Origin of the sequence: Streptomyces sp. NPDC096339 (assembly GCF_044762985.1) — a bacterium.
Classification (GTDB): Bacteria; Actinomycetota; Actinomycetes; order Streptomycetales; family Streptomycetaceae; genus Streptomyces.
Genome location: NZ_JBIWFI010000015.1, coordinates 90446 through 172639, shown reverse-complemented (window position 1 = coordinate 172639; position 82194 = coordinate 90446). Strand labels below are relative to the sequence as shown.

Annotated in this window: 77 protein-coding genes and 4 pseudogenes; 46 read left to right on the top strand and 35 right to left on the bottom strand. The window is 72.9% G+C overall.

Translation table 11 applies throughout. The features are described from left to right. Positions 1 to 436: 436 nt before the first annotated feature. Entirely contained in the window at positions 437 to 742 is a 306-nt protein-coding gene (locus tag ACIQ5Y_RS21000) for a hypothetical protein (protein WP_403882269.1), read from the top strand. Positions 743 to 777: 35 nt separating this feature from the next. On the opposite strand, the gene ACIQ5Y_RS20995 is transcribed toward ACIQ5Y_RS21000, so the two are convergent. Beyond that, positions 778 to 1422, bottom strand: a complete 645-nt coding sequence (locus ACIQ5Y_RS20995; protein ID WP_403882299.1) for a GAP family protein — start codon at positions 1420 to 1422, stop codon at positions 778 to 780. Between the two features lie 379 nt (positions 1423 to 1801). On the opposite strand from ACIQ5Y_RS20995, the gene ACIQ5Y_RS20990 reads away from it, so the two are divergent. Both ACIQ5Y_RS20990 and ACIQ5Y_RS20985 read left to right on the top strand, forming a co-directional pair. Then, entirely contained in the window at positions 1802 to 2893 is a 1092-nt protein-coding gene (locus ACIQ5Y_RS20990) for a mechanosensitive ion channel family protein (RefSeq protein WP_403882266.1), read from the top strand. Positions 2894 to 3078: 185 nt separating this feature from the next. Beyond that, positions 3079 to 4038, top strand: coding sequence for a DUF1152 domain-containing protein (locus ACIQ5Y_RS20985; RefSeq protein WP_403882263.1), 960 nt, complete (start codon positions 3079 to 3081; stop codon positions 4036 to 4038). A gap of 30 nt (positions 4039 to 4068) precedes the next feature. Here ACIQ5Y_RS20985 and ACIQ5Y_RS20980 read toward each other — a convergent pair whose 3' ends face one another. The 4 genes from ACIQ5Y_RS20980 to ACIQ5Y_RS20965 form a co-directional block, all read right to left on the bottom strand. After that, positions 4069 to 5664: an FAD-dependent monooxygenase gene (locus ACIQ5Y_RS20980; protein ID WP_403882260.1), complete on the bottom strand. Its 1596-nt coding sequence runs from the start codon at positions 5662 to 5664 to the stop codon at positions 4069 to 4071. A gap of 84 nt (positions 5665 to 5748) precedes the next feature. Then, positions 5749 to 7140, bottom strand: coding sequence for an MFS transporter (locus tag ACIQ5Y_RS20975; RefSeq protein WP_403882257.1), 1392 nt, complete (start codon positions 7138 to 7140; stop codon positions 5749 to 5751). A 248-nt stretch (positions 7141 to 7388) separates the two neighbouring features. Further along, entirely contained in the window at positions 7389 to 9647 is a 2259-nt protein-coding gene (locus ACIQ5Y_RS20970; protein ID WP_403882254.1) for a heavy metal translocating P-type ATPase, read from the bottom strand. A gap of 107 nt (positions 9648 to 9754) precedes the next feature. Beyond that, a complete protein-coding gene (locus ACIQ5Y_RS20965) occupies positions 9755 to 10063 on the bottom strand; it encodes a cation transporter (RefSeq protein ID WP_403882251.1) in 309 nt (102 codons plus the stop codon). 178 nt (positions 10064 to 10241) lie between these two features. Here ACIQ5Y_RS20965 and ACIQ5Y_RS20960 point away from each other — a divergent pair, with 178 nt between their 5' ends. Next, positions 10242 to 11213 (top strand): hypothetical protein, encoded by a 972-nt coding sequence (locus tag ACIQ5Y_RS20960; protein WP_403882247.1) that lies wholly within the window; start codon positions 10242 to 10244, stop codon positions 11211 to 11213. Between the two features lie 83 nt (positions 11214 to 11296). Further along, the gene (gene puuE, locus ACIQ5Y_RS20955; protein ID WP_403882244.1) at positions 11297 to 12205 is read left to right on the top strand and encodes an allantoinase PuuE; all 909 of its coding nucleotides are present in this window, start codon (positions 11297 to 11299) and stop codon (positions 12203 to 12205) included. Between the two features lie 18 nt (positions 12206 to 12223). On the opposite strand, the gene ACIQ5Y_RS20950 is transcribed toward puuE, so the two are convergent. From ACIQ5Y_RS20950 to ACIQ5Y_RS20940, 3 genes are all read right to left on the bottom strand, one after another. Then, entirely contained in the window at positions 12224 to 13030 is an 807-nt protein-coding gene (locus tag ACIQ5Y_RS20950) for an alpha/beta fold hydrolase (RefSeq protein WP_403882241.1), read from the bottom strand. Between the two features lie 179 nt (positions 13031 to 13209). After that, a complete protein-coding gene (locus ACIQ5Y_RS20945) occupies positions 13210 to 13656 on the bottom strand; it encodes a hypothetical protein (RefSeq protein ID WP_403882238.1) in 447 nt (148 codons plus the stop codon). 139 nt (positions 13657 to 13795) lie between these two features. Next, on the bottom strand, positions 13796 to 14755 hold the full coding sequence (locus ACIQ5Y_RS20940; protein WP_403882235.1) for a MerR family transcriptional regulator: 960 nt from the start codon (positions 14753 to 14755) through the stop codon (positions 13796 to 13798). 204 nt (positions 14756 to 14959) lie between these two features. Here ACIQ5Y_RS20940 and ACIQ5Y_RS20935 point away from each other — a divergent pair, with 204 nt between their 5' ends. From ACIQ5Y_RS20935 to ACIQ5Y_RS20920, 4 genes are all read left to right on the top strand, one after another. Further along, positions 14960 to 15853, top strand: coding sequence for a PhzF family phenazine biosynthesis protein (locus ACIQ5Y_RS20935; protein ID WP_403882232.1), 894 nt, complete (start codon positions 14960 to 14962; stop codon positions 15851 to 15853). A 33-nt stretch (positions 15854 to 15886) separates the two neighbouring features. Further along, positions 15887 to 16744 (top strand): DUF4396 domain-containing protein, encoded by an 858-nt coding sequence (locus tag ACIQ5Y_RS20930; protein ID WP_403882229.1) that lies wholly within the window; start codon positions 15887 to 15889, stop codon positions 16742 to 16744. Between the two features lie 96 nt (positions 16745 to 16840). Continuing rightward, on the top strand, positions 16841 to 17428 hold the full coding sequence (locus ACIQ5Y_RS20925) for a hypothetical protein (RefSeq protein ID WP_403882226.1): 588 nt from the start codon (positions 16841 to 16843) through the stop codon (positions 17426 to 17428). Beyond that, positions 17425 to 17796, top strand: coding sequence for a peptidase inhibitor family I36 protein (locus tag ACIQ5Y_RS20920; protein WP_403882223.1), 372 nt, complete (start codon positions 17425 to 17427; stop codon positions 17794 to 17796). Before ACIQ5Y_RS20925 ends, ACIQ5Y_RS20920 begins: the two co-directional genes overlap by 4 nt. A 9-nt stretch (positions 17797 to 17805) precedes the next feature. Here the strand turns inward: ACIQ5Y_RS20920 and ACIQ5Y_RS20915 are convergent, their stop codons facing one another. Both ACIQ5Y_RS20915 and ACIQ5Y_RS20910 read right to left on the bottom strand, forming a co-directional pair. Next, the gene (locus tag ACIQ5Y_RS20915) at positions 17806 to 18537 is read right to left on the bottom strand and encodes an SDR family NAD(P)-dependent oxidoreductase (RefSeq protein WP_403882220.1); all 732 of its coding nucleotides are present in this window, start codon (positions 18535 to 18537) and stop codon (positions 17806 to 17808) included. Positions 18538 to 18703: 166 nt separating this feature from the next. Then, complete coding sequence (locus ACIQ5Y_RS20910; protein WP_403882217.1) at positions 18704 to 20467, bottom strand: IPT/TIG domain-containing protein; 1764 nt, start codon at positions 20465 to 20467, stop codon at positions 18704 to 18706. A gap of 477 nt (positions 20468 to 20944) precedes the next feature. Between ACIQ5Y_RS20910 and ACIQ5Y_RS20905 the strand changes: the two genes are divergently transcribed. The 3 genes from ACIQ5Y_RS20905 to ACIQ5Y_RS20895 all read left to right on the top strand — a co-directional run bounded on the left by ACIQ5Y_RS20905 (position 20945) and on the right by ACIQ5Y_RS20895 (position 23533). After that, complete coding sequence (locus ACIQ5Y_RS20905; RefSeq protein WP_403882214.1) at positions 20945 to 22111, top strand: hypothetical protein; 1167 nt, start codon at positions 20945 to 20947, stop codon at positions 22109 to 22111. A gap of 71 nt (positions 22112 to 22182) precedes the next feature. After that, positions 22183 to 22689: a DinB family protein gene (locus tag ACIQ5Y_RS20900; RefSeq protein WP_403882211.1), complete on the top strand. Its 507-nt coding sequence runs from the start codon at positions 22183 to 22185 to the stop codon at positions 22687 to 22689. 46 nt (positions 22690 to 22735) lie between these two features. Continuing rightward, positions 22736 to 23533 (top strand): hypothetical protein, encoded by a 798-nt coding sequence (locus ACIQ5Y_RS20895; protein WP_403882208.1) that lies wholly within the window; start codon positions 22736 to 22738, stop codon positions 23531 to 23533. Between the two features lie 18 nt (positions 23534 to 23551). Here the strand turns inward: ACIQ5Y_RS20895 and ACIQ5Y_RS20890 are convergent, their stop codons facing one another. From ACIQ5Y_RS20890 to ACIQ5Y_RS20880, 3 genes are all read right to left on the bottom strand, one after another. Further along, positions 23552 to 23935 (bottom strand): ArsR/SmtB family transcription factor, encoded by a 384-nt coding sequence (locus tag ACIQ5Y_RS20890; RefSeq protein ID WP_403882205.1) that lies wholly within the window; start codon positions 23933 to 23935, stop codon positions 23552 to 23554. A gap of 192 nt (positions 23936 to 24127) precedes the next feature. Beyond that, complete coding sequence (locus tag ACIQ5Y_RS20885) at positions 24128 to 24502, bottom strand: hypothetical protein (RefSeq protein WP_403882202.1); 375 nt, start codon at positions 24500 to 24502, stop codon at positions 24128 to 24130. Between the two features lie 157 nt (positions 24503 to 24659). Continuing rightward, the gene (locus ACIQ5Y_RS20880; protein ID WP_403882199.1) at positions 24660 to 26054 is read right to left on the bottom strand and encodes a M1 family metallopeptidase; all 1395 of its coding nucleotides are present in this window, start codon (positions 26052 to 26054) and stop codon (positions 24660 to 24662) included. Between the two features lie 23 nt (positions 26055 to 26077). Between ACIQ5Y_RS20880 and ACIQ5Y_RS20875 the strand changes: the two genes are divergently transcribed. Next, positions 26078 to 26944: an NADPH-dependent F420 reductase gene (locus ACIQ5Y_RS20875; RefSeq protein WP_403882197.1), complete on the top strand. Its 867-nt coding sequence runs from the start codon at positions 26078 to 26080 to the stop codon at positions 26942 to 26944. A gap of 59 nt (positions 26945 to 27003) precedes the next feature. After that, positions 27004 to 28179 (top strand): UDP-N-acetylglucosamine--N-acetylmuramyl-(pentapeptide) pyrophosphoryl-undecaprenol N-acetylglucosamine transferase, encoded by a 1176-nt coding sequence (locus ACIQ5Y_RS20870; protein ID WP_403882194.1) that lies wholly within the window; start codon positions 27004 to 27006, stop codon positions 28177 to 28179. A gap of 65 nt (positions 28180 to 28244) precedes the next feature. On the opposite strand, the gene ACIQ5Y_RS20865 is transcribed toward ACIQ5Y_RS20870, so the two are convergent. Continuing rightward, positions 28245 to 28844 (bottom strand): CGNR zinc finger domain-containing protein, encoded by a 600-nt coding sequence (locus ACIQ5Y_RS20865; RefSeq protein ID WP_403882191.1) that lies wholly within the window; start codon positions 28842 to 28844, stop codon positions 28245 to 28247. 84 nt (positions 28845 to 28928) lie between these two features. Here ACIQ5Y_RS20865 and ACIQ5Y_RS20860 point away from each other — a divergent pair, with 84 nt between their 5' ends. Beyond that, positions 28929 to 29717, top strand: a complete 789-nt coding sequence (locus ACIQ5Y_RS20860) for an MBL fold metallo-hydrolase (protein WP_403882188.1) — start codon at positions 28929 to 28931, stop codon at positions 29715 to 29717. 137 nt (positions 29718 to 29854) lie between these two features. On the opposite strand, the gene ACIQ5Y_RS20855 is transcribed toward ACIQ5Y_RS20860, so the two are convergent. Next, entirely contained in the window at positions 29855 to 30244 is a 390-nt protein-coding gene (locus tag ACIQ5Y_RS20855) for a methylglyoxal synthase (protein ID WP_403882185.1), read from the bottom strand. Between the two features lie 329 nt (positions 30245 to 30573). On the opposite strand from ACIQ5Y_RS20855, the gene ACIQ5Y_RS20850 reads away from it, so the two are divergent. The 8 genes and pseudogenes from ACIQ5Y_RS20850 to ACIQ5Y_RS20815 all read left to right on the top strand — a co-directional run bounded on the left by ACIQ5Y_RS20850 (position 30574) and on the right by ACIQ5Y_RS20815 (position 38509). Beyond that, on the top strand, positions 30574 to 31431 hold the full coding sequence (locus ACIQ5Y_RS20850) for a helix-turn-helix domain-containing protein (RefSeq protein ID WP_403882183.1): 858 nt from the start codon (positions 30574 to 30576) through the stop codon (positions 31429 to 31431). A gap of 44 nt (positions 31432 to 31475) precedes the next feature. Then, positions 31476 to 32018, top strand: coding sequence for an NUDIX domain-containing protein (locus tag ACIQ5Y_RS20845; protein ID WP_403882180.1), 543 nt, complete (start codon positions 31476 to 31478; stop codon positions 32016 to 32018). Positions 32019 to 32121: 103 nt separating this feature from the next. After that, positions 32122 to 32194 (top strand): annotated as a pseudogene (locus tag ACIQ5Y_RS20840). A 73-nt stretch (positions 32195 to 32267) separates the two neighbouring features. Next, entirely contained in the window at positions 32268 to 33404 is a 1137-nt protein-coding gene (locus tag ACIQ5Y_RS20835; protein ID WP_403882177.1) for a gala protein, read from the top strand. Next, entirely contained in the window at positions 33401 to 35068 is a 1668-nt protein-coding gene (locus tag ACIQ5Y_RS20830) for an ankyrin repeat domain-containing protein (RefSeq protein WP_403882174.1), read from the top strand. The genes ACIQ5Y_RS20835 and ACIQ5Y_RS20830 overlap by 4 nt, the downstream gene beginning before the upstream one ends. Beyond that, positions 35065 to 36264 (top strand): AAA family ATPase, encoded by a 1200-nt coding sequence (locus ACIQ5Y_RS20825; protein ID WP_403882171.1) that lies wholly within the window; start codon positions 35065 to 35067, stop codon positions 36262 to 36264. The genes ACIQ5Y_RS20830 and ACIQ5Y_RS20825 overlap by 4 nt, the downstream gene beginning before the upstream one ends. 12 nt (positions 36265 to 36276) lie before the next feature. Beyond that, entirely contained in the window at positions 36277 to 37461 is a 1185-nt protein-coding gene (locus ACIQ5Y_RS20820; RefSeq protein ID WP_403882168.1) for a VWA-like domain-containing protein, read from the top strand. Positions 37462 to 37480: 19 nt separating this feature from the next. Beyond that, a complete protein-coding gene (locus ACIQ5Y_RS20815; protein WP_403882165.1) occupies positions 37481 to 38509 on the top strand; it encodes an aminoglycoside phosphotransferase family protein in 1029 nt (342 codons plus the stop codon). A 21-nt stretch (positions 38510 to 38530) separates the two neighbouring features. Here the strand turns inward: ACIQ5Y_RS20815 and ACIQ5Y_RS20810 are convergent, their stop codons facing one another. Continuing rightward, positions 38531 to 40072 carry an MFS transporter gene (locus ACIQ5Y_RS20810; RefSeq protein WP_403882162.1) on the bottom strand — a complete coding sequence of 514 codons (1542 nt, stop codon included), beginning with the start codon at positions 40070 to 40072 and terminating at the stop codon, positions 38531 to 38533. A 125-nt stretch (positions 40073 to 40197) separates the two neighbouring features. Between ACIQ5Y_RS20810 and ACIQ5Y_RS20805 the strand changes: the two genes are divergently transcribed. Together ACIQ5Y_RS20805 and ACIQ5Y_RS20800 are read left to right on the top strand one after the other, a co-directional pair. Beyond that, positions 40198 to 40647 carry a MarR family winged helix-turn-helix transcriptional regulator gene (locus ACIQ5Y_RS20805; protein ID WP_403882159.1) on the top strand — a complete coding sequence of 150 codons (450 nt, stop codon included), beginning with the start codon at positions 40198 to 40200 and terminating at the stop codon, positions 40645 to 40647. 368 nt (positions 40648 to 41015) lie between these two features. After that, complete coding sequence (locus ACIQ5Y_RS20800; RefSeq protein ID WP_403882157.1) at positions 41016 to 42254, top strand: GNAT family N-acetyltransferase; 1239 nt, start codon at positions 41016 to 41018, stop codon at positions 42252 to 42254. A gap of 30 nt (positions 42255 to 42284) precedes the next feature. Here the strand turns inward: ACIQ5Y_RS20800 and ACIQ5Y_RS20795 are convergent, their stop codons facing one another. Both ACIQ5Y_RS20795 and ACIQ5Y_RS20790 read right to left on the bottom strand, forming a co-directional pair. Beyond that, on the bottom strand, positions 42285 to 43283 hold the full coding sequence (locus ACIQ5Y_RS20795) for an endonuclease/exonuclease/phosphatase family protein (RefSeq protein ID WP_403882155.1): 999 nt from the start codon (positions 43281 to 43283) through the stop codon (positions 42285 to 42287). A 198-nt stretch (positions 43284 to 43481) separates the two neighbouring features. After that, entirely contained in the window at positions 43482 to 44249 is a 768-nt protein-coding gene (locus ACIQ5Y_RS20790) for a class I SAM-dependent methyltransferase (RefSeq protein WP_403882152.1), read from the bottom strand. A gap of 91 nt (positions 44250 to 44340) precedes the next feature. Here ACIQ5Y_RS20790 and ACIQ5Y_RS20785 point away from each other — a divergent pair, with 91 nt between their 5' ends. Together ACIQ5Y_RS20785 and ACIQ5Y_RS20780 are read left to right on the top strand one after the other, a co-directional pair. Then, positions 44341 to 44880, top strand: a complete 540-nt coding sequence (locus tag ACIQ5Y_RS20785; RefSeq protein ID WP_403882149.1) for a winged helix-turn-helix transcriptional regulator — start codon at positions 44341 to 44343, stop codon at positions 44878 to 44880. A 139-nt stretch (positions 44881 to 45019) separates the two neighbouring features. Next, positions 45020 to 45994: pseudogene (locus ACIQ5Y_RS20780) on the top strand (glycoside hydrolase family 26 protein); the annotation flags it as partial. Between the two features lie 22 nt (positions 45995 to 46016). Here the strand turns inward: ACIQ5Y_RS20780 and ACIQ5Y_RS20775 are convergent. Beyond that, a complete protein-coding gene (locus tag ACIQ5Y_RS20775; protein WP_403882146.1) occupies positions 46017 to 46463 on the bottom strand; it encodes a hypothetical protein in 447 nt (148 codons plus the stop codon). 179 nt (positions 46464 to 46642) lie between these two features. Here ACIQ5Y_RS20775 and ACIQ5Y_RS20770 point away from each other — a divergent pair, with 179 nt between their 5' ends. Next, positions 46643 to 48016, top strand: a complete 1374-nt coding sequence (locus tag ACIQ5Y_RS20770; protein WP_403882143.1) for an FAD-dependent oxidoreductase — start codon at positions 46643 to 46645, stop codon at positions 48014 to 48016. Here ACIQ5Y_RS20770 and ACIQ5Y_RS20765 read toward each other — a convergent pair. Together ACIQ5Y_RS20765 and ACIQ5Y_RS20760 are read right to left on the bottom strand one after the other, a co-directional pair. Next, complete coding sequence (locus ACIQ5Y_RS20765) at positions 48003 to 48854, bottom strand: alpha/beta fold hydrolase (RefSeq protein ID WP_403882140.1); 852 nt, start codon at positions 48852 to 48854, stop codon at positions 48003 to 48005. The genes ACIQ5Y_RS20770 and ACIQ5Y_RS20765 overlap by 14 nt on opposite strands. Further along, positions 48851 to 49444 (bottom strand): TetR/AcrR family transcriptional regulator, encoded by a 594-nt coding sequence (locus ACIQ5Y_RS20760; RefSeq protein WP_403882137.1) that lies wholly within the window; start codon positions 49442 to 49444, stop codon positions 48851 to 48853. Before ACIQ5Y_RS20760 ends, ACIQ5Y_RS20765 begins: the two co-directional genes overlap by 4 nt. 218 nt (positions 49445 to 49662) lie before the next feature. Here ACIQ5Y_RS20760 and ACIQ5Y_RS20755 point away from each other — a divergent pair, with 218 nt between their 5' ends. After that, positions 49663 to 51045 carry a hypothetical protein gene (locus ACIQ5Y_RS20755; protein WP_403882134.1) on the top strand — a complete coding sequence of 461 codons (1383 nt, stop codon included), beginning with the start codon at positions 49663 to 49665 and terminating at the stop codon, positions 51043 to 51045. Positions 51046 to 51070: 25 nt separating this feature from the next. Here the strand turns inward: ACIQ5Y_RS20755 and ACIQ5Y_RS20750 are convergent, their stop codons facing one another. Next, the gene (locus tag ACIQ5Y_RS20750) at positions 51071 to 52681 is read right to left on the bottom strand and encodes a serine/threonine-protein kinase (RefSeq protein ID WP_403882132.1); all 1611 of its coding nucleotides are present in this window, start codon (positions 52679 to 52681) and stop codon (positions 51071 to 51073) included. 209 nt (positions 52682 to 52890) lie between these two features. On the opposite strand from ACIQ5Y_RS20750, the gene ACIQ5Y_RS20745 reads away from it, so the two are divergent. Further along, entirely contained in the window at positions 52891 to 53385 is a 495-nt protein-coding gene (locus ACIQ5Y_RS20745) for a hypothetical protein (protein ID WP_403882129.1), read from the top strand. 20 nt (positions 53386 to 53405) lie between these two features. Here the strand turns inward: ACIQ5Y_RS20745 and ACIQ5Y_RS20740 are convergent, their stop codons facing one another. Then, on the bottom strand, positions 53406 to 54596 hold the full coding sequence (locus ACIQ5Y_RS20740) for a cytochrome P450 (RefSeq protein ID WP_403882126.1): 1191 nt from the start codon (positions 54594 to 54596) through the stop codon (positions 53406 to 53408). A 192-nt stretch (positions 54597 to 54788) separates the two neighbouring features. Further along, positions 54789 to 54971: pseudogene (locus ACIQ5Y_RS20735) on the bottom strand (DUF664 domain-containing protein); the annotation flags it as partial. A 65-nt stretch (positions 54972 to 55036) separates the two neighbouring features. Here ACIQ5Y_RS20735 and ACIQ5Y_RS20730 point away from each other — a divergent pair. From ACIQ5Y_RS20730 to ACIQ5Y_RS20690, 9 genes are all read left to right on the top strand, one after another. Then, positions 55037 to 55657: a TOPRIM nucleotidyl transferase/hydrolase domain-containing protein gene (locus ACIQ5Y_RS20730; RefSeq protein WP_403882123.1), complete on the top strand. Its 621-nt coding sequence runs from the start codon at positions 55037 to 55039 to the stop codon at positions 55655 to 55657. 57 nt (positions 55658 to 55714) lie between these two features. After that, positions 55715 to 56500: an alpha/beta fold hydrolase gene (locus ACIQ5Y_RS20725; protein ID WP_403882120.1), complete on the top strand. Its 786-nt coding sequence runs from the start codon at positions 55715 to 55717 to the stop codon at positions 56498 to 56500. Between the two features lie 170 nt (positions 56501 to 56670). Further along, the gene (locus ACIQ5Y_RS20720) at positions 56671 to 57405 is read left to right on the top strand and encodes a cupin domain-containing protein (protein ID WP_403882117.1); all 735 of its coding nucleotides are present in this window, start codon (positions 56671 to 56673) and stop codon (positions 57403 to 57405) included. Further along, the gene (locus ACIQ5Y_RS20715; RefSeq protein WP_403882115.1) at positions 57402 to 58478 is read left to right on the top strand and encodes a hypothetical protein; all 1077 of its coding nucleotides are present in this window, start codon (positions 57402 to 57404) and stop codon (positions 58476 to 58478) included. Before ACIQ5Y_RS20720 ends, ACIQ5Y_RS20715 begins: the two co-directional genes overlap by 4 nt. Next, on the top strand, positions 58475 to 59593 hold the full coding sequence (locus tag ACIQ5Y_RS20710) for a hypothetical protein (protein WP_403882112.1): 1119 nt from the start codon (positions 58475 to 58477) through the stop codon (positions 59591 to 59593). Before ACIQ5Y_RS20715 ends, ACIQ5Y_RS20710 begins: the two co-directional genes overlap by 4 nt. After that, positions 59590 to 60516 carry a hypothetical protein gene (locus tag ACIQ5Y_RS20705; RefSeq protein WP_403882110.1) on the top strand — a complete coding sequence of 309 codons (927 nt, stop codon included), beginning with the start codon at positions 59590 to 59592 and terminating at the stop codon, positions 60514 to 60516. Before ACIQ5Y_RS20710 ends, ACIQ5Y_RS20705 begins: the two co-directional genes overlap by 4 nt. A gap of 43 nt (positions 60517 to 60559) precedes the next feature. Continuing rightward, complete coding sequence (locus tag ACIQ5Y_RS20700; protein WP_403882107.1) at positions 60560 to 61090, top strand: hypothetical protein; 531 nt, start codon at positions 60560 to 60562, stop codon at positions 61088 to 61090. An 86-nt stretch (positions 61091 to 61176) separates the two neighbouring features. After that, the gene (locus ACIQ5Y_RS20695; protein ID WP_403882104.1) at positions 61177 to 62958 is read left to right on the top strand and encodes an asparagine synthetase B family protein; all 1782 of its coding nucleotides are present in this window, start codon (positions 61177 to 61179) and stop codon (positions 62956 to 62958) included. A gap of 35 nt (positions 62959 to 62993) precedes the next feature. After that, entirely contained in the window at positions 62994 to 64358 is a 1365-nt protein-coding gene (locus ACIQ5Y_RS20690) for an aldehyde dehydrogenase family protein (RefSeq protein WP_403882101.1), read from the top strand. Here the strand turns inward: ACIQ5Y_RS20690 and ligA are convergent. Continuing rightward, positions 64355 to 66415, bottom strand: a complete 2061-nt coding sequence (gene ligA, locus ACIQ5Y_RS20685; RefSeq protein WP_403882098.1) for an NAD-dependent DNA ligase LigA — start codon at positions 66413 to 66415, stop codon at positions 64355 to 64357. The two genes, ACIQ5Y_RS20690 and ligA, sit on opposite strands and share 4 nt — an antisense overlap. A 154-nt stretch (positions 66416 to 66569) precedes the next feature. Between ligA and polX the strand changes: the two are divergent. Both polX and thpR read left to right on the top strand, forming a co-directional pair. Further along, positions 66570 to 68284, top strand: a pseudogene (gene polX / locus ACIQ5Y_RS20680) (DNA polymerase/3'-5' exonuclease PolX). Positions 68285 to 68334: 50 nt separating this feature from the next. After that, positions 68335 to 68922: an RNA 2',3'-cyclic phosphodiesterase gene (thpR, locus tag ACIQ5Y_RS20675; protein WP_403882095.1), complete on the top strand. Its 588-nt coding sequence runs from the start codon at positions 68335 to 68337 to the stop codon at positions 68920 to 68922. 18 nt (positions 68923 to 68940) lie between these two features. On the opposite strand, the gene ACIQ5Y_RS20670 is transcribed toward thpR, so the two are convergent. From ACIQ5Y_RS20670 to ACIQ5Y_RS20660, 3 genes are all read right to left on the bottom strand, one after another. Further along, entirely contained in the window at positions 68941 to 69513 is a 573-nt protein-coding gene (locus ACIQ5Y_RS20670; protein WP_403882092.1) for a hypothetical protein, read from the bottom strand. Positions 69514 to 69569: 56 nt separating this feature from the next. Then, complete coding sequence (locus ACIQ5Y_RS20665) at positions 69570 to 70955, bottom strand: Ig-like domain-containing protein (RefSeq protein ID WP_403882296.1); 1386 nt, start codon at positions 70953 to 70955, stop codon at positions 69570 to 69572. Between the two features lie 170 nt (positions 70956 to 71125). Then, positions 71126 to 71524, bottom strand: a complete 399-nt coding sequence (locus tag ACIQ5Y_RS20660; protein ID WP_403882089.1) for a RidA family protein — start codon at positions 71522 to 71524, stop codon at positions 71126 to 71128. A gap of 172 nt (positions 71525 to 71696) precedes the next feature. Here ACIQ5Y_RS20660 and ACIQ5Y_RS20655 point away from each other — a divergent pair, with 172 nt between their 5' ends. Then, positions 71697 to 72896: a serine hydrolase domain-containing protein gene (locus ACIQ5Y_RS20655; RefSeq protein ID WP_403882293.1), complete on the top strand. Its 1200-nt coding sequence runs from the start codon at positions 71697 to 71699 to the stop codon at positions 72894 to 72896. 2 nt (positions 72897 to 72898) lie between these two features. Here the strand turns inward: ACIQ5Y_RS20655 and ACIQ5Y_RS20650 are convergent, their stop codons facing one another. Continuing rightward, complete coding sequence (locus ACIQ5Y_RS20650; RefSeq protein ID WP_403882086.1) at positions 72899 to 73690, bottom strand: class I SAM-dependent methyltransferase; 792 nt, start codon at positions 73688 to 73690, stop codon at positions 72899 to 72901. Positions 73691 to 73777: 87 nt separating this feature from the next. On the opposite strand from ACIQ5Y_RS20650, the gene ACIQ5Y_RS20645 reads away from it, so the two are divergent. After that, positions 73778 to 74404: an L-threonylcarbamoyladenylate synthase gene (locus ACIQ5Y_RS20645; protein WP_403882083.1), complete on the top strand. Its 627-nt coding sequence runs from the start codon at positions 73778 to 73780 to the stop codon at positions 74402 to 74404. Between the two features lie 39 nt (positions 74405 to 74443). Further along, positions 74444 to 74959: an isochorismatase family protein gene (locus ACIQ5Y_RS20640; protein ID WP_403882080.1), complete on the top strand. Its 516-nt coding sequence runs from the start codon at positions 74444 to 74446 to the stop codon at positions 74957 to 74959. A gap of 24 nt (positions 74960 to 74983) precedes the next feature. Here ACIQ5Y_RS20640 and ACIQ5Y_RS20635 read toward each other — a convergent pair whose 3' ends face one another. Beyond that, entirely contained in the window at positions 74984 to 75529 is a 546-nt protein-coding gene (locus ACIQ5Y_RS20635; RefSeq protein ID WP_403882077.1) for a GNAT family N-acetyltransferase, read from the bottom strand. Between the two features lie 62 nt (positions 75530 to 75591). Then, entirely contained in the window at positions 75592 to 76074 is a 483-nt protein-coding gene (locus ACIQ5Y_RS20630) for a hypothetical protein (RefSeq protein ID WP_403882074.1), read from the bottom strand. A gap of 346 nt (positions 76075 to 76420) precedes the next feature. Here ACIQ5Y_RS20630 and ACIQ5Y_RS20625 point away from each other — a divergent pair, with 346 nt between their 5' ends. Further along, positions 76421 to 78508: a SpoIIE family protein phosphatase gene (locus ACIQ5Y_RS20625; RefSeq protein WP_403882071.1), complete on the top strand. Its 2088-nt coding sequence runs from the start codon at positions 76421 to 76423 to the stop codon at positions 78506 to 78508. 15 nt (positions 78509 to 78523) lie between these two features. Here ACIQ5Y_RS20625 and ACIQ5Y_RS20620 read toward each other — a convergent pair whose 3' ends face one another. Further along, positions 78524 to 78940 (bottom strand): hypothetical protein, encoded by a 417-nt coding sequence (locus ACIQ5Y_RS20620; protein WP_403882067.1) that lies wholly within the window; start codon positions 78938 to 78940, stop codon positions 78524 to 78526. Next, positions 78937 to 79371, bottom strand: coding sequence for a MarR family winged helix-turn-helix transcriptional regulator (locus ACIQ5Y_RS20615; protein WP_403882064.1), 435 nt, complete (start codon positions 79369 to 79371; stop codon positions 78937 to 78939). The genes ACIQ5Y_RS20620 and ACIQ5Y_RS20615 overlap by 4 nt, the downstream gene beginning before the upstream one ends. Before the next feature lie 183 nt (positions 79372 to 79554). On the opposite strand from ACIQ5Y_RS20615, the gene ACIQ5Y_RS20610 reads away from it, so the two are divergent. Beyond that, the gene (locus ACIQ5Y_RS20610; protein ID WP_403882290.1) at positions 79555 to 80196 is read left to right on the top strand and encodes a beta-glucanase; all 642 of its coding nucleotides are present in this window, start codon (positions 79555 to 79557) and stop codon (positions 80194 to 80196) included. On the opposite strand, the gene ACIQ5Y_RS20605 is transcribed toward ACIQ5Y_RS20610, so the two are convergent. Together ACIQ5Y_RS20605 and ACIQ5Y_RS20600 are read right to left on the bottom strand one after the other, a co-directional pair. Beyond that, positions 80193 to 80891 carry a ribonuclease H gene (locus tag ACIQ5Y_RS20605; RefSeq protein WP_403882061.1) on the bottom strand — a complete coding sequence of 233 codons (699 nt, stop codon included), beginning with the start codon at positions 80889 to 80891 and terminating at the stop codon, positions 80193 to 80195. The genes ACIQ5Y_RS20610 and ACIQ5Y_RS20605 overlap by 4 nt on opposite strands. A gap of 60 nt (positions 80892 to 80951) precedes the next feature. Beyond that, complete coding sequence (locus tag ACIQ5Y_RS20600; RefSeq protein ID WP_403882058.1) at positions 80952 to 82076, bottom strand: serine hydrolase domain-containing protein; 1125 nt, start codon at positions 82074 to 82076, stop codon at positions 80952 to 80954. Positions 82077 to 82194 lie beyond the last annotated feature (118 nt).

Sequence of the window (82194 nt, the reverse complement as noted above, 5' to 3'; positions counted from 1 at the left end):
AAGGAGAGGGGATCGGTGGGCGGCGGGTGAAGCACCCGTGCCGCCCGGCGACTCATCCAGTTCTACCGACACCCCCACCCCCTGGCAACGACCCCGATTACTAACCACCCTCGCAGAACGGGCGCGACGACCGTGGTCCGGGGGCCGTGGGGGAGGCGGCCGGGCGGGACGTTCCGGGGCCACTATCCCGCTTCGTATGTGACGTGGGTCCTGTGGGGCGCCTCACCGGCGACAGGCCTGAATGTCACGGTATGCAACCGATCGCACACCTTCGAGGACGTTCCAGCGCAGCGGGGTCGCGGGGGGGCGCTCGATGCATCCGTACCGGCGCGCACGCCGAACGGCCGCGCGCGGAGTTGCCGCGCCCGCAGGCCGGTGCTTGCTTGGACGGGAAGGGCTCCCGGACCGCCGGGGCCGCCTCGCACCAGGAGGACCCATGAAGTTCGCGCAGATCATCGACTTCGAAACCGAGCGCGCCGGCGAGATCCGCGAACTCATCCACCAGTACGAGCAGACGGCGCGGGCCGAAGGCCGCAAGGGCGGCCCCACGCATCGCACGCTACTGCGTGACCGGGCCAATCCGAACCGCTGGCTGGCCGTGGTCGAGTTCGACTCGTACGAGGACGCCATGGCCAACAGCGACGCGCCGGAGACGGCCGAGCTCGCCAAGCGACTCGCGGCACTCTGCACGCGGCCGCCCGCCTTCACGAACTGCGACGTGGAGGAGTCCGGGGACCTGTAGCCGACAACCGACCGCCGACCGCCGACAGCTCTCCGTCAGGTCACGAGCGCGTAGACGCCACTGGCCATGAGCCAGAGTCCGACCAGCAGCGAGAGGTTGACGATCAGCTGGTCCTGGTGGTGCTCGAGCCAGGTCCGCAGGCCGTCCAGCCGGGCGTGGGCGGTGTCCGGCGCCCGTACGGTGTACAGCTCCATGGCCAGGATGCTGAGGGTGGCCAACAGGCAGTAAGCGGTCAGGACGAGCCAGTCGGAGAGGGAGGAGAGGTCGGCGTCGACGGCCGTGGCGGCGCCGGCCCCCACCAGGGCCCAGGGCTGGAGCAGCCAGGCGAGTGCCGCGGCGGTGCCGAGCGAGGCGTTGTCGATGCGGGCCGTCCAGCTCGGCGGCTTGTGCGGGCGGGGCGGCCGCCGGAACCGGTACACGCCGAACATCACCAGGCCGACGCCGATCGCCAGCTTCGCCGCGACCACGGCGGTCGACGGCGCGCTGTGGTGGAGGAGAGGCGTCCCGCCGGTCAGCAGCACGACGCAGGCGATCACCACGACCAGGTTGGCCAGCCAGGACAGCAGGAAGGCGAGGCCCTTGCGCGCGCCGTGGCGTGATCCGAGCAGCAGGATGAAGCCGCTGTTGTGCAGCGGTCCGAGGGTGATGGCCATGCCGATCACGACCAGGTCGACGACCATCGGCACGACCACTCCCTGGGTTGCAGGCCGCCCGGTGTTCCCGGACGGGCGTTTCGCGCGGGCGCGCGCGGCGGGCATGGGTACCGGTGCCTGCCCGGCGCCGCTTCCCGACTCTGCGGCCCCCGGCCCGACGGGTCAAGCGGGCCACGCCGGTGTCCCCGCACGTCAGGACCCGGCGTCGGACGCGAAGACCCGGGCCCACGTGCGGGGCCGCGCTGCCCGTGGGGCAGGATGGCAGCCCGGGTCGAGTGCGACACCTGCTCGAACGGGGCTCCGTACAGCACGATCTGACAGGTGAAGAAGTGACGACACGACACATACGTCGGCCGGCGGTCCCCCTCGCCGTTCGCCCGGACACCCGCGCCTCGGAGGGGATCCTTTGAGCCGGGAACTCCTCCTGCACGACTGGGTGGTGGCCGCCATCGCGGTGGCGGCGGGTGTCGCGGCCGGGTTGCTGCTGCGCGCTCTCCTGCGGTGGCTGGGCGGGCACGCGAGCAGGACGGCATGGAGCGGGGACGACATCATCGTCGACGCACTCCGCACGCTCGCCCCCTGGGCCGCGGTCATCGGGGGCGCGGCCGCGGCGGCGTCGGCGCTGCCGCTCACCACGCGGGTCACGGGTCTCGTCAACGATTCGCTGATCGCCCTGCTGATCCTCATCGCCACGGTCTCGGCGGCCAGAGGTGTCGCGGGACTCGTACAGTCCCTGGCGCAGTCCCGTACGGGAGTGGCCGGGTCGGCCACCATCTTCGTCAACATCGCCCGTGTCGTCGTGCTCACCATGGGTGTGCTCGTCGCCCTCGAAACCATGGGCGTGTCCATCGCGCCGCTGCTGACGGCGCTCGGTGTGGGCGGTCTGGCGGTCGCCCTCGCGCTGCAGGACACCCTGGCCAACCTCTTCGCGGGTGTGCACATCCTCGCGTCGAAGACGGTGCAGCCCGGTGACTACATCCGGCTCAGCAGCGGCGAGGAGGGTTACGTCGTCGACATCAACTGGCGCAACACCGTGGTGCGCAACCTGTCGAACAACCTGGTGATCATCCCCAACGGCCGTCTCGCGCGGACGAACATGACCAACTTCACCCAGCCGGAACAGAAGCTCTCGATCCTGGTCCAGGTGGGCGTCGGGTACGACAGCGACCTGGAGCACGTCGAGCGGGTCACGCTCGACGTCGTCGACGGTGTGATGGCCGACGTGTCGGGCGGGGTCGCCGATCACGAGGCCGCCGTCCGCTTCCACACGTTCGCGGACTCCAGGATCAACTTCACGGTGATCCTGGGCGTGGGTGAGTTCAGCGACCAGTACCGGATCAAGCACGAGTTCATCAAGCGCCTGCACGAGCGCTACCGGGCCGAGGGCATCTCCATCCCCGCCCCCACGCGGACGGTCTCGGTGGAGTCCTGGGGGGCTCCGGTCCCCCACCAGCGCGATGCCGCGGCGTCGGTGCTGATGGGCAACGGGCTGGACTAGCCGCGCCCCGCGGTGGCCCCGGTGGCCGCCCCCGCCCCTCGGAAGGATCCGGGGGGCGAGGGGGCGGGAATCGCCTCCGGCAGCGATCGGGGCGCGCCGGGCCCGGCCTGCTCCCCCGTCGCCCGGCCGGTCCCCGTGGCGAAATCCGGCGGCGCCATCGCGCCGCGCCCCGGACAATGACCGCCATGACGGCCCTTCACACCAACCCCCTCTTCGCCCGCCTCGCGGACTGCGAACGCGTCCTGGTCGCGGGAGCCGGCGGGGGCTTCGACATCTACGCCGGGCTCCCCCTCGCCCTCTCCCTCATGCACCAGGGCAAGCGAGTACACCTGGCGAACCTCTCCTTCAGCTCCCTCGCCGGCCTGCCCGTCGAGGAGTGGGAGGCCCCCGATCTCGCCGCCGTCACCCCGCGTTCCGCGCCCCATCAGGTCTACTTCCCCGAGCGGACCCTGGCCCAGTGGTTGAGGATCCACGGCTATCCGGACACCGTGTACGCCTTCCCCCAGATCGGGGTGCAGCCGCTCAGGGCCGCCTACCGGGCCCTGATCGACCTGCACCGCATCGACGCGGTCGTCCTGGTCGACGGAGGTACGGACATCCTGATGCGGGGCGACGAAGCGGGTCTCGGCACGCCCGAGGAAGACCTGACCAGCGTCGCCGCACTGGCCGGGCTGGACGACGTACCGGAGCGCCTCGTCGTATCGGTGGGCTTCGGGGTGGACGCGTATCACGGGGTCAGTCACGCGCTGGTGCTGGAGAACATCGCGGCGCTGGAGCGCGACGGCGCCTACCTCGGCGCGTTCTCGATACCACGCGCCACCCGTGAGGGGGCGCTCTTCCTGGACGCCGTGGCCCACGCCCAGGAGCACACCCCGGAGCGTCCCAGCATCGTGAACGGGTCGATCGCCGCCGCCGTCCGCGGCGCCTTCGGCGACGTCCGGTTCACGAGCCGCACCGCCGGCAGCGAGTTGTTCGTGAACCCTCTGATGTCGCTGTGCTTCGCCTTCGACCTGCCGGGGCTGGCCGCACGCTGTCTCTACCTCGACCGCATCGAGGACACCCACCTGATGCGCCAGGTCCATTCACGGATCGCCGAATTCCGCGAGGACCTCGTCACCCGCCCGTCCCGCCGCATCCCGCACTGACGCAGCCGCGTCGGTCGTACGACTCCCCGGTCAACGCGGGCGGTTCGTACCGGTGATGGCGTCGAGGGCGTCGTGGAGGGTGTGGCCGTTCGGCGGGCGGTCGTGCCAGCGTGCGCCCACGTGGCCGTCGGGGCGGATGAGGAGTGCTCCGTGCGGCGGGAGGTTCCAGGCGTCTCGGTGCTCGTCGGCCAGGGTCTCGATGCGCAGTGGCCATGGGGCGGCGGATTGCCGCTCCCACGGGGTGGGGTCGGCGGTGAGCAGGGTGAACCATTCGCCGAGGGTGTCGAGGGTGGAGCGTTCGGGTGTGAGCCACAGGTGCGGCATGCGGTGGCCCGGCTCGGCGGTGGGGACGTAGTCCGCGGGCGTGTCGGACGGCTCGGGTGGGGCAACGCCGTCGGAGAGGACGGCCTCCGAGCGGTAGGCGACACCGAGGACGAGGCCGAGCTGGGCGAAGAACCGCTCGGCCCAGGGCAGTTCAACCTGGTCGGCCGCCGCCCCCCGGCCCGCTTGGAGCTGCTCGCGGCGCCGGCTCTGCACCCGCAGCGCGAGGTGGGTGTTGGCGACCGCTTGGCCGAGCGTCAGGTGGGCGACGGGCAGTCGCTCCGTCTCGTACGTGTCCAGCACCCCCGGTCCGGCCCACCCGTGGAGGACGCCCGCCAATTTCCAGCCCAGGTTGTGCGCGTCCGCGACGCCGGCGTTCATGCCCATTCCGCCGAAGACCGGGATCGCGTGCGCGGCATCACCGGCGAGCAGGATCCTGCCGTGGCGCAGGCGTTCGGCGACGAACGCGTTCATCACCCAGTGCTGGACGCGCAGCACGTCGGCTCGTACGTCGGCCTTGGGGCCGAGGGCGCGCGAGACTAGGTCGGACCAGTCGGTGCTCCCGGTGTCCTCGGGCGTGGGCCCGAGCCAGGCCCACCCGCCTTCGGGGTAGAGCGGGGCGAACGCTCCGTGCGAGGTGAAGTAGAGGCCCGCGGGCTGCTCGGCGGACCAGCGGCCGAGGTCGGCGTCGAACACGACCGTCGTGAAACCCGCCATCGCCCCGGGGCCGTCGGTCGCGATCCCCAGCCGTTGCCGGATGGTGGAGTTCGCGCCGTCGGCGGCGAGTACGTAGCGGGCGCGCACGCGGGTCTGTCCACCGCGCCGGTGGTCGGCGAGCACGGCCGTGACGCACTCGGGCCCTTCGGTCAGGTCGACGAGCTCCACGCCGAAGCGCACCTGCCCGTCCGCCGCGGCCAGCAGGGTGGGTTCCAGGCGGTCCTGCGAGGTGACCACGCCGATCACGGGGCTTTCGGGGATCGGTGCGTTGACCCCCACCATCGCGGCGGTGGCGAAGTCGCCGTCGTAGAGGGTGTCGCGGAAGCGGACGCGGCCGAACTTCGGCGCGAACGCGCGGGCGGCGATCTCGGCGTCGAGGCCGAGCTGGCGGAAGATCTCCATCGAGCGCGCGTTGACCAGGCGTGACCGGGGGAACGGCGACAGCTCCCGGTGCTTCTCCACGAGCAGGGTCCGCACGCCCCAGCGCTCCAGCAGGGCCCGGGCGGTGAGTCCGACCGGTCCACCGCCGACGATCAGTACGTCCACCTCGGTCGCCTCGGTGTTCGCCTCGGTGTTCGCCACGGACATGTCGGGCTCCTCCCGGTCACCTCGGTCTGGCAGGGCACCCCGCCATCCGCCATCCCACCCTGCCCCCGAGGGGATCGACCGCATTCACCCGTGGGGCGGCGCGCCGGGGCCGTACCGGCGCGAGGCCGGTCGGGGCGCGGCGACACGCCGTCCCTTCGGCAGGGCCACGGCCGCGAGCAGGAGTGCGATGCCCAGGGCACAGCTCGCGACCACGAAGGCGCCGGAGGTGGCCCCGGCGCTGACGATGCCGGACGCGTCCGCCGTGGCGCTGTCGACGGCGAGGACCACGGCTCCCGCGCTCGCCAGCCCGATCGCCCCGCCCAGTTGGCGGAGCGTCTGGCGCAGGACGGAGGCGTCGGCCCGTTCGTCGGCGGGGACCGCGCGCATCATCTCGGCGCTCAGAGCGGGAACCGGCAGGCCCATCCCCAGCCCCGCGAGGACCATCCCGGGGATCAGCCAGGGGTACTCGCGCGACGGCAGCGCGGCCGTCCAGGCCACCGCACCCAGCGTGGCGGCGGTCAGGCCCAGCAGGGCGGGCACCCGGATCGACCGGAAACGGTCCAGCAGGTACCCGGACAGGAGGGTCCCCGTCGTCAACGAAGCGACCAGGGGGATCAGGGAGGCTCCGGTGGCCGGCAGCGACAGGTCCATGGCCTGCCGCAGGAACAGCGTGCCGTGCACGATGACGATCAGCTGCGCGGCCTGCACCATGAAGGTGATCGCCACTTCCACGGCGTACGGGCGGATGAGCAGCAGCCGCAGGTCCACGAGGGGCCGCGGGGATCGCAGGACGAGTCGTACCGTCAGGGCCAGCGTCAGCGCGCCCGTCACCAGTGCGGTGAGCGTCCTCGGGTCGGTGACGCCCCAAACGCCGCACCGGTAGAGCCCCCAGACGAGCAGGCCCAGCGAGAGGATCACGGCGAGGGGCTGACCCGCGGTGAGCGTGCCGCCCTCGGCCTCGTCGCGTACGCGCGCCCGGCCGATCGCCCAGAGGGTCAGCGCGCCGACGGGCACGTTGACGAGGAAGACCGACCGCCATCCGAAGAACACGATGAGGGCGGCCCCCACCACGGGTCCCATGACGAAGAAGATCTGCGCGAGGCCCGCGTACGCGGCGAGCGCCCGGCCCCGTTCGCGCTCCTCGTACGCGTCCGCGATCAACGTCGTGGCCACCGGCAGCATCAGCGCGGCGCCCATGCCCTGCACGGCCCTCGCCGTGAGCAGGTACGGCCCCGCGACGTCACCGCCGGGCGCGAGTCCGCAGAGCGCGGAGGCGACCACGAACACCACGGTCCCGCACCGGAAGGTGCGCAGGAGGCCGAAGCGGCGTGATGTCATGGCTCCGACGGGCGCGAACGCGGCCAGGCTCAGGCTGTAGACGAGCACCACGGCGTGCATGAGGAACGTGGTGAAGCCCAGGCTCCGCGCCACCGGGTCGAGGGCGATGGCGACGACGGTCTGGTCCAGCATGACCATGCCCCCGGCGCAGCCCATGGCGGCGACGACGAACCGCGGGCGGGGCGAGGACGGGCCTTCGGCTGGGGGACGGCACGCGGGCGGCACTCGTGCCCAACGAGTGCGGGGCCCGCACGACATGGCCCGGCTCCGGCCGGATGGGGGTCGCGCGCTTCACCGCCCCGCCGCCGGAGCCGGTACGGCGAACCGCCCCTTCGCGGAGTGCGCTTCCGCGGAGGGGCGGTGTTCTCGGGCGTTCTCGCGTGTTCTCAGTCGGTGGCGGCCCGGAAGCCGCGCAGGCGCAGGCTGTTGCCGACCACGAAGACCGAGGAGAAGGCCATGGCGGCTCCGGCGATCATCGGGTTGAGCAGCCCTGCCGCGGCGAGCGGGAGGGCGGCGATGTTGTAGGCGAAGGCCCAGAACAGGTTCGAGCGGATGGTGCCGAGGGTCTTGCGGGCGAGGCGGATGGCGTCGGCCGCGGCCCGCAGGTCTCCTCGTACGAGGGTCAGGTCGCCCGCCTCGATCGCGGCGTCGGTGCCGGTTCCCATGGCCAGCCCCAGGTCGGCCTGGGCGAGTGCGGCCGCGTCGTTGACGCCGTCTCCGACCATGGCCACGCTGCGGCCCTCGGCCTGGAGCTTCTTGACGGCGTCGACCTTGTCCTGCGGCATGACCTCGGCGATGACCTGCTCGATGCCGACCTCGGCCGCGACGGCCTCGGCCACGGCCCGGTTGTCGCCGGTGAGGAGGATGGGGGTGAGGCCGAGCGAGCGCAGCCGCCGGATCGCCTCGGCGCTGGTCTCCTTGACCGCGTCGGCCACCTCCAGGACCGCGCGGGCCTCGCCGTCCCAGGCCACGGCGATGGCGGTACGGCCGGCCGCCTCGGCCCGGCCCTTCGCGCGCTCCAGGTGCACGGGAAGCTCGATGGCCCACTCGGCGAGGAGCTTTTCGCGTCCGACGAGGACGGCGTGTCCGTCCACGACGCCCTGGACGCCGAGGCCGGGGACGTTGGCGAAGTGTTCGGGGGTGGGCAGGGCCCCGGCCTTGGCGGCGGCGCCGGTGGCGACGGCCTGGGCGATGGGGTGCTCGGAGGCGTGCTCCAGCGCGCCCGCGAGGCGCAGGACTTCGGTCTCGTCGGTGTCGTCGGTGGTGTGGACGGCGAGGAGGGTCATCCTGCCGGTGGTCACGGTGCCGGTCTTGTCGAGGACGATGGTGTCGACCTTGCGGGTGGTCTCCAGGACTTCGGGGCCCTTGATGAGGATGCCGAGCTGGGCGCCCCGGCCGGTGCCGACCATCAGCGCGGTGGGGGTGGCCAGGCCCAGGGCGCAGGGGCAGGCGATGATCAGGACGGCGACGGCCGCGGTGAAGGCGGCCGTGAGTCCGGCGCCGGAGCCGAGCCAGAAGCCGAGGGTGGCCAGTGCGAGGCCGATGACGACGGGTACGAAGACCGCGGAGATCCTGTCCGCGAGGCGCTGGGCGGCGGCCTTTCCGTTCTGGGCGTCCTCGACGAGCTTCGCCATCCGGGCGAGTTGGGTGTCGGCGCCCACGCGGGTGGCCTCGACCACGAGTCGGCCGCCGGCGTTCAGGGTGGCACCGGTGACCGGGTCGCCGACGCCGACCTCGACGGGTACGGATTCGCCGGTGAGCATGGAGGCGTCCACGGCGGACGAGCCCTCGGCGACGATGCCGTCGGTGGCGATCTTCTCGCCGGGGCGGACCAGGAAGCGGTCCCCGACCTGGAGTTCCGCGGTCGGCACGGTGACCTCGCGGCCACCGCGCAGCACCGTGACCTCCTTGGCGCCCAGTTCCAGCAGTGCCTTGAGGGCGGCACCGGCCTTGCGCTTGGACTTGGCCTCGAAGTAGCGGCCGGCCAGGATGAAGGCGGTGACTCCGGCCGCCGCCTCCAGGTAGATGTTGCCGGCGCCGTCGGTGCGGGCGATCGTGAACTCGAAGGCGTGGGTCATGCCGGGCGTGCCGGCGGTGCCGAAGAACAGCGCCCACAGCGACCACAGGAACGCGGCTGTCGTACCCACCGAGATCAGGGTGTCCATGGTGGCCGCGCCGTGCCTGGCGTTGGTCCAGGCGGCACGGTGGAAGGGCCAGGCCGCGTAGGTGACCACGGGCGCGGCCAGGGTCAGCGAGAGCCACTGCCAGTACTCGATCTGGAGCGCGGGGACCATCGCCATCGCGATAACGGGGACGGCGAGGGACACGGCGGTGAGCAGGCGCTGACGGAGGGGGCGCAGTTCGTCGTGGTCCCCGGCAGGCTCTGCGGCGGCCCCCGCGCCGTCGTCACGGACCGGCGCGGGTTCGTGCGCGGTGTAGCCGGTGGCCTCGACGGTGGCTATCAGGTCCGCCACGGAGACGTCGTCCGCGGCGAAGGTGACCTTGGCCTTCTCCGTCGCGTAGTTGACGGTGGCCTCGACCCCGTCCATGCGGTTGAGCTTCTTCTCGATGCGGGCGGCGCACGAGGCGCAGGTCATGCCGCCGATGGCGAGTTCTACCTCGGCGGCGCCGACGGTGGTGGTCATGGGTGCTGCTCCTCGTTCGTGCGCGGGAGGGGTGGGAAGGGCCGGGGCCCGGTCGGGCGGGGCCTGGAGCGGACGGGCCCCGGCAGCGGGACGGTCGGGGCCGCGCGTCAGGCGGCGCGGCCGGCCGGTTCGTAGCCGGCGTCGTCGATCGCCGCCGCGATGGCGGGGTCGTCGGGCTCGCCGACGGTGATCACCGTGACCAGGCCGCCGGCCAGGTCCACGTCGACGGAGACGACGCCGTTGAGGGCGCCGACCGCGGCGGTGATGGCCGTACGGCAGTGTCCGCAGGTCATCCCCGAGACGCGGTAGGCGGTGCTGACGGTGGCGTCCGGGGCGGCGATGGCGACGGCGGTCGCCGTCCCGGCCGTCGTGCCGGCCGTCGTGCCGCAGGTGCCTTCGGGAGTACAGCAGGACATGGATCTCTCCTTCGCTCGGATACCTGGAGGGGGTATCGGTTTGAACGCCCTCAGATATACCCCCCTCAGGTATCGAGCGCAAGGGGATCACCCCGCTTGACTTGATACCCCTGGGGGGTATGGTGACGAGCGTCGGCAGCCGCCGCAGCACCCCCACCCCTCGCACGGGAGAGCAGACATGAACACCGGACTGAGGATCACCGCCTTCGCCGCCGCGCTCACGGCGGCCTTCGCAACCGCGTACGGAGTCGGCAAGGGGGTCGGCCCGATGGGCGCCCCGGAGAAGGCGGACCACTCGGGCCACTCCGCACAGGCGGGCACGCCGAGCGGAGGCGGGGACGGACACGGCAGCCCCCGGGAAGCGGCCCTGGCGTCCGCGCCCGGCGGCCTTCAGGTCTCGGACGCCGGCTACACGCTGTCCCTGGACACGCGGCAGGCCGGGCCAGGCCCCGCCGAGCTCAGGTTTTCGATCAAGGACCGTGACGGCCGCAAGGTCACGGCGTACAAGACCGAGCACGGCAAGGAACTGCACTTCATCGTCGCGTCGCGCGACCTGACGGTCTACCGCCATCTCCACCCGGTCCGGGCCGCCGACGGAACGTGGTCGACGCCGGTGGACCTGCCCGCGGCGGGCGGCTACAAGGCCTTCGCCGACTTCACCCCCGCCGCCGACGGCGCGCAGGGCGTCACCCTCGGCGCGGATCTGTCCGTACCCGGCTCGTACGCGCCCGCGCCGATGCCACCGGCCGCCGGGACGGCGGAGGTCGAGGGCTACGGCGTCACACTGGGCGGCACCCTGGATCCGGGCAGGGCGAGCGAGCTCAGGCTCACCGTCGGCAAGGACGGGAAACCCGTCACGAACCTGGAGCCCTACCTCGGCGCGTACGGCCACCTCGTCGCCCTGCGGGACGGGGACCTCGCCTACCTCCACGTCCACCCCAACCCGGGCGGCCCCGGGCCCGAGGTCTCCTTCACCGCCACGGCCCCGAGCGCCGGGACGTACCGGCTGTTCCTGGACTTCCAGCACGAGGGGAAGGTCCGGACTGCGGCCTTCACCGTCCAGGCGGGCGGGCCCGCCGGCGCCACGACCGGCGCGGATACCTCCGCCGCGAGCGCGGCCGCGGACGGGCAGAGCGGGCACTCCCACTGACCGCCTGCTCCATCCGGGAGCGGGAGGCCGAGTCGGGGCCGCTACCCGCGGGCGCGCGACCGATCGGCGGTAGGGTGCGCCGCGTGTCCGAGCATCAGCGCGATCTCGCCGGTTACGGCGCCGAGCCGCCGCACGCCGCCTGGCCCGGCGGGGCCCGCGTCGCCGTCAGCCTCGTACTCAACTACGAGGAGGGCGCGGAGCAGAACGTCCTCGAGGGGGACTCCGGCTCCGAGGGGTACCTGCACGAGATCGTCGGCGCGCCCCCCGTGCTGGGCGGGCGGGACCTGAACGTCGAGTCGATGTTCGCCTACGGCTCGCGCGCCGGGTTCTGGCGCATTCACCGCACCCTGGCGGCGCACGGTGCGCCGCTCACCGTCCACGCGGTGGGCCGGGCGCTGGAGCGCAATCCGGACGCGGCGCGTGCGATGGGCGCCGCCGGATGGGAGGTGGCGGGCCACGGCTGGCGGTGGTTCGACTACCGGCACGTCCCCGAGGACGTGGAGCGCGCCGACATCGTCCGCTCGGTCCGGACCATCGAGCGGCTCGTCGGACGCCGGCCCGTCGGGTGGTACACCGGCCGTACGAGCCACAGCACGCGGCGGCTCGTCGCCGAGGAGGGCGGCTTCCTCTACGACTCGGACGACTACTCCGACGACCTGCCGTTCTACGTGGAGGCGGCCGGCCGGCCGCACCTCGTGCTTCCCTACGGCCTCGACACCAACGACTTCAAGTTCCTGATCGTGCACGGCTTCACCACCGCCGACGACATGCTCGCGTACCTCGTCGACGCGTTCGACGTCCTGCACGCCGAGGGCGCCGACCGCCCGCGCATGATGAGCGTCGGCACGCACTGCCGGATCATCGGACGGCCCGGCCGGATCCGCGCCCTCGACGGCTTCCTGAAGCACGTCGCGCAGCGCGGCGGGGCGTGGGTCGCGACGCGCGAGCAGATCGCGCGTCACTGGCTCGCGATGCACCCGCCACCGCGCTGAACCTCGGGGACGGACGCGTCAGTGCGGCGTGCCCGTGGTGAAGAAGGCCTTCAGGACGGGTGCGAGAGCGTGCGGATCGACGGCGTGGCCCTGACCCGGGAGGGCGTGCAGGGTGTAGTTGTCACCGAGGGAGGCGAGTTCCTTCGCACCGTTGGCCATGTACGTCTCACCCGCGCTGCCGTAGCCGACGAGGACGGGAATCCGTACGGACTGCCAGCGGTCGGCCGGCAGCGGGCGTCCGGTCATGGTGTCGCTCATCAGCCGGCCGTCGTACGGCAGGGTCGGGGAGGTGGCCTCCCAGGCCGCCCAGACCGGGGTGTCCCGCATCGCGGCGACGGCTTCGCCGTTCAGGCCCAGCCCGGCGGCCAGGAAGTAGGCGAGGGCCTCGGACCTCTCCCCCCGTGCGATGAACTCCGTCACCCGCTCGACGTAGTCGGCCGGCATCGGGGCACGGGTGCCGTCGACGACGAACGGCGGCTCGTACAGGGCCAGAGCGGAGACGGCACTGCCCCGCGCCACCGCCTCCAGTGCCAGGACCGCTCCGGAGGACATCCCGAACAGCAGCACCGGCCCGCCCACCCGCTCGATCAGCGCGTCCAGGTCGTCGATCTCGCGCTGCACGTCGTAGACGGGGTGGTCACCGCTGTCGCCGCGCCCCCTGCGGTCGTAGTTGACGACGCTGAAGTCCTCGGCCAGCAGCGACGCGAGCGGTGCGTGCCGCACCTGGGTCATCAACGTGCCGCCGACGAGGATCACCGTCGGCCCCGCGTCTCCGTGCCGCTCGTAGGCGATGACCGTACCGTCGGACGAAACCACCTTGGACATGCCGAACTCCCCCCGTTCTCCGGCCGCTTCGGGAGCCCGCCACCATGCCAGGCGCTCGTCCCGAGCGGTCTACGTCCCGGACGTTACGCCCCGCAGCCGGCGGGGGGACCTGTAGGGACGAACAAGATCATCGACCGGTGGCCTGGCCGAACCGCCACCCGACAACCCGAGCGGCTTGCTCAATGCCCTTCGGGGAGGCCCGGCGTACCGGGCGGCAGGCCCGGCGGGAGGCTTCTCTCGTTCAGCTCGGGCAGCGCGGTGACCGCATCGGTACACAGGCCGTAGGTGTACAGGGTCACCCGCTCGGTGGCATTGCTCCTGCCGGTGACGTACCAGCCTTTCGGCCCGTGGTTCCACGCGATGGAGCTTGCGCTCATGACGAAGGCCCCGGCGTCCCTGAACGCGAGGAAGCCGCCTCCGCCCGTGACGAGCCGCCCGGCCGGGCAGTCGTCCGTCCTCGCGGTGACGACCTGCCCCGGATCCACTTCCGTGTGGCCCCACACCACATAAGTCGTGATCTGGCGTTGGGCCGACACCTCGGCCGGGCCTTGCTGGGCGTACGAGATTCCGGCGCCGGCGGCAAGGGCCGCGGCGGCCGCCAGGGCCGCCGTGTGAATCAGTCGCATGATGACCTCCCGAACGAGCGACGTGTCCAGGAGGTCCTATTGCCCCCGCGACCTCGTCCGCCCGCCGCCGTCACGCGAATACCCCAAGCAGAATCGATCCACCATCGGCGCTTCGGGTGAACGACCTCCTCCGTTGCGACTATGCCCCGCGGCCGCCCCTCAAGGCCTGGATGAGCCAGGGGTACACCGGGGTCAGGTCCGGTACCACCTGCCAGCCGTTGACGATCCACACCAGCCGCCAGTACCGGTCCACCCGGGGATCGTGGGCCTCTTCGAACCGGTGGGCCATCCAGTGCCGGAATTCCGAGTCGGGGGCGCGCTCGAACACCTCGGCGAAGCGGTGCACGAGGTCGTCGACGACGGGTACGGCCCGGTCGCCGAGCGGGTCGATGCCCGATTCCATGGCCTCGGCCACCTTCTGGCGGACGAGGTCCATCAGGCCCTCGCCGGCCTCGCTCTCGATGTCGAGCCCGCCGCCAGTGGCCTGGCGCGTGGCCGTGCGGCGCATCCGCGCCCGGAACTCCTCGTCGCCGACCAGCTCGGCGAGCTCCACCCACGCGGCGACCTGCTCGCCGGACGGGTCGTCGGGGAGTTCGGGAGTTGCGGCTCGGACCATCGCCGCCTCGGCCGCCCGGTCGCCTTCCGGCGCGCCGGCGCTGCCGGTGATGCCGAACGTCCCGTCCATGAAATCGTCGATCAGACGCCGGCGTTCCTCGCCGGACAACTGCGTGAGCTTGTGCACGAGCTTGATCCCCTCGGGGCCGGACCCGCTCGCGGCCACGGCTCTGAGAACGCTCCGACGCAGTTGCAGCACCCGGATCCGGGCATCCACGGCATCGGCGTGCGCCGAGGCGACTTCCGCCACCGTGAGTTCACGGTCCAGCACCCGCTGGATCGTGGCCAGGTCCAAGCCCAGCTCACGCAGTGTGCGCAGGAGTTCCAGACGAAGCTGTGCGTCGAGGCCGTAGAGCCGGTAACCGGCGGGGCTTCTGGTGGTCGGCGCCACCAACCCCGAGTCGGAGTAGAACCGGATGGTCCTCACGGGCAGGCCGGTCCGTCGGGAGAGTTCCCCGATCGAGCAGAGGGTCGTGGCGTCCATGTCCCCCACTGTGCCGTCTCCGGTCACTGGAGACTCAAAGGCGTTTCCCCGCAACGGGTGCCAGGGCCGCCGGCAGCCTGCGCAGCGGAAGAGGGTCCACGACGGTTCGGCCGCCGGGGCCGATGGCGCGGGTCCGCACCACCACACCGGGTCGACCGAGGTGTTCCACGTCGTGGTGGGCGCCGCCCGGTTCCGGATTCCCGTATGAACCTCGTCCACGCCTGTCTGCGCGACGGCACCGGTGGCAGCCCCACCGCGGTGGTGCCGGACGACGAACGGCTGGGCGACGAGGACCGCAGGTGCGTGCCCGCGGAACACGGGACCTCGCACGCCGTCTTCCTCCGGGTGCCGCGCCGGGGCACGCCCGGGCCGCCCGGAGTCGGCATCCGGTTCTTCACCTCCGAGGGCGAGCTGCCCGCCTGCGGGCACGGCACGGTCGTCGCACTGGCCTTCCTCGCCTCCCGGGCCCGGGCCGAGGCCGGGGCCGGGGTCGACGCCGGGGCGGAGTACCGGGTCGCCTTCCGGACGCCCACACGCGCGTTCGACGGCTGGGCCGTGCGGAACGGGGCGCTCATAGAGGCGGCATTCGACCCCGGCCCCGTCGGTCTTCGTCCCCCGACCGCCGCCGAGCGGGACTCGACGCTCGCGCCACTCGGCATCGCCGCGGAGGAGGCCGCGCCCGGGGTGCGGGTCGCCGGGGTGGGCCGGGAGCGCCTGCTGGTGCCCGTACCGAGCCGCGTCGTGCTCGCCGCCATGGACCCGGACCTCGACGGGCTCCGTGACGCCTGCGACCGTCTGGGCCTGCTGGGTGCGTACGTCTACTCGCCGCCCTCGGCGTCGGGCGAGCCGGCGGCCCGGATGTTCGCGCCGTCGATCGGGGTCCCGGAGGACATCGCCAACGCGAACAGCACCGCCTGCCTGGCCGCCCGCCTGGCGCGGCCGGGCACCACGCGCATCGCCGTCGACATGGGCGATGCGGTCGGCAGCCCCGCCACCATCACCGCCTCGGCACGCCTCGGGCCTTCGGGCCTCCGGATCCGCGTGGGAGGCACCGCCACGACCGTCGGCCTCCGAGTGGCCGGTCGCCACGAGGCCTGACAGGCTGTCGGCAGTGACCGACGGGAGGCGTCCGTGCTGCTCGAAGGCGTGATGCTGCTGTGGTTCCTGCAGGTGGTCGTCGCCGTGGCCTTCGTCGCCGTCGACATCCGCAAGACACCGGAAGCGACGGTGATGAAGTGGGGCTTCGTCATCACCACCGCCTTCAGCAGCCTGTTCGGAGCCCTGCTGTACGTACTGAGCTGCCGTGAACCGCTGCCCGGTACGCACGAGCAGTACGTGGCGGCGAAGTGGCGTCAGGTCGTCGGCTCCACCATGCACTGCGTGGCCGGCGACGGCGTCGGCATCCTCGTCGCAGCGGTGATCACCTACAACCTCGGGCTCCAGCCGTGGGCGGAGCTGCTGTGCGAGTACGCGCTGGGCTTCCTGTTCGGCTGGACGGTCTTCCAGGCCCTCTTCATGAAGGACATGTTCGGCGGCTACGGCACGTCGCTGAAGAAGACGTTCATGGCGGAGCTGCTGTCGATGAACGCGGTCATGGGCGGCATGACGGCGGTCATGAACCCCTGGATGACCAACACCATGCCCCACCCCAGCCCCACCGGACCCACCTTCTGGTTCATCATGTCCATCGCCCTGTGCGCCGGCTTCCTCGTGGCGCTGCCCATGAACTGGTGGCTGGTGGACCGGGGGCTCAAGCACGGAATGCTGACCGTCCGCGATGCGGAGCCGGTTCCCCTTGCCGCGGGGGTGGCCCTGGCGGGCGCGGCCCTCTCCGGCGGGCCGGGCCCCACGGCCGCCGGAGGGCACGAGCACCACGCGATGCGGCCCGGGGTCGGCCGCCGCCGGCTCGCCGTCATGACCGTGGTCAGTTTCCTCGTCTTCGCCGCCGGAGTCCTGATCGCCGCCGTTTTCGGGCACCTGACGATGTGATCGTGCCGCATCGTTTCTCTGGGTGAAACGCACACCCGGTCGGGTGAAGCGGAGCCCCGTGCCCTGTCCAGCCCGACGCTGGTGCGGCTAGACAGCATGCCTGTGATCAAGGAACTGCCCGGGCCCCGGACGCTCCGCCGCTCATGCCGGGCCGGGCGGCTGCCGACCGCCATCGCCCTGACCTGCCTACTCCTGACGGGCTGCGCCGTCGCAGGCGCCGGGCCGACCGGCGACGACCCGGACGAGCTGATCAAGGCCGCCGCTCAGCGCCTCACCGACGCGTGCCTGATCCGCCAGGGCCTCGTCCCGCCCCGCGACGGGCGCGGCCGGCAGCCGGGTACGGACGACAGCCGGGTCAGCGCCGCCCTCTTCGGGTCGGGTCCGGCCGAACTGTCCGTCGCCCTGCCCACCGGCTACGTCGTACGCGCCCACACCGACGGCTGCCTGGCCGCCGCCCAGCAGCGGCTGTACGGGGACCAGCCCGGCTGGTTCCGCGCCTCGGTCGTCGTCAACAACCTGCGGCCCGAGGCCTCCCACACCCACCGGGACCTCGCCGAGGTCCGGGCCCGCCACCGCGCCGAGATCGCCGACTGGCAGCGACTGCGCGCCCACGCCCTCACCGAAGCCACCACCGTGCTCAAGAACCCACCACCCCCACCACCGAAGGGAAACCCACCCGCATGAAGCGCTTCACCACCCTCCTCGCGACCGTCGTGGTCTCCGTCTCCGCGATCCTCGCCACCTCGGCCGCCGCCGAGGCGGCGGACTGCCGCAGCGGCTACTTCTGCGTCTGGACGGACGCCAACTTCGACGGACTGAAGATCGAGCACAGCGGGGACGACCGTTGGTGGGAGGGCGACATGTCCGATCTCGACTCCTCCTGGGCCAACCACGGCGTCTCCGGGCCCGGCGTGGCCGACCACGTCAAGGTGTACGACGGCCGCGAGCTGATCGGCGACGTCACCCTGTGCCTGGCCCCCGGACAGGAGGTCGGCTACGACGCGGGGGCGAACGACCGCGGCAGCTCCCACACCTGGTCCAAGAGCTGCTGAGGCACCCGGTCAGACCTGGCGCGCGCCGCCGTCCACGAAGAGCTCGATCCCGGTGACGTAGCTGCTTTCGGGTGAGGCGAGGAACAGTGCGGCGGCGGCCACCTCCTCGGGGCGGCCGGGACGGCCGAGGGGGACGCGGGCCGTCGCCTCCGCGATGACCTCGGCGGGGGCCTGCGCCAGGGAGGGGGTGGCGATCGGGCCGGGGCTGAGCGTGTTGACCCGGATCCCGCGGTCGGCCAGTTCCAGGGCCATGCTGCGGGCCATCGACCGGACGGCGGCCTTCGTCGCGGCGTAGACGCCGAAACTCCTGGACCCGGCGGAGCCGGCCGCCGAACCGAGCAGGATGATCGAGCCGCCGTCCCCGAACAGGGGCAGTGCGCGCTGCACGGTGAAGAAGGTCGCCTTGAAGTTGAGGTCCGTCGTCAGGTCGAACTGGTCCTGGGTGAGATCGGCGAGTCCGGCCGGCCGGCTGCCGCCGGCGTTGGCCACCAGGACGTCCACGGGGCTGCCCGCCGCCTCCACCTCCGTGTAGAGGCGGTCGAGGTCGGCCTCGCGGGTCACATCTCCCGGAACGGCGATCACCGAACTTCCCAACGTGTCCGCGGCCCGCGCGAGTTCGGCCTCCCGTCGGCCGGTGAGGAAGACCCGGGCGCCCTCCTGGACGAAACGGGCGGCTATCGCCAGGCCGATGCCGGACGAACCGCCGGTGACGACCGCGACCTTGCCGTCGAGCTGTCCCATGCGCCCTCCCTGCCTGTGGGCCCCTGAGGAAGCGGGCCGGGGTGCGCCGAGGGTCGGGCAGCGGCCCGACGAAGTCAAGGAGTCCCCCATGGGAGTCCGCGACGGCCGCTGCCCCGCGAGCCGGTGGGCTCGCGGGGCAGCGGGTATGGGCCGGGCCCGTCCGGGGTCAGGGACAGGTGGCCAGGAGGACGGAGACGACCGTGCAGGAGGCGGTCGCGCTGTCGTTGAGCGTGTTGGGGTCGGCCGGAGCGGACGCCGTCCGCGTGGCGGTGACCGAGACGCGGCCCAGTGAGAGCAGGCTCAGCGGGACCCGGAACGTCTTGGCCGAGGCCGTGCCGGCGGGGATCGTGCCGTAGACACAGGTCACGGTGGTTCCCAGGCCCGTGCACCCCGGGGACAGGGCGCCGGCTGTCGAGCCCGGCGGCAGGGTCGCCGTGAGCGTGGCAGAAGTGACCGTACCGGGACCGGTGTTGTGGGCGGTGAGGGTGTAGGTGAGGTACGGGACGAGCAGGCTCAGGCCCGGCTGCGCGGTCAGGTCCACGTCGATGTCGGCGGGCGGGAGCTGGTACGTGTACCGGGCCGCGGCGGCCGCGGCGCTGGTGCCGCCCGGCGTGGTGACCTGTACGTCGACCGCGCCCGCGGCGTGCGCGGGTGCCGTGGCCGTGCACGTGGTCGCGGTGCAGGACAGGGCGCCGGCCGGGTTGCCGGGGCCGAAGGTGAGCGAGGTGGCGCCGCCGAGGCCGGTGCCGGTCACCGTGACGACGGTACCGCCGTCCGTCGTGCCCGAGGACGGGCTGAGCGAGGTCACCACGGGCAGGGGGACGTAGGTGAAGCGGTCGGCGGTGGACGGCGCACTGGTGCCGCCGGGCGTCGTGGCCTGTACGTCCACCGTTCCGGTGCCGGCCGGCGCGGTGGCGGTGCAGGAGGTCGGTGTGCAGGTGACGCCGGTGGCGGGGTTGCCCGCGCCGAAGGTGATGGTGGCACCCGCCAGGTTGGTGCCGGTGACCGTCACCGTCGTGCCGCCCGCGGCGATTCCGCTGTCCGGGCTGATGGCGGTGACCGTGGGCGCCCGGTGGAAGGCGAACACGATGCGGCCGTCTCCGGTGTTGGCCCCGTCGGTCAGGGTGACCGGTGAGCCGGGAACCGTGCCGGAGACCAGGCTGGATCCGCCGCCGCCTCCGCCGCCCCCGCCGCCGGTGGTTCCGTACCGGCCACCGGCGCCGCCCCGGCCGCCGCCTCCGTACCCGGCGCCGCCGCGCCCGCCGGCGCCGGTCGGGCTGAAGACTCCCTGCGCGGCGGAGCCGCCGGAGCCGTTCGGCCAGGCGCCCGGGGAGCCGTCGGCGCCCTCGTTGTCCGTGCCGGGCCCGCCCGTCCCCGCCGCCCCGCCTGCGGTGTCGGTGCCCGGGCCTCCGCCCGTACCGCCCTGTGCGTCGGGGACCAGGCCGTTGCCGTTGGCGCCCGCTTTGCCGCTGTCGCCGCCGGCCGCTCCCGGATAGGCCGGGGAGCCGATGCCCGCTCCGCCCGCTCCGCCGCCCGAACCGGCTGTCAGCAGCGGGGCGTTGGCCGCCGTCGTGACGGCGACGAGGGCACCGCCGGACCCGGGGGCGCCGAACTGCGCGTTCGCGGCCGCGTTGGCGCCGCGTTTGCCGACGGTGACGTTGAACGTCTGCCCGGGCGTGGCGGGGACGGTCGCCACGAGGTGCGCGCCCTTGCCGCCCGGTGTGCCGTCGTAGGCGTTGCCGCCTCCGGCCCCGTCGAGGGTGACCACGGCACCGGACGCGCCTTCGGGCACGGTGAGGCTTCCGGAACCACCCGCCGTACAGGTGACCGTGGTGACGGAATCCGCCACCACGGGGGCGGCGCACACCCCTTCCGCCGCCGCCGGACCGGCCAGGACCGTCAGGCCGCCCGCGGCCAGTGCGGACGACACGACCACCGCCGGCAGCCGGCCCCGCCACCAGGGTCTTGGCCCGCGTGACACGGCACTCGATGACATCGAAGTCTCCCCCTCTCGACTCCGCCCGGCGGCGGCCGGAGGCGAAGACTCCTGGGAAGCCGCGGCCGGACGCTCCGGCACGACGAACCGGAGCGCCGCACCCACGGCGCCGCCGACCGTTCGCCGGTGTGCGGGGCCGCCCGCTCGCGGAGCGACGGCCCGGTGATACCGGCGGAAGCATCGCAGCGGCCGACGCGCGGCGTGCGCGAAATGCCGGATCGTCACATCGGCACCGTCGGAAAATCCGACAGGGAAGCCAAGTCCGCACGAACGTGCGAATGATTCCGGCGCTCCGTGGGGATCGTCCCCGCTCCGACGGTGCGGGTGAGGACCGGCACCGGCCCAGGTCGGCAGGGCACTTCACCGGTCCCGGCCGGGGCGCGCCGGGGCGGGAGAGCGTACGGTGCTCGTGTGATCAGAGGCGAGAACACGGCGGGGACCGCACTGCTCCTCGCGGCCGCGCCGACGGGCAGGAGCCGGCTCATCAACGCCACCGGCGTCCTGCCCACGCTCGCGGCCGTCCCACCCAGCACGCTCACCGGAACGCCGGCCGGCACGATCGTCGAGCTCGCCGACCCGATGGACCAGCAGACCGTGCTCACCCGCGTACGCGCCGCCGCCGCGGCCCCGGGCCCGCTGAGCCTCGTCATCACCGGGCAGCTCCAACTCGACGCGCGGCAACGCCGCCTGCACCTCGCCCTGGCCCGGTCCACTCCCCCGACCCTGCGGTACTCGGGGCTGCCGTGGGACTGGCTGGTCGGCGAACTGAAGCCGCGGCGGCCCGACTCGACGAGGGTGATCGTCGACCTGGTCGCCGCCGCGGACGCCTGGCAGCAGATCAGCGCGTACGGTCTCACGCTCGGGCACGGGATCTCCCTCTACGGCCGTGTGGCACCGCCGCCGGCCCGCAACCGGCCGGCCGCCGAACCCTCCTACCTCCAGGCCGTGGCCACCATCTGGCGCAGCGGACTGAACCCGCCGCCGGGCGAGCTCCACGCCAGGGCCGCCGCCCAGGCCGGCCACGACGGGGCGCTCCTCCTCACGGTGGACGCCGCGCCGACACCCGTCCCGGCGCACCCGGCACCGGTTCCCGCGGCGATGTCTCCGGCAGTGACTGCTCCGGCGGTGACGGCCGGGGACCCGCTGCCCGCGATCCTCGCCATCGCGCACGCCGGGCGCCACGGCGAGGCCGCGGCGCTCGCCGTGCGGTGGGAGGGCTGGGCCGTGCGGAGCCACGGCGCGGGGTCCGTCCAGGCCGTCCACTGGCTGGAGGTGCGGGCCGATCTGGCTCATGTCGCCGGTGACTCGGGAGGAAGCTGCGAGCTGTGGATGGCGGCCGCCGATGCCCGCCTCGCCCGCCACGAGGCCCCGGACAGCGTAGGCGTCCAGGCGGCCGTGGACCGCGCGCACCACCAGTGGCAGCAGCTCCGGGATCCGCATCGGGCCCGGGAGCTCGGGCCGAACCTGGTCTCCCTGAGGTGCCGCGTGCCAGGGCAGCGGCCGGGGGCCACGGAGGCCGTACGGCGCCGACTGGAGCTCCTGCGCACGAGGCCGGGGGCGCTCACCGCGGGGCAGTGATCACAGCACGGAGCGCTGATCACGCGCGAGAGCCCCACCCGTGCGCCGCCACGCCGTGCCATGATCGTTCGATGAACGACGAACCGCGCATACATCCCTCGAAGGTGGCCGACGACCGTGCGTCGCTCACCTCGTTCCTCGACTATCAGCGGGCGACCCTGGCCCTGAAGTGCGCCGGCCTGACCGGCGAACAGTTGAAGCGGAAGGCGATCCCGACCTCGGGGCTCACGCTCCTCGGACTGGTGCGGCACGCGGCGTCGGTCGAGCGGAGCTGGTTCCGCTTCGTCATGAACTCCGAGGACGTCAAGGCGCCTTGGCCCGGGAAGGTCGACGGCACGTTCGCCGAGTTCCACGTCGAGGACGCCGACGTCGACGAGGCCTTCGAGACGTGGCGCGAGGAGTGCGCGCTCGCCCGCGCCGTCACCGACTCCGTCGACTCGCTCGACGACACCGTCGACTTCCGCGGCGAGACGATCTCGCTCCGCTACGTCCTCACCCACATGATCGAGGAGTACGCGCGGCACAACGGCCACGCAGACCTGCTGCGCGAAGCCGTCGACGGGGCCGTCGGCGAGTAGCCGGCCGGTGCGGGCGCTGTCGGTCCCTCGTGGAAGACTGCGGCCCATGTCTCTCTCCGACCTCACGTTTGACCAGTGGCAGTCGTTCGACCCGGCGACGGCCCGCCACGTCGCCCAGCAGGCGGCCGATGCCGCGGGTGGCCGTCTGGTCGCCGTGGAGGCGGTCGAACACCTCGGTGCCCGGATGCACCGTGCGCGGATCGAGCGGGATGCCCAGGAGTTCGCCCTCGTGCCGGGCGGGGCCGTGACGCTGGGGTTCGACCTCGGCTCCTGGCAGCCGACGCCCGAGCAGGCGGCCGACTACCTGGAGAGCCAGGAGGAGGGCTACGGGTACGGCCTCGATCTGCGCGAGTACCTCGCGCATGTCCTGAGCCCGCGCCGGCGCGTCACCCTGGAGACCGTGCTCATGGCGGTGGAGGACGAGAACCTGACCGAGGCGCCCGCCGACATGCCTGCCGTGCTGGCGTCCCGCGGTCTGCGGATGCCGAGTTCCGACGAATGGGAGCACGCCTGCGGAGCCGGTGCGAGCACCCTGTTCCGATGGGGCGGCGACTGCCCGCTCGACCGGATCCCGTACAACGATCCCGCCGGCCCGCAGCACGGCTTGAACGCCTTGGGCCTGCACATCGCCTACGACACGTACCGGACGGAGCTGACGAGCGACGTCACCGCGGTGCACGGCGGCGACGGCGGCGAGTCGGTCTGCGGCGGCTACGGCAACCTGCTGGGCTGGCTGCCGCTGGCAACGGCCAACCGCAACCCCTTCGTCGCCGAGTTCGTGTACGGGCCGGACGGCGAGGACCTGTACGACTCCTTCTCCATCCGGCCTGTCATCGCCGTCTGATCCCGGAGACGGACTCCGTCACAGCGTGGGCGGTCCCGTGTGCACCGAAGTGTGCACCGACGTGTGCACCGAGGTGTCCGCGTGGCGCAGTTCGGCGAGGAGTTCGCTCTGCCCCGCCAGCAGCTCCGTGAGGATGCGCCGTGCGGCCCGCAGCAGTTCCGCCACGTCGCCGCCGGCCAGGGCGTAGCTGACCGTGGAACCGTCGCGGATGGAGACCACGATGCCGGACCGGCGCAGTACCGCGAGCTGTTGGGAGAGGTTGGACGGTTCGATCTCGATCTCGTTCAGCAGTTCACGCACGGGGACAGGGCCGTTCTGAAGCAGTTCCAGTACGCGGATCCGAACGGGATGTCCGAGCATGCGGAAGAACTCCGCTTTGGCCTGGTACAGCGGCACCTGCATGCGACAACACTCCCACCCGGGTTCGACCATTCCACGGTCCAGCGGCCAGCCCTGCCGGACCGGCGACGTCCAGCTCCGTCCATCCTCCCGCTTCCCGGCCCCGGCCCACTCGCGGCTGATCACTTTCAGATGTGCCGAGTTGAAGATTCTTTCAACTCTTGGGCGTGCGAAGCCGGGATGCGGGACGAACGGTTAGAGCTCCAGCTCCGCCTCGATGCGCTTGAGCTGGTGCCTCGCCATGGCCAGGTTCGCCCTGGCCTTGTCCAGGACGATGTACAGGAACAGGCCGTTGCCCCCTCGGCTCTTGATCAGCCGGATGAGGTGGTACTGGGTCCCGAGGGTGATGAGTACGTCCTCGATGTCCTCCTTGATGCCCAGCATCTCCATCGTGCGGGTCTTCGCCCTGATCACGTCGGTGTTACCGGCGGCGGCCACCTCCAGATTGAGGTCCTTGCCCCCGCCCAGCATTCCGAGGGCCATGCCGCTCGTGTAATCGACCAGCGCGGCCCCCACGCTCCCCTCGATCGAGGTCATCGCCTCCTTCAGAGACGTCTCCACGCTCACCATCAGTACTCGCTCCCTCGACTCTCGACGGCCCCGGCGGGGTTCGAAACGTCTCGCCGGGTGATGACCGCAGACGCTACCCACTGGGCGTCAGGAGGACTGGGAACACCGGGTATTCGGCGGAAAACGATCGCCGCACCCTAGAATGCGCCGCCGCGCTTCACGAGGTCGCCGTGCGAACGCGGTGCTCGCGCCAGAAGGAGGTGAGGTCGGTGGTCGTCGCCGCCTGCGCCGCGCGCTGGAAGGCGGCGGTCGTGGAGACCCCGTACCAGTGGTCGCGCACGTATTCCCTCAGCATGGCGGCCATCGCCCGGGAGCCCAGCACCTTCTCCAGGTCGTGCAGCACGCACGCGCCGTTGGTGTAGACGAAGCGGCTCCAGCCGGGGCCGTAGGCGTCCCAGTAGCCGCTGGAGTTGGTGACGGCCTGGGTGTCGTTCTCCCACCTGACGAACTCCGCGCAGTACGCGCCGTCGTCGCCCACGAGCAGGTCGCCGGAGTACACGGCGAAGGACTCGTCCAGCCAGGGCGAGGCGTACTCGTCGTTGCCGACGATCCCGTACCACCACTGGTGGGCCAGCTCGTGGACGACGGCGCCACCCCACTCGTCCGCCCAGACCAGGACCAGGCCGGGGAACTCCATGCTGCCGATGGGTGCGAAGCGGTCGCTCAGGACCACGTCGACCTCGCGGTAGGGGTAGCGGCCGAAGCGCTTCCCGAGGTCGTCGATGGCGCGGAGCGCCTCGGCGCGGGCGGTCTCCACCCACGCGTCCGGGGTGCCGTCCGTCCAGTACGCGCGCACGGTGACGCCGCCCGGCGACGTGGCCGTACCGCTGCGGAACGGGCCGGCCGCCCACGCGAAGTCCCGCACCTGTCGCGCCGTGCTGGTGGTGACGCTGCGGCCGGGGGCGCCCGGCCGGGTGGTGGTGGTGCCGGTCGCCGGGACCCTCAGCCCGGTCGGGTGGTCGAGGGTCACCCGGAAGTCGGAGGCCAGCGTGTAGTAGCTCTCACCCCGGTCGACGTGGGGGTCCAGGTGCCAGCCCTGGGCGTCCCGGACGGCCAGCACGGGCAGGGCGTTGCCGAGGTAGCGGTGGTCTCCGTCGCGTCCGAAGCGGTGCAGCCGGTCGGGGACGGTGATCGATACGTCGAAGCCGACCGTGGCCCGGCCGCCGGGCGGCAGCGGGGCGGGCAGCGCGATCCGTACCGCCGTGCATCCGACCGACGGGGCGTCCGCGGTGCCTCCGGTCACCCGGTCGATCCGGACCGGGGAGGGTTTCCCCGGGATGCCACAGCCGTCGGTGCCGTTGCCCCAGAGGCGGATGTAGACCTCGCGCAGCGGCTCGGCGGAACGGTTGCCGAAGGTGACCGTCTCGCGGCCGGTCCACCGGCCGCCGGTGGCGTCGGCGCGCAGGTCCGCGCCGTACGAGGGCCGGGAGGGCGCGGCGCCCCCGTCGCCGGCACCGGTCACGGCCGCCGCGGAGGCCGGGACGCCGAGCCCGGTCCCCGCGAGGAGTGCCGAGAGCACCAGGGCCGCGAATCCGCGCCCGGTCCGTTTCATGGTCCGCCCCCGAGGTCGTGGTGATGGGCATGCGCGCCGCAGACGCTACGGGACCGTCGCGGTCTTGCCCATACCCCCGTGACGTCTCAACTCGCGTGATTTGTAGGCGAGTTCATGGAGTACGCCGTACGCGGAGGCCGGGCCCCGCGGGGCGGAATAGCCGGCGGCGCGAGTGCATTGAGGTGGGTATGGCAACCCTTGGACTGATCGGCAGCGGAAACATCGGTGGCACCCTCGCACGGCTGGCCGTGGACGCCGGGCTCGACGTGGTGCTGAGCAATTCCCGGGGACCGGAGTCGCTCGGCGGCCTGGTCTCCGAGCTCGGCCCCCGGGCCCGGGCGGCCACATCCGCGGAGGCGGCGGCAGCGGGCGACTGGGTGGTGGTGACCATTCCGCTCGGGAAGTACCGGGACCTTCCGGCGGCGGGGCTCGCCGGGAAGGTCGTACTCGACACGATGAACTACTACCCGGAGCGCGACGGCCTCTTCCCGGCCCTGGAGGCGGAGGAGACCACCACCAGCGAGCTGGTTCAGGAGCACCTGGCCGGGGCCCATGTGGTCAAGGTGTTCAACAACATCTTCTTCAAGCACCTGAGCGGCCTCGCCCGCCCCGCGGGGGCCGCCGACCGCTCGGCGCTGCTCCTCGCCGGCGATGACGCGGCGGCGAAGCGGTCCGCGGCCGACCTCGTGGACCTGCTCGGATTCGACCCGGTGGACGCGGGGGCCCTGGCCGACAGCTGGCGGTTCCAGAGGGACACACCCGCCTATGCCCTCCCGTACATGAGCATCACCGACGGACCGGGCATCGACCCCGCGGACCCGGGTGCGGTCGCGAACGAGGACGCCCTGCGCGCCGCGCTGGCCAAGGCGGTCCGCCCGACCGGCGGCTGACCCGCGCCTGACCGCGGGCGGCCGAATGGAGGACGCGTACAGGAAGTAGGGTGCACGGAATGAACACTTCCTCCGCGCTCCCGCATTCGTTCCGGCTGCTCGTCACGGGTGGAGGGACGGGTGGGCACACCTACCCGGCCCTCACCGCGATCCGTACGCTGCAGGGCCGCCTCGCCGCCGCGGGCGGCGCGCTCGACGTCCTGTGGATCGGGACCGCCGACGGCCTGGAGGCGCGCGTCGCCCCGGCGGAGGGCATCGCCTTCAAGACGGTCGCCACGGGGAAGATCCGCCGTTCGGCGAACCCGCTCAAGATGCTGTCGGCGGCGAACGTGAAGGACATGGCCAAGGTGCCGCTCGGGGTGGCCCAGGCCCGCGCCATCGTGTCCGAGTTCCAGCCGGACGTCGTCCTCGCGACGGGCGGGTACGTCGCGGTGCCGGCCGGTCTGGCCGCGCGGCTGTGCCGGCGCCCGCTGGTCCTGCACGAGCAGACCGTCCGGCTGGGGCTGGCCAACCGGAAGCTCGCCGGTTCGGCCACGCGGATCGCGGTGTCCTCGGAGTCCTCGCTGCCCCTGCTGCCCGCCGAGGTCCGCGACCGGGCCGTCGTCACCGGCAATCCGGTCCGGCCGGAGGTCCTCACCGGCCACGGCGAGAAGGCACTGCAGGCGTTGAACCTCACCGGGTTCGACCGGCGCCTGCCCACGGTCTACGTCACCGGCGGGGCCCAGGGCGCCCAGCAGATCAACGGCATGGTCCGGGACGTGCTGCCGTGGCTGCTGAGCCACGCGAACGTGATCCACCAGTGCGGCCCCGCGAACGTGGACGAGCTGCGTGCCGCCGGCTCGACCCTCGACCCGGTCCTCGCCTCCCGGTACCACCTCACCGGGTTCGTCGGGGCGGAGCTGCCCGACGTCCTGGCCCTGGCGGACGTCGTGGTGTCCCGCAGCGGGGCCGGCACGCTGGCCGAACTGACCGCGCTGGGCAAGCCCGCAGTGTTCGTACCGCTCGCCACGTCGGCCGGGAACGAGCAGGCGCACAACGCCCAGTACCTCGCGGACGCGGGGGCGGCCGTCGCCCTGCTCGGCGAGGTCACCCCGCAGACCCTGCAGAGCGCCGTCGGCCCGCTGCTGACCGACCCCGCCCTGCGGTCGGCGATGGCGGAGCGGGCCCGGGCGTACGGAAGGCCCGACGCCGCGGACAGGCTCGTCGACGTACTCCTGGCGGCGGCGACCGGCTGACAACCGAACCCGTGCTCCGGACGGCATCACCGTCCGGAGCACGGGTTCGTCGTTTCCCGGCTTCGTCAGTCCGTTTTCGGCTGCGTACGCCGGGCGTAGGAGCGGGCGGCCCGAGCCCGGTCGCCACAGCGGGTGGAGCACCAGTGGCGGCGGCCGTTGCGCAGCAGGTAGCGGTTGCAGGGACTCGACCGGCAGCCGGTGAGGCGGTCGGCATCGGGGCCGGTGAGGAGATCGGCCGCGTCGGCCGCGAGGGTCGCGAGGGCGCGGTCGAGGATCTCGTTGGTGGGGCAGGGCGCCGCGCGGTAGGGGCCGTTCTTCTCGTCCCAGTACAGCAGGGCGGCCGTGGGGGCCTTGCTCATCGCGTCGTTGACGGCGGACAGCGCCGCGGGCAGGGCGGGTAGCCCCTCGACGCGGGCGGCGAACAGCGCCCTGAGGTGCTCGCGCATCGAGCGCAGCTGCGCCGCGCACATCTCCCGGACCCCCGCGTCGGCCGGCGCGAGGCCGTGTCCGGTGAGCCACCGGTTCGCGCTCTCGGGCGTGCCGAGGAAATCGACGAACTGCCCTCCGGGCAGCGCGATGGCGCTGTTGACGAAGTCGAGGGCGAGGTGGTCCTGCGCCCCCGGCGCGGGCGATGGCACGGATTCGACGGCCGGGATCTCACTCATGGTTCTCATGGTAGGCATTGCGTCCATCCATGACACACCTCTACGATCATCACGGATAACCCACCACGCATCCGTGAGGTTCTGATGGCTGACACCGGCACGCCCGTTGAGCAGATCCCCGTCCGCGTTTTCGGGGGCCCGACCGCCCTCTTCGAATACGGGGGCTTGCGGTTCCTGACCGATCCCACCTTCGACGCTCCGCGCGAGTACCCCGTGCCCGGCGGCCTGCTGACCAAGACGGCCCCCGCTTCGGCCACGCCCGCCGACCTCGGCCGCATAGACGTGGTCCTGCTCTCCCACGACGAACACCCCGACAACCTCGACGAGTCGGGCCGGGCGCTGCTCGCCGGCGTCCCCCTGACCCTGACCACGCCCGGGGGCGGAAAGCGACTGGGGGCAGGGGCCAGGGGGCTCGCCGACTGGGAGACGGTCGACCTCGACCGCCCCGGCGGCGGCACGGTCACGGTCACGGCCGTGCCCGCCCTCCACGGGCCCGGCACGCGCGAGGAGGTCGAACCGTTCACCGGACAGGTCGTCGGATTCGTGCTGACCGGGCAGGACCTGCCGACCGTCTACGTCAGCGGCGACAACGCCTCCCTCGGCCTGGTCGCGGAGATCGCCGAACGGTTCGGCCCGGTGGACACCGCCATCCTGTTCGCGGGGGCCCCTCGCTTCACCCAGCTCTTCGACGGTGCGCCGATCGTCCTCGACAGCGCGCAGGCGGCGGACGCCGCCGGGATCCTCGGTGCGCGCCGGGTGGTTCCCGTCCACTACGACAGCTGGGGGCACTTCACCGAAGGACGCGACGAACTGGTCGCCGCCTTCGCCGCCTCCGGGCTGCTCGACCGGCTGGACCTGGGCGACCGGGGCTGACCGCTCGACCGAGGCCGGGGAACAGGGGAGCCGGGGAACCGGGGAGCCGGGGAACCGGGGAGCCGGGGAGCCGGGGAACAGGGGAGCCGGGGAGCCGGGGAGCCGGGGAGCCGGGGAGCCGGGGAGCCGGACAACGCTCAGCGCGCTCCCGTCGCCGTGCGCTCCAGGGTGAATCCGTCCCGGGACATCGCCAGGGCGCTCGCCGGGTTCAGCGCGACGGGGATGTCGTGCAGGACGGCGACGCGGACCAGGGCCAGGACGTCATGGGCGTGCGGGGCGGCCCACAGCGGGTCCCAGAAGAACACGAGGGAGGTGACCTCTCCCCCGATCACCATCGAGCCGATCTGCTGGTCGCCTCCGTGCGGCCCGGACTCCACCGCCCGCACGGTCAGGCCGAGTTCCCGTCTGAGCAGTCCGGCGGTCGACCGGGTGGCCACCAGACCGTGCCTCACCACCTGCTCGTGGTTGGCACGGACCCAGTCCAGCAGATCGGACTTCCGTTCGTCGTGTGCGACTAGAGCGATCATCGATCGACCGTAACCCGAGGGAACAAACGCCGCCATTCGGACGGAATATGATCGCACGTCGGATCGGGAGCGGGATGGCGGGCGGACGGAATTCCCGGATGGCGGACGGGACACCGCATTGTACGTTCACAACACGTTCTGGATCACCGAACTCCGGATTGCGCTCCCGAACTCCGAGAAGGCTTCCGGAGGGCTTGATCCGGCCATTGGGCGACATCGGCTTGGCCGATGATCAACTGTTGGGCCGTCGATTCCCTGAGGCATCATGCGCCGGTGATCTTCCACAGGATCCACCTCCTCGCATACTCCTCTCGCGGTGAAGGAGCCCCATGACACCGGGACCGTCCAGGTTTTCGTCCGGACGCGCGGAAAACTTCGCGACGGGCCTTGGTGAATGGGTGTGCGGGTTGTCCGACTATCAATACCCGAGAGGCCCGGTCCGCACCCGCCTGGTCGTTCCCAACACGGTGGCGTCCGTCAATTTCGGATTCGGGCACCCCGTGCGGACGCTGAGCATGGCGGGCGACCGGGAGTACAGCGCCTCACCGTCCCGGGTCGACCTGCCGGCCACGGTCGCCGTCCGGGCGCGACACGAAGGCGGCGTCCACGGAGTCGTGGTCCGGATGCGGCCGATGGGGGCGTACCAGCTGTTCGGGATCCCCATGTCCGAGTGGCGGCACCCCGATTTCGATCCGGCCGACCTGCTCCCGCGCTCGCTGCGCGACCTGCCCCGCAGGTTGGAGGACGCCGCGACCGGCGACCGGGCGGGGCTCCTGGAGGCCGCTCTGCTGAGGCTGCTCCGAGACCTCCGGGCTCCACGGGTCGCGCCTGAGGTGATGACCGCGTGGCGGCAATTGCACCGGACCAGGGGAAGAATCGACGTGGGCCGACTGGCGGCCGACGCCTTGTGCAGCACCCGGCAGCTGGAACGGAAATTCAAGGAGCAGATAGGACATCCGCCGGGTGCGATCGCCCGCACTCTGCGATTCACCCGGGCCCTACAATTGCAACGTCAGGGAATTCCACTCGGCCAGGTGGCGATTCGGGCCGGTTTCCATGACCAGGCACATTACAACCACGTCTTCAAGAAGCTCACCGGGGTCACTCCCACCCAATTGCCCGCGACCGGCCTGATCGACTGGCAGTCGGAGCCGGGCGCCACGGAGAAGGCGAGTGCCCCCGTGTGAAAATCCTGTCCGGCGAAGGGCGGCGGCCGGTGATACTGGCCGCCATGACGAACACACCCGATGAACCGGCGGCCCCGTTCTCCCGGTTCAAGGTCCGCGCCGGCGCCCTCGTCTTCTGCGGCGACGACGTCGCCCTCATCCGCCGCGACCGGGCCGACTCCACGCACTACTCCCCGCCCGGCGGCAACGTCGAGGACGGCGAGGACTTCCGGGATGCCCTGCGCCGCGAACTCGCCGAGGAACTCGACCTCGATGTGGACCGGGCCGACGGCGGTGACCTCTTGTGGGTCGTCGACCAGCGGGTCAGCCGCCCGGGCCCCACCCCGCCGCCGCGCAAGCTCCACCTGATCTACCGCCTGCACATCTCCCCCGAGGTCCGCGCGGGCCTGGCCGAGCGGGAACTGGACGAACTCCCCGACGGCGGCCACGAGGTAGGCGTCATCGAGTGGATCGACTACCGCGAGACCGCCGAGCTGCCGATCTTCCCGCCCATCGGTCCGGCCCTCGCCGCCCTGGGCAACCCCCGCGCGACCGTCGCCGACGCCGCCCTGGACGCCGTCACCGACGAGAACTACACGTGGGTCTGACCCCTCCCCGCCCGGCGGTGAACCCGACGCGCCCCCGAGCGAACGCAGCAGCTCAAACTGGTGATCGGTTTTCGGCCGACGGGTGGGTATGATCTCCGACAGCAAGGCCGTAGCGCAGAGGTCGTCGCGCCCACGCATCGAGCTGGAGGACGTCGGTTCGAATCCGACCGGTCTTGCGTCTACTTGTGCAGTTCTGGTCTCAAGTCGTGTTGGACGCCGGGCACCGGCGAAGGAACCGGTGGAGTGGTGATGACACAGCCGACACCCGTACGTTGCCCCGCGATCGAGCACCCCGACATGCCACCGGCCGACCCGGCCGGCCTCGACCCGCTGCTCGCCCGACTCGCGGCGGACCGGCCCGTCGAGACCGACGAGACCTTCCCGCTCGGCACGCTGCGCACCGACGGCCGCGTCGACCTCTGCAAGCAGGGGCTCGGAGCCGAAGGCGCGGCCCGGCTGCTGCCGGCCGCGGCCGCCTCCGCTCACGCCACCCACCTGCTGCTCGGGACCAACGCCATCGGCGACGCGGGCGCCCGCACCCTGGCCGGAACCCTCACCCCCGGCCACGGTCTGCACACCCTGTACCTCGGCTGCAACCGGATCGGCCCCGACGGGGTGGACGCCCTCTCCGAGGCCCTCGCCGACGACACCACCGTCCGTGCCCTCTGGCTCAAGCGCAACCCGCTCCTCGGGGACGGCGCCCGCACCCTGGCCGCGCTGCTGCGCCGCAACACCGCGCTGCGCACGCTCGACCTGGTCAACACCGGGATCGGCACCGAAGGCGTACGCCTCCTGCTCGACGCCCTGCTGGACCGCGGGCAGCCCCTGGAACGGCTCTTCCTCGGCGGCAACGGCCTCGGCCCCGACGCCGCCCCGCTGCTCGCCGCCCTGATCCGGGAGGCCGGCGTGCGCGAGCTGTACGTCCCGGCCAACCACCTCGGCGACGAGGGCGCCGCGGTCCTCGCCTCCGCCGCGGAGGACTCCGCCCACCCGGTCCGCCTCGGGCTCGGCGGCAACGGCATCGGCGCCGCCGGAGCGCGCTCCCTGGCCGCCTCGCTCGGCGGCATCGAAGCCCTCGACCTCGGTCGGACCATGTCCGAGCGCAGCCTCGGGGCCCCGGGCAACGAGCCCGGAGACGAAGGGGCGTACGCCTTGGCCGCCGCCCTCCCGGGCAGTCCCCTGCGCCGCCTGGAACTGCGCCACACCGGCCTCACCGGACGCGGCGCGAAGAGCCTGCTCGCCGCGGTGCCCACCGACAGCCCCCTGGAGTACGTCGGCCTCGGGCCCGGCCTGCCCCGCCGCGTGAAGCGCTCCTTCACCGAACGGCTCCGCCCCGCCCGGGCCGCCCACCCGGACCTGCGCGCGATCGGCAGCGTGTACCGGTGAACTTCGAGCAGACAGAACCGTCCGGCGACTCCGAATGGGAAGACGGCTCGACATGGCAGCGGATCCGCCGCTACGCCGTGCCCGGCTGGATGATCGAGCAGGCCACCGCACACCGGCTGGCCGGCGACTGGCGGGCCGCCTGCGCGGCCGCCGCCGTGGACGTCCTTTTCGAGCCGGCCGAGCTGGAGGCCCGCCACGGCGCCGCCGTCGCCGAGGCGGTCGCCGAGGACCTGCGGCACTTCGCCCCGGACCTGCTGCGCTGGCACCTGCCCCGGTACCTGGGCGGCCGCACCACCCTCACCACCGGCCTGCGCATCGTGCTCGCCTCCTACGGCGGCCCGGACGGCCCGACCCTGTCGGTCACCACCCCCCTCTTGACCGAGGGCTCGCAGCGGCTGCGCCTGCACTGCGAACCGCTCGTCGCCGAGAGGCGCAACGCGTACACGGGGGAGGGCTTCGTCCGGGAGCACTGGGACGCGGTCCGGCCGTTCTGGGACGCCCGGTTCGCGTCCGAGCTGGGCACGCACCTCGCCGTTCCCGAGGGCCTCGCCGAGCGGATCGCCCGCCTGCGTGCCGACGGGGAGACCCTCGCCGCCTACGCGGCCGCGGGCATCGAGTGCGATCTGACCGACCCTTCGGCCCCACCGTACGGGAGCCCGACGGACGCGAAGACCACCCTCGGGCGGGTGGCGGTCGACCTCTCCCGGCTCGCGCCGGAAGTGACGCGCCTGGTGGCGGCCGGAGCGGGCGGCCGGTACCGGGTCTGGGCCGGCTGGTACTGCCACCTCCTGCTGGAACACGCCGGTCCCGACAGGCTCCGGGCCCGCCTCATCGGCCGGAACGACGGACTCGCCGTCCCGCCCATGCCGCGACACGCCTACCAGACGCTCCCCGACCTCGCGCTGGTACGCACCGGCCGGGTCGCCCCGCACGAACTTCACCCGCTGGTGGCCGCCGCGCTGTTCCCCGACGCCGGACCCGCCGAGGCCCCGACCGGCCCCGACGCGGGCGGTCCGGTGCGGGTGCGCTGTCACGGCGGCTGGCACGAGGTGCGCTCGCGCGACGGCGTGCTCGACGTGCCGCACACCCCGGAGGAGCAGCAACGCGAGCGCGCCATGCGGGCGTTCGGCGGCGCGGTCTCCGGATGCTTCGCCGTGCAACAGAGCTGGACCACGGGCGAGGGACGGCTGCCCCGGGCCCTCCAGGCCCAGCGGCGTGAACTCTTCCTGCGCGTCCAGCACGGCGACACCCCCGGCGTGACGGCCCTGCTGGACGCGGGCATGGACCCCCGGATCCGGGACGCGCGCGGCCGCGGCCTGCTGCACTCCCTCCACCTGCTCGACCACGAGGTGCTCCTGCCCCGGCTGCTGGCGGCCGGGCTCGACCTGGAGGCCCGGGACAAGAACAGGCGGACGCCGCTGTTGTCCGCGGTGCACTGGGGCGGTTCCGCGGCTCTGGTCCGGGCCCTGGTCGAGGCCGGCTCCCGCATCGACGTCACCGAAGAGATGGAACTCTCGCTGTCCCAGGAGATCCGCCGCTACAAGCGCAAGGACCTCGCCTTCCTGCAGGAGCGCGTCGACGAGGAGTACCCGGGCATCGGCGCCGACTGGTTCGACGAGCACATGGAATACCGCGACGAGGACGAGGACGAGGACGACGCATGAGTGCGACCCAGCCCCAGCCCTCACGCGCCCTGGCCGCCGCCGACGCCCTGGGGGCCCGGCTCGGCGCCACCCGCACCGAGCCCGCCACCAACCCCCAACTGGAGGCACTGGCCCTGGCCGTGACGGCCAATCAGCCCGTCCTCCTGTGGGGCGAGCCCGGTATCGGCAAGTCCGCCGGCATGGAGCAGCTCGCCGGCGCGCTCGGCGTGCGGCTGGAGACCGTGATCGCCAGCGTCCACGAGCCCTCCGACTTCTCCGGACTGCCCATCGTCGGCGAGGACCCCGCCACCACCGGTGTCCCCATGGCCCCGCCGGACTGGGCGGTGCGCCTCGCCCGTACCGGCCACGGGCTGCTGTTCTTCGACGAGTTGTCCTCCGCCCCGCCGGCCGTGCAGGCGGCCCTGCTGCGCGTGGTCCTGGAGCGCCGGGTCGGCAGCCTCGAACTCCCGGCGGCGGTACGGATCGTCGCCGCGGCCAACCCGCCCGCCAGCGCCGCCGACGGCTGGCACCTCAGCCCTCCGCTCGCCAACCGCTTCGTCCACCTCGACTGGACGCACGACCCGCGCACGGTGGCCCGCGGCATGGCCGGCACCTGGCCCGAGGTGGCGATCCCCGCCGTGGATCCCGCCAAGGCCCCGGGTGCGGTCGCCCGGGCCCGAGGCGTCGTCTCCGGCTTCCTCACCGCCCGGCCGGGTCTGGTCCACCACATGCCGGCCGAGGCCGCCGGGCGGGGCCGCGGCTGGCCCTCCCCCCGCACCTGGGAGATGGCCCTGCGGCTGCTGGCCACTGGCTACGCGGCCGGGGTGGGCCGGGAGGCCCTCGCCGCCGCGCTCACCGGGGCCGTCGGTGAAGCCGCGGGGATCGAGCTGCTCTCGTACCTGGAGCACCTCGACCTGCCCGACCCGGACCGGGTCCTGGCCGACCCGGACGCCTTCGCCCTGCCCGAGCGCGGCGACCGGCAGCTGGCCTTCCTGATCGCCGTGGTCGCCGCCGTGCAGAGCGAGCTGACGCGCCCCCGCTGGGAGGCGGGCTGGGCGGTGCTGGCCAAGGCCGTGGACGCGGGCGTGCCCGATGTCGCCGCCCGCGCCGCCGCCGACCTCGCGGCGATGCGCGACCTCGACTGGCCGGTGCCGCCCGGGATCGACGCCTTCGTGGAACTGCTCCAGCTGTCCGGCTCCCTGCCGGGCGGCGACTGAGCCGGGCCCGCCGTGCGCCCGGAGCTGGACCGCGCGAAGCTGCTGGCGGCCCGTTACAAGGCCGCCGAATCCCGCCCGTACCTCGCTTCCGCGCTGTACGCGCTGACCGTGGTCCCCTCGGACGGGGTGCGCACCATGGGCGTCGACCGGCACTGGCGCTGCTACGTCTCGCCCGCCTTCGTCGAGGCGACCCCGGTCGTCGAACTGGCCGGGGTGTGGATCCACGAGGTGGCGCACCTGCTGCGCGACCACCACGGCCGCGCCGAGCGGCTGCCGGCCGCCGACCAGCGCGATCGGGTCCGGGTCAACATCGCGCAGGACTGCGAGATCAACGACGACCTGCTCGCCGACGGGCTGGCGCTGCCCGAGGGCCGGGTGGAGCCCAGGCACTACGGCCTGCCCACGGGCGGCATGTTCGAGAGCTACCTGCCGGCGATCCCGCCGACACCGCACGGGCCGGACTGCGGCTCCGGCGCGCACGGCGTGCCAGGACCCTGGGAGCTGGGCGAGGACGGTGGCCCCGCCCGGGTCGGCTCGGTGGAGGCGGAGGCGCTGCGTCGGCAGACCGCCCAGGCCGTACGGGCCCACCAGCGCACCCGGGGCACGGTCCCCGAGGGCTGGGCCCGGTGGGCGGAGGAGCTGCTGGAGCCCACCGTGGACTGGCGCGAGGTCCTCTCCGGGGCGGTCCGCGAGGCCGCCGCCTGGGCGGCGGGCGCGGTGGACTACACGTACCGGCGCCCCTCGCGCCGCACTCCCGCGCTCGGCGGCCGGGTGGTGCTGCCCAGCCTGCGCAGGCCGCTGCCCCGGGTGGCCATCGTCATCGACACCTCGGGATCGATGGGCCCCGACGACCTCGCGGCCGCGCTCGCCGAAGTCACCGGCGTCCTGCGGGAGGTGGGTGTGGGCGGCAACCGGGTCGCGGTCCTCGCCTGCGACGCCGACGTGCACGCCGTGACCCGGGTCCGCAGCGCCGGCGAGGTGACCCTGGCCGGGGGCGGGGGCACGGACATGCGGGTCGGCATCGCCGCGGCGCTGGCCCTGCCGGACCGGCCGAACGTCGTGATCGTACTGACCGACGGGTACACGCCCTGGCCGGACGAGACGCTGTCCTGCCGGCTGATCGCCGCGCTGGTCGGCGAGGACCCGCCGACGCCCCCGGCCTGGGTGGAGGCGGTACTCGTCGACCTCGCCGGGTGAGCGGTGTCAGGATGGGCCCATGTGGTCACGACTGACGTTCGGGGACGCGTTACGGGCCGAGCTGGGTGCACCCCGGCAGGCTCGCAGACTGGGCAGCAGCCCGCGCTCGCGCGTGTGGCGCGTCGAACTGCCGGAGACCTCGGCGGTGGTGAAGCAGATCGTCGACGGCCCCGACGCCGACGAGAGGTACGCCCGCGAGGTGACCGCCCTGCGGCTCGCCGCCCGGGCCCAAACCCCGGTGGTGCCCGCACTGTTGGCCACCGATCCGGCCGAGCGGGTGCTGGTGCTGGAACATCTGGATCACCGGCGCCCGGGCGCCGACTGGATCGTCGACTACGCGGCCGCACTGGCGCGGCTGCACGCCGCGGCCCGTCCGCAGGACGCCGGCGCACTTCCCCGGTGGCGGGGTCCGGACCAGGCCGACGTCGACGCCTTCCTCGGGCTGGCCACGGCTCTCCGGGTCACCGTCGAGCCCGGGGTCGCCGATGAACTCGCCGAGCTCGTGGGCCGGCTCGGCCGGGCCGGCGGCCATGCGCTGCTCCACGGGGACCCGTGCCCCGGCAACGACCTCCACACCTCCACGGGCATCAGATTCGTCGACTTCGAGCAGGCGTCTTTGGGCAGCGGCCTGATGGAGCTGGCCTATCTGCGCATCGGCTTCCCCACCTGCTGGTGCGTCACCTCGGCATCCGAAGCCCTGCTGGAACGGGCGGAGCGCGCCTATCGCACGGCATGGCGCGCCGCGACCGGTTCCGAGGCCCAGGACGACCTCGCCGATGCGTGCACCGGCTGGCTGCTCCGCGGCGACGCGCTGGTCGAGCGGGCGCACCGCGAAAGCAGGGACCACCTGGCCAGGATTCCGCACCAGGACTGGAAGTGGGGCACGGCGACGGCCCGGCAACGGCTCGTCCACCGGCTCGGTGTCGTCGGTCGGATGACCGCGGACCACGGCGCCCTCGGCCGCGTGAGCGGCCTCACCGGCGCCATGCGCGACCGGATGCTGGACCGCTGGCCCGCACTTCGGCCGGTGCCGGCGCGGCGGCCGTAGGGGCCGGTGCGGCTGCCCCGTTCAGCGGGCCGGGCGGAATCCGACGGCCAGGACCGCCGCGCCGATCAGCGCGAATCCCGCCGTCCAGAGCGCTCCGACGTGCATGGCGTGGAAGAACGCGGCGTCGGCGGCTTCGGCGAGGCGCGCGTTGTGGGTGGTGGCCGCCGCGTGTCTGGCGAGTTCCGCCGACGCCCGGGCCTGGAGCCGTACCTGGTCCGGGAGGCCGGTGAGCGAGCCGTCGATCGCGCGCCGATAGACGATCGAGGTGATCGTGCCGCCGACTGCGATGCCCAGTACGCTGCCGGTCTGGCGCAGGGCGCTGTTGACGGCGCTGCCCGCCCCGGCACGTTCCAGCGGCAGGGAGCCCAGTACCGCGCCCGTGACGGGAGCGATCACCATGCCGATCGAGGTGCCCTGGACCACCATGACCACCGAGTACCAGGCGATCGGCGTGGTCGCGTCGAACAGGGCCAGGGATCCCATCGCCAGGGCCGCGACGGCGAGCGAGACCGAGGAGACGAGCCGGACGGAGGTGCGGCGGGACAGTCGGACGGCGACGGGTGAGCCGACTACCACTCCGAGCGCGCCCGGAAGACCCAGCAGCGAGGCCTCGAACGCCGAGTAGTGGCGGGCGCCTTGCAGATAGAAGGCGAGATAGAAGGACCCGGCCGTGATGGCCAGGAATACCGTCAGCAAGGTGAGGTTCCCTGCCGCGAAGCGGCGCTCCGCCAACAGTCGGGGATCGAAACTGGGGTGGGTCATCCGCAGCTCCGCGACGACGAACGCCGCGATCAGCGCGATGCCCGCGGCGGTGCAACCCCAGACGCGCGGCTCGGCGAAGGACGCGTCCTGGCCCGCGCGGATCAGGCCGTACGCGAGGAGGGTGAGGCCGCCCGTCGACAGGAGGAGCCCCGCCGGGTCGAGGCGCCGGACCTGGGGACTGCGGGAGTTGGGCACGTACCGCGCGACGAAGCCGAGGCCGAGGAGGACCACCGGTACGTTGACGAGGAACACCGAGCCCCACCAGAACGCCGCGAGCAGCGCCCCGGCGAGGATGGGTCCCGCGGCGAGGCCGACGCCGGCGAAGGACGACAGCGTGCCGAAGGCGGCCGGCCGCTGCGCGGGTTCGAAGGTCCAGGTGACCACCGCCATGGTGGCCGGGACGAGGAGCGCGGCTCCGACACCCATCACGGCTCGGCCGACGATGAGTTGGGCGGGGGTGGCGGCGTAGGCGGCGAGGGCGGAGGCGGCACCGAAGAGGGCCATGCCCGCCAGCAGGGTGTTGCGGTGGCCGAACCGGTCGCCGAGGGATCCCCCGGTGAACATCAGGCCGGCGAAGGCCAGCGTGTAGGCACCAGTGGCCCACTGGAGCTCGCCGGGTGTGGCGCCCAACCCGCGGACGGGGTCGGACAGCGTCTCGAAGGCCGTGGACAGGATGGTTCCGTCGAGCCAGATGAGGAGCTGGGAGAAGACGAGGACGCCGAGGATGAGCCGGCGCCGGGCCGGCCCCGGCGTCGGGACGGTCCGTAAGGGTGCCGACTTCGGCTGTGTGGTGGATGACATGCGTGACTGCCTCCGGATCGGGTGGAGTTCGGTGCGACCACGATTAGAATCGTCAAGTCCTTGACGATTGGCCCATCGTCACAACTCGTCAAGTTCCTGTCAATCGCGATTTCGGAGGTCGCCTCATGGGCGAGCAGACGCACGGCCTCGTAGTGAGCTTCATGGTCCGCCACACCTGGCTCAGCATGAGGGCGGCGATCGGAGTGGAGCTCGAGGAGTTCGGACTGACCGTTCCGCAGTTCGCAACCCTGATGATGGTCAGGACGTCCCCGGGGATGTCAGTGGCGCAGCTGGCCCGCTCGGTCGGGAGCACCCGTCAGGCCGCGAACGAGATGCTCGCGGCCCTGGAACGCGACGGCCTGATCACCCGCTCCCCGCACCCCACCGACCGCAGGACGCACCAGTTGCACGTGACGGGTCTCGGAACCACCCGCTACGAGCAGGCACTTCCCGCGGTCCTGCGGCGGGAGGCCGAACTGGAGGAGGGGCTGACCGGGGAACAGCGGCAGTCGGCCCTCACCTGGATGTCGGCCGTAACGGCCGCGTGCCAGGAGCCGGCGGAGCGGTGCGGCTAGGTTCGGTCTCTTGGGTCGGCTTCGGATCCGGATGAGGATGCCGGCGAGGTGGAGTGCGCTTGGTGGGCGATCGCGAGTCTGTCCGTTCGCGTGGCCAGGCCGCGCCGTTGCTTGAGGCGGTTGATGCGCCGCTCTCCGAAGGCGTGCCGGTGGGCTCGGACAACCGTGGAGTCCACCGGCGTCCACTGACGATCTTGTGCATCGATGGACGCGGCCTCCTTCGGCGCCGGTTCCCCCACGCACCAAAGGGACGGATCCCAGGGCCTGTCCACGGCCCTAATTCGGTTGACCCGGCCGGGGGCCGGCGCTGCACTGGGGCGGGGCACCGCGGACGGTGGTGTCGGCATTCGTGGAAGGCAGCAGCGAAAATGGAGATCCGCAACACCACCGACCAGGACTTCGATGTCTTCGTGAGCACGATGCTGGCCGCGTTCGGGCTGTTCCCGGACACCCCGGTCGACGGTGGTGGGCACTGGTGGTCGGCACTCGAGATGGACCGCTGCCTGTTCGCCGTGACGGCGGACGGGAGGCCCGTCGGCACCGCCGGGGCGTACTCCTTCGAGCTCACCCTGCCCGGTGAGGCCCTCGTGCCGGTCTCCGGGGTGACCGCCGTCGGCGTCCTGCCCTCCCACCGGCGCCAGGGCGCGCTCAGCTCGCTGATGCGGCATCAGCTGGCCGAGCTGCGCGCCCGCGGGGAGTTCCTCTCCGTGCTGCTGGCCTCCGAGGCCCTGATCTACCGCAGGTTCGGCTACGGCCCTGCGACGCACACGGCGGGGCTGACGGTGCCGCGCCACCGGGCGGCCCTCGCCGTTCCCCGGGCGCGCGCGGCTTGCGAGGACCGGGCCGCGGACGCGGCGACCGGTCCGATCGAGGTGGTGCGGAGCAGCGACTGCGGCGAGGTCCTCGAGGAGGTCTACGACCGGTACCGCCGCTCACAGCCCGGCGCGCTGTCCCGCCCGCACCGCTGGTGGTCCCTGCGCGCGGGACAGCCCCCGATCGCTCCCACGCCTCGGTACGTCGCCGTCCACCGGAACTCCGACGGCGTCCCGGACGGGTACGCCTGCTACACGATCGAGCCCGGAGCCTCGAGGACGATGAAGGTCGACGAGATCATCACGGCCGACGACGCCGTCCACACGGCTCTGTCCCGGTTCCTCCTCGGGCACGACCTCGTCGCCCAGGTCTCCTTCAAGCACGTCCCGGCCGATCACCCGCTGCGCTGGCAGTTCGAGGACTTCCGCGGCGGGGAGGTGACCGGAGTCGGCGACTGGCTCTGGGTGCGGCTGCTGGACGTCCCGGGTGCGCTGACCGCGCGCGGCTGGTTCGCGGACGGCGAGATCGTCCTCGATGTCGAGGACCGGTTCCTCGGCGAACGCGGCCGCCACCTGCTGACCGTCCGGGACGGCAAGGCCGAATGCGTCCCGACGGACCGGGAGCCCGACCTGTCCCTGGACGTGAGCGACCTGGCCTCCGTCTACCTCGGCGGCACCGCCCCGAGCACCCTCGTACGCGCCGGGCACATCCGGGCCCACCGACCGGGCGCGGCCGCTCTCGCCGACGCCCTGTTCCGGACCGAGCGCTCCCCGCACTGCCTCCACTGGTTCTGACCGCGGGTCCACCGCGTGCGCGGGGCGGGGTCAGTCGAAGTCGAAGGCGGCGACGACGGGGGCGTGGTCGGATTCCGGGAACTTCGTGTCGGTGGCGAAGGCGATGGAGTCGTCGTGGAGTATCTCGTTGTGGATCTCCGAGCCCCGGTAGTGGGCGAGGAGGTTGCGCGTGACGAGCATGTGGTCGATCATCTGGCCGCGGCCGTGGTGGAAGAGGGTGTACCGGGCGTCGCTGGGGATCGTGTGCTCGATGGGGACCAGGACCCGGGTGGCGAGCTCTCCGTTGTTCGTGTCCTCGACGTTGCCGCAGATCGCCAGGACCGGGACTTCCTCGGGCTCGGCGTTGAAGTCGCCGGTGACGATGACGCGCGCCTCCGGGTCGTCGTCGAGGATCCGGTCGACGAGGCGCCTGACCTCCAGGGCCTGGCTCATGCGCTTCATGGACGACAGGAAGCTGCCTTCGGCCCAGCCGTCGGCAGTGCGCCAGATGCCCCTCTTGGGGTCGCTCACCTGGCCGGGGATGTCGCTGGGGAGCTTGGACTTCAGGTGCACGTTGATGACGTGCAGGAGCCGGCCCGGGGCCGCGTGGTCGATGTCTATCTGCGCGTGCAGGATGGGCCGCTCGACACCGATCGGGACCGGACCGGGGTCGGGGGGCTCCGCGGTGAGCCGCTGGTAGTGGGGCTCGGCGACCAGGTCGTTCTTCAGCTGCTGGTGCTTGACGACCGGCAGGTGGGTGGCGATGACGAGGTTGCGGACGTCGAAGACCGCGTCGTGCGCGGGTTTGGTGCTGAGCAGGGGCGCGCCGTCGAGGTTGGTGCCGGCGAGCAGCGCCTTGAGGGCGAGCAGGTCGCGCGGCACGCCGGGGCGCTCCTGCCCGTGGACTTCCTGGAAGCAGGCGATGTCCGCCCTCAGCCGCGTGATCTGCGGCTTCATCAGCGCGATGCGGTCGTCCAGCGACGGGCTCGCGTCCGGCGCGGTCTCGTCGAGGTTCTCCAGGTTGAACGTGGCAATCCGGATCTGCGTCACAGGTGCCTCCAGGGTTCGCTCGCGGTTCCCCCGGCTGCCGGGCGGGAGCGCAGCCGACAGCGGACCGGTGGACGGCGTATGCCTCCTCCCGGCGGGCTCGCCCCCGAGGGCACATGGCCGGAGCCGCCATCCACGATCCTCCCCGGCGGCTCACCCCGCCACCGGTGCCGGCCCGGGAACACCGGACCGGCGTGGAGGTCACGGCTGCCGGACCGCGTACCCCAGGTACGTCACCACCGGGCTGCCGTCCGGGACGAGCACCATGTCGACCAGTTCCGGAAGCTGCTCGTCGGTCAGGCTGCCCCGCCTGCGTCCGCGCGTCGCGCGCACCAGACTGCGTACGTCGCGCGGTTTGAACGACGAGACGTCCTTCGCGGACAGCCCCGCGCGCTCGAAGGCGCGGGCCAGCTCGGCAGGGCGGCGCAGCCGGCCGGCGGCGTAGCGGCCGCGGGGCATGATCCGTGTGCCCGGGAAGGACTGGAAGGCGCCGAGGTAGATGAGCCTGGCCACCGGGGTGCGGTTCACCGTGTCGTAGACGAAGGCCCCGCCGGGGCGCAGCACGCGCGCGGCCTCCGCGAGGACCGCGTCGGGGCGTTCGGTGATCTCGAGGGTGTCGGCGCAGTACACGAGGTCGAAGGAGCCGTCCGGCAGTTCGAGTTCCTCCGCGGATGACGTCACGTACGTGACAAAGAGGCCGTCGTCCGCGTCCCGGGCGAGGGCCGTCGCGGCGGGGGACGGGTCCGCGGCGACGACCTCGAAGCCGAGCCGGGCGATCCCCCGGGCGGGCAGGCCTCGCCCGCTGCCGATGACGAGCGCCCGGCTGCCGGCCGCCGCGAGGCCCAGCTCCGAGAGCACCTGCCGCAGGTATTCCATCCGTACGGACTGGAAGGTCAGGGCCCGGATGTGGCGGCCGTCGACGACCGCCGGCCCGGCCGAGTCGAGTGCGATGTGCGGGGCGTGCGTCATGGCGGACTCCCTCGACGTTCAGTCAGGTTCCCTTGGTAAACCTAGCATTGGCGGGTTCCCCGAGGGAACCCGTCGGGGCTAGGCTGGGAGCATGGCCCGTACCCCGCTCTCCGGTGTCGCGTGCTCGATCGCGCGCGCGACCGACCTGTTCGGCGATGCCTGGACGGCGCTGATCATGCGTGACGTCCTGGTCGGTGTGCGGCGCTTCGACGAGCTCGCGGAGGACCTGGGCCTGTCGCGCAAGGTCCTCGCCGCGCGGCTGGCCCGGCTGGTCGAGGAGGGCGTGCTGACCCGCGAGCAGTACCAGGCCAGCCCGCCGCGAGAGGAGTACGTGGCCACCCGGAAGGGCCGGGAGCTCTACCCGGTGCTGCTGGCGCTGATGGCGTGGGGCGACAAGTGGTACGCGGGAACCGCCGGGCCGCCCGCCCTGGTCCGCCACGACGCCTGCGGGCACATCGCCACGCCGTTCGTGGCCTGCGACGCCTGCGGCGAACCGCTCACGGTGGCCGGTACGACACAACTGCCCGGCCCCGGCGGACAGGTGGGGCCGGGCACGCGCCTGCTCGGACCGCTGATCGCCGCACGGGGAGGGACGGCACCGGCACCGGATCCCGCCGCGCCGGCTCCCTGATCTTCGCCCGGTCGGGCCAAGGCAAGGCGGCCGGCTGCCGCGAATGGCCCAGCACGGGGGCACCGGACAGGCCGGGAGGCGGGTGGGCCGGCTAACGTCGCCGTCAGGTACATCCGTCCGCGAAGCGTGTGGAGGCACCATGTCCCGTCGGGGCCAATGGCTGGTGCGCGCCTGTACGAGTACGGTCGCCGCGGGCCTGCTCATGACCGGCTGCTCCGCGACGCGGCCGCGTGAGAGTACCGGTGGCAGCCCCGGAACCGAGGTCGCGGTGGGCGCCTACCTCCACTACGACTCGCCCGGCGTCGAGCGGATGCGGGAGTTCTCCCGCTGGCTCGGGGGTACGGAGGTGCGCGCCGGGCACACCTACCTGCCCGGCGACACCTGGGAGAACATCGAGGGGGCGCCCGATTCCCTGCGCACATGGGCGCAGTGGCGCCGGGCGCGGGCAGATCGGCTGTTCGTCCTGAACGTGCCGATGCTGGAGCGCAACGAGGCCGGCGTCCCCGACGGCCAGGTGGCCGAGCTGACCCGTGCCGGTGCGCGCGGCGAGTACGACCACCACTTCCGGCGGCTGGCCGAGCGCCTCGTCGCGCTCGGGGTGCCGGACACGGTGATCGTGCTCGGCTGGGAGATGAACGGCTTCAACTACACCCACCGCTGCCGGCCCGACCCCGAGAACTGGAAGAGGTACTGGCGACACATCGTGGGTGCCATGCGCTCGGTACGGGGGCAGCGGTTCCGTTTCGACTTCGCGCCCAACCGCGGCGGTGACGCGATCGCCTGGACCCGGTGCTACCCGGGCGACGACGTGGTCGACGTCATCGGCATGGACAGCTACGACCAGCCGCCGGGCGAGGACTTCGACGACCAGGTCCGCCAGCCGCTCGGGCTCCAGGAGCAGGTCGACTTCGCGAAGGCGCACCGCAAGCGGATCTCGTACCCGGAATGGGGGCTGTTCCGGGGCGGCGACAACCCGGAGTACATGCGGCGCATGCTGGCGTGGATCTCCGAGCACAAGCCGCTGTACCACAGCATCACCGACTACTGCCCGCACGGCGTGTGGCAGTGCGGCGAGAACCCGAACTCCTCCCGGGTGTACCGGGAGTCGCTGTCCCCGAGGCGCTGAACCCGCCCGGTCACCCGGCCTTCAGGTCACTCCTGATCATGGAGGTGGCGGAGGCCAGCCGGCTGATGCCCTTCTGCACCTCGCGGATGCCCGCGGAGGCCCGGGGCTGGTCCTTCCGTCCTGCCCCGTCGACGCACTCGTTGCCTCCGTTCTCGAAGGAGGTGAGGGCCTCCGTCCAGAAGCCCTCGGCGTTTCCGCTCGGCGGCGTGCCCTGCTTCTTGGCCTTCGCCACTTCCGCCAGCAACTCCTGGCAGGCGGCGCCCCAGGTGTCCATCGGGCGCATGCTCACCTCGTTGACCCTGCCCGAGGTGTCGGCGAGTGCCTTGACCCGGCCCTCACCGCCCGAGGACCACCAGCCCTCAAGGTCCTCGGACGAGCCGGCCCCGCACCCGGTGAGCAGCACTCCGGTGGCCACGGTGATGGTGGCGGCGGTCAGCAATCCGGTGCGCAAACGCATGGAACCCCCCTTGTCCGGTGATGCCGATGCTGCCAGGAACGGGATGGCCCGGGAGGGCCGTTGCCGGAACTGCGGGCCCGCAACCGGCCACCCCCGCATGGCGACGGGCATCCCGGCTCCCGTCCCAAGATCACCAAGTAGTAGGCTCGTTCTGCAACACGACGCGAAGAGGAGCCTCAGTGGCGCGAGTTGCGATCATCGGTGCAGGTATCAGCGGGCTGGGGACGGCTCTCATGCTCGGCCGGCGGGGCCATACGGTCACGTTGCACGAGCAGGACGTGCGGCAGGCCGGAGAAGACCTGGACCAGGACTTCTTCGACTGGAAGCGGCCCCGGGTCCCGCAGGCCGTGCAGCCGCATTCGTTCCTCGCGCCCGTCCGCACCGTGCTGCGCGCCGAGGCTCCCGATGTGTACGACGACCTGCTGGCACGCGGGGCGCGGGAGTACCACGACTTCGACTGGTTCGGCGAGCATCCGCCGCACCGGGCCGGCGACGAGGACCTGATAACCCTGCGCACCCGCCGGATCGTGCTGGAGGCCGCCTTGACGGCGGCGTTGCGGCAGGAGCCCACCGTCGACGTGCGTTGCGGCTCCCGGGTGCGCGGTCTCGCCTTCGGGGACGGGCGCCCTCCCCGGGTCACCGGCGTACGGGTGGGCACCCAGACGCACCCGGCGGACCTCGTCGTCGACGCGGCCGGGCGTCGCTCGCCGGTGCCCGACTGGCTGACCGAGGCCGGCTGCCGCCCTCCCGTCGTCGAGAGCCACCGCGCCGGGATCGCGTACCTGTGCCGCTGGTACCGGCTGCGCGCCGACGGCCCGCGCGACCCCGGGCGGGTGAAGACCGGCTCGGACGCGCCGTACGCGCTCGCCGGCGTCTTCCCCTCCGACAACGACACCTTCGCCCTCCACCTCGTGCTCTCCACGGGCGATCCGACCCGCGGCGCGCTCACCGATCCCTCGGTGTTCGAGGCCGCCGCCCGCCTCTTCCCCGCCACCGCCGCCTGGCTCGACCTGGACCCCGAACCGACTTCGGCCGTCCTGGCGATGGCGGGCCTGGACAACCGTTGGACCTCCCTCTCCGACGATGACGGTCCTGTCGTCACCGGCCTGGTCAACGCCGGGGACAGCCTCGTCCACACCAACCCCACCCTCGGCCACGGCGTGGCCCTCGGCCTGCACGCCGCCCAGCACCTCGCCACCCATGTCGACGAGATCGCCGCGGACCCCGCCGCCTACCACTCCTGGACGGCGAAGGCCCTGCGCCCGTGGTTCGACGCACAGGTGACGGCCGATGGCGCCGCCGCACAACGGCTCGCCGAGAGCACACCCTCCTCGGATCGGCGGGCTGCCGCGCGGGCCGTCTGCGCCTTCGAGGATCCGGTCGTCATGCGGGCCCGGGCCCAGGTACGCCATCTCCTGCGGCCCGCCGCCGACGCCTACGGCACGGACGAAGTCGACGGGCGCGTCACGGACTGGCTGGCGGCCCGTCCCGAGTTCTCGCCGTCGCACGACGGCCCGACCCGGGACCAGTGGGACGCGCTCATCGCGAGCTGAGCGCCTTCCGGAGGAGTTCGCCGAACTCGGCCGGGTGCGTGGTCAGACCGGTGTGCCCGCCGGGGAAGTGGAGGAGTCCCGTACCGAGCCGCTCGGCCAGGAACGCGGCCGGGCGGTAGGCCAGTTCACCGCGGGAGTCCTGCCCGCAGGCGAGCACGAGCCGGTCCGACAGTGCCGCCAGCCGGTCGGTGTCCGGGGCGTAGGACATGAAGGCCGGCACGATGCGCCCGACGAAGTAGGGCAGGTTGGCCATCGTCCGCTCGGCCCGGGCCGCCGCCTGCGGTGGCAGCGTGACCTCCGCCTCCGGCTCGGCGGCGGTGGCGCCCTCCTTCTTCAGCCCCTCGGCGAACACGGCCATCGCCGGCATGAGTCCCTCCGCGTGGAACGTCGTCCGCACGCGGGCGATGAGCGCGCGGTGTTCGGCGGCGTCCGGGAGGACCTCCACCACCGGCGGCTCGTGGGCCACGAGCCGTTCCACGCGTTCGGGGTGGGCGGTGAGCAGGTGCAGGGCGGCGATGGCGCCCGAGCTGGAGCCGAAGACGCGCGCGGGCCGGCCGGGCGAGAGCAGATCCAGAATCCGCAGCGCGTCGTCGGCGTGCTCGGCGACGTGCTGCTCGGCCTCGGGGTCGTCCAGCGTGCTGCCGGACATGCCGCGCGGGTCGTAGGTCACCACCGTGTGGTCGGCGGCCAGGGCGTCGGCGACGCCGTCGAAGGAGGCCGCGCCGCCCGACCCTCCGGGGATCAGCAGCAGGAGCGGTCCGTGGCCGCGCACTTCGTAGTGGAGGGTCGCGCCGTTCACGCGCAGCCGGCCGGTGGTCGGGGATGTCGGGACGGTCATGCGGAGTCTCCTTCTCGGGACGTCGGCCAGTGCTCCAGGAGCGTGTGGAGGGCGTCGAGGGCGCGGACCCAGGTCTGCTGGGGCGTACGCTCGTGCGCGAAGCCGCCCGCGGCCTCCAGGGCGACGAACCCGTGGAAGGTGCTGCGCAGCAACCGGACGGCGTCGGTCAGGTCGGGCTCGGCGAGTCCGTAGCCGCGCAGCATGCCGTAGGTCAGCTCGACCGCCCGCCGTGGTCCGGGGGCGTCGGCGGCGAGTGCGGGGTCGATGCGGATCGGGGTCTGCGTCGCCGTGTAGCGGCCCGGGTGCGTGTGGGCGTACTCCCGCCAGGCGTCGGCGAACGCGATCAGCGCGTCCTTGCCCGCCAGCCCGGAGGTCGCCTCGGCGATACGGATGGTCTTCTCGTCAGCCGCCAGCAGGGCGATCCGTCCGCGCAGGTCCTCCAGGCCGCGGACGTGCGTGTAGAGGCTCGCGTCCTTCACGCCGAGCCGGCGCGCCACCTGCGACATCGTCACCCGGTCGAGCCCGACCTCGTCCGCCAGCTCGGCGCCCGCGATCGTCACCCGCTCCGCCGTCAACCCTGCCCGCGCCATGCGCCCTCCTCATGATCCTAATACCTCTAGTTTTAACCTAGGGGCCCTAGGAACGGCAACTCCGTACTCCGTCCGGGACTTCGCTCGCCCGTACGGGTTGCCCGCCCTCCCCGGACGGATCCCACCGGGAAGCCGACGGCGGTCGCGCATGATCGGCTGGGCTCGACCGGCCGCGGTCCCCTGACGGCCCGCCGGACACCACACCGGAGGAGTTCCCCATGTCCCGTCGTCATCTCCCGGCCGTCCTCGGCCTTCTCGCGGGCGCGCTGACGGCTGTTCCCGCACAGGCCGCTCACGCCGCCGCGGTGACGGTGCCCTGCTCGGTCCCGGAGCTCGTCGCGGCCATCAACGCCGCGAACGCCTCACCCGGACCGGACACGCTGCGGTTGGCGCACAAGTGCACGTACCGACTGACGGCCCCCGACCCGGGCAGACCCGGCACCGGGCTGCCGGAGATCCGCGGCGAGGTCTCCATCGAGGGCCGGGGCGCGACGATCCTGCGCGACAAGGAAGCTCCGAGGTTCCGCATCCTGTTCGTCACGGGGACGGGCCATCTGACGCTCGACCGCACCACGATCAAGGGCGGCTTCGCCGTCGACTGCCCCTTCTTCGAGCAGGACCTCCCCGGCATCGTCTGCGGCGGCGGCATCTCCAACACCGGAACGATGAAGGTGACCCGCAGCCGGTTCGTCGGCAACACATCCGAGTCCAAGGTGTTCGCACAGGGCGGCGCGATCGACAATCCCGGCACCGGAAGCGTCAGCGAGACCGAGGTGACCGGAAACCACGTGGTCTACAGCGGAAGCGCAACGGAAGGCGGCGCCGCCGGCGCGGCCATCGCGAACGACGGCCCGATGACGGTCACCCGCTCCCGGCTGACCGGGAACGTCGCGACCGTCACCGCGGACACAGGGAGCTTCGCCTTCGGGGCCGCGATCATCAGCTTCGCCCCGACGACGGTCGAGTCCACGATCATCAGCAAGAACCGTTCCTACGCCCCGGGAGGATTCGCACGTGCCGCCGTCTCCAACGGCATCCCGCTGCCCGGGAGGCTGACCGTGACCGGCGGCGCCATCACGGACAACACGTCGGACTCCCCTCACGGCAACGCGCAGGGCGGCGGCATCGCGAACAACGCCCTGATGACCGTGAGCAAGGTGAGGATCAGCGGCAACCGGGCCGTCGCCGAGCGCGGCACCGCGCGCGGCGGTGGCGTCCGCGTGGGCCCCTTCGGCACGCTCGACCTGACGGACAGCCACATCTCGGGCAACACCGTCACCGCGCCGAAGGGCACCGCCCAGGGCGGCGGCATCGACAACCCCAACGGCGGCACCCTGACCGCCAAGCGCAACAAGGTCCTGCACAACACGGCCGAGGCGAAGGAGGGCACGGCCCAGGGCGGTGGCCTCTACCTCGCGGGCGGAGACTCGGGGCTTGGCACCACCGCACTGGAGGAGAACACCGTCACCCACAACCGGGCGGGCGACGGCGGCGGCATCTTCAAGGCGTCCGGCGGCCTCACCCTGAACGGCGACGTCATCCGCGACAACGAGCCGAACGACTGCAGCCCCGCCGGCGCGGTCCCGGGCTGCGCCGGCTGACGGTCCCCGCGGGGCGGGCCGTGGTTCAGGGGCGGCGGGTCAGGGAGGAGGGGGCGCCGGCCGACTGCGCTCCCTCCGACTCCAGGGTCAGGCGGTCCGGTTCCGTCAGGCTCAGTACGTACAGGTTGCCCTGGGGGCAGTCGAAGGTGGCCCCGCGGTCGGTCGGGTGGCTGGTCACCGCCGCGAAGACCGCGGTGTCCCGGCCGATCTGGCGCAGTTCGAGGGCCTCCGTGCACCCCAGGTTCCGTCCGGTGGAGACCTCCTTGACGTCGCTGACCTGCCGGCCCACGAGTTCGCCCACCACCCCGGTGCGCAGGGTGACGGTGACGCCGAACTCCCCGGTCCTCGCGCGGGAGATGCCGTCCGCCTCCGGTGTCCCGGGCCCGGTGCCGGACCAGGTGCCGGCCCACGACTGCGGCAACGCCGCCGCGGAGGACGGCTGCGCCGACGACGCCGGTGGGGCCGAGGTGGTGGAGGCCGCGGCCCCGCCGTCGTCGCCCCCTCCCGCGTACCGGATCGTGAGCGCCACGACCGCGGCGAGGACGGCGGCACCGGCGGCCGCACCGATCACCAGGGGCCGACGGGAGGCCCCGCCGCCTACGCCCCGTGCGGCGCCCTGAGCCGTGAAGGGGAGCAGGGGCTCCAAGGGTGCGGGCCGGGGCGGGGACTGCGGCAGGGGCGGGGGAAGCGGCGACGTGCCGATGCCGGCGGTGGCTTGGACGGGTGGCTGCGATGCGGCCAGGAGTTGCCGCAGTTCCGCCTCCCGGCGGCCGACATCGGCCACGAGCGCCGCCGGCATCACCCCGCTCCACTCCTCCTCCACCGCTTCGCCGAGCCGCGCCCGGACCTCCTCGGCGGTCGGACGCCGTTCCGGATCCTTCGCCAGGCACTGCCTCACCAGCGGCAGCAGCGATTCCGGCACTCCGTCGAGGAGCGGCTCGTCGTGCACGATCCGGTACAGCAGGGCCGGCAGGTCCAGTTCCTCGCCGTGCGCCAGGAACGGACTGCGGCCGGTGGCCGCGTACACCAGGACGGCGGCCAGGGAGAAGACGTCCGCCGGCGCCGACGCCACGGCGCCCGTCGCCTGCTCGGGCGCGAGGTAGCCGGGCGTGCCGATGACCGTGCCCGTCTGCGTGAGGCGCGGGTCGCGCGCCGCGCGGGCGATGCCGAAGTCGATGAGGAAGGGCCGCTCCGGCCCGAGCAGTACGTTGGCCGGCTTGATGTCGCGGTGGACCACCCCGGTCGCCCGTACGGTGACCAGCGCGGCCGCCAGCTCCCTGGCCAGGCGCTCCACGGCCGGCACGGTGAGGGGACCGTACCGGTGCACCCAGTCCCCCAGCGTCGGCGCGGCGATGTACTCCGTCGCCAGCCACTGCGGCAGATCCCCCGGCGGGCTGAAATCGACCACCGAGACCGTCCACGGACCGCGCACGCGGTCATTGGTGACCGTCTCGCGGGCGAACCGGTCGGCGAAGTCGGGCTCCAGGCTCAGTTCCCGGTGCACGGTCTTCAGGGCCAGGGCCCGTCCGGACGCCGTGCGGGCCAGGAACACCTCACCCATGCCTCCCGAGCCGAGGCGCGCCAACAGGCGGTACCCCCCGATCTCCGGCGGGTCGCCGGGCCGTAGAACCTCCACCAACTCCCCCGTCCCCCATGCACACTTGCGGACCCCCGGCGCACGGTCCACCCGGTGGCCACCCTAAGGGACGGGCCCCCGGGCCGGTGCGCGGTCGGGTTCCGCGCCGCCCCGCCCCGGCCTGCCGCCGTGTCCAGCGGGTGCGCGGTCCACGGGGATGGGGGAAGCTGGGATGGCCGCAACACCGACGGCGGGGAGGCAGGTCTTCCGTGAACGCATCAGCATCCGACCGCCCCCCACGCACGCCCCGGCGCAGGGTGCGGACGGCCGCCCTGCTGTGCACGACGGCGGCCCTGGCCGCCGCCCTGGTTCCGGTATCGGCGCACTCCGCCGGTCCGGCAGCGGCCCGTCCGCTGGACCCGGCGGCTCCCGTCGTGGTCGTCGACTGTTCTTCCCAGCCGCAGATCCGCCCCGAGGAATACCTCCTGGCCTGCGGTGACGGGAACAACCGCCTCGTCGGACTCCGCTGGGACAGCTGGGGCGCGAAGACCGCGACCGCCACCGGCGTCGACATGGTGAACGATTGCCGCCCCTACTGCGCGGCCGGTCGTTTCCGCCCGTACCCGGTATCGGTGACCCTGAGCAATCCGCAGGTCTGGCCCGAGCACCCCGACGTACAGCGCTACTCCACGATCCGGCTCCTGTACACGGACACCTCGCCAGCCCCCGTCCCCAAGGACGTGACGTACAAGCTCGTGTACTGACGGCGGCGGCCGGCCCCGCGTCACACGTCCCAGGTGACCGGGAGGCTCTTGACCCCGTGGATGTCCGCGGTCTCCGGGCGCACGGCGACTTCCTCGGCCGGTACGGCGAGGCGCAGCGTGGGGAAGCGGCTCAGCAGCGCGGAAAGGGCGACCCTCATCTCGATGCGGGCCAGCTGCGCTCCCAGGCACAGGTGGATCCCGTGGCCGAAGGCCAGGTGCCCGCCGTCCTCCCTCCGCAGGTCCAGTGCGTGGGGCTCGGCGAACCGCTCGGGGTCGCGGTTCGCGGTGTTGTACGACAGGACGACCGTCGTGCCGGCCTCGATGATCCGGCCGCCCACCTCGACGTCCTCCAGCGCCGTCCTCATGAACGACTTGGCGACGCTCAGGTACCGCAGCAGCTCCTCCACGGCCGGGTCGATGAGCGCGGGATCGGCGCGCAGCGCGGCCAGTTGCTCCGGGTTCCGCAGCAGCGCGAAGACCCCGAGGGACAGCATGTTCGCGGTGGTGTCGAAACCGGCGGCCAGCAGGATCAGGGCGATCCCCTGCAGCTCCTCGTCGGTCAGGTCGCCGTCGGTGAGTTCGCTGAGGACGTCGTCGGTGGGGTTCGCTCGCTTGGCGGCCACGAGCCGTGCGAGGTACTCCTGGGTGGCGGTGTAGGCGGCCAGCAGGTCCTCGTCGTTCGTCTCCCCGTTCATGAACTTGTCGATCTGTTCCTGGAAGGAGTCCCGGTCCTCGTACGGCACCCCCAGCAGCTCGCAGATGACGATGGTGGGGATGGGCTTGGCGAACGCGGTCACCAGGTCCGCCGTCGGCCCGGCCTTCGCCATGGCGTCCAGGCAGTCGGCGGTGATCTGCTCGATGCGCTCGGTGAGCAGTCGCATCCGTCGCGCGGTGAACTTGCCCACCAGCGGCTTGCGGTAGCGCCCGTGCTGCGGTTCGTCCATGAGGAGGAACTCGCCGGGCGGCGCGGGGGGTATCTCGAAGTCGACGACGTTCAGGAGCTCTTTGCGCGAGCTGAACCGCGGGTCGGCCAGGACCGACCTGACCAGGTCGTATCCGGTGATCAGCCAACCGGGCTTGCCGCCGGGGTGGGTGTAGCGGCTGATGGGGCCGTGCCGACGGGCGTCGACCAGCTCGGCCGGCGGGTCGAACGGACAGCCGGGCCGGCGCTCTGTCGGCATCGTCGTGACGGTGTGGACGGATTCACTCATGACCATTCCTCATCTCGCGACATCACATGCTTGACTCGCATCGAAAGCTACGTTGCATTCACGTTTCGGTCAATCAGTCGAGATGCATTCAAGCAGGTCAACGCCGTTAAATCAGTGCAATGGATTGGATTTGAATGCAATGATCCGTTGCAATGGGCTGAGGTGAACGCGCCGGCTCGGCGTGACCTGTCCGCCGGTCGTGCCGTCCAGCATCTCGCGCAGGACGCCCAGGTGGCCGTTGTGGCGGGCCGTCTCCTCGGTGAGGTGGAGGAGGATCCACCGCAGGTCCACGTGGAGGCCGCCGCGGACGGCTCGCCGCGCCCGTTGTGGCCGAAACCCCTGCCGAGCAGCGGGCCGCGCACGAAGTCGCTGTTCGACGACCCGAAGCAGCCGGCGGATATTCCGTACCGCGCCGACGCCCCAAGCAGCAGACTCACCTCATGGTGGTGGACATGGACGTGCTGCGGGACGAGATCGGCAGCTGGGCGGCAGGTGGCTCCGGCGGGCCGGCGAGCGAGCTGGTCCAACGGCTGCGGGTACGGACGGCGGTACTGCTCGAAGGGCCCAGCGACCTCGCGGCCGTTGAAACCCTCGCCGCGCGGCGCGGCCGCGACCTGGCCGCCGAGGGGGTCTGCGTCGTGTCGATGGGAGGAGCCATGAGCGTCGGCCGCTACGCCGCTCTCCTCGGCCCGACCGGTCTCGGCCTGCGCCTGACGGGGCTGTGCGACGCGCGCGAGCAGGGCTTCTTCGACCGCGGCCTGGAGCGGGCAGGGGCGCCGCGCGCGGGGATCTTCGTGTGCGTGGCGGACCTGGAGGAAGAGCTCATCCGCACGCTGGGCACCGCACGGGTCGAGGAGATCGTCGAGGCCGAGGGCGACCTCCGTGCCTGGCAGACCTTCGTGCGTCAGCCCGCACAGCACGGCCGCTCCGCGCAGCAGCGGTTGAGGCGCTTCCTGGGGACGAAGAAGGGCCGGAAGATCCGCTACGGTCACCTCCTCGTCCAGGCCCTGGACCCCGATTCGGTGCCGGCCCCTCTGGAGGGCCTCCTCGCGAGCCTCTGACCGCGACGTGGCGCGCCGTCCGCCGTGGCGACACCACCGCGCACCTAACATGCGGGGATGGATCTCCGAGCGGGCCAGGTGGCGGTCCACTACGCGGAGCACGGGACGGGGGCCGGTAGGCCCGTGCTGGTACTCCACGGCGCCGGTGTCGACCACCGCGAGACCGAGGCGTGCTTCGAGCCCGCCTTCGACGGCGTCGCGGGGCTGCGGCGGATCTACCCCGACCTCCCCGGGATGGGCCGGACGCCCGCTCCCGAAGCGCTGCGCAGCGCCGACGACGTCCTCGACACGCTGCTCGCCTTCGCCGACGAGGTCTTCGGCGGGGCCCCGTACCTCCTCGTCGGGCACTCGGCGGGCGCGTACTACGCACGGGGGATGGCCGCGAGGCGCCCCGCGCGGGTCGCGGGTCTGGCGCTCGTCTGTCCGTTGCTGCCGGGACCACACGACGTACCGGAGCACCGTGTCGTCGCAGGTTCGGGCGAGCTCGGTGACGAGGTCTTCCGCGGCTACTTCGTCGTCCAGACCCCGGAGATGCTCGAACGGTACGAGCGGTACGTCGCCCCGGCCGCGGAGCTCGTCGACCAGGCCGCGCTCGAACGCATCGGGGAACGGTGGGCGCTCACACCCGTTCCGGCGGCGGTGTACGAGGGTCCGACGCTGATCGTGGCGGGGCGGCTGGACTCGACGGTCGGGTACGCCGCCGCCACCGAGCTCGCCGGCCACCACCCGCACGCCTCGCTCGCCGTGCTCGACGACACGGGACACGCCCTGCCGCACGAACAACCGGAGCTGCTGCGCGCCCTGCTCGCCGAGTGGCTCGTACGCGTGGGGCGCTCGGGCTGAGCCGGCCGGACTACGCGCGGATGTGGGGGCGCGACCGGGTTCGTGACCCCTGGCGGCCATCCTCCCGTTGCTCTGGGTATGTTCCCAGTTCTCCCGGTGTTTATCATTCGGGCCGTACCATGCGCGAGCCGGACGCGTGGAGCGTACCGCGGGCGTCAGGGGGAGGCGCGATGGCTGCACAACCGTACGACCACATGCAAGGGCAGCGCGAGATGAACGGGAACGACCTGCCGGGCGGGGTGGAGCTGTACCACCTCAGGCCGGACGGCGGCATCGTGCTCGCCGATCGCGAGGGGTCCCGGGAGCTCGGGCCCGAGCGGGAGTTCCTTCGGTTCATCGACGACGGCCAGTTCGCGCACTACCTCGTGGGAGACGCGGCCACCTCGCCGGAGCGGCCCTCCAACGCCACGGTGAAGCTGGGGGTCGTCGGCCCTCGCAGCGCGTTCACCCCGCACGCGCACGGGGGTGAGCACTTCGTCCTCAGCCTGGGCCACGCCGCGTGCGGGCTCTACGACGCCGACCGCGGTCGCGTCACCCAGGTACCGCTCGCACCCGGCATGCTGATCCGCATCCCGGAGATGATGCCGCACTCGTTCGCGAACCGGGGTGACGCCCCGCTGACCATCCTCGCCGCCAACACGGGGTACGGGATCGACCACGAGGACTACGCGATCACCGCGGCGGAAGCCGAGCACCGTGCCTCCGCGAGCACCGCGCGGCCCGGCCCCACGGCGGGTCGCGCCGCGACGGCGCTCGACACCGCCACCGACTACCGGGTCCTGGCCGCCGCGCTGCGCGACATCGAGCTCGCCCAGCGGGTCGACGGCATCCCCGGCACCGGCGTCCGCGAGCGGCTGGCCGCACGGCTGCGCCGGGTGGCGACGGCGCTGGAGGTCGGCAGGTGATCTGTCCGCACTGCGCGAAGAACCTGCTCCGCAAGGAGCGTCCGGGCAACCGCTGCTCCCATTGCGGGCGCCGGTACGCGCTGGACCCGAAGACCAACCCCCTGGGCCTGCACGACCTCCGGGTGCTGCGCATCGCCGCCGGGCTGACGGACGAAGGACGTGTCCGGATCACGCCCGGCCAGTTGTGGTACGCGCTGTCGCGCAAGCGGATCAGGGAGGCCAAGGGCGCGGCAGGTTGCGCGGCCGGGGCGCTCGCCATCGGGGTTCTCCTCACCCTCGGGGCCCTGATCTTCCAGGTGGCGTTCCTGCTGTACGTCTCGGGGACCCTGCTGGCGAGTTGGCTCGCCATCCTCGTCGCCCGGCGGACGGGAGCCGTGGGGGGCGTCCCGCCCATACCCCGCGCGCACTTCCGGTCGGTGGCGCTCGTCGAGTGGCTTCAGGTGTACGGGAGCCTGCCGGCCGGCGTGGTCGACGACGACGGCCTTGCCCTGCCCGAGCGGCCGAAGGACGCCCCGGCGCCGAACGCCGTGCTCGTCTGCCCCGATCCCTCCATCGCCGCCTTCCTCGCCGCCGACGGGCTGCCCGAGCGCCACGGCATCGCGCTCGTCCGGGGCGCCGAGCAGGTGCGGGCCCTGCTCCCCTCGCTGCCGCCGCGCGGCCCGGTCCTGGTCCTCCACGACGCCGACGCACCCGGTGAGCTGCTCCTGCGGACGCTCCGCGCCGGTCACCCGGAGCGTCCGGTGGTCGACGCCGGAGTGGCGCTGCGTACGGTCCGGGGCCTGACGAAGGCCGTGCCGTACCGCGACCCCGACGGGAAGCCCTCGGCCGAGGAGAGGCGCCGGCTCGAAGCCCTGGGCGAGTTCACCCCGGAGGAGCTGAAGTGGCTGGCGCACGGCTGGCGGTTCCCGCTGGTCGGCGTTCCCCCGGTCAAGCTGCTCGCCGTGGTCGACCGGCTCGCCGGACAGGCCGCCCGCGGCGGCGACGCCGAACGGCGCCGGGCCACGGAAGCCGGCTTCATGACCTGGCCCGGGGCCGCCCCCGGCGGCACGGATCCGCAGGACGTGTCGCGGTGATCTGCCCGAACTGCTCGACCGAGCTGAAGCTCAAGGAGCGCACCGGCCGGGTGTGCTCGCACTGCCACCGCGGCTTCGCGCTGGACCCCCGGATGTACGGCACCGGCATGCACGACGTGCGCATCCGTCGCTGCGCGGAGTCCCTCACCGATCACGGCCGGCTCAAGGTGACGATCACCCAACTCTGGTACCGCGCGCGGACACAGAGCTCATCCTGGCCCGCGCGGAAAGCGCGGGGCATCCACCCCGGCATCACCTGGCCCGTGGCCCTGGCGGTCTGCGCCGGGCTGATCGCCCTGGCGACCCGCATCAGCGGCGCCCCCGCCTTCTGGACCGGGGTCGGCGCCGTTCTGGTCCTCGTGGTGCCCAAGCTGGTCCCGTACGAGCGGGCCCGGAGCGCGGGCTCCTCCATCACCCCTTCCGAGTACGGCTTTCGGGGGATGATGACCAGCGCGTGGACCACGACGTACGGAGGGCTGCCGCAGGGTGTCGTGAACGACGCGGACCACGTTCTCGGACGCGCCGCGAAGCGGCCGCACGAGGCGAGGGCCGTGATCCTGTGCACGGACCACACCGTCGCGGTCTTCCTGGAGGCGAACGGCGTGCCCGCGCGGCTGAAGGCCGTCCTGCTGGAGGCCCTCCCGGACTACGCCCACGAGGACCTCGTCGAAGACCCCGGCCGGCTCCCGGGCGACCCGTCGGGCAACGTCCCGGACGGGCTCCCGGTCGTGGTGGTCCACGACGCGAGCGCCCTGGGTGCCCTGCTGGCGCCGCTCTTGCGCATCACGCATCCGGACAGGGTCGTGGTGGACGCCGGGCTGCCGGTGGCCGCGGTCCGGCGCCGGCGCGGCGCCGTCCACCGCGCCTCACCGGCACCGGCCGTGGACGCGGAGGCGCTGCGATCGGTGGCGGGCCTGTCCGAGGAGGACGCCGCCTGGCTGGCCGCCGGGTTCTGGAGCCCGGTCGCGGCCGTTCCCCCGGCCCTGCTCCTCGGCGTCGTCGAGCAGGCGGTGGAACGGGCCGTGGCCGCCTGCGCCCCGCCCGGCCCCGCGCCGGAGCACGCCTTCCTGACCTGGCCGGACGCCCCCGTGATGAAAGGTACGTCCCCCGCATGAGCACGAGCACGACCCCGCGTACGGATGGGGGCGCGGGTAGGGGCCTGCCCGGCTCCGCGTCCGCCGCACGCCCCGGAGCGCCCGGCTTCGGGGACCGGCTCCTGGACCTGGCGATCGGGAAGGCCGCCGCCCTCGCGGCCGACCCGGGCGGGCTGCGGTTCACGGAGCGCCAGCTCTACTACGAGACCTGCCGGGTCCTCAGCCCGACCTCCCGGATGCTGCGCCGTGTCCCCCGCACCCCGGCGCCCGTGCTGCGGCTGCCCTCCTTCACCCGCGCCCTGGACGGGCGCGGGCGGGAGACCGTACCGGGTCTGCTGCCGGCAGCGGTCCCTCCGGGGGAGGGTTCCGGGTCCCGTCCGTCCGAGCCCGACCTGTACGACTACGGGCTGCCCCGGCTGCTGCTGTGCCAGGACCGCTCGATCGCCGCGATGCTGCTCGCCAACCACGTCCACCTGGAGGCGGCCTGCCCGATCCTCACGGTGGCCGACGCGCTGCCGTTGGATCCGCGCCTCGTCGCGGCCCTGGAGCGGGCGGAGGGCGCCACGGTGCACGTCCTGCACGACGCGAGCCCCGAAGGGGTGACGCTGCCGGCCCGGGTACGGGCCGCGCTCGGCCCCGCGGCCGGGGTGCGGGTCAGCTCCCTGGGTCTCGTACCGCGACACGTGTCCGCCCTGCGGCTGCCCACCGGGCGCGGCCCGGCCCTCGCCCCGGAGGCGGGCGGTGACTGGCCGGCCGCGCTGCGGCCGCGCGAGGCGGCGTGGCTGGCCCGGGGCCGGTTCGCCGAGGTGGCAGCGGTCCCGCCGGCCAGGCTCGTACGGACGGTGCTGCGCCTGTCCCGGGGGCCGCGCCCGCCCCGCGACTCCATGTGGGGCGATCTGAGCGGTCTGCGCACCGCCGGCTTCATGACCTGGCCCACCGCGTGAACGGCCCCCGCCACCCCTTCCACAGACCCGAGGTACGCATACGATGATCCGGCCCCAAGAGATCGGCTACGCGGACGAGCTCCTCGCCGACGGCACGGTGCACCGCAGGTACGAAGACGGACTGGAGGAATGGCGCAGCCGGACCGCCGACCGTCCCCACCTGGTGAACTGGCGCGACAACCGGGGAGGTTCGGGGACCGATGAACTCCTCGGCAACCGGCTCATCAAGCGCACCCTCGCCGACGGCACCCCCCTGTACGCCCGGGACATCGGCTACGGCCGGACGGTGTGGCCGCGCGGCGAGCGCGTCACCGTCAACCGCAGCTCCTTCGGCGGCCGGATGGGGGTGCTGCTCGCCGGTCTGGGGGTGGCCGCGCTCGCCGTGACGGCCGCCCATCTACCACCGCTGATCATGAGCCCGGAGGAGGAAGAGGAGCTGCGCCGCCAGCAGGCCGCGTCGTCGTCCTCGGGCGGCGACGGAGGCGGTGCAGCCGGCGGGGACTCCGGCGACGACAGCTGGGAGGACGGCTGGGGCGGCGACGAGGACGCCTGGAGCGACGACGACTTCGGCTGAGCCGGAGCCCCGGACACCGGGACAACGGGACAGCCCGCACGAAGCACGAAGCACGCAGCACGCAGCACGAAGGAAAGGAGCCGTCCGTGGCACGTCTCTGCGCCTGCCTGGCCGAGACCACCGGGCGGGCCCGCGCCCATCTGGAGAGCATGGGCGCGGTGGGGCCGGGCCACGTCCCCGTCGGCGTACCCGGAGCGGAGCTGAGTCTCGTCACCGGCGAACCGGGCCGCGCCACGGGCCCGTTCACGGCGCACGGGCGCACCGCGGTCGGCGAAGTGACCCTCCACAACCGGCCGGTGCTGTTCGCCGCCCTCGCGGCCCGCGCCGCGGCGGCCCCGCCGCCGGGCGACTGCTCCGACGGCGAACTCCTGCTGCACTGCTGGGCGTTGCTGGGCGAGGCAGGAGTGGCGCTGGCCGAGGGGATGTTCGTACTGGCCGTGCTCGACGGCCCGGACCTGGTCCTGATCCGCGACCACGTAGGCGCCCGTACCCTCTTCTACGCGCGGGCCGACGGCGCCTGGGCGGCCTCGACCTCGCTGCGGGCGCTGCGCCGCTGGCCGTCGCTCGGCACGTCCATGAACCTGTCGGCCGTCCGCTCCTTCCTCACCTTCGCCTACCTGCCGGGCGAGGAGACCCTCCTCACCGGGGTCCGCGAGGTGCTGCCCGGAAGGATCCTGCGGCTGGCCCGCGACGGCGAGGTCACCGAAACCGTCCACTGGGAGCCCCGGGAGCACGTCGAGGACCCCGGCCCCGACGGCCCGACCGGCCATGTCCTGGCCCTGCGCGCCCTGCTGGAGCAGGCCACCGCGGCCCGGCTGCCCGAGGCGGAGCCCGCCGCGGTGCTGCTCTCCGGGGGGATCGACAGCTCCCTCGTCACGGCCCTGGCCGCGAAGCTCCACGGCCATCCCGTCCACACGTACTCGATCAGTTTCGGCGACGACCTGCCGAACGAACTGGGTTACTCGGGCCTCGTCGCCTCGCACTGCCACACCCGGCACCGGATCCTGAACGTATCGGGGGCGGCGGTGGCGTCACGGCTCGCCGAGGCCGCGGCGCTCCTGGACTGCCCGGTCGGGGATCCGCTCACGGTGCCGAACCTGATGCTGGCCGAGGCCGTGGCGGCGGACGGTGCCTCCGTGGTCCTCAACGGCGAGGGCGGCGACCCCGTCTTCGGCGGACCGAAGAACCTCCCCATGCTCGTGCAGGAGATGCACCGGACGCCGGGCGCGCCCTGGGACGAGGACCGGGCGACCGCGTACCTGCGCTCGTACCGCAAATGCTGGACCGACCTCCCGGTGCTGCTGACCACGCCGGTCCTCGAAGCGCTGCGGGACGCCCCTCGCCTGGAGCGGCACGTGGAGCCGTACCTGACGCCGCAGGGCCCCGGCCCGTACGCCATGGAACACCTCCTCAACCGGCTGCTCCACTGCAACCTGCGGACCAAGGGGGCGCACCACATCCTGACGAAGGTGGAACGCCTCACCTCCTCCCAGGGCGTCGAAGGCCGCTCCCCGCTCTTCGACCGGTCGGTCATCGACCACGCGTTCGCGACGCCGCCGGGTTACAAGCTCCGCGGCACGGCGGAGAAGTGGATCCTCAAGGAGGCCGTACGGGACCTGCTCCCGGCGACGGTGGTCGACCGGCCGAAGAGCGGGATGCGAGTGCCGGTCCAGCAGTGGCTGACCGGCCCGCTGCGCGACCTCGGCCAGGAGATGCTCCTCGGCAGCCGGTCCCGGCAGCGGGGCCTGTTCCGGCCGGAGACCGTCCGCACCTGGCTGAAGGGCGAGGGCACCCTGCTGCCCAGGCAGGGCGGCAAGCTGTGGCTGGTGCTGACGCTGGAGCTGTGGCTGAGGTCCTACGACATATGAGTTCCGAGCAAGACCCCGATCCGCGAGAGGCACCGATGACCGCCGTACCCACCGAACCGTCCGAGCTGACCGACCCCCGCACCGGGCGGGTGCGCGGTACGGCGGCCCTCTCCCGGGGGACGGAGGTGGCGGCCGCCGTCACGGCGGCCCGTGGCGCGCTCCCCGGCTGGAGCGCGCTGACCCCGAAGGACCGGGCCCGCCGGCTGGACCGGCTCGCCGCCCTGGTCGAGGAGCACGCGGACCGGTACGCGGCCCGCGAGCAGGCGGGCACGGGCAAGCCCGCGGCGGAGACGGCGGGGGAGATCGAGCAGGTCGCGGACCTGTTCCGGTTCTACGCCTCGGCCGCGCGCACCCGGACCGCCCCCGCCTCGGGGCATCTGGTCGAGGGCCACGAGAGCTGGGTCCGCTGGGAACCGATGGGCGTGGTCGGGGTGATCGTGCCGTGGAACTACCCCCTCCTGATGGCGGCCTGGCGGTGCGCGCCGGCCCTCGCGGCGGGCAACACGGTGGTGGCGAAGCCCGCCGAGACCACCCCCGACAGCCTGGAACTGCTGGCGGAGCACGCGGCGGTGGCGTTGGGCGCGGGCGTGCTCCGGTACCTCCCGGGCGACCGGGAGACGGGCCGGCTCCTCGTGGAGTCCGGGGTGGACATGGTCGCGTTCACCGGCAGCGGCCGGGCCGGCTCGGACGTCGTGGCGCGGGCGGGGACCCGCCGGGTCAGCCTGGAACTGGGCGGCAACGCACCGGCGATCGTCCTCCCGGACGCCCCCGCCGACACCTACGAGGCCCTGGCGGAGGCCGCCACGTACAACGCGGGCCAGAGTTGTGCGGCCCCGGCGCGGGTGATCACCCTCGCGGAGAACTACGAGGAGACCGTCGCCGGGCTGGCGGCGGCGATGGGATCGCGGCTGGCCGGCCGCGACTTCGGTCCGCTGAACAATCCGGACCAGGCGGCGCGCTACGACGCTCTGGTCGCCTCCTCCGCCGCCAAGCGGAACTTCGCGGCCGGCGTCTCCCCCGATGCCGGCGAGGAGCGGGGCCACTGGCGCCCGGCCCGTCTGCTGGCGGACCTCCCGAACGAGGACCCGGCCGTCACCGAGGAGGTGTTCGGCCCGCTCCTCACCGTCCAGCAGGCACCGGACGTGGAAGCGGCCCTGGCCCTGGCGAACGGTGTCCCGCAGGCCCTCGGGGCAAGCGTGTGGACCACCGCCCTGGCCACGGGCCTCGACCTGGTCGCCCGGCTGAACGCGGGCGAGGCCTGGCTCAACTGCCACCTCGTGCAGACGGCCGAGCTCCCGCACGGGGGCCGGGGTACGTCGGGCCACGGCACGGACCTGAGCATCCTGGCGCTGCACGAGTACCAGCGGCCGAAGACGGTGACCGTGCGGGTGGTGCGTTAGCCCAGGAACTCGGTGACGAGTTCGGCGAAGGCTTCCGGGGTGAGGACCGTGACGCCGAGTTCCGCGGCCTTGAGGGCCTTGGAGCTCGGCTTGCCGTTCGCGGACGGCGCGCAGACCAGGTAGGTGGTCTTGGAGTTGACGCTGCTGCCGGCCTTTCCGCCGGCCTTCTCGATCAGGGCGTTCATCTCGGAGCGGCCCAGCTTCTCCAGGGGCCCGCTCATCTTCCCGGTGACGACGACGGTCGCTGCCGCCAGCGGACCGTCCCCCGGGGTGATCGGCTGCTGCGGCTCCGTCATGTTGACCCCGGCCGCGGCCAGCTTGTCGATGACGGGGGCCAGCGAGGCGACCTGCTCGACGATGACCGGGGCCTTCTCGCCGCCGATGCCTTCGACTTCCTGCATCAGTACCGCGTCCGCCCGCCGGATGGCGTCCATGGTCCCGAAGTGCGCGGCGATGCGGCGGGACATGCTGCGGCCGGTTCCGAGGACGCCCAGGGCGCAGAAGACCCGGCTGAGCGGGCGGGACTTGGCGGCCTCGATCTGCTCCGCCAGCTTGGCTCCGCGCTTGGCGCTGCCGGAGGCCGTGGTGAGCTGCTCCTCGGTGAGGGTGAACAGGTCGGCCACGTCCGTGACGGCTCCGGCCTCGATGAGCGCGTTGACGTACGTCCTGCCCAGTCCGTCGATGTCGAGCATGTCGCGGCCCGCGGCGTACTCGATCAGTGCGGGCAGCGCGCAGGCGGTTCCGCGGGCGCAGCGCCAGCGCTCCTGGCTCTTGTCTATCTCCCCACCGCAGTTGGGGCAGGCCGTGGGCAGCGGCACCTCCTGCGCGCCGGCCGGGCGCAGGGCGGTGACGGCGGCCTGGACACGGGGAATGATGTCGCCCGCCTTGTAGACCGTGACGGTGTCCCCGAGGTGGAGGTCGCGGCGGCGGATGTCGGCCGGGTTGTGGAGGGTGGCCCGGGTGACGGTGGTTCCGTCGAGCTCCACCGGTTCGAGGAGGGCGGTCGGGGCGAGCACTCCGGTGCGGCCCACTTCCCAGATCACCTCCGTCAGTACGGTCCGGCGCTCGACGGCGGGCAGCTTGAAGGCGATCGCCCAGTACGGGAACCTGCTGCCGAAGCCCGCCGCGGCCTGTTCCGCCGCGTCGTTCGCCTTGATCACCACGCCGTCGATGCCGAACGGCAGACCGGGGCGCAGCGCGGCGATCTCGTCAACCTTCCGCTGCGCTTCGGCGAGGGTGGCGACGACGTGGAGTCCGGCCGGTGTGGCGGCCGTGGTCTGCACGCCCGCTTCCGCCACGGCGGCGAGGAGTTCGGCGTGCGTGGCTCCGGCGGGGGCGAAGGCGCCGCCGTCGAGTTCGACCGCTCCGTACGCCCAGAAGGTCATGGCGAGCCGGTAGGGGCGGTCCTTCGCCCGCAGGGTGCCGGCCGTGCCGTTGCGGGGGTTGGCGAAGACCTGTGCGCCGTGTGCGGTGCGGACCTCGTTCGCGGTCTCGAACTGCTCGCGGGTGAAGAGGACTTCGCCGCGGACCTCGAACGTGGCCGGTACGGGCAGCCGCTCGGGCAGGCCCTCGATGGTGCCGATGACGTGGCTGACGTCCTCGCCGGTGGCGCCGTCGCCCCGGGTGACGATCTGCTCCAGGCGGCCGTCGCGGTAGCGGGCGGCGACGGCCGCGCCGTCCATCTTCGGCTCGACGGTGAACCCGCCGGCGGGCTCGTGGCCCAGGCGGCGCTGGAGGGAGGCTCCCCAGGCGACGAGGCCGGCCGGGTCGAAGACGTTGTCGAGGCTGAGCAGGCGGGTGGTGTGCGCGATGTCGCCCGCCGGGGCGGCGCCGTCCCCGACCAGGCCGGTAGGGGAATCCTGGGCGGCCTCGTCCGGGTGGGCCTCCTCCCAGGACAGCACGGCGTGCCGGAGCCCGTCGTAGGTCGCGTCGTCCAGGGGGCTGTCGCCGTCGCCGTAGTAGGCCGCGGAGGCCTCGCGCAGGCGGGTGAGGGCGGCCTCGTACGCGTCGCGGCCGGACATGACGGACAGCGCCTCTGCGGCGGTGATGTTCTTCATGAGCATGATCCTTGCTCATGGGTCTGACAACGGGCCCGCCCCCTGCGACCGGGCCGCGAGCGCGGACCGCCGACAGGGCGGCGGAGAGGGGGAGTTCACGCCTCGGCTCGGCGAATTCTGGCGGAACCGCGGGACTCGGGCGCACCCTGTAGGTATGGGCCGGGTCAATGACGAGGTCGAGGCGCTGCTGCAGGAGTACGCCGACCTGATCGCGATCAGTGGCGGGGACGCCTTCAAGGTGCGTGCCTACGAGAAGGCGGCCCGTTCCATCGGGGGCAGTCCCCTGGATGTCTCCGAGCTCGACGCGAAGGGCCTCAAGGAGATCCCGAACGTCGGCGCGTCGATCGCCGAGAAGGTACTCGACTACCTGCGCACCGGCCGTGTCCCGGCGATCGACGAGGTCAGGGCGGCGGTCCCGGCAGGGGTTCGGGAGCTGACCCGGATCCCGGGGCTCGGGCCGAAGCGGGCGATGCTGCTCCACGAGCGGCTCGGGGTCTCCACGGTGGATCAGCTGCTCGACGCGATCCACGCGGAGAGGCTGCGTGACCTGCGCGGTTTCGGGGAGAAGAGCGAGGAGAACATCCTCGCCGGCATCTCGCTGATGCAGAAGGCGGGCAGCCGGATCCTCATCGGCGCCGCGACCGAGATCGCCGAGCGGCTCACCGGTGAGTTGTCGTCGGTGCCGGGCGTCGTCCGGTGCGCGTACGCGGGGTCGCTGCGGCGGATGCGCGAGACCATCGGCGACATCGACGTGCTGGTCGCGTCGGAGCGGCCGGGCCCGGTCATGGAGGCGCTCGTCGCCCTGCCGTACACCGCCGAGGTCCTGGCGCACGGATCGAAGAAGACCTCGGTCCGCACGACGAAGGGCCTCCAGGTGGACCTGCGGGTGCTGCCGCCCGAGTCCTGGGGAGCGGGCATGCAGTACTTCACCGGGTCGAAGGCGCACAACGTGCGCACCCGGGAGCTGGCGGTCCGCCGGGGGCTCAAGCTGTCCGAGTACGGGCTCTTCGACGCCGACAGCGGCGAGCGGCGGGCCGGGGGGACGGAAGAGGAGGTCTACGCGGCTCTCGGCCTGCCGTGGATCGCGCCCCCGCTGCGGGAGGACCGCGGGGAGATCGCGGCCGGGCTGCGGGACGAGCTGCCCGAGCTGGTGGCGGAAGCAGACCTGCGGGCGACCTGCACACCCATACCGACCTCACCGACGGGCTGGCGCCGCTGGAGGAGATGGTGGAGGCCGCGGCCGCGCGCGGATACGCGTACTACGCCGTCACCGACCACGCCCCGAACCTGTACATGCAGCGGATGACCGACGAGAAGATGCTGGCCCAGCGGGAGCGGGTGCGTGCCCTGGACCGGACCCGTCGCGGGATGCGGCTGCTGCACGGCACGGAGCTCAACATCGGGCCCGACGGGGAGCTGGACTGGCCCGACGAGTTCCTGGCCGGGTTCGACCTGTGCGTGGCCTCGGTGCATTCGCACTTCGGGCTGGACCGGCGGGCGCAGACCCGCCGTCTGGTGCGGGCCTGCGAGAACCCGTACGTGCAGGTCATAGGTCACCCCACCACGCGGCGAATCGGCCGCAGACCGGGCATCGAGGCCGACTTCGACGAGGTGTTCCGGGCCTGTGCGCGGACCGGGACCGCCCTGGAGATCAACGCGCACCCGGAGCGGCTCGATCTGTGCGACGAGGACGTGCTGCGGGCGAAGCGGTTCGGCGTGCGGTTCGCGGTGGATTCCGACGCCCACTCCCCCACGCACCTGCCGTACGTGCGCTACGGGGTGGGCACCGCGCAGCGGGGCTGGCTGACGCGGGAGGACGTCGTCAACACGTGGCCGCTGACCCGGCTGCGCAGGTTCCTGCGGCCTTGAGTTCCCGCCGGATGTGACCGATCGGCCCGGGGCACTGTACTAAATGCTGTGTGAAGGAAAAGTCCCAGACCTCGACCGTCCGGATATTCGTCGCGCTCGCCCCGCCCGACGACGCCAAGCAGGAACTGGAGCAGGCGCTGCGCCCCGCCTACGAGGCGTACCCGCGCATGAGGTGGAACCGGATCGAGGACTGGCACATCACGCTGGCGTTCCTCGGCGAGCTCCCGGTGGCGGCCGCGACACTGCTGCGGCCGCCACTGGCGGAGCTCGCGGCGGCGCACCGGCCGTTGCGGCTGGCGTTGCGCGGCGGCGGCCACTTCGACGAGCGGGTGCTGTGGACCGGCATCGACGGGGACCTCGAAGGACTGCACCTCCTCTCCGACGCCGTGCGCGCCTTGGTCAAGGAATGCGGGATCCCGTTCGAGGGCCGGCCGCTGCGCCCCCATCTGACGCTGGCCCGGTCCCGCCGGAACGAACCGCTCCACGCGGTGGAGGCGGCCGCGGGACTGACCTCGTTCACCGGCCGCCCGTGGCCGACGCGGCGGCTGCACCTGGTCGGCAGCAACATCGGCCGCGGCCCGGGACCGATCCACTACCGCGACATCGAGGCATGGGACTTCGGGGGCGGCGCGGACTGAGGCCCGCTTCGACCGCGGTCAGACGGCCTGCCTCCTGCGCCCGGCGAGGCCGGTGCCGAGGGCGAGGAGGACCACCGCGCACACACCGGCCGTCCACGGCGAGGTCCCGCCCTCCGCCGCCGGGGACACGCGGCGCCCGGGATCGTAGGCGACCCGGATCTTCGCGCCCACCGCCGCCTCGGGCCCGTCCTTCAGCTCGGCCGGGTAGCCTCCGGGGCAGTCCAGTGCGAGGCGGTACACGGTCTTCGAGGCGGGCCCCTCGCCCTGTGACTCCTGGTTGGCGGCCTGGACGTCCCGTACGACGCAGGTGGCGACCTCTGCCCGCGCCGTCGTCTGGTCCGCGGTCGCCACCGTCGCCAGCAGCCCCAGTGCCAGGAACAGCGTCCCGAAGAAGCCGCCGCTGCCGCCGACGCGTACGAAGTACACCGCGCACGAGGCGAGAAGCAGGACCCCGACGCCCGTCACGGTGACGGTGATCGACGGCGCCGCCGCCCCCGTGAAACACCAGGAGGTCCAGGCGAAGACGGCCGCCGCCGCGGCGGCGGGCAGGGCCGCGACCGGCCCCCACTCCTTCGGCTGCACATCTGACATGGACACCACCCCCGCAGGGGGACGCCCGCCGCCCCTCCCCCGGTTTCAGGGGTGCGTCAGGTGGTCGGGGACAACCGGGACGGCGCCGGCGGGTCGCCGGGGGCGGGGGCCCCGTAGGTGGTGGCCAGGGCGCTGCCCGCCCGCCAGGTCTGCCAGTCCAGGTTCCAGTCCCCGATGCCGTTGGTGAAGGTTTCCATCAGGGGTCCTCCGCTGTTGACGACCTCGACGATGTCCCCTTCGCGGACCGTCTCGAAGAACCAGGCGGCGTCCTCCGTGCTCATTCCCGTGCAGCCGTGGCTGACGTTCTCCGCCCCCTGCGCCTCCACGGACCAGGGCGCGGCGTGCACGTACTCGCCACTCCACGTCACACGGGTCGCGTACTGCACGGGGAGGTCGTAGAACTCGCTCGTGCCGCGTTTGATGCCGACGGAGTCCCCGCGCATCCGCACTTTTGGTTCCTTGCCGAGGACGACCTTGACCCCGGCGCGGGTCCGGAACCCGGCTTTGCCGGTCGTGACCGGGATCGTCCTGAGGACCCGTCCGTTGCGACTCACCGTCATGGTGTGCGCGGCGGAGTCGGTGACCGCCTCGATCCGGTCCGCGACGGTGAACTCCACGGCGTCGGAGGGACCTCCGTAGAGGCCTCCGCCGATCTCCACCCCGTCGAGGCCGCTGCGGACGCTCACCTCCGTGTGGGCGGGCCAGTACGTACGGGGCCGGTAGTGCAGGGTCGATTCGTCGACCCAGTGCCAGGCGCCCTCCACGCGGGGGTGGGAGGTCACCTGGAGCGCCTGCTCCACCCGGCTGCGGGCCAGGCCGTCGGCGGCCGGCACGGGGTGGCTCAGTTCCGCCGTCACGATCTCCCCGGCGCCGTAGGTTCCGCCGCGCGGCCCGAACTCCGCCGTCAGTCGCCCTCCTTCGGCGGCCCGCGCCGACGCGGTCCGGAACTCCAGGGTGACGCCCACGGCGTTGCCCGCCGGGTCCTGCGCGCCGACCCGTACCGTGTAGGACTCCCCGGCGCGCAGGGACTCGGCGTTCACCCAGCGCCCGCCGCCCTCGGCGAGGGTGCCCGCCAAGTGGCGGCCGTGGCCGTCCGTGACGGAGACGTCGGTCAGGGTCCCCTGTCCCGGTTCGGCCACGGAGATCTCCAGGGGGCCGCCGGCGTGCGTCCCGCGCGCGGCCCGGTGGGACACTCCGTCGAGGGCCGGCGGGGGCAGTACGGTTCCCTGCCCCCCGGCGGTGGCCAGTACCCGTTCCTGCCGCCAGCTCCGGCACATGCCCGGGCGGAACACTTCCACCGAGCACTGCTCGCCTCCCGGGCGGACGGCCTCGCGGCCCTCGTCCAGGACCCGGCCCACCAACAGGCCGACCGAGGCCGCCCCGGGCTCCGGGCGCCCCGCGTCCGCCTCGGGCGCCTGGCCGGGGGCCGCCGCCCCGACCATCAGCAGCACGCTCGCGCCTGCGCCCGCAACCACCATCCGTGTCCGTCGCGCCCGCCGCATGACCACAAAGCCCTCCCTGAACCGCTTCAGCCCGGAGACGGCATCAAAACGGACAAGAAGCCAGGAGGATGATCACCAACTCGGATGTGCCGCCGAACGAGACCCCGAACTCAACCCGCACGGACCACGGCGTCGACTTCGACCTCGACGAGCCAGGCGGGATCGATGAAGCGGGACACCTCCACGAAGGTGGTCACGGGCCGGATGGCGGCGAACCGCTCGCCGTGCGCCCGCGCGGCCTCCTTCCAGCGCGTCACGTCCGTCAGCATGATGCGCGTACGCACCACGTCCTCGAGGTCTGCCCCCGCCTCGCGCAGCGCCCGCTCGGCTATGTCCAGGCACCGCACGGTCTGGCCGTACACATCGCCGGGTGCGGTGGTGGAGCCGTCGTCCGCGATCGGGGCCGTGCCCGCCACCGCCACCTGGCTGCCGATGCGCACCGCACGGGAGAAGCCGATCTCCGGTTCGAGGGGTGATCCCGAGCTGACGGTCCGACGCGTGTTGTCCATCGCGCCATGATGCCGGCACGTCGGACGGCCCTTCGCGGCCTCCGCTCCGCCACGGTCGCGGGCCCTGTGGGCCGGGTCTAGGCTGGTGAGCCTGGCTTGTCTTGGTCCTTCACACGACAGGAGGCACGCCGTGAGTCCGACGCACCAACGACTCCGCCGGGCCTGTGCCGCGATGGCCGCCGCGGGCCTGCTCGCCCTCCCCGCCACGGCGGGCCCGGCACACGGCACGGCGACACCGAGCCCCTCCGTGCCCGCCACCTCCTCCGCTTCGCCTTCCGCGGACGGCGGCTCGGAGTTCCCGGAGCTCACTCCCGCCGTCGCGGCCCAACTGGACACCGCCGTGCAGAAGGTGCTGCGGGAGACGAAGGTGCCGGGTGTGGTCGTGGGCCTGTGGGCCCCGGGCAAGGGCAGTTACGTCCGGACCTTCGGCGTCGCGGACAAGGCCACCGGTGCTCCCATGGAGACCGACTTCAACTTCCGGATCGGCAGCGAGACCAAGACGTTCACCGTCACCGCCCTGCTCGAACTCGTCGACCAGGGCAAGCTCGCCCTGGACGACCCGATCGGCGAGTACGTCGAGGGCGTTCCGAACGGTGCCCGCATCACCCTGCGCCAACTCGCGGGCATGCGCAGCGGTCTGTACAACTACAGCGAGGACCCCACCTTCAACGAGGAACTCAACGCCGGCCCGAACAAGTACTTCCCGCCGCGGCAGTTGCTGGCCTACTCCTTCAAGCATCCCGTGCAGTTCGAACCGGGCGCGCGGTTCGACTACAGCAACACCAACCTGATCCTGCTCGGGCTCGTCGTGGAGAAGGTCGGGAAGAAGCCGCTCAGTGAGTTCATCCGGCAGGAGGTGCTGGAGCCGGCCGGGCTGCGCCGCACGGTCTTCCCCGTCGACGCGGCCTTCCCCGATCCGCACCCGCAGGGCTACACCGACCAGTCGGCGTCCGGCCGGGTCGTGATCTCGACCGACTGGAACCCCTCCTGGGCCTGGGCGGCCGGAGCGATGATCTCCGATCTGCCGGACCTGCGGAGCTGGGCGCGCACCCTCGCCACCGGCAGCCTGCTGACGCCCGCCACCCAGGCCGAGCGGCTGAAGACCACACCGATGGACGTACCCGGGGCCGGCTACGGGCTGGGCATCTTCGACGTCCAGGGCTGGATCGGCCACAACGGCTCGCTGCCCGGGTACGAGTCGCTGACGATCTACCTGCCGCAGGAGCAGGCGACCTTGGTCGTCCTCCTGAACACCGACATCCTGAGCGACGGCCAGGAGCCGAGCACGCTGTTCGGTGAGGCGATCACGAGCATCGTGACCCCCGATCACGTCTACCCCGGCCACAAACCGCCGGAGCCCAAGCCGAGTTGAGTTCAGGCCGCCGATGCGGTGGTGACCACCAGGGGCGGCCGCGCCCGTTCCGCCGGCCAGGCTCGGCTGCGCACGAATTCCGGGTCGGCGACCGTGAGGGCCTCGTCGACCGTCGGGCGGTGCTGGACGACGTCCCGGAAGCGGGCGCTCGCCAGCAGGACCGGGATGAGGTCGACCGGCCAGGCGTGGTTGCGCACCTCCTGCCAGGAGCCGTCGGTTCGCCGCAGACCCACGGCCAGCGGGGCGCCCGGCACGTACGCCGGTCCCGGGTCGGCGATGCGCAGGGAGGCGTACTCGGTGCCGGAGCAGGCGGGGTCGGTGGTCAGCAGGACCAACGGGGCCCCGGGGCGGAGCAGTCGGCGGATCTCCGCGAACACCGCCAGCAGGGCTTCCCGGGTCGGCAGCGAGGCGAGGACGTGGTTGCACATCACCGCGTCGGCGCAGCCGTCCGCGAGGCCGGTGGCGCGCCCGTTCTCGATGAGGTGGTACTCGGCCACGGCGGTCCCCGAGGCCCGCGCCATCTCCAGCATCTGGGGGGAGGTGTCGACGCCGAGTACGCGTGCGTCGAGCCGGCGGGCCGCCGCGTCGGCCACCTTGCCCGGTCCGCATCCGTAGTCCACGAGGGTCGCGCCGGGGCCGATGCGCCGGGACAGCGACCGGAACACGAACGGGTATCCGAGCAGCCAGTCCGTGGCCGCCTCGACGGCCGCGAAGGCGCGCGCCCCTTCGTGCCCCGTCCAGTCCGTGCCGGGTGCGGCGCCGTCCCGTCCCGTGCCCTGCGAGGAGTCGCTCACGGGCCCCACTATCGACCCGGTGCCGCGTCCGCGCTCGGTGCGACACGAGGTGTCGGGTGCGGGAGGCGGATCACGTAGTCTCGGCGGATGGCGAAGTACTTCGACGTGCACCCTGAGAACCCGCAGGCGCGCACCATCAGCAACGTGGCAGACAGCATCCGCTCCGGCGCGCTCATCGCGTACCCGACGGACTCCTGTTTCGCCCTGGGATGCCAGCTCGGCAACCGTGACGGCGTGTCCCGGATCCGCTCGATCCGCAACCTCGACGACAAGCACCACTTCACACTGGTGTGCCAGAACTTCGCTCAGCTGGGCCAGTTCGTGCAGATCGACAACGACGTGTTCCGTGCGATCAAGGCGGCGACGCCCGGTCCCTACACCTTCATCCTCCCGGCCACGTCGGAGGTGCCGCGCCAGCTTCTGCACCCGAAGAAGAAGACCGTCGGAGTGCGCATCCCCGACCACGGCGTCACGCAGGCGCTGCTGGCGGAGCTCGGCGAGCCGCTGCTCTCCAGCACCCTCCTGCTGCCCGACGAGGACGAGCCGATGACCCAGGGCTGGGAGATCAAGGAGCGGCTCGACCACGTGGTCGACGCGGTGGTCGACTCGGGCGACTGCGGCACCCGGCCGACCACGGTCATCGACTTCTCCAGCGGCGAGGCGGAGATCGTGCGCCGGGGGGCGGGCGACACCTCACGCTTCGAGGCCGAATAATCATTCCGGCCGCGCGGTCGCGCTGACTACGATCGCCGCGTGACGCATACCCCGGCCCGCAACACCGCCCTGGTCCTGGTGGACCTCATGCCCCGCATCATCGCCCTGCCGGTCGCTCCGCATTCCGGCGAGGAGGTCGCGGCCCGCTGCGCGCGGCTGGCCGAGGCCTTCCGCGCCGAGGGGCGCCCGGTGGTGCTGGTGCGCGTCGAGCGGCCGAACGTGGCGGAGCAGCCACCCGGCAGCGGTCTCGTGGAGGGCCTCGCGCACCCCGGGGACATCGAGATCGTCAAGCGGACGGTCGGCGCCTTCCACGCCACGGGCCTGGACGGGAAACTCCGCGCGCTCGGTGTCGACCGGCTCGTGCTGGCCGGACTGGTGACGACGATGGGCGTGGAGTCCACCGCGCGAGCGGCGAGCGACCACGGCTACGAGGTCGAGTTCGTCGAGGACGCGATGTCCGCGTTCGCGGCGGACGAGCACGAGTTCGCGGTCCGCAGGATCTTCCCGCGGTTCGGCGAGGTACGCGACACGGCCTGGTACACGGCCTCCGTCTAGCGGCACGGCCTTGAAACCTGCCGGTCAGAGGGGGTCGAGGAGCATGAGGACCTCGTCCCGGGTGTCGTCGGGTGCGAAACGCAGCGCTCCGGGCCAGCGGCCCACCTCGCGCCATCCGAGGCGGCCGTAGAAGTCCTCCAGCCCCTCTCCGCCCCGGGCCGCGAGACGGAGCTGGTCGAGCCCCAACTCGTCCCGGGCGACCCTTCGCAGCTCGCGCATGAGACCGGAACCGACGCCACGGCCACGGAAGTCGGGGTGGGTCTGGAGGTGATGGACCGTCCCCCAGTGCGCGACGAGCCGGAAGGGATCACGGTCGAGGACGACCCACCCCGCGACGGCGTCGTCGAATCCGGCGATGAGGAGCCGGGTGCGCAACGGGTGGAGACGGCCGAGGAGTTGGTCCAGGGCGGGTACCACGTCCCCATCGTGGACGGGTGGAAAGGGGAACCCCGCCGCGCCACCGGCGTTCGTGACCGCGATCCAGCAGTCGACGAGCCGGCGCCGCAGCCCGGGGGTGACCTCGTGCGACCCGGTGATGTGGGTGAGGTCGGGCGTGATCTCCTGCTTCATGCGCAGGAGCATCGCAGACGGCGCCGGCGGCGGAGGGTGGCGAGTACGGCGCCGGACGGGTCCTAGAGCGGTGTGCCGGACTCGTTCGCGCGCTTCACCGCGGCCAGCCCCTCGGGGGTCCAGGCGCCGTCGTTCGCGATGTAGCCGAGGTCGAGCCAGCGCTTGAACTGCTGGAGGGCGATGACCGGGTCGTCCGCGTACTCGATCTTGTTCGGGTCGAACCAGCCGGCCTTCCGCAGCCGGGCCAGCTCGTCGCCCGCCGCTGTCGGGTCCTCGGTGAGGGCGACCTGCGGCCTGTCACCCTTGGGGGTGGCCGCCGTCGTGGCGGGCGGCCGGGTGACGGCCGGGGACGGGGCGGCGGAGGCGGCGGGCGAGGAGGCGGCCGGGGAAGGGGAGGCGGGCCGCGAAGCGGGCTGCGAGGCGAGGCTGGGGGCGGCGGATCCGGCGTCCCCGCCGTTCTTTCCGCATGCTGCCGTGGTCAGGACGCCGAGGCCCACGGCCGCGGCGACGAGCGCCACCTTGAGCTTCGGGATACGCATCGTCATGTCTTCCCCTGATGGGTGCGAATGGCCGGCGCCGAACGGAACGGCACTGAACGGAACGGACCTTACTGTCTGCGCTCCCCTCCGGCGGCCAGGCCCGCCCCGGCGAGGCGGGGCGGGTCGGGGTCGGGTCGGGCGGCGCGGCCGTGATCGACCGCAAGGCCACGTCGGCCGCGTCCCGGCGGAGCCGGGTCGGGAGGAACCCACCGGCGCCGGACCGGGCCACGCCTTCGGAGGCGGGGGCCCCGCGGGCCGTCCCGAGGTCGCGTGGCGCTCTCCGGGGCCGCAGCATGGAAGGAGGCCCGGGTCCGTCCGGGCTGCCCGGCGTGTACGGGTGAGGAGGCCGGTGATGGCCGCTGACCAGTCCCTTCCGTCGGCCGCTGGCTCCGGCGCGGGGGACGTGGCACTCGCGGCGGGCGGTCTCCTGGACGTGCTGGGGGTCGCGGCGATCGTCCTGGACGGTGCGGGGCGGGTCACGCTGTGGAGCCCGCAGGCCGAAGAGCTGTTCGGTTACACGGCCGAGGAGGCCTGGGGCCGGTACGCCGCGCAGCTGCTGGTCGACGAGGAGCACCGGGACGTGGTGCTGGGCCTGTTCGGCCAGGTGATGGCGGGCGACGGCGCGTGGGCCGGGGCGTTCCCCGTCCGGCGCCGGGACGGGACGACCGTACTGGTGGAGTTCCGCAACATGCGGCTGGAGGCGGACAGCGGCAGCGCCTTCGCGCTGGGGCTCGCCTCCGACCGGGCCACGCTGCGCAGGGTCGAGCGGGACCTGGCGCTCTCGCTGCGACTGGTCGACCAGTCGCCGATCGGGCTGGCCGTCCTGGACACGGACCTGCGGTACGTGCTGGTCAACCCCGCCCTGGAGCGCATCAACGGGGTGCCGGCCGAGCAGCACCTGGGACGGCGGATCACCGAGGTCCTGCCGTTCCTCGACGGGGCGGGCATCGAGGCGGGGATGCGCGAGGTCATGCGGACCGGCGTGCCCCTGCTGGACGATTTCACCACCGGGCGGATCTCGCCGGACGCGGAGAGTGAGCACGCCTGGCTGTCGTCGATGTACCGGCTGGAGGACCAGGCCTCCCAGGTGATCGGGGTCGCCGTCTCGGTCGTGGACGTCACCGAGCAGCACCTGGCCGCCGTCTCCGCGGCCCACGCCCGCCGCCGCCTGTCGTTGATCGCGGACGCGTCGGTCCGCATCGGCACCACCCTCGACCTCGACGTGACCGCCCGGGAGCTCGCGGACGTGGCGGTGCCCGAGGTAGCCGACGTCGCCGCCGTGGACATCCTCGACACCGTCCTCGCCGGGCCCCGGCCGGGTGAGGGGGCGGACGGGGAGGCCGTGCGGTTCCGGGCGCTGGCGGTGAAGTCGGCCTACCCCACCCCGGCCCAGGAGGCGGCCGACCCCGTGGGTGACGTGGCCCTGTACGGTCCCACCCGGCTGGTGTCGCGCTGCGCGAGCACGGGACGACCGGTGCTGGTCCCGCACGTACGCCCGGAGGACCTGCCCCGCATCGCCCGCGACGAGAACGCGGTGCGGCTCCTCGCCGAGGCCGGGGTGCACTCCTACCTCGCGGTGCCGCTCATCGCGCGCGGCCAGGTGCTCGGGGCGCTGGACCTCAAACGCGCCCGCAATCCGGAGCCGTTCGGCCCGGACGACGTACTGCTGGCCTCCGAACTCGCCGCCCGCGCCGCCGTGTCCGTGGACAACGCCCGCTGGTACCAGCACCAGCGCCACACCGCTCTGGCCCTCCAGCGCCACCTCCTGCCCCAGCACCCTCCTACGGCGGTGGGACTGGACATCGCCTACCGGTACCAGCCGGCCGGCGTGGCGGACGAGACCGGTGGCGACTGGTTCGACGTCGTCCCGCTCGCCGGGGAGCGTACCGCGCTGGTCGTCGGGGACGTGATGGGCAGCGGCATCAACGCCGCCGCGACCATGGGCCAGTTGCGGACGGCCGCACGCACGCTGGCGCGGCTCGGGCTGGAGCCGGCGACGGTGCTCAGCCACCTCGACGCGGTCACCGCCGACGTGGGCGACGCCATGGCGACCTGCATCTACGCCGTCTACGATCCGCACACCCGGCTGTGCCACATCTCCAACGCCGGGCACCTGCCGCCGGTCCACCTCCATGCGGGGCAGCCGCAGGTCGTGGAGTTGGAGACGGCGGTACCGCTGGGCGTGGGCGGCATCCCGTTCAACACGACCACCATCACCCTCGTCCCCGGCGACGTGCTCGTCCTGTACACGGACGGCCTCGTCGAGACCCGCGACCAGGACATCTACACCCGCATCCAGACCCTCACGGACCTCCTCGCGGGCCCCCACCGCCCGATCGAGGAGACCTGCGACCTCCTCCTGGCGGCCCTGCGCCGCCCCGACACCCACGACGACGTGGCCCTGCTCATCGCGCGCACGCACGGGCCGGAGGCCGCGTGACGCCGGACGGGGCGTCTACCGGGTCTGCCAGGGGAACGGGGCCAGGTCGGGCTCGACCCAGCCCGACCTGGCGTGGGGTGCGGCCAGCGTCCCGGGGCGGTAGTAGCGCTCCGGGAGGTGCTTGTCGAGGAGGGCGGGGTGCCGGTCGGCGAAGGCGTCGAACTCGTCCTCGCCGGTCTCGGCCGCGTGATGGGCGATGAGTTCCGCCCAGGCGCGGGTGAGCGTGGCGTGGTACTTCTCCGGTGCTCCCGCCCGGGTGGCGGTGCGCCGGATGCCTTCGTCGAGCAGGTGCAGCGCTCCGGGCATGCCGAGGCGGCGTACCGCCAGCCAGGTGAGGTGGACGTGTTCACGGTGGCCGAAGCGTCCCGCCGACGCGGTCACCTCGGCCAGCAGCGTGTCGAACGTGGTGGTCCGGCCCGTCTCGGCGGTCATGCGGACACCTCCGTCAGGGCTTGCAGGGCGGCGCGCAGGCCGGCGAGCGCCTCGGGCGCCAAGCCGTCGAGCGCGCGGTTCTCCAGCGCCGTGATGGTTTCCCGGATCCTGGCGGAGGCTGCCCGGCCGGAATCCGTGAGCTCGACGAGCACCGCGCGGCGGTCTCCCGGACGGGAGCCGCGGGTGATGTGCCCGCGCCGTTCGAGGCGGTCGAGCACGCTGGTCAGCGTGGTGGGCCGGGTGCCGACCGCCGCGCCGAGTTCGGACACGGTCCGGCCCCGGCCGTCCGCCAGGTTGGCGAGCGCGTTGATCTCGGACGCGGTCAGGTCCAGGTCGGCGAGCTCGGCGGCGAGCACCTGGAGGGTTGCGTGCGTGGCTCTTTGCAGCGCGAGGAGGGCCGACCAGTCGGATGGCACGAATTCGGAATGCATAATTTCGGACTATACGATTTCGTACCATGTGCTGCAAGCGAGCACCGGTGCGCCGGCATGCGCTCCCCCGAGGGCGGGGCATGAGGCGGGTGACCGCACCATGAAAGGACCGCCTTGGCCAGTCAGCTTCTCGCCCGGCTCGTACGACAACTGGACCGGCGCGCCGGCAAGGGGCGCGGCGCCGTGGTGTTCACCGCCGATTTCGGTTCGACCTCCCAGTGGGTCGCCGGACGCTCGTGGGCCTATCCCGACGGGGGCCCCACCAATCCCGGGGACAACAAGCTCGACCACCTGGTGGAGGATCCCTCGTACAGCCGCACCGGAACGTTCCTGGCCACCCGCCGGTCGGACGGCGACTGGGACTCCGGCCTGCTGACCACCGAGGGCAGCGACGAGGGGTTCATGGTCCGGACCGGGGACGTGCTGGAGACCCGGGTACGGCTGCCGACCGAGCTCGGGGCCTGGCCGGCGGTCTGGACCTGGCGGGACGGGGGGAACGAGGTGGACGTCTTCGAGTACCACCCCGACAACCCCGACCTGCTCGAACTCTCCAACCACGTCAGAGGGGGACAGCGCTACCACCGGAACCCCGCCGTCGCCCCCGGCGGCTGGGTGGACCTGAAGGTCGAGTTCGGGGCGCGCTCGGTGGTGTGGTGGGTCGACGGAACCCGGGTGTTCGCCGACCGCCGGGGCGTGGGGCGCGGCTGGCGGGCGTACCTGATCGTCAACCTCTCGGTCTGCGCCGGGCGTTACCACCCGGCGCCCGACCCGGACGTGTCGCGCATGTCCTTCGAGGTCGCGCACTTGCGCGTCACACGACCCTAGGAAACCGCCTCGGAGGAGGCGCAGGCCTCGTGGCCCCAGCGGCTGCCGTTCTTGGCGATCATGTCCCCCGCGGCGTAGGGCTTCCCGCAGGGGCAGCTGCCGGGGAACTTCGCCTTGATGGCCCGGGGAGCACGGCCGGTGGAAGCGCCTTCGGCCGTACGCTTCTTCGGCGCTGCCGCCTTGCGGCGCGCCGGTGCGACCGGTGCGGGTACCGGCATGTCCGCGTGCCCGTGGGCCGTGCCGGCGGCCTGCTGGGTGACGGCCGCGTCGCTGGCGGCTTGGTCGGCGATGGCGTTCAGGTGGTCGCCGTCCTCGCGGTGCGCGGGGACGTAGAGGAAGGTGACGTCGCGGTCGGCCAGCAGTTCGTCGATGCGCTCGACGAGTTCACGGTTGGCGACGGGCTGCCCCGAGGAGGTCTTCCACCCGTTGCGCTTCCAGCCCGGGAGCCACTGCGTCACGGCCTTCATCGCGTACTGCGAGTCCATCCGCACCTGCATCGACGTCCCGGGATCAACCGCCTCCAGCACCCTCTGGAGGGCGGTCAGTTCCCCGATGTTGTTCGTGGCCCGCCCCAGCGGACCGGCCTCCCAGCGCTCGGGGCGGCCCTCGGAGTCGGCGATGACCCATCCCCATCCGGCGGGGCCGGGATTACCTTTCGCCGCTCCGTCACAGGCGGCAATGATGCGTTCGGACATCCCCCGATCATGCCGCATGCGGACGGGGTCGCGGATTCCCGGTCCGGACGGTGCGGGGTTTCAGGAGACGGCGGAGCGGATCTCGTCCGCCAGGACGCGCGCCGTGGCGGCCTCCGGGCCCGCGACCAGGCGGGTGCGGGTGAGGCTGAAGGACAGGCCCCGCCGGCGGTCGGCGAAGGCGATGCTGCCGCCGCTGCCGTGGTGGCCGAAGGCGGTGGGTTCACCGCCGGTCTCGGGCAGGCCGAGGAAGTAGCCCAGCCCCTTCGCGTACCGGCCCAGGAGCATCCGGTCCTTGCCTTCGAGCGCGACCTCCGCGACGAGTGCCACGCGCTCCGGGGACAGCAGCCGCACCCCGTCCACCTCTCCGAGCAGCGCCGCGTACATCCGGGCGGCGGCGCGCGCGGTGGTGGTGCCGCAGGCGGGCAGGTCGGAAAGGAGGTAATCGCGCCGGTTGGCGAGCTCGGCCGTGGTCCACACCTCGCGGTTCGGGACGACGAGGCGACGGAAGGGCGCGTCGGGCGGAAGGGTCTCCAGCCACGCCGCCCAGTTCCCCTCCACGAGGGGCGCCACGCGCGCGAGCTCCCGCTCGGGAAGGCCGAAGCGGAGCTCGTCGCCCACTCCGAGGGGTTCGCCCACGTACGTGCGCAGGGCCTCGGCCGGGGTCAGGCCGGTGACCCGGCGGACGGTCTCGCCGAGGATCCAGCCGAAGGTCCAGCCGTGGTAGCCGCTCGCGGAGCCCGGCTCCCACAGCGGCCGCGCCCCGGCGACGTGGGCGCACATGGCGTTCCAGTCGCACAGCTCGGCCGCCGTGATGGCGGCGGGCAGTTGCGGGATCCCGAGGGTGTGCGTCAGCGCGTGCCGTACGGTGGCCCGTTCCTTGCCCTGCGCTCCGAATTCCGGCCAGTAGTGGGCGATCGGGGTGTCGTAGTCGATCAGTCCGCGCTCGGCGAGTACGTGCACGAGGGTCGCGGTGAAACCCTTGCCGGTCGAGAAGCTGTGGACCGGCGTGTCGGGGCCGATGAGGCGGCCCGCGGCCCGGTCGGCCCATCCGGCGTACGCGTCGACGATCGGTTCGCCGTCCAGGTAGGCCGCGACCTGGAGGCCGCTTTCGGCCCCCGAGTCCACGAGGCGGGCCAGGGCGTCTTCGATTCGGCCCTGTACGTCCGGGTTCACCCTGGAATTCACACGGGCATCATGCCACCAGGGCCGTGGGGGGGGCGCCCCCCCGCCCCGGGGGACCCGGGGCGGGGGCCGCGCCCCGCGCACGACGAGCCGGTCCGCACCCACCGGGTCGGTGTACAGG

Coding starts and splice junctions, on each gene's coding strand:
- ACIQ5Y_RS20985 (WP_403882263.1), top strand. CDS start 3,079: ATGACGGCCCTTCACACCAACCCCCTCTTCGCCCGCCTCGCGGACTGC.
- ACIQ5Y_RS20690 (WP_403882101.1), top strand. CDS start 62,994: ATGACCGCCGTACCCACCGAACCGTCCGAGCTGACCGACCCCCGCACC.
- ACIQ5Y_RS20815 (WP_403882165.1), top strand. CDS start 37,481: ATGTGGTCACGACTGACGTTCGGGGACGCGTTACGGGCCGAGCTGGGT.
- ACIQ5Y_RS20755 (WP_403882134.1), top strand. CDS start 49,663: ATGTCCCGTCGTCATCTCCCGGCCGTCCTCGGCCTTCTCGCGGGCGCG.
- ACIQ5Y_RS20965 (WP_403882251.1), bottom strand. CDS start 10,063: ATGTCCTGCTGTACTCCCGAAGGCACCTGCGGCACGACGGCCGGCACG.
- ACIQ5Y_RS20995 (WP_403882299.1), bottom strand. CDS start 1,422: ATGGTCGTCGACCTGGTCGTGATCGGCATGGCCATCACCCTCGGACCG.
- ACIQ5Y_RS20945 (WP_403882238.1), bottom strand. CDS start 13,656: ATGCGACTGATTCACACGGCGGCCCTGGCGGCCGCCGCGGCCCTTGCC.
- ACIQ5Y_RS20765 (WP_403882140.1), bottom strand. CDS start 48,854: ATGACCGTCCCGACATCCCCGACCACCGGCCGGCTGCGCGTGAACGGC.
- ACIQ5Y_RS20760 (WP_403882137.1), bottom strand. CDS start 49,444: ATGGCGCGGGCAGGGTTGACGGCGGAGCGGGTGACGATCGCGGGCGCC.
- ACIQ5Y_RS20845 (WP_403882180.1), top strand. CDS start 31,476: ATGACGAACACACCCGATGAACCGGCGGCCCCGTTCTCCCGGTTCAAG.
- ACIQ5Y_RS20890 (WP_403882205.1), bottom strand. CDS start 23,935: ATGCAGGTGCCGCTGTACCAGGCCAAAGCGGAGTTCTTCCGCATGCTC.
- ACIQ5Y_RS20980 (WP_403882260.1), bottom strand. CDS start 5,664: ATGTCCGTGGCGAACACCGAGGCGAACACCGAGGCGACCGAGGTGGAC.
- ACIQ5Y_RS20620 (WP_403882067.1), bottom strand. CDS start 78,940: ATGACCGCCGAGACGGGCCGGACCACCACGTTCGACACGCTGCTGGCC.
- ACIQ5Y_RS20720 (WP_403882117.1), top strand. CDS start 56,671: ATGGCTGCACAACCGTACGACCACATGCAAGGGCAGCGCGAGATGAAC.
- ACIQ5Y_RS20775 (WP_403882146.1), bottom strand. CDS start 46,463: ATGCGTTTGCGCACCGGATTGCTGACCGCCGCCACCATCACCGTGGCC.
- ACIQ5Y_RS20870 (WP_403882194.1), top strand. CDS start 27,004: ATGAACACTTCCTCCGCGCTCCCGCATTCGTTCCGGCTGCTCGTCACG.
- ACIQ5Y_RS20895 (WP_403882208.1), top strand. CDS start 22,736: ATGTCTCTCTCCGACCTCACGTTTGACCAGTGGCAGTCGTTCGACCCG.
- ACIQ5Y_RS20740 (WP_403882126.1), bottom strand. CDS start 54,596: ATGAGTGAATCCGTCCACACCGTCACGACGATGCCGACAGAGCGCCGG.
- ACIQ5Y_RS20850 (WP_403882183.1), top strand. CDS start 30,574: ATGACACCGGGACCGTCCAGGTTTTCGTCCGGACGCGCGGAAAACTTC.
- ACIQ5Y_RS20645 (WP_403882083.1), top strand. CDS start 73,778: ATGGCGAAGTACTTCGACGTGCACCCTGAGAACCCGCAGGCGCGCACC.
- ACIQ5Y_RS20925 (WP_403882226.1), top strand. CDS start 16,841: ATGCCTGTGATCAAGGAACTGCCCGGGCCCCGGACGCTCCGCCGCTCA.
- ACIQ5Y_RS20660 (WP_403882089.1), bottom strand. CDS start 71,524: ATGGACAACACGCGTCGGACCGTCAGCTCGGGATCACCCCTCGAACCG.
- ACIQ5Y_RS20960 (WP_403882247.1), top strand. CDS start 10,242: ATGAACACCGGACTGAGGATCACCGCCTTCGCCGCCGCGCTCACGGCG.
- ACIQ5Y_RS20615 (WP_403882064.1), bottom strand. CDS start 79,371: ATGCATTCCGAATTCGTGCCATCCGACTGGTCGGCCCTCCTCGCGCTG.
- ACIQ5Y_RS20790 (WP_403882152.1), bottom strand. CDS start 44,249: ATGACGCACGCCCCGCACATCGCACTCGACTCGGCCGGGCCGGCGGTC.
- ACIQ5Y_RS20885 (WP_403882202.1), bottom strand. CDS start 24,502: ATGGTGAGCGTGGAGACGTCTCTGAAGGAGGCGATGACCTCGATCGAG.
- ACIQ5Y_RS20730 (WP_403882123.1), top strand. CDS start 55,037: ATGGTGGTGGACATGGACGTGCTGCGGGACGAGATCGGCAGCTGGGCG.
- ACIQ5Y_RS20805 (WP_403882159.1), top strand. CDS start 40,198: ATGGGCGAGCAGACGCACGGCCTCGTAGTGAGCTTCATGGTCCGCCAC.
- ACIQ5Y_RS20855 (WP_403882185.1), bottom strand. CDS start 30,244: ATGATCGCTCTAGTCGCACACGACGAACGGAAGTCCGATCTGCTGGAC.
- ACIQ5Y_RS20700 (WP_403882107.1), top strand. CDS start 60,560: ATGATCCGGCCCCAAGAGATCGGCTACGCGGACGAGCTCCTCGCCGAC.
- ACIQ5Y_RS20975 (WP_403882257.1), bottom strand. CDS start 7,140: ATGGTCATGCTGGACCAGACCGTCGTCGCCATCGCCCTCGACCCGGTG.
- ACIQ5Y_RS20605 (WP_403882061.1), bottom strand. CDS start 80,891: ATGTCCGAACGCATCATTGCCGCCTGTGACGGAGCGGCGAAAGGTAAT.
- ACIQ5Y_RS20865 (WP_403882191.1), bottom strand. CDS start 28,844: ATGAGTGAGATCCCGGCCGTCGAATCCGTGCCATCGCCCGCGCCGGGG.
- ACIQ5Y_RS20825 (WP_403882171.1), top strand. CDS start 35,065: ATGAGTGCGACCCAGCCCCAGCCCTCACGCGCCCTGGCCGCCGCCGAC.
- ACIQ5Y_RS20625 (WP_403882071.1), top strand. CDS start 76,421: ATGGCCGCTGACCAGTCCCTTCCGTCGGCCGCTGGCTCCGGCGCGGGG.
- ACIQ5Y_RS20800 (WP_403882157.1), top strand. CDS start 41,016: ATGGAGATCCGCAACACCACCGACCAGGACTTCGATGTCTTCGTGAGC.
- ACIQ5Y_RS20835 (WP_403882177.1), top strand. CDS start 32,268: ATGACACAGCCGACACCCGTACGTTGCCCCGCGATCGAGCACCCCGAC.
- ACIQ5Y_RS20935 (WP_403882232.1), top strand. CDS start 14,960: ATGAACCTCGTCCACGCCTGTCTGCGCGACGGCACCGGTGGCAGCCCC.
- ACIQ5Y_RS20970 (WP_403882254.1), bottom strand. CDS start 9,647: ATGACCACCACCGTCGGCGCCGCCGAGGTAGAACTCGCCATCGGCGGC.
- ACIQ5Y_RS20900 (WP_403882211.1), top strand. CDS start 22,183: ATGAACGACGAACCGCGCATACATCCCTCGAAGGTGGCCGACGACCGT.
- ACIQ5Y_RS20635 (WP_403882077.1), bottom strand. CDS start 75,529: ATGAAGCAGGAGATCACGCCCGACCTCACCCACATCACCGGGTCGCAC.
- ACIQ5Y_RS20655 (WP_403882293.1), top strand. CDS start 71,697: ATGGCCGCCGCGGGCCTGCTCGCCCTCCCCGCCACGGCGGGCCCGGCA.
- ACIQ5Y_RS20880 (WP_403882199.1), bottom strand. CDS start 26,054: ATGAAACGGACCGGGCGCGGATTCGCGGCCCTGGTGCTCTCGGCACTC.
- ACIQ5Y_RS20940 (WP_403882235.1), bottom strand. CDS start 14,755: ATGGACGCCACGACCCTCTGCTCGATCGGGGAACTCTCCCGACGGACC.
- ACIQ5Y_RS20875 (WP_403882197.1), top strand. CDS start 26,078: ATGGGCATGCGCGCCGCAGACGCTACGGGACCGTCGCGGTCTTGCCCA.
- ACIQ5Y_RS20785 (WP_403882149.1), top strand. CDS start 44,341: ATGGCCCGTACCCCGCTCTCCGGTGTCGCGTGCTCGATCGCGCGCGCG.
- ACIQ5Y_RS20670 (WP_403882092.1), bottom strand. CDS start 69,513: ATGTCAGATGTGCAGCCGAAGGAGTGGGGGCCGGTCGCGGCCCTGCCC.
- ACIQ5Y_RS20810 (WP_403882162.1), bottom strand. CDS start 40,072: ATGTCATCCACCACACAGCCGAAGTCGGCACCCTTACGGACCGTCCCG.
- ACIQ5Y_RS20725 (WP_403882120.1), top strand. CDS start 55,715: ATGGATCTCCGAGCGGGCCAGGTGGCGGTCCACTACGCGGAGCACGGG.
- ACIQ5Y_RS20630 (WP_403882074.1), bottom strand. CDS start 76,074: ATGACGATGCGTATCCCGAAGCTCAAGGTGGCGCTCGTCGCCGCGGCC.
- ACIQ5Y_RS20915 (WP_403882220.1), bottom strand. CDS start 18,537: ATGGGACAGCTCGACGGCAAGGTCGCGGTCGTCACCGGCGGTTCGTCC.
- ACIQ5Y_RS21000 (WP_403882269.1), top strand. CDS start 437: ATGAAGTTCGCGCAGATCATCGACTTCGAAACCGAGCGCGCCGGCGAG.
- ACIQ5Y_RS20665 (WP_403882296.1), bottom strand. CDS start 70,955: ATGGTCGGGGCGGCGGCCCCCGGCCAGGCGCCCGAGGCGGACGCGGGG.
- ACIQ5Y_RS20860 (WP_403882188.1), top strand. CDS start 28,929: ATGGCTGACACCGGCACGCCCGTTGAGCAGATCCCCGTCCGCGTTTTC.
- ACIQ5Y_RS20950 (WP_403882241.1), bottom strand. CDS start 13,030: ATGTCCAAGGTGGTTTCGTCCGACGGTACGGTCATCGCCTACGAGCGG.
- ACIQ5Y_RS20705 (WP_403882110.1), top strand. CDS start 59,590: ATGAGCACGAGCACGACCCCGCGTACGGATGGGGGCGCGGGTAGGGGC.
- ACIQ5Y_RS20920 (WP_403882223.1), top strand. CDS start 17,425: ATGAAGCGCTTCACCACCCTCCTCGCGACCGTCGTGGTCTCCGTCTCC.
- ligA (WP_403882098.1), bottom strand. CDS start 66,415: ATGAAGAACATCACCGCCGCAGAGGCGCTGTCCGTCATGTCCGGCCGC.